Annotated in this window: 111 protein-coding genes and 1 tRNA gene (1 of these 112 cut by a window edge); 62 read left to right on the top strand and 50 right to left on the bottom strand. The window is 54.7% G+C overall.

Going from position 1 to position 114,295, the window contains the following annotated elements; genetic code table 11:
* Positions 1–15 precede the first annotated feature (15 nt).
* Positions 16–381, bottom strand: a complete 366-nt coding sequence (locus H8B13_RS04025) for a hypothetical protein (protein ID WP_187309574.1) — start codon at positions 379–381, stop codon at positions 16–18.
* Between the two features lie 137 nt (positions 382–518).
* A complete protein-coding gene (locus H8B13_RS04030) occupies positions 519–1,349 on the bottom strand; it encodes a WG repeat-containing protein (RefSeq protein ID WP_187309575.1) in 831 nt (276 codons plus the stop codon).
* Between the two features lie 99 nt (positions 1,350–1,448).
* Between H8B13_RS04030 and H8B13_RS04035 the strand changes: the two genes are divergently transcribed.
* Together H8B13_RS04035 and H8B13_RS04040 are read left to right on the top strand one after the other, a co-directional pair.
* Positions 1,449–2,768 (top strand): amidohydrolase, encoded by a 1,320-nt coding sequence (locus tag H8B13_RS04035; protein WP_187309576.1) that lies wholly within the window; start codon positions 1,449–1,451, stop codon positions 2,766–2,768.
* A gap of 162 nt (positions 2,769–2,930) precedes the next feature.
* On the top strand, positions 2,931–3,803 hold the full coding sequence (locus H8B13_RS04040; protein ID WP_187309577.1) for a RimK family alpha-L-glutamate ligase: 873 nt from the start codon (positions 2,931–2,933) through the stop codon (positions 3,801–3,803).
* 89 nt (positions 3,804–3,892) lie between these two features.
* Here the strand turns inward: H8B13_RS04040 and H8B13_RS04045 are convergent, their stop codons facing one another.
* The gene (locus tag H8B13_RS04045) at positions 3,893–4,690 is read right to left on the bottom strand and encodes an SDR family oxidoreductase (RefSeq protein ID WP_187309578.1); all 798 of its coding nucleotides are present in this window, start codon (positions 4,688–4,690) and stop codon (positions 3,893–3,895) included.
* Positions 4,691–4,961: 271 nt separating this feature from the next.
* Between H8B13_RS04045 and H8B13_RS04050 the strand changes: the two genes are divergently transcribed.
* Positions 4,962–7,430: a M4 family metallopeptidase gene (locus H8B13_RS04050; RefSeq protein ID WP_187309579.1), complete on the top strand. Its 2,469-nt coding sequence runs from the start codon at positions 4,962–4,964 to the stop codon at positions 7,428–7,430.
* 95 nt (positions 7,431–7,525) lie between these two features.
* Here the strand turns inward: H8B13_RS04050 and H8B13_RS04055 are convergent, their stop codons facing one another.
* Positions 7,526–8,257 carry a hypothetical protein gene (locus tag H8B13_RS04055; protein WP_187309580.1) on the bottom strand — a complete coding sequence of 244 codons (732 nt, stop codon included), beginning with the start codon at positions 8,255–8,257 and terminating at the stop codon, positions 7,526–7,528.
* Positions 8,258–8,336: 79 nt separating this feature from the next.
* Entirely contained in the window at positions 8,337–9,062 is a 726-nt protein-coding gene (locus H8B13_RS04060) for a tetratricopeptide repeat protein (RefSeq protein WP_187309581.1), read from the bottom strand.
* A gap of 289 nt (positions 9,063–9,351) precedes the next feature.
* Between H8B13_RS04060 and H8B13_RS04065 the strand changes: the two genes are divergently transcribed.
* Positions 9,352–10,239 (top strand): alpha/beta hydrolase, encoded by an 888-nt coding sequence (locus H8B13_RS04065; RefSeq protein WP_187309582.1) that lies wholly within the window; start codon positions 9,352–9,354, stop codon positions 10,237–10,239.
* A 154-nt stretch (positions 10,240–10,393) separates the two neighbouring features.
* Entirely contained in the window at positions 10,394–11,113 is a 720-nt protein-coding gene (locus H8B13_RS04070) for a hypothetical protein (protein ID WP_187309583.1), read from the top strand.
* Between the two features lie 25 nt (positions 11,114–11,138).
* Here H8B13_RS04070 and H8B13_RS04075 read toward each other — a convergent pair whose 3' ends face one another.
* Together H8B13_RS04075 and H8B13_RS04080 are read right to left on the bottom strand one after the other, a co-directional pair.
* Positions 11,139–12,362, bottom strand: a complete 1,224-nt coding sequence (locus H8B13_RS04075; RefSeq protein ID WP_187309584.1) for an amine oxidase — start codon at positions 12,360–12,362, stop codon at positions 11,139–11,141.
* Between the two features lie 58 nt (positions 12,363–12,420).
* Positions 12,421–12,657, bottom strand: a complete 237-nt coding sequence (locus tag H8B13_RS04080; protein WP_187310331.1) for a hypothetical protein — start codon at positions 12,655–12,657, stop codon at positions 12,421–12,423.
* A 247-nt stretch (positions 12,658–12,904) separates the two neighbouring features.
* Here H8B13_RS04080 and H8B13_RS04085 point away from each other — a divergent pair, with 247 nt between their 5' ends.
* On the top strand, positions 12,905–14,263 hold the full coding sequence (locus H8B13_RS04085; RefSeq protein WP_187309585.1) for an APC family permease: 1,359 nt from the start codon (positions 12,905–12,907) through the stop codon (positions 14,261–14,263).
* Positions 14,264–14,308: 45 nt separating this feature from the next.
* A complete protein-coding gene (locus tag H8B13_RS04090; protein ID WP_187309586.1) occupies positions 14,309–14,860 on the top strand; it encodes a hypothetical protein in 552 nt (183 codons plus the stop codon).
* A 68-nt stretch (positions 14,861–14,928) separates the two neighbouring features.
* Here H8B13_RS04090 and hemB read toward each other — a convergent pair whose 3' ends face one another.
* The 4 genes from hemB to H8B13_RS04110 form a co-directional block, all read right to left on the bottom strand.
* On the bottom strand, positions 14,929–15,921 hold the full coding sequence (hemB, locus tag H8B13_RS04095; RefSeq protein ID WP_187309587.1) for a porphobilinogen synthase: 993 nt from the start codon (positions 15,919–15,921) through the stop codon (positions 14,929–14,931).
* 117 nt (positions 15,922–16,038) lie between these two features.
* A complete protein-coding gene (locus H8B13_RS04100) occupies positions 16,039–16,320 on the bottom strand; it encodes a hypothetical protein (protein ID WP_187309588.1) in 282 nt (93 codons plus the stop codon).
* Between the two features lie 321 nt (positions 16,321–16,641).
* Complete coding sequence (gene rocD / locus H8B13_RS04105; protein ID WP_187309589.1) at positions 16,642–17,886, bottom strand: ornithine--oxo-acid transaminase; 1,245 nt, start codon at positions 17,884–17,886, stop codon at positions 16,642–16,644.
* Between the two features lie 200 nt (positions 17,887–18,086).
* Positions 18,087–19,574 (bottom strand): DUF6056 family protein, encoded by a 1,488-nt coding sequence (locus H8B13_RS04110; protein WP_187309590.1) that lies wholly within the window; start codon positions 19,572–19,574, stop codon positions 18,087–18,089.
* A 129-nt stretch (positions 19,575–19,703) separates the two neighbouring features.
* Here H8B13_RS04110 and H8B13_RS04115 point away from each other — a divergent pair, with 129 nt between their 5' ends.
* The 6 genes from H8B13_RS04115 (at position 19,704) to ftsY (ending at position 23,622) form a co-directional block, all read left to right on the top strand.
* On the top strand, positions 19,704–19,886 hold the full coding sequence (locus H8B13_RS04115) for a DUF5522 domain-containing protein (protein WP_187309591.1): 183 nt from the start codon (positions 19,704–19,706) through the stop codon (positions 19,884–19,886).
* Between the two features lie 96 nt (positions 19,887–19,982).
* Entirely contained in the window at positions 19,983–20,222 is a 240-nt protein-coding gene (gene rpmB, locus H8B13_RS04120) for a 50S ribosomal protein L28 (RefSeq protein ID WP_133271380.1), read from the top strand.
* A 96-nt stretch (positions 20,223–20,318) separates the two neighbouring features.
* Positions 20,319–21,977: an aminopeptidase P family protein gene (locus H8B13_RS04125; protein WP_187309592.1), complete on the top strand. Its 1,659-nt coding sequence runs from the start codon at positions 20,319–20,321 to the stop codon at positions 21,975–21,977.
* A gap of 133 nt (positions 21,978–22,110) precedes the next feature.
* On the top strand, positions 22,111–22,293 hold the full coding sequence (rpmG, locus tag H8B13_RS04130) for a 50S ribosomal protein L33 (RefSeq protein ID WP_044510387.1): 183 nt from the start codon (positions 22,111–22,113) through the stop codon (positions 22,291–22,293).
* 8 nt (positions 22,294–22,301) lie between these two features.
* Positions 22,302–22,463, top strand: a complete 162-nt coding sequence (locus H8B13_RS04135) for a DUF4295 domain-containing protein (RefSeq protein WP_133271382.1) — start codon at positions 22,302–22,304, stop codon at positions 22,461–22,463.
* A 181-nt stretch (positions 22,464–22,644) separates the two neighbouring features.
* Positions 22,645–23,622, top strand: a complete 978-nt coding sequence (ftsY, locus tag H8B13_RS04140) for a signal recognition particle-docking protein FtsY (RefSeq protein ID WP_187310277.1) — start codon at positions 22,645–22,647, stop codon at positions 23,620–23,622.
* Positions 23,623–23,714: 92 nt separating this feature from the next.
* Here ftsY and H8B13_RS04145 read toward each other — a convergent pair whose 3' ends face one another.
* Entirely contained in the window at positions 23,715–24,917 is a 1,203-nt protein-coding gene (locus H8B13_RS04145) for a hypothetical protein (protein WP_187309593.1), read from the bottom strand.
* Between the two features lie 807 nt (positions 24,918–25,724).
* Here H8B13_RS04145 and rimO point away from each other — a divergent pair.
* The gene (gene rimO, locus H8B13_RS04150) at positions 25,725–27,041 is read left to right on the top strand and encodes a 30S ribosomal protein S12 methylthiotransferase RimO (protein ID WP_187309594.1); all 1,317 of its coding nucleotides are present in this window, start codon (positions 25,725–25,727) and stop codon (positions 27,039–27,041) included.
* Between the two features lie 137 nt (positions 27,042–27,178).
* Here the strand turns inward: rimO and H8B13_RS04155 are convergent, their stop codons facing one another.
* A complete protein-coding gene (locus H8B13_RS04155) occupies positions 27,179–28,354 on the bottom strand; it encodes an acyltransferase family protein (RefSeq protein ID WP_187309595.1) in 1,176 nt (391 codons plus the stop codon).
* Between the two features lie 195 nt (positions 28,355–28,549).
* Here H8B13_RS04155 and bshC point away from each other — a divergent pair, with 195 nt between their 5' ends.
* Both bshC and H8B13_RS04165 read left to right on the top strand, forming a co-directional pair.
* Positions 28,550–30,127, top strand: a complete 1,578-nt coding sequence (bshC, locus tag H8B13_RS04160; protein WP_187309596.1) for a bacillithiol biosynthesis cysteine-adding enzyme BshC — start codon at positions 28,550–28,552, stop codon at positions 30,125–30,127.
* A 69-nt stretch (positions 30,128–30,196) separates the two neighbouring features.
* The gene (locus tag H8B13_RS04165) at positions 30,197–30,772 is read left to right on the top strand and encodes a 5-formyltetrahydrofolate cyclo-ligase (protein WP_187309597.1); all 576 of its coding nucleotides are present in this window, start codon (positions 30,197–30,199) and stop codon (positions 30,770–30,772) included.
* Here H8B13_RS04165 and H8B13_RS04170 read toward each other — a convergent pair.
* From H8B13_RS04170 to mnmD, 3 genes are all read right to left on the bottom strand, one after another.
* A complete protein-coding gene (locus H8B13_RS04170) occupies positions 30,769–31,344 on the bottom strand; it encodes a GDYXXLXY domain-containing protein (RefSeq protein ID WP_187309598.1) in 576 nt (191 codons plus the stop codon). The two genes, H8B13_RS04165 and H8B13_RS04170, sit on opposite strands and share 4 nt — an antisense overlap.
* Positions 31,345–31,365: 21 nt before the next feature.
* The gene (locus H8B13_RS04175) at positions 31,366–32,568 is read right to left on the bottom strand and encodes a DUF2157 domain-containing protein (protein WP_187309599.1); all 1,203 of its coding nucleotides are present in this window, start codon (positions 32,566–32,568) and stop codon (positions 31,366–31,368) included.
* Positions 32,569–32,738: 170 nt separating this feature from the next.
* Positions 32,739–33,440, bottom strand: coding sequence for a tRNA (5-methylaminomethyl-2-thiouridine)(34)-methyltransferase MnmD (mnmD, locus tag H8B13_RS04180; RefSeq protein ID WP_187309600.1), 702 nt, complete (start codon positions 33,438–33,440; stop codon positions 32,739–32,741).
* Between the two features lie 26 nt (positions 33,441–33,466).
* On the opposite strand from mnmD, the gene H8B13_RS04185 reads away from it, so the two are divergent.
* Both H8B13_RS04185 and rlmN read left to right on the top strand, forming a co-directional pair.
* Positions 33,467–33,904 (top strand): thioesterase family protein, encoded by a 438-nt coding sequence (locus tag H8B13_RS04185; RefSeq protein ID WP_187309601.1) that lies wholly within the window; start codon positions 33,467–33,469, stop codon positions 33,902–33,904.
* Positions 33,905–34,472: 568 nt separating this feature from the next.
* Positions 34,473–35,540, top strand: coding sequence for a 23S rRNA (adenine(2503)-C(2))-methyltransferase RlmN (gene rlmN, locus H8B13_RS04190; protein ID WP_187309602.1), 1,068 nt, complete (start codon positions 34,473–34,475; stop codon positions 35,538–35,540).
* Between the two features lie 69 nt (positions 35,541–35,609).
* Here the strand turns inward: rlmN and H8B13_RS04195 are convergent, their stop codons facing one another.
* Together H8B13_RS04195 and H8B13_RS04200 are read right to left on the bottom strand one after the other, a co-directional pair.
* Positions 35,610–36,767, bottom strand: a complete 1,158-nt coding sequence (locus H8B13_RS04195) for a hypothetical protein (protein WP_187309603.1) — start codon at positions 36,765–36,767, stop codon at positions 35,610–35,612.
* 84 nt (positions 36,768–36,851) lie between these two features.
* Positions 36,852–37,817, bottom strand: a complete 966-nt coding sequence (locus tag H8B13_RS04200; protein ID WP_187309604.1) for a YihY/virulence factor BrkB family protein — start codon at positions 37,815–37,817, stop codon at positions 36,852–36,854.
* A gap of 189 nt (positions 37,818–38,006) precedes the next feature.
* Between H8B13_RS04200 and H8B13_RS04205 the strand changes: the two genes are divergently transcribed.
* Positions 38,007–38,837 (top strand): hypothetical protein, encoded by an 831-nt coding sequence (locus H8B13_RS04205; protein WP_187309605.1) that lies wholly within the window; start codon positions 38,007–38,009, stop codon positions 38,835–38,837.
* 27 nt (positions 38,838–38,864) lie between these two features.
* Here the strand turns inward: H8B13_RS04205 and H8B13_RS04210 are convergent, their stop codons facing one another.
* Together H8B13_RS04210 and H8B13_RS04215 are read right to left on the bottom strand one after the other, a co-directional pair.
* Complete coding sequence (locus H8B13_RS04210) at positions 38,865–39,596, bottom strand: DUF3891 family protein (protein ID WP_187309606.1); 732 nt, start codon at positions 39,594–39,596, stop codon at positions 38,865–38,867.
* 169 nt (positions 39,597–39,765) lie between these two features.
* Positions 39,766–40,749, bottom strand: coding sequence for an NAD-dependent epimerase/dehydratase family protein (locus H8B13_RS04215; protein ID WP_187309607.1), 984 nt, complete (start codon positions 40,747–40,749; stop codon positions 39,766–39,768).
* 185 nt (positions 40,750–40,934) lie between these two features.
* On the opposite strand from H8B13_RS04215, the gene H8B13_RS04220 reads away from it, so the two are divergent.
* The 3 genes from H8B13_RS04220 (at position 40,935) to H8B13_RS04230 (ending at position 44,776) form a co-directional block, all read left to right on the top strand.
* Complete coding sequence (locus H8B13_RS04220) at positions 40,935–42,005, top strand: patatin-like phospholipase family protein (protein ID WP_187309608.1); 1,071 nt, start codon at positions 40,935–40,937, stop codon at positions 42,003–42,005.
* Positions 42,006–42,060: 55 nt separating this feature from the next.
* Entirely contained in the window at positions 42,061–43,308 is a 1,248-nt protein-coding gene (kbl, locus tag H8B13_RS04225) for a glycine C-acetyltransferase (RefSeq protein WP_187309609.1), read from the top strand.
* Between the two features lie 190 nt (positions 43,309–43,498).
* Entirely contained in the window at positions 43,499–44,776 is a 1,278-nt protein-coding gene (locus H8B13_RS04230; RefSeq protein ID WP_187309610.1) for a cation:proton antiporter, read from the top strand.
* A 9-nt stretch (positions 44,777–44,785) separates the two neighbouring features.
* On the opposite strand, the gene cdaA is transcribed toward H8B13_RS04230, so the two are convergent.
* Both cdaA and folP read right to left on the bottom strand, forming a co-directional pair.
* Complete coding sequence (gene cdaA, locus H8B13_RS04235; RefSeq protein ID WP_187309611.1) at positions 44,786–45,625, bottom strand: diadenylate cyclase CdaA; 840 nt, start codon at positions 45,623–45,625, stop codon at positions 44,786–44,788.
* Complete coding sequence (gene folP / locus H8B13_RS04240) at positions 45,622–46,506, bottom strand: dihydropteroate synthase (protein WP_187309612.1); 885 nt, start codon at positions 46,504–46,506, stop codon at positions 45,622–45,624. The genes cdaA and folP overlap by 4 nt, the downstream gene beginning before the upstream one ends.
* 189 nt (positions 46,507–46,695) lie before the next feature.
* On the opposite strand from folP, the gene H8B13_RS04245 reads away from it, so the two are divergent.
* From H8B13_RS04245 to H8B13_RS04265, 5 genes are all read left to right on the top strand, one after another.
* On the top strand, positions 46,696–47,247 hold the full coding sequence (locus tag H8B13_RS04245) for a DUF1599 domain-containing protein (protein WP_187310278.1): 552 nt from the start codon (positions 46,696–46,698) through the stop codon (positions 47,245–47,247).
* Positions 47,248–47,413: 166 nt separating this feature from the next.
* Positions 47,414–48,520 carry a BT_3928 family protein gene (locus H8B13_RS04250; RefSeq protein WP_187309613.1) on the top strand — a complete coding sequence of 369 codons (1,107 nt, stop codon included), beginning with the start codon at positions 47,414–47,416 and terminating at the stop codon, positions 48,518–48,520.
* Between the two features lie 63 nt (positions 48,521–48,583).
* Positions 48,584–49,642, top strand: coding sequence for an ABC transporter permease (locus H8B13_RS04255; protein ID WP_187309614.1), 1,059 nt, complete (start codon positions 48,584–48,586; stop codon positions 49,640–49,642).
* A gap of 101 nt (positions 49,643–49,743) precedes the next feature.
* Positions 49,744–50,268 (top strand): shikimate kinase, encoded by a 525-nt coding sequence (locus tag H8B13_RS04260; protein ID WP_187309615.1) that lies wholly within the window; start codon positions 49,744–49,746, stop codon positions 50,266–50,268.
* Positions 50,269–50,350: 82 nt separating this feature from the next.
* Positions 50,351–51,037: a sterol desaturase family protein gene (locus tag H8B13_RS04265; protein ID WP_187309616.1), complete on the top strand. Its 687-nt coding sequence runs from the start codon at positions 50,351–50,353 to the stop codon at positions 51,035–51,037.
* Positions 51,038–51,124: 87 nt separating this feature from the next.
* Here the strand turns inward: H8B13_RS04265 and H8B13_RS04270 are convergent, their stop codons facing one another.
* Positions 51,125–51,295, bottom strand: a complete 171-nt coding sequence (locus H8B13_RS04270) for a hypothetical protein (protein WP_187309617.1) — start codon at positions 51,293–51,295, stop codon at positions 51,125–51,127.
* Between the two features lie 265 nt (positions 51,296–51,560).
* On the opposite strand from H8B13_RS04270, the gene H8B13_RS04275 reads away from it, so the two are divergent.
* The gene (locus H8B13_RS04275) at positions 51,561–52,058 is read left to right on the top strand and encodes a carboxypeptidase-like regulatory domain-containing protein (protein WP_187309618.1); all 498 of its coding nucleotides are present in this window, start codon (positions 51,561–51,563) and stop codon (positions 52,056–52,058) included.
* A gap of 109 nt (positions 52,059–52,167) precedes the next feature.
* Here H8B13_RS04275 and H8B13_RS04280 read toward each other — a convergent pair.
* The 4 genes from H8B13_RS04280 to pheS form a co-directional block, all read right to left on the bottom strand.
* A tRNA-Asn gene (locus H8B13_RS04280) sits at positions 52,168–52,241 on the bottom strand.
* Between the two features lie 95 nt (positions 52,242–52,336).
* Complete coding sequence (locus tag H8B13_RS04285) at positions 52,337–52,789, bottom strand: hypothetical protein (RefSeq protein ID WP_261990237.1); 453 nt, start codon at positions 52,787–52,789, stop codon at positions 52,337–52,339.
* Positions 52,773–53,672 carry a 3-hydroxyacyl-CoA dehydrogenase NAD-binding domain-containing protein gene (locus tag H8B13_RS04290; protein WP_187309619.1) on the bottom strand — a complete coding sequence of 300 codons (900 nt, stop codon included), beginning with the start codon at positions 53,670–53,672 and terminating at the stop codon, positions 52,773–52,775. Before H8B13_RS04290 ends, H8B13_RS04285 begins: the two co-directional genes overlap by 17 nt.
* Positions 53,673–53,734: 62 nt before the next feature.
* A complete protein-coding gene (gene pheS, locus H8B13_RS04295; RefSeq protein ID WP_187309620.1) occupies positions 53,735–54,781 on the bottom strand; it encodes a phenylalanine--tRNA ligase subunit alpha in 1,047 nt (348 codons plus the stop codon).
* Positions 54,782–54,985: 204 nt separating this feature from the next.
* On the opposite strand from pheS, the gene H8B13_RS04300 reads away from it, so the two are divergent.
* The 3 genes from H8B13_RS04300 to H8B13_RS04310 all read left to right on the top strand — a co-directional run bounded on the left by H8B13_RS04300 (position 54,986) and on the right by H8B13_RS04310 (position 56,838).
* On the top strand, positions 54,986–55,555 hold the full coding sequence (locus H8B13_RS04300; protein ID WP_187309621.1) for a hypothetical protein: 570 nt from the start codon (positions 54,986–54,988) through the stop codon (positions 55,553–55,555).
* 299 nt (positions 55,556–55,854) lie between these two features.
* Positions 55,855–56,235, top strand: a complete 381-nt coding sequence (locus tag H8B13_RS04305) for a hypothetical protein (protein WP_187309622.1) — start codon at positions 55,855–55,857, stop codon at positions 56,233–56,235.
* A 132-nt stretch (positions 56,236–56,367) separates the two neighbouring features.
* A complete protein-coding gene (locus H8B13_RS04310; RefSeq protein WP_187309623.1) occupies positions 56,368–56,838 on the top strand; it encodes a hypothetical protein in 471 nt (156 codons plus the stop codon).
* Positions 56,839–56,935: 97 nt separating this feature from the next.
* On the opposite strand, the gene H8B13_RS04315 is transcribed toward H8B13_RS04310, so the two are convergent.
* On the bottom strand, positions 56,936–58,204 hold the full coding sequence (locus tag H8B13_RS04315; protein ID WP_187309624.1) for a M16 family metallopeptidase: 1,269 nt from the start codon (positions 58,202–58,204) through the stop codon (positions 56,936–56,938).
* A 73-nt stretch (positions 58,205–58,277) separates the two neighbouring features.
* Positions 58,278–59,768 (bottom strand): ArnT family glycosyltransferase, encoded by a 1,491-nt coding sequence (locus H8B13_RS04320; protein WP_187309625.1) that lies wholly within the window; start codon positions 59,766–59,768, stop codon positions 58,278–58,280.
* Between the two features lie 271 nt (positions 59,769–60,039).
* Here H8B13_RS04320 and H8B13_RS04325 point away from each other — a divergent pair, with 271 nt between their 5' ends.
* From H8B13_RS04325 to ytxJ, 4 genes are all read left to right on the top strand, one after another.
* The gene (locus tag H8B13_RS04325) at positions 60,040–62,040 is read left to right on the top strand and encodes a thiamine pyrophosphate-dependent enzyme (RefSeq protein ID WP_187309626.1); all 2,001 of its coding nucleotides are present in this window, start codon (positions 60,040–60,042) and stop codon (positions 62,038–62,040) included.
* A 168-nt stretch (positions 62,041–62,208) separates the two neighbouring features.
* The gene (locus H8B13_RS04330) at positions 62,209–62,490 is read left to right on the top strand and encodes a hypothetical protein (RefSeq protein ID WP_187309627.1); all 282 of its coding nucleotides are present in this window, start codon (positions 62,209–62,211) and stop codon (positions 62,488–62,490) included.
* A gap of 128 nt (positions 62,491–62,618) precedes the next feature.
* Entirely contained in the window at positions 62,619–62,954 is a 336-nt protein-coding gene (locus H8B13_RS04335) for a hypothetical protein (RefSeq protein ID WP_187309628.1), read from the top strand.
* A complete protein-coding gene (ytxJ, locus tag H8B13_RS04340; protein ID WP_187309629.1) occupies positions 62,951–63,295 on the top strand; it encodes a bacillithiol system redox-active protein YtxJ in 345 nt (114 codons plus the stop codon). Before H8B13_RS04335 ends, ytxJ begins: the two co-directional genes overlap by 4 nt.
* Positions 63,296–63,372: 77 nt before the next feature.
* Here ytxJ and H8B13_RS04345 read toward each other — a convergent pair whose 3' ends face one another.
* Complete coding sequence (locus H8B13_RS04345) at positions 63,373–63,777, bottom strand: OsmC family protein (protein ID WP_187309630.1); 405 nt, start codon at positions 63,775–63,777, stop codon at positions 63,373–63,375.
* Between the two features lie 107 nt (positions 63,778–63,884).
* Here H8B13_RS04345 and H8B13_RS04350 point away from each other — a divergent pair, with 107 nt between their 5' ends.
* Together H8B13_RS04350 and lipA are read left to right on the top strand one after the other, a co-directional pair.
* The gene (locus tag H8B13_RS04350; protein ID WP_187309631.1) at positions 63,885–64,679 is read left to right on the top strand and encodes a hypothetical protein; all 795 of its coding nucleotides are present in this window, start codon (positions 63,885–63,887) and stop codon (positions 64,677–64,679) included.
* Positions 64,680–64,881: 202 nt separating this feature from the next.
* Positions 64,882–65,775, top strand: coding sequence for a lipoyl synthase (gene lipA / locus H8B13_RS04355; protein ID WP_222841364.1), 894 nt, complete (start codon positions 64,882–64,884; stop codon positions 65,773–65,775).
* A gap of 71 nt (positions 65,776–65,846) precedes the next feature.
* Here lipA and H8B13_RS04360 read toward each other — a convergent pair whose 3' ends face one another.
* Positions 65,847–66,455: a DUF4136 domain-containing protein gene (locus H8B13_RS04360; protein ID WP_187309632.1), complete on the bottom strand. Its 609-nt coding sequence runs from the start codon at positions 66,453–66,455 to the stop codon at positions 65,847–65,849.
* A gap of 222 nt (positions 66,456–66,677) precedes the next feature.
* On the opposite strand from H8B13_RS04360, the gene H8B13_RS04365 reads away from it, so the two are divergent.
* Positions 66,678–66,977, top strand: a complete 300-nt coding sequence (locus tag H8B13_RS04365; protein ID WP_187309633.1) for a hypothetical protein — start codon at positions 66,678–66,680, stop codon at positions 66,975–66,977.
* Positions 66,978–67,058: 81 nt separating this feature from the next.
* On the opposite strand, the gene H8B13_RS04370 is transcribed toward H8B13_RS04365, so the two are convergent.
* Together H8B13_RS04370 and gcvP are read right to left on the bottom strand one after the other, a co-directional pair.
* Complete coding sequence (locus H8B13_RS04370; protein WP_187309634.1) at positions 67,059–67,415, bottom strand: hypothetical protein; 357 nt, start codon at positions 67,413–67,415, stop codon at positions 67,059–67,061.
* 147 nt (positions 67,416–67,562) lie between these two features.
* Positions 67,563–70,481 carry an aminomethyl-transferring glycine dehydrogenase gene (gene gcvP, locus H8B13_RS04375; RefSeq protein WP_187309635.1) on the bottom strand — a complete coding sequence of 973 codons (2,919 nt, stop codon included), beginning with the start codon at positions 70,479–70,481 and terminating at the stop codon, positions 67,563–67,565.
* A 177-nt stretch (positions 70,482–70,658) separates the two neighbouring features.
* On the opposite strand from gcvP, the gene H8B13_RS04380 reads away from it, so the two are divergent.
* Positions 70,659–71,873: an NAD(P)-dependent oxidoreductase gene (locus tag H8B13_RS04380; RefSeq protein WP_187309636.1), complete on the top strand. Its 1,215-nt coding sequence runs from the start codon at positions 70,659–70,661 to the stop codon at positions 71,871–71,873.
* 123 nt (positions 71,874–71,996) lie between these two features.
* Here the strand turns inward: H8B13_RS04380 and H8B13_RS04385 are convergent, their stop codons facing one another.
* The 6 genes from H8B13_RS04385 to H8B13_RS04410 form a co-directional block, all read right to left on the bottom strand.
* On the bottom strand, positions 71,997–72,830 hold the full coding sequence (locus H8B13_RS04385) for a DUF1206 domain-containing protein (RefSeq protein ID WP_187309637.1): 834 nt from the start codon (positions 72,828–72,830) through the stop codon (positions 71,997–71,999).
* Between the two features lie 53 nt (positions 72,831–72,883).
* Positions 72,884–73,465 (bottom strand): DNA-binding protein, encoded by a 582-nt coding sequence (locus H8B13_RS04390; protein ID WP_187309638.1) that lies wholly within the window; start codon positions 73,463–73,465, stop codon positions 72,884–72,886.
* Positions 73,466–73,608: 143 nt separating this feature from the next.
* Positions 73,609–73,812 carry a CsbD family protein gene (locus H8B13_RS04395; RefSeq protein ID WP_187309639.1) on the bottom strand — a complete coding sequence of 68 codons (204 nt, stop codon included), beginning with the start codon at positions 73,810–73,812 and terminating at the stop codon, positions 73,609–73,611.
* A gap of 78 nt (positions 73,813–73,890) precedes the next feature.
* Positions 73,891–74,499 (bottom strand): hypothetical protein, encoded by a 609-nt coding sequence (locus H8B13_RS04400; RefSeq protein WP_187309640.1) that lies wholly within the window; start codon positions 74,497–74,499, stop codon positions 73,891–73,893.
* Between the two features lie 52 nt (positions 74,500–74,551).
* Positions 74,552–75,166, bottom strand: a complete 615-nt coding sequence (locus tag H8B13_RS04405; RefSeq protein WP_187309641.1) for a hypothetical protein — start codon at positions 75,164–75,166, stop codon at positions 74,552–74,554.
* A 41-nt stretch (positions 75,167–75,207) separates the two neighbouring features.
* Positions 75,208–75,966 (bottom strand): hypothetical protein, encoded by a 759-nt coding sequence (locus H8B13_RS04410; RefSeq protein WP_187309642.1) that lies wholly within the window; start codon positions 75,964–75,966, stop codon positions 75,208–75,210.
* 201 nt (positions 75,967–76,167) lie between these two features.
* Between H8B13_RS04410 and H8B13_RS04415 the strand changes: the two genes are divergently transcribed.
* Positions 76,168–77,721 (top strand): hypothetical protein, encoded by a 1,554-nt coding sequence (locus H8B13_RS04415; RefSeq protein ID WP_187309643.1) that lies wholly within the window; start codon positions 76,168–76,170, stop codon positions 77,719–77,721.
* Positions 77,722–77,782: 61 nt separating this feature from the next.
* Here the strand turns inward: H8B13_RS04415 and H8B13_RS04420 are convergent, their stop codons facing one another.
* Positions 77,783–78,067, bottom strand: coding sequence for a hypothetical protein (locus H8B13_RS04420; RefSeq protein WP_187309644.1), 285 nt, complete (start codon positions 78,065–78,067; stop codon positions 77,783–77,785).
* Positions 78,068–78,296: 229 nt separating this feature from the next.
* On the opposite strand from H8B13_RS04420, the gene H8B13_RS04425 reads away from it, so the two are divergent.
* Together H8B13_RS04425 and H8B13_RS04430 are read left to right on the top strand one after the other, a co-directional pair.
* On the top strand, positions 78,297–78,698 hold the full coding sequence (locus tag H8B13_RS04425) for a hypothetical protein (protein ID WP_187309645.1): 402 nt from the start codon (positions 78,297–78,299) through the stop codon (positions 78,696–78,698).
* Between the two features lie 158 nt (positions 78,699–78,856).
* Positions 78,857–79,873, top strand: a complete 1,017-nt coding sequence (locus H8B13_RS04430) for a hypothetical protein (protein ID WP_261990238.1) — start codon at positions 78,857–78,859, stop codon at positions 79,871–79,873.
* Positions 79,874–79,912: 39 nt separating this feature from the next.
* Here H8B13_RS04430 and H8B13_RS04435 read toward each other — a convergent pair whose 3' ends face one another.
* Positions 79,913–80,431, bottom strand: a complete 519-nt coding sequence (locus H8B13_RS04435; RefSeq protein WP_187309646.1) for a hypothetical protein — start codon at positions 80,429–80,431, stop codon at positions 79,913–79,915.
* 403 nt (positions 80,432–80,834) lie between these two features.
* Here H8B13_RS04435 and H8B13_RS04440 point away from each other — a divergent pair, with 403 nt between their 5' ends.
* The 3 genes from H8B13_RS04440 to odhB all read left to right on the top strand — a co-directional run bounded on the left by H8B13_RS04440 (position 80,835) and on the right by odhB (position 87,056).
* Positions 80,835–82,031, top strand: a complete 1,197-nt coding sequence (locus H8B13_RS04440; RefSeq protein ID WP_187309647.1) for an L-dopachrome tautomerase-related protein — start codon at positions 80,835–80,837, stop codon at positions 82,029–82,031.
* Positions 82,032–82,249: 218 nt separating this feature from the next.
* Entirely contained in the window at positions 82,250–85,105 is a 2,856-nt protein-coding gene (locus tag H8B13_RS04445) for a 2-oxoglutarate dehydrogenase E1 component (protein ID WP_187309648.1), read from the top strand.
* A gap of 166 nt (positions 85,106–85,271) precedes the next feature.
* Positions 85,272–87,056, top strand: a complete 1,785-nt coding sequence (gene odhB / locus H8B13_RS04450) for a 2-oxoglutarate dehydrogenase complex dihydrolipoyllysine-residue succinyltransferase (protein WP_187309649.1) — start codon at positions 85,272–85,274, stop codon at positions 87,054–87,056.
* 103 nt (positions 87,057–87,159) lie between these two features.
* Here odhB and H8B13_RS04455 read toward each other — a convergent pair whose 3' ends face one another.
* Positions 87,160–87,513 (bottom strand): group III truncated hemoglobin, encoded by a 354-nt coding sequence (locus H8B13_RS04455; protein ID WP_187309650.1) that lies wholly within the window; start codon positions 87,511–87,513, stop codon positions 87,160–87,162.
* A 193-nt stretch (positions 87,514–87,706) separates the two neighbouring features.
* On the bottom strand, positions 87,707–88,669 hold the full coding sequence (locus tag H8B13_RS04460) for an EamA family transporter (RefSeq protein WP_187309651.1): 963 nt from the start codon (positions 88,667–88,669) through the stop codon (positions 87,707–87,709).
* Positions 88,670–88,805: 136 nt separating this feature from the next.
* Between H8B13_RS04460 and H8B13_RS04465 the strand changes: the two genes are divergently transcribed.
* Positions 88,806–90,464, top strand: a complete 1,659-nt coding sequence (locus H8B13_RS04465; RefSeq protein ID WP_315985104.1) for a M1 family metallopeptidase — start codon at positions 88,806–88,808, stop codon at positions 90,462–90,464.
* 341 nt (positions 90,465–90,805) lie between these two features.
* Positions 90,806–92,212 (top strand): dihydrolipoyl dehydrogenase, encoded by a 1,407-nt coding sequence (gene lpdA, locus H8B13_RS04470; protein ID WP_187309652.1) that lies wholly within the window; start codon positions 90,806–90,808, stop codon positions 92,210–92,212.
* Between the two features lie 358 nt (positions 92,213–92,570).
* On the opposite strand, the gene H8B13_RS04475 is transcribed toward lpdA, so the two are convergent.
* Both H8B13_RS04475 and H8B13_RS21135 read right to left on the bottom strand, forming a co-directional pair.
* Positions 92,571–93,044, bottom strand: a complete 474-nt coding sequence (locus H8B13_RS04475; protein WP_187309653.1) for a TlpA family protein disulfide reductase — start codon at positions 93,042–93,044, stop codon at positions 92,571–92,573.
* 286 nt (positions 93,045–93,330) lie between these two features.
* Complete coding sequence (locus tag H8B13_RS21135; protein ID WP_261990239.1) at positions 93,331–93,462, bottom strand: hypothetical protein; 132 nt, start codon at positions 93,460–93,462, stop codon at positions 93,331–93,333.
* Positions 93,463–93,597: 135 nt separating this feature from the next.
* On the opposite strand from H8B13_RS21135, the gene H8B13_RS04480 reads away from it, so the two are divergent.
* The 6 genes from H8B13_RS04480 to H8B13_RS04505 all read left to right on the top strand — a co-directional run bounded on the left by H8B13_RS04480 (position 93,598) and on the right by H8B13_RS04505 (position 99,153).
* A complete protein-coding gene (locus tag H8B13_RS04480) occupies positions 93,598–93,834 on the top strand; it encodes a HEPN domain-containing protein (RefSeq protein ID WP_187309654.1) in 237 nt (78 codons plus the stop codon).
* A 131-nt stretch (positions 93,835–93,965) separates the two neighbouring features.
* Positions 93,966–94,319: a nucleotidyltransferase domain-containing protein gene (locus tag H8B13_RS04485; RefSeq protein WP_187309655.1), complete on the top strand. Its 354-nt coding sequence runs from the start codon at positions 93,966–93,968 to the stop codon at positions 94,317–94,319.
* 103 nt (positions 94,320–94,422) lie between these two features.
* Complete coding sequence (locus tag H8B13_RS04490; protein WP_187309656.1) at positions 94,423–95,676, top strand: S41 family peptidase; 1,254 nt, start codon at positions 94,423–94,425, stop codon at positions 95,674–95,676.
* 106 nt (positions 95,677–95,782) lie between these two features.
* Positions 95,783–96,322 carry a DUF1697 domain-containing protein gene (locus H8B13_RS04495; protein ID WP_187309657.1) on the top strand — a complete coding sequence of 180 codons (540 nt, stop codon included), beginning with the start codon at positions 95,783–95,785 and terminating at the stop codon, positions 96,320–96,322.
* 146 nt (positions 96,323–96,468) lie between these two features.
* Complete coding sequence (locus H8B13_RS04500) at positions 96,469–97,599, top strand: putative sensor domain DACNV-containing protein (RefSeq protein ID WP_187309658.1); 1,131 nt, start codon at positions 96,469–96,471, stop codon at positions 97,597–97,599.
* A gap of 273 nt (positions 97,600–97,872) precedes the next feature.
* Entirely contained in the window at positions 97,873–99,153 is a 1,281-nt protein-coding gene (locus H8B13_RS04505; RefSeq protein WP_187309659.1) for a PQQ-dependent sugar dehydrogenase, read from the top strand.
* 143 nt (positions 99,154–99,296) lie between these two features.
* Here H8B13_RS04505 and H8B13_RS04510 read toward each other — a convergent pair whose 3' ends face one another.
* The 4 genes from H8B13_RS04510 to H8B13_RS04525 all read right to left on the bottom strand — a co-directional run bounded on the left by H8B13_RS04510 (position 99,297) and on the right by H8B13_RS04525 (position 102,877).
* Positions 99,297–100,151, bottom strand: coding sequence for a DUF5694 domain-containing protein (locus H8B13_RS04510; RefSeq protein ID WP_187309660.1), 855 nt, complete (start codon positions 100,149–100,151; stop codon positions 99,297–99,299).
* Between the two features lie 183 nt (positions 100,152–100,334).
* Positions 100,335–101,324, bottom strand: coding sequence for a 23S rRNA (adenine(1618)-N(6))-methyltransferase RlmF (rlmF, locus tag H8B13_RS04515; RefSeq protein ID WP_187309661.1), 990 nt, complete (start codon positions 101,322–101,324; stop codon positions 100,335–100,337).
* 306 nt (positions 101,325–101,630) lie between these two features.
* Positions 101,631–102,089: a cold-shock protein gene (locus H8B13_RS04520; protein ID WP_187309662.1), complete on the bottom strand. Its 459-nt coding sequence runs from the start codon at positions 102,087–102,089 to the stop codon at positions 101,631–101,633.
* A 191-nt stretch (positions 102,090–102,280) separates the two neighbouring features.
* Entirely contained in the window at positions 102,281–102,877 is a 597-nt protein-coding gene (locus tag H8B13_RS04525; RefSeq protein ID WP_187309663.1) for a pseudouridine synthase, read from the bottom strand.
* Positions 102,878–103,165: 288 nt separating this feature from the next.
* Between H8B13_RS04525 and H8B13_RS04530 the strand changes: the two genes are divergently transcribed.
* A complete protein-coding gene (locus tag H8B13_RS04530; RefSeq protein ID WP_187309664.1) occupies positions 103,166–103,834 on the top strand; it encodes a T-complex 10 C-terminal domain-containing protein in 669 nt (222 codons plus the stop codon).
* A 262-nt stretch (positions 103,835–104,096) separates the two neighbouring features.
* Here the strand turns inward: H8B13_RS04530 and H8B13_RS04535 are convergent, their stop codons facing one another.
* Positions 104,097–105,227 (bottom strand): hypothetical protein, encoded by a 1,131-nt coding sequence (locus tag H8B13_RS04535; protein ID WP_187309665.1) that lies wholly within the window; start codon positions 105,225–105,227, stop codon positions 104,097–104,099.
* Positions 105,228–105,401: 174 nt separating this feature from the next.
* Here H8B13_RS04535 and H8B13_RS04540 point away from each other — a divergent pair, with 174 nt between their 5' ends.
* The 8 genes from H8B13_RS04540 to H8B13_RS04575 form a co-directional block, all read left to right on the top strand.
* Positions 105,402–106,265: an SDR family oxidoreductase gene (locus tag H8B13_RS04540; protein WP_187309666.1), complete on the top strand. Its 864-nt coding sequence runs from the start codon at positions 105,402–105,404 to the stop codon at positions 106,263–106,265.
* 307 nt (positions 106,266–106,572) lie between these two features.
* A complete protein-coding gene (locus H8B13_RS04545) occupies positions 106,573–108,027 on the top strand; it encodes an aldehyde dehydrogenase family protein (RefSeq protein ID WP_187309667.1) in 1,455 nt (484 codons plus the stop codon).
* 305 nt (positions 108,028–108,332) lie between these two features.
* A complete protein-coding gene (locus H8B13_RS04550; protein WP_187309668.1) occupies positions 108,333–110,378 on the top strand; it encodes a GMC family oxidoreductase N-terminal domain-containing protein in 2,046 nt (681 codons plus the stop codon).
* A 102-nt stretch (positions 110,379–110,480) separates the two neighbouring features.
* Positions 110,481–110,918 (top strand): hypothetical protein, encoded by a 438-nt coding sequence (locus H8B13_RS04555; protein WP_187309669.1) that lies wholly within the window; start codon positions 110,481–110,483, stop codon positions 110,916–110,918.
* A 493-nt stretch (positions 110,919–111,411) separates the two neighbouring features.
* Positions 111,412–112,128 (top strand): ABC transporter ATP-binding protein, encoded by a 717-nt coding sequence (locus H8B13_RS04560; protein WP_187309670.1) that lies wholly within the window; start codon positions 111,412–111,414, stop codon positions 112,126–112,128.
* Positions 112,129–112,209: 81 nt separating this feature from the next.
* On the top strand, positions 112,210–112,731 hold the full coding sequence (locus H8B13_RS04565) for a hypothetical protein (protein ID WP_187309671.1): 522 nt from the start codon (positions 112,210–112,212) through the stop codon (positions 112,729–112,731).
* A 93-nt stretch (positions 112,732–112,824) separates the two neighbouring features.
* Complete coding sequence (locus H8B13_RS04570) at positions 112,825–114,066, top strand: ABC transporter permease (RefSeq protein ID WP_187309672.1); 1,242 nt, start codon at positions 112,825–112,827, stop codon at positions 114,064–114,066.
* 60 nt (positions 114,067–114,126) lie between these two features.
* Positions 114,127–114,295, top strand: partial view of an ABC transporter permease gene (locus tag H8B13_RS04575; protein ID WP_187309673.1) — the 5' end (the start) only. It continues 1,073 nt past the right edge of the window; only the first 169 of its 1,242 coding nucleotides appear in the window; it begins with the start codon at positions 114,127–114,129; the stop codon falls past the right edge of the window.

Genomic DNA, 114,295 nt, shown 5'->3' on the forward strand with positions numbered 1-114,295 from the left:
ATCGGGCGTGCCGTATCAAGCTGATTTTACCTCTAAACTTGCCTTGAATGCTTGACTTTTAACACAGTTCATGTAAACACGTGTTTTACTCACTGGCTTGTGCGGATAGCGAGCAGTCATTTGCGCCCATCTGGTAGCTGGTTTCAGCAAATGGTAAATGCCGAAACACATGGCAAGCCAAAGAGTGATGACGCCAGTCACCCCGAGGTCAATGCCTAGAAGGTACTCGACCACATCAGTGAGCATCATGAGTGGAAAAAGTAACAGGGTATTAACCGCAGTGAAGCTTCCTTCCGAAGCCCGTTCGTCGCTCAGGCCCGGTTTGAGGATTCTACTGTAGTGGAACATAAGCGAGAAGAGCCACTGCAAAGGATGTGTCATGCTTGCTTATGTTATAGGATGGATTGCCAATTGCTCCACTGGCTTACGCCACACTGGAATCCCATATTTGTCGCGCCCGCTTGATGTTGCACCGCAGTCACTCGGCACAGCCGAGCGACTGCACTGGCGTAAAGATTTCACTCTTTAAAAAATTCCCAGCCCCGTGTGTCAATATACCCCGCTTGCCTGCTCTCCGTCAGCACCCGTGCAGTACCGCCCACGAAGGGCTGGGCCTCTCGGTACTGAGGCTTCACCAGCAGCTTGCCGTCGGCGTCGAGGTAGCCGAAGCGGCCGGCTTGCTCGATGATGGGGAAAGCGTAGCCGTTGGCGGGCGTGGCCCGGATGGCGTCGTATTCCAGGGGCAACACCAGCTTGCCTTTCTGGTTGATGACGCCCCATTTTGCCCCCCGGCGCACGAACAGCAGCCCGTGGTAGCTGTCCCGGATTTCGTCGTACTCGGCGGGTACTACGGCGTGGCCCACGCTGAAGCGGAAGCCGACTTTGCCGTTTTTGCGCACTAAGTCGCCTTGCTCCATGAAGTCAGTTTCGGGGGCTGATTCGGTGGAGTCGGGAGTAGCGGTGAGGCGGTTGCCGGTGCGGTCTATCTGGTAGGTTTCGCCGTGCAGCTCCACGGTGGCGCGGCCGCGCTGGAAATTGGCGGCGCGGGTGAAGTGTAGGGGCGTGAGGGCGGTGCCATCGGGGGTGATATAGCCGAAATTTGCCCCCCGGCGCACCCAGGCAATATCTTCCACGAAAGGGCCGGCATCGTCGTAGCGCAGGGGCAGCACGAGGCGGCGCTGCTGGTCGGCGTAGCCCCAGAGGCTGGCGCGGCGGAAGGGCACGAGGCGGCTGGGGGGCATTTGGGCCAGCGCTGGCCACAGCAAAAGCTGCACAGCTAACAGCAGCAAGCCACGCCGCCCTACTTTGCAGGTTGGTAGCAGAAGCCGGGAGACGAAGTTGTAAGGCATCAGCCCCCTGGAGATAAGCGCGCTACGGCCACCGTATTTTCGTCGTATTCCGCCTGCATTGTACCTTGTGTACTCATTCATTCGCCAACACCACTCCTTATGAAATCCATTTACTCGGCCTTACTGGCAACAGTGCTGCTTACTGGCCTTGGAACCGTGCCTGCTTCAGCTCAAAATTCCGGCCTAAATGCCCGTATTGCCAAACTAGCCCAGCAGCAGGAAGCGAAAGTCATTGCCTGGCGCCGCGACTTCCACGAACACCCGGAGCTGGGCAACCAGGAGAAGCGCACGGCCGAGATAGTAGCGGCTCACCTCAAAAAGCTGGGCCTAGAAGTGCAAACCGGCGTGGCCCGCACCGGCGTAGTGGGGATTCTGAAAGGCGGTAAGCCTGGCCCCGTGGTGGCGCTGCGCGCCGACATGGACGCGCTGCCCGTGACCGAAAACAACGAATTAACCTTTCGCTCGAAGGCCACCACCACCTACAATGGCCAGCAGGTGGGCGTGATGCACGCCTGCGGCCACGACTCGCACGTGGCCATGCTCATGGGCGCGGCCGAGGTGTTGAGCCAAGTTAAAAAAGACCTGCCCGGCACCGTGAAGTTCATTTTTCAGCCTGCTGAGGAAGGTTCTCTGCCCGGTGAGGAAGGCGGTGCCAAGCTTATGGTGAAGGAAGGCGTGCTGGATAATCCGAAAGTGGATGCCATTTTCGGTGTGCACGTCAATGCCCAGACGGAAGTAGGTACGCTCAAGTATCGGCCCACCGGCACCATGGCTAGCTCCGATGTTTTTACAATTAAGGTAAAAGGCAAATCGGCCCACGGCGCTTATCCGTGGCTGAGCGTGGACCCGGTAGTGGCTAGCGCCCAGATTATTATGGGTTTGCAAACTATTATCAGTCGCCAGACGGAACTGACTGAGGATGCAGCCGTTATTACGGTGGGCATGGTGCACGGAGGCGTGCGCAACAACATCATCCCGGAGCAAGTGGAGCTGACGGGTACCATCCGGACGCTGAGCAAGGAAATGCAAACCAAGATATGGGCTGACATTCGCCGCACGGCCACCAACATAGCCGAAAGCGCCGGCGCCACGGCTGAAGTTGACATTGTGAACTATGCCCCTGTAACGTACAATGACCCACGCCTCACCGAACGCATGCTGCCTACGCTGCGCACGGCGGCCGGCGCCGCTGATAAGGTAGTGCTGCAAAAGGCCGTAACCGGAGCCGAAGACTTTGCTTATTTCCAGGAGAAAGTACCCGGCGTATTTGTGTTTGTAGGCGCCATGAGCAAAGGCACCGACCCGGCCACCACCGCGCCCCACCACACGCCCGGCTTCCGCCTGGATGAAAGCGGCTTCACCCTGGGAGTCAAGACGCTGGCTATGCTGGCCGCCGATTATTTGACAATGAAGAAGTAAATCCTTTCTACTTCGTGTTACCAGACGGTCATGCAGAGCGGAGCGAAGCATCTCGCGTGCTGATGGCAGATTACTAATCTCACTAAACACGCGAGATGCTTCGCTGCCGCTCTGCATGACAGACGTGGGTTTGCATAACATCCAAACAAAAAATATAACACAGTGAATATTGCTTTAGTAACCTACGAGCCCGTAGGCAAATACACAGGGGCGGGCGTGGAGCAGGAAGATGCTCTGCTCACCAATCAATTGGAAAGCGGCGGCCACCGCGTGACGGCCGAAATCTGGAGTGACCCGGCTGTGGACTGGCGCAGCTATGAGGTGGTCGTGCTGAAGTCGCCCTGGGACTATTTCGACCGCATCGCCGAGTTTTACGCCTGGCTCGATACCTTGGAGCGCCTCGCGGTGCGCGTGCTCAATCCCGTGGCTACGGTGCGCTGGAATTCTGATAAAAAGTATCTATTGGACATGCAGGCCGCCGGCGTGCGCATTGTGCCCACGCACTGGTTGCCGCGCGGCTCGCGCTTCGTGCCCGAAACGTTATTTGCGGAGCTGCAAACGGAGCAACTGATTGTGAAGCCAGCAGTGAGTGGCGGCGCCAAAAACACGTTTTCACTGCGACCCGTCGAAGCTGCTACCCGCACTTCGGAGCTGGATACGCTGTTGGCCGAGGAGGATTTTCTGGCCCAACCTTTTCTACCGCAGATTCAAACTGAGGGCGAATGGTCTTTTATTTATCTGGGGGGCAAATTCAGCCATTGCGTGCTCAAAACGCCAAAGCTGGGCGACTTCCGGGTGCAGCACTACCTTGGCGGAGGCGTAGAGCCACGCCCAGCGCCGGCCCACCTGCTCCGCACCGCCGACGATATTGTGGCTCGATTTGCCCAGGACTGCCTCTATGCCCGCGTGGATGGGGTAGAGGTAGAGGGCGACTTTCTGCTCATGGAATTGGAGCTGATTGAGCCCTTCCTATACTTACACGCCGACAAAAAAGCCCCCCAGCGCTACGAAGAAGCCTTGCGCTCGCTTGTATAGCTGAGAGGCTTCTAAAAGAAGTAACAAGAACGGCCGGGTTGGTAGTTGCGTAACTACCAACCCGGCCGTTCTTGTTATTAAAAGCAGTTTTAAAAGCTAAAGCCATTCACTGCAAAGCCACCATCTATGCTCAGGCATTGACCGGTGACATAGCTGGCAGCGGGCAAACACAGAAATGCCACGACAGCCCCTACTTCTTCCGGCTCGCCGATGCGCTTCATGGGGGTGCGAGCTAGTACTTGCTGCAAAAACTTGTCGTCGCTGAGTACCCCGGCCACTAACGGCGTATGGATATACCATGGGGCAATAGCATTTACGCGGATCCCATCAGCGGCCCATTCTACCGCCAGGTTACGGGTAAGCTGGAGAATGGCCGCTTTGGTCATGCCATAGATAGAGCCGGTGCGCACATGCATCAGCCCCGCCACCGACGATACATTCACGATACTGGCCTTGCCAGCAGCTTGCAGCAGCGGAAAAGCTCCCTGACACATTCCAAACACCGATTCGAGGTTGGTAGCCATGATGTGCTGGTATTCTTCGGGGGTATACTCGGCCGTGCGCTTGCGGATGTTCGTGCCCACATTATTAACCAGAATATGCAGTTGGGACCACCGCTGGCCTACTTCCGCCAAGAGCGCCGCCCGCCCGCTCGCTGTGCTTACGTCGGCGGGTATGGCGTGCGCGTCGAGGCCACGAGATTGCCATTCAGCTACTTGCGTGTTCAAATCATCGGGGTTGCGGGCTACGGCTACCACCGTAGCGCCAAAGCTCAGCAACTCTTCGGCCGCAGCCGCGCCGATGCCTTTGGAAGCGCCCGTGACAAGGGCAACCTGGCCAGTCAGCCGCCAGCGGTTAGTGAAAGTAGAAGGATTGGAAGCGTTCATTTCAATTATAGCAAGATTATAGGAGGGAAACCGAATGGATTAGAAGTCACAAATGGGCGATTCTTTAGGCTGAATGTAAGCAGTAATAGTTCTTGGATGGCCTCGAAAAGGGTTTTTTAGCCGTAAAAATCACCTTTCATTCTCTATATAGTCGCGTCACATTTCGGAGGCTATTGGGTGGTAAAGAAGTCGGCAGAATCGTAATTTGAGGCATAAGCCGATTGCAGTCGGCTGTACTCCGTTCCCTTTTCCATCACCAAACTCCTTTTAAATGGTTAATAAATACTCTGTTGCCGCCCTGCTATTGCTGGGGGGCATTTCTTCCGCTTACGCACAAGGTCAGGATTTGACTCGCGTGACGCACAAGGAAGTAGGCGAAAAAGGCATGCCTACACTTATCCAGTTTCGGCTGGAGGGCAAATCGTACCAGATGAGCGAAGCCCGTAAGGCCCTGTCTGAACAACTCGAATTGACGGCCGACGACCAGTTTCAGAGCGCCAAAATCGAAACTGATCCGATGGGTTTTGTGCACGAAAAGTTCGAGCAATACTACAAAGGTATCAGAGTTGAGCATGGCGAATACACCGTACACGCCCGCCAGGGCACGGTAGAAAGCATGAGCGGCAGCTTTGAGCGGGTGCAGAATGTGAAGACAGCACCCGCGTTGAATGAGAACGCCGCTCTGCAACGGGCGCTCCGCTTTGTGGGGGGCAAAAAGTATATGTGGGAAGATGCTGGCGAGGAGGCTACGCTGAAAGAGCACGAAAATAACCCGCGCGCCAGCTACAAGCCGGAGGGCGAGTTAGTTATTGTAGCCAACACGCAGGCTGAGCCGGGAAGCCCAGAATTTGAGCAGCCTACGCTGGCTTGGAAGTTTAATATCTATTCCCAGCAGCCGGTAAGCCGGGCTTACATCTATGTTGACGCTGAAACGGGCGACATTGTAGCCAAAGACGCCATTATCAAGCACGCGGCAGCCACGGGCACGTTTGCTACGCGCTACAGCGGTACCAAAACTGGCGCTACAGAAAGCATCAACGGCAGCTACCGCCTGCGCGAGCTGACCCGCGGCTCGGGCATTGAGACGTATAACTGCCGCAAGGGCAACAGCTACACCACCGCCGTCGACTTTACCGATGCCGATAACAGCTGGACCGAGTACAACAACGCCAATCTCGACAACGCGGCCCTCGATGCGCACTACGGCGCCCAAAGCACGTACGACTACTTCAAGAACATTCACGCCCGCAACAGCTACAACAATGCGGGCGCCAAAATTAAGAGCTACGTTCACTTCGACGATACGCCCGGCGACGGCAAAGGCTACGAGAATGCCTACTGGAATGGCTCGGTAATGACCTACGGCGACGGCTACACCCGCTTCGACCCGTTGACATCGCTCGACGTTGCGGCTCACGAAATCGGTCACGCCGTGTGTTCCAGCACTGCCAACCTCACGTATTCGTACGAGTCGGGTGCGCTGAACGAGGGCTTCTCCGACATCTGGGGAGCAGCCGTAGAGTATTACAAAGACCCTAACAAAGCGACCTGGCTCATCGGGGAGGACATCGACAAAGTGCGGCCTTCACTGCGCTCGATGAGTAATCCAAACGCCGAAAGTCAGCCCGATACTTATAAAGGCACTTATTGGTACGCCGGCAGCGGCGACAACGGCGGCGTACACACCAATAGCGGCGTGCTCAACCACTGGTTTTATCGCTTGGCCGTGGGCGGCAGCGGCACCAATGACATCGGCAGCAGCTTCAGCGTAACGGGGATCGGTATTGATGCGGCGGCCAAAATTGCCTATCGTACCGAGAGTGTATACCTCACGGCGTCAAGCAACTACGCGGCGGCTCGCACTTACTCTATTCAGTCGGCTACCGACTTGTATGGTGCCGGCTCGGCTCAGGTAATTGCAACTACTAATGCGTGGTATGCAGTGGGCGTAGGCGCGGCATACAGCGGCGGCACTACTCCACCACCCACGACCGGCGTAACGTATTGCGCTTCTAATGGCACGAACAACGCATACGAGTGGATTGACTTGGTAAACCTGGGCACTATCAACCGCACTTCCGCAAAGGAAACCGGTGGCTATTACAATGGTACGGCCCTGAGCACCAGCGTAGCAGCGGGATCGTCGCAAACCATCCGCTTTAGCGCAGGTTTCGCTTCTACGACGTACACCGAATACTGGAAAGTGTACATCGACTGGAACAAGGACGGTGACTTTGTGGATGCCGGCGAAACAGTAGTGAGTGGTACTTCCGCCAGCGCGGCTACTCTCAGCGCTACCTTCACGGTGCCCACCACGGCCAGAAGCGGCAGCACTCGCATGCGGATTTCGCTGAGCGACGCGGCTCAAACCAGCTGCAGCAGCTTTACTTACGGCGAAGTGGAAGACTACACCATCAACGTGACGGGCGGCGCCGCCCTCACCAGCAACGTAGTGGCCGTAAGTAATACGAGCAACAGCGCCACGCTGGGCAGCGATAATCTAGTAGGTGCTGAGGTAGGGATCTACCCGAACCCGGCTACCGATGTGCTGCGCGTAACTTTGCCAAACAACGCCTCGGCCGTATCGGTGCAGGTAGCAGATATGCAGGGCCGGAGCATCAAAGGCACTCAGCTTACGAGCAACGGTGAGCTGAACGTGACGCAACTAGCCAAAGGCATGTACATGCTTAGCGTCAGCGACGGGCAGAAGACCTTCCGCCAGCGTTTCGTGAAGCAGTAAGCTTTCAGATAGGGCATAAAAAGCCCCCCAGAACTACAAAAGGCCCGTCGTGCGACGGGCCTTTTGTAGTTCTGGGGGGCTTTTTAAAAGCAAGCCTAATGGATGGAGTATTCGATCTTCAGTTCCACGGTGCCATAGCCATCGTTCTTCTTGGTGTTGCCGCGTAAGCTTACATCGTCAAGCTTATCGGTGCTGGTGAAGTTGTAAACCGCCTCGGCCGTTGCGCTGAAGTCGCGGGAAAGGCGGAACGTAAGACCGCCGCCCACAGGCGCAATCACGGCTACGTTGGGGTAGCCAGTGCTTTCGGGTGCCAGATACACCTGGTTGTTCACGGGCCGGCCGCTGCCAATGTAGGTCTTCGGATGATACATCGCCAACCCTACACCTGCTTTTATATACGGCTTAAGAATAGCCGCCGGGCCGCGGGGCGAAGCAAACTGGGACTCATCGCCGAACAACTCATAACGCAAAAAGGTGGTCAGCGCCCCATTGCGGCCCCGAAAAGCCAGATTACGCTCGGGCAGCTGGTCGGTGGCCCCTAGCTGAAAGTACGATACCTCGCCTCCGACTTGCAGGCGCGGGCGCAGCAGATACAGACCACCCAAGCTGATAATGGGCCCCGGCAGGTTTTGCGACCATTTACCCAAATCGCCGGTATACAGGGCGACGCCCCCGCCCACCGTCACGCGGAATGGACCACGATAATAGGGACGAGCTTGGTTGCTAAAATAGCGCTGGCGTTGGCCGGGCCCCTGAGCAGCGGCGGTGTAAGAAGAAGCTAAAGACCAGAACAGCAAAGAGCTGAGTAGAAGCAAACGAGATTTCACAGGCAAAGACTTAGTTGAAAGTAGCCGCCACTTACGCGGTTAACTACCAGTTCGTTGCCTAACGTCAGTGTCCGCTACTTTATTTGAACTTGCCCGTGGGGTCAGGCTGCTTAGCCAGCAGCTCGCCAATAAAGCCGAAGTCGAAGCTGGCCATATTCAGGCTTTGCCCTTTGTGAACCGCCTCCCAGGCCTTGGTATAGTCTTCCTGGAAATAATAGCCCCGCGCCATCTGCTGCCACGCCACCCCATTGTTTGGGTCAGCAGTAATGGCTTTTTGCAGGAATTCCATGCCGGTATTCAGGTCCTTTTTCTTTTTGGATTGCTCGTAGCGAATCAGGTAGCTGGCGCCTAAGTCGCTGAGCGTGTTGCCATCGACTGGATTAATTGCCAGGGCTTGCGTGAGCAGCTTAATCGACTCGTCAGGGGTTGGGTTGCGGCTGGCCACTACACCCAAGCCGCGGTAGGCATCGGCGTTTTTCTGGTCGAGCAGCCACGCCAGGTTGAAGCGGTACATAGCCGTGTCGGGCTGGTTTTCGCTTAAATACTCATAGCCTTTGGTGGAGAAAAACTTGCTGGCCTCGGCGCGCGAAGCAAAGTTGCGGTCGATATCGGCCAGAAAATTCGGCCCGACTACCTGCTCGGCCTGAGCCGTGCTGATGCCGCCAAACAACGGCAGCAGGCGATTGGCCTTGCTGATGGAAGCCGTGGCGGCCGAAGCTTTTTCCTTTTTGTTTTTGCGCTGTGCCAACGTAGGCGAGGCACCAAAAGCCAGCAGCAGCGCCGCCAGCACCAGAATATTTTTCATGCAACAGGTAGATAGAAGAACGCTTAAAATTGCCCCCAGCATCAAGCTGCCAGTTGGGCTTTCGTACAAATATAACGCCCTCAGCCCAAGGATAGTCTATGAATGCTGAGGTTGCTGACGGGGGCTGCGAACTGAGGTTGATACACGCTGGTTGAGTTACGTGACTGGCTGGGGGGCTTTTTTGGAGGCCCGGCGCGGGCCAGCAAACTAGTCGGCAACTCCACGAGTATATGCGGGCTGATCAGCAGGTAGTTCTGTTATAGAAGTTCCCGCTACATATTCCACTCCGATGTCTGTTCCCCGTTTGCTGGCGCTGCCGGCCCTGCTTGTGTTGCTGCTCTTGATAGTTGTCGCCAACGAGTACGCCGTGGCTCGTCCCAGCCGCCGCACCCAGGATATTGCCTACGTAGCTGCCACTGCTACTGACTTCAGCGCCGAGCGTCACCGCCTCGATGTGTATACCCCGCGGCGCAAAGCAGCGGCCAACCAGCCGGTAGTCGTCTTTATTCACGGCGGCAACTGGGACAGCGGCAGCAAGAATATTTACACCTTCATCGGGCGGCGGCTGGCCAAGCAGGGCGTAGTGGCCGTCATTATCAACTATCGGCTATCGCCCGAGGTGAAGGTGCCGGCTATGGCCGAAGACTGCGCCCGCGCCGTGCGCTGGACTCAGCAGCATATTGCCGAGTACGGCGGCGACCCTCAGCGTATTTTTCTCATGGGACACTCGGCCGGGGCAGGGCTGGCCGCGCTGCTTGCTACCGACAACCAGTACTTCTCCCGGCTGGGTCTACCTCAAAATCCCGTGCGCGGCGTCATTCTCGACGACCCCGCCGGCCTCGACATGTACGACTATTTACTCAAGAAGCAATATGCCGGCGACGAGCAGTACCTCACCGCCTTCGGCCGCGACCCCCAGGGCTGGAAAGCAGTATCGGCACTATATCACCTGACGGCGAGCAGCCCGCCCTTTCTCACGTTTGTGGGGGGCAAAACCTACCCTTCCATTGCGAGCAGCAGCCAGAAGTTTAGGAGCCGCCTGAAGGAGCTTGGCGTATCGCCTCAATTTACGGTGCTTCCTGGTAAACAGCACATTCCTATGGTGTTACAACTGTATTGGCAGCACAACGTAATTTATCGGCAGTTGCTGCCGTTTATAAGTAAACCCAACCGATAAATGACGTTAGATAAGAGCGCTGGTTAATGCTACGACTTAAAAAAAGCCATAAAAATTTTAGCTGGAAAGTAATTAAAAGTTAAGCAGTAACGTAAAGGGGTATTTCCAGATTTTTAAGATACTACAAGCCTCTTTATCGTTATAAATCAGGTAGATGAAAAATAAGGAACAGGTGCTTGTCTCATCTGGAGAGTTGAACCGGATGCGGATTTTGAGCCGCTACACGCTTCTGCGTACTCTACCTGAGAGCTTACTCGATGATTTAGTTTGTCTGACGGCCGCCTTATTCGATGTGCCGGTAGTGCTGGTATCATTCGCGGCGGCCGAAACGGAGGAGCAAGCGGCTACTTATGAGGCATTTGGCTGGGATGCCAGCGGAGAAGAAGACTTCGGCACCGTGGCCATACGACGGAGCGAAACCGCTTTACTCGAAGAAATGGCCCCCAAGCCTTTGGAGCTAGCCAACCCATTTGTTACCCGTGCCCTCAACTTCCGGTTTTATGCCGCCACCGCCCTCAAGGGCACCAACGGGCAAAACCTAGGAAACTTATGTGTGGTAGGCCGTCGGCCTCGCACGTTTTCGCCTACTGAGCGCGATGTGCTAAGCAACATGTCGGCCCTTATCATCCGCATCCTTGATCTGCGCCGCGTGATAGGCCGCGAGAGTGCCGCGCTTGCGAGCATGTGGAATGCTATTTACGACGCAAGCACCGATTCACTGCACCGCATTCTGGCCCTGACGGATCGGCTAAAGCAGCAGGAAGATCTGGAAACCATCACGGCCGTTATTCAGCGGAAGCTCATCTGTAAAGATGCCAATCTGATAGCGGGCATTGCTGATCAGCACATCAGCGGCTTATTGGAAAACCAATAGCTTAACTCAGGCAAACACCTGACAATTAGATGTTATAGGCCATTGTTGGCTGTGGTGGCTGAGCATAGGTAGCCGAAGCCAGCACCTCTGCAATATAGGCCTGTGCCCGCAGGAGCTCCTCCGCGTACGGCTCATAGAGTACTCGCTGGGGTGGCCCATCGGGCAGTAGCTCCGCATCCCAAAGGCCAGACTGGTGCCAGTTATCCTGAAAATCCCAGTCGGGCCGGTCGATGATAGGGTAGAGGCAAACGCCCCACAAAGGCACCCCCTGACGCAGAGCTATGGCGCACTCCCGAGCAATATGCTGCATCCAAAGTGGCCGATCGATGCCCGGATGACTGGTTTCGGTGAGTACAACAGGGCGCTGGTAGCGCTGGTGGGCCATTTTTAGCAGCGCACTTAGCGGCTTCCAGCGAGGGTCAAGCGGCGAATCGTTCCAGCCCAGCGTTTGGTGGGGCTCCAACTGCCACTGGTTGTCGTAGTAGAAATTAAAGCCTAGAATATCCAGAAAGTCGGGGGAGCCGCCCAACTCCGGACACAACCTGCCCGCCAGCATATCCACCGATTGAAACTGATTGATAGTGAACTCCTTGGTCCGGTTTCGCTCCGCGCGATTGGCATCTAAGCGGGGTACCACATTAATTAAGGGCTCCGTAGTCAGAATACGAATGCTTGGATCCATCTCGCGTAACGCCGCCGTGCCTTCGATGTAGGCCCGCATCAGGCCCCGCTTCACTTCCCAGCCCTGACCCACGCAATACGGAGACGTGCCACGCACATCGCCCCCCAGCCACGACATAAAGCTAACCTCGTTGATGGGCGTCACGATGAGTACGTCATCGGGGCGGTGGCTGCGGTAAAACTCCACAAAAGCGCGACACAGCGCCGCGAAGCGCCGGGCAAACATGGGGTGCAGAGGCGTCAAATCGTCGGGGTAGCCGAAGTGGCAAAGGTCCCACACCTGTTGCACGCCGTGGCGCTGCCCGGTAGCTAGCATCGAAGCCACCGTGCTCCAGTCATAGTGGTAAGGAGTGCGCTCTACCTGGCTCCACCGGATACCTTCCCGCACCGTGCGGATTCCGAATGGGCTCAGCGCCTGATAATCTTCATCCAGCTTTTGAAAGTGACCGGTAAGATGCAGGAAATCAACCCGATGACCGAAAGCGTTAAGCTGATCAGTACATTCATAGCCACCCATCCAGAACGACTGAAAAGGGTTCTGGGGGGCTTTTTTAAGGTCTTGGTACATAGGTGCCTAGTTGTTGGGACGAGGTAAGTGGGGGGATTTTTGCTGCCCTAGCCCCCACTTAAACTGATGCTTTGTGAGCAACGTCGGTAATAGATTTAGCCTCAATAAAAATACGTTTAAACTCAGGATGCTTTGCCTTAATGCTCTCCTGAAGCCGCATAACAACTTTTCTGCCTCCGCCGTTGCCGCTGTCAACCAAAAACTGAAGGCCTTCCGACATCATTGCCGAGCTAGCAGTGAAGTAGGCCGCCACGAATTTGGAGATGGCAGTTTTCGATTCGGCGTTGTTGCCCACAGGAAAGTAAAAGACAAAGAAGTTCACAGCTACGCAGACTAAGGCGCAGAGGTTGGTAAGAATAAGTGGGGCAGCGTTTATTGCAGCCAACACCTAGGCCGGCAGTAACCTGTCTGCTGGTTCAAAAAAAGCCCTCCAGATGCCTGAAACCGTGGTAAGCTCAACTATTGGCTGAACATTTAGCTTTTCTCCGACTTTTACAGCGCCGACTACCTTATCTCTGGTCCTGACTGCTCAATTCCAACCTATGCCTCAACTCGACTCAGCAAAGCCGCCTACTCTTCGCCGCGACTTAGGGCTGGTGCAAGCCACCGCCCTGAATATGATCGATATGGTGGGCATCGGGCCGTTTGTGGTGCTGCCGCTGGTCATGCACCTGATGGGGCCTTACTTCCTGCTGGCCTGGATGGTGGGCGCGGCTTTAGCAGTGGTCGATGGCATGGTGTGGGCCGAACTGGGCGCTGCTTACCCTGAGGCCGGGGGCAGCTACCGCTTTCTCAAGCTGGCTTATGGCGAGGCCAAGTGGGGCCGACTGATGTCGTTTTTGTATGTGTGGCAAACGCTGGTGCAGGCGCCGCTGGTGGTAGCGTCGGGGGCCATCGGCTTTGCCCAATACTTCGGCTATCTGGTACCCCTCACCGAATGGTGGCAGCCCAAACTGGTGAGCGGCACGGTGGTGCTGACGCTCATTGCGCTGCTCTACCGCCGCATCGATGACATTGGGCGGTTGGGCGTGCTGCTGTGGGTGGGCGTGCTGGGCCTCATGGGCTGGCTGATATTTGGGGGCATCACGCACTCAACCCATAACGTGGCCTGGCTGCCCGTGGGGGGCATTTCGGAACTGCCAGGCCTGTTGTTTTCGGTGGCGCTGGGGCAGGCGGCCGTCAAAACCATCTACAGCTACCTGGGCTACTACAACGTGTGCCATCTGGGGGGCGAAATTCACAATCCGGAGCGTGTTATTCCGCGCAGCATCTTTCTGAGTATCTTAGGAATAGCAGCTTTATACCTGCTTCTGAACTGGAGCGTGGGCACCGTTATTCCCTGGCAGCAGGCCCAGCACTCTGAGTTTATCGTGAGCACCTTCGTCGAAACAATTTATGGCAGCACCGCCGCCAAGCTGGCTACGGCTTTGGTGCTGTGGGTGGCGTTTGCGTCGCTGTTTGCCGTGCTGCTGGGCTACTCACGCATTCCGTATGCCGCCGCCGCCGATGGCGAGTTTCTACCGTTGTTTGCCAAAGTCCACCCAACCAAGCAGTTCCCGCACGTTTCCTTGCTGATACTAGGCGGCGTGGGCTTCGTGTTTAGCCTGTTGTTTCGGCTGGGTGAGGTCATTACAGCCATTCTGGCCATGCGTATTCTGATCCAATTTGTGGGACAAGGAGTGGGCCTGATGCTGCTTCGACGGCGCCGGGGCACGGCTCATCTGCCTTTCCGAATGCCGTTGTATCCCTTGCCGGTGTTGTTGGCCATAGCCGTTTGGTTGCTGATTTTCTGGAGCACCGGCCCGGCGTTTATGCTTTCGGGCATGACGGTGATTGGGGCGGGTGTGGTCGTGTTTTTGCTCTGGAGTCGGCGCTTAGGAAGGTGGCCGTTTGAGCAGTAAATAGCCTCGACTAAGCGTAGATAACCACGCCACGCTTTGCCGCACATGAAGCTTTTTATCCTGCTTTTTACTTTATCGTTAGCCGCCTCCGCCACATACGGGCAAGCACTCGCGCCCGACCGATTGCTATGGAGTTCCACCCGCCGCCTCCAAGCCTCCGACTTTCATATCATTGCCAAGCCTGGTACCGGTGGTCAGGCTCAATACCAGTACGATTACAATGGTCATCCTACCCAGTTTATGGGAAAGCGAGGCAATAATCAGCTAGTTCGAAATATGCTGCTATGCTCGGCCTCCAGCATTGACTCGACTGGTAACGTGGCTGATTTTCTGCGTTTTGAACAAACTTTGTTCGATATTCAGGAGGTGTATATCCGGCGGTTGCGTCAGACAGTTCGGGCTAACGCGTTTCGTTCGCTCATGGTCGGCAACCAAAAGCTGAAAGCCGAGGAAGATAAATTGACCGTTGAAGCCGCCAAGCGCCGAATTGCCTATAGTGAGGAAACCAACTACGGCACCTTGCCGGACAAGCAGATGGAATGGGAAGCCATTATCCAAACAGAGTTGTCTGCTTTAAGTGAGTTTAGCGCTGAATAAGTCTACATAACTCAACAAAAAAGCCCCCAGATACGATCTGGGGGCTTTTTTAAGTAGTTGAGGATGCGTTAGCCGCGCCGCAGCACCTGCGCTGCTTCCTTCGCGAAATAAGTCAGGATGGCGTCAGCGCCGGCGCGCTTGATGCTGAGCAGCACTTCCATCATGGTCCGCTCGCCGTCTACCCAGCCGTTCTGGGCCGCGGCTTTCACCATAGCGTACTCGCCCGATACGTTGTAGGCCGTGACGGGCAGGGTCGTGGCATTGCGCACTTCCCGGATAATGTCGAGGTAGCTCAGGGCGGGCTTAATCATCACCATATCGGCGCCTTCCTGCTCGTCGAGGGCCAACTCGCGCAGGGCTTCGCGCCGGTTGGCGGGATTCATCTGGTAGGTTTTCTTGTCGCCTTTTTTGGGGGCTGAGCCCAAAGCATCCCGGAACGGACCGTAAAAAGCCGAAGCGTATTTGGCCGTGTAGCTCATGATGCTCACATGCGCGAAAGCGTTGCGGTCGAGCACATCACGGATGAAGGCCACGCGGCCGTCCATCATATCCGATGGGCCGATGATGTCGGCGCCGGCGCGGGCCTGAGCCAAGGCCATTTGGCCGAGCACTTCCAGGGAAGCATCGTTCAGAATCTCACCACTTTCGGCATCTACAACGCCATCGTGGCCATCGGAGCTGTAGGGGTCCATGGCCACGTCGGTCATGAGGACAACCTCGGGGAAGTGACGCTTTATTTCCGATACCGTGCGCAGATAAAGGCCTTCGGGGTTGGCGCTTTCGCGGGCCAGGCGGTCCTTCAGTTCCACGTTGATCTGTGGAAACGGGGCAAACGATTTGATGCCAAGCTCTACACAAGCGCCGATTTCGTCGATGATGCGGTCGGCGGAGTACCGGAAAATGCCCGGCATGGACTTCACCTCCACCAGCTGATTCTGGCCTTCGGTGAGGAAAATGGGATAGATAAAATCGTGGGTGGTGAGGTTGGTTTCCTGCACCATATTGCGAATGACTTCAGACTTGCGGTTGCGTCGGGGGCGGTGCGTGGGGAGAAGCGCCATAGGTTGTATTTAGTAATAGGACGAGGTAGAACAACTCCCACAAAGGTAAGGTTGCGGTAGCGCCCGAATCCGTTTGGGCTTTCTTGTCGATGCAGTAAACTAAAGCTGATGCTTGGTTTAGAGATTGAAAAACTCCTGAAAGATTTCTGTCCAGGCATGTGGTCCGCCCATCCCTAAGATTAAAAAGTAATAACCCAGCAATACAATCAGCGCCCCAACGCCTATGCCCAGCCAGCCGCCTAGCAGCAAACCCGTTACCACACCGCCTACTACTAATATTCCACCCAGCACAAGGTTCAAGGCTTTTCGGTCAGTCGCAGTTTGATAAGCCAACGCAGCCGAGGGTTTTTTCTTGAACTGCACAATCGGCAGCGCCGTTTGCGCTAAACTCTTGGGCACGATTGATTTAGGCGTCAGGAGTTTAGTCTTGCTGGAAGCAGATGCTATAACTTTCAGCGGGTGCGACGCTCTAGTTTTACTAGCTGCTTTTGTCACGACAGAAGCACTGTCTGATAGTACAGTGACGTAGGCCGCGGGCTCTGTTTGCGTAGTGGGCGGTTGAAAGGTGAAAGCTGCTTTCCTGCTCCGGCAGCCGACAAATGGTAATAACAGAAAAGCCCCCCAGAGGTGCCAAAGTCTCAAACGCATGGGTCGAAGATGAAAAAATAAGCGGACTTCCCAGCCTTGAGAAGTCCGCTTACCGAGAGCCGAAAGAATGATTTAAAATGCCAGTATCACCGATTCGATGATGTCGCAGGCTTCGTGCAACTGCTCCTCAGTGATAACCAGCGGGGGGGCAAATCGGATGATGTCGCCGTGGGTGGGCTTGGCTAGCAGGCCGCGCTCCATCAGTGTCACGCACACATCCCAGGCGGTGCGGCCATCCTCGGTGGGCTTGATAATCACGGCGTTGAGCAGGCCTTTGCCGCGCACCAGCTCCACCACATCGGGGCGCTTTTGCTGCACCTGCCGCATCCGCTCCCGGAATATTTCGCCCAGCACACGCGCATTCTCGACCAGGTTTTCATCCCGGATTACATCCAGAGACGCCCGCATGACGGCGCAGGCCAGTGGGTTGCCGCCAAAAGTAGAGCCGTGCTGTCCCGGCTGAATCGTGAGCATTACCTCATCCTGCGCCAGCACCGCCGACACCGGCATGGCGCCGCCCGACAAGGCTTTACCCAGAATCAAGATATCGGCGTGCACACCTTCGGAATAGCTGGCCAGCCACTCCCCGGTGCGGCCTAAGCCGGTCTGAATTTCGTCGGCTATGAACAGGACATTATGGGCTTTGCACAATGCTTGCGCCTTCGCCAGATAGCCTTCGGACGGCACCATTACGCCGGCCTCGCCCTGAATAGGCTCCACCATGAAGGCGCACACTTGGTGATCCTTCACAGCTTCTTCCAGGGCTTCCAGATCGTCGTAAGGTACTACCTCGTAGCCGGGGTTGTAGGGGCCAAAGCCGCCGGTGCTGTCGGGGTCGGTGCTGAAGGAGATAATTCCGGTGGTGCGCCCGTGGAAGTTGTGCTCGGCCACGAGTATACGGGCCTGATTGGGCGCAATTCCCTTTTCCTGGTAGCCCCACTTGCGGGCCAGCTTCAGGGCCGTTTCAACCGCCTCGGCCCCGGAATTCATCAGCAGGGCTTTGTCGTAGTTGAACAGCTCGCACAGCTGCTTTTCAGCTAAGCCGAGCTGGTCATTGAAAAAAGCCCGGGAAGTAAGCGTCAGGCGCTGCGCCTGCTCTACCATTGCCCCGATAATGCGCGGGTGGCAATGGCCCTGATTTACAGCCGAGTAGGCCGACAAAAAGTCGAGATACTGCTTGCCCTCCACATCCCAGAGGTACACGCCCTCACCCCGGCTCAATACTACCGGCAGGGGATGATAGTTGTGGGCGCCGTAGCGGTCTTCAAGCGCCATAAACTCCTGACTGCGATGGGCGGTGGTGGGGGTGGTTTCCATAAGCGAAGCAGAATGGGGTGGTATAAGCGAGAATAATTTCCAGACTCGAAATTACGCAAAAACGCTGGGAAGGGTACTGGGGGGCTTTTTCTGGAAGCTGGACTGTTACAATGAGTGTAGCCAGCCACTCTCTGTATCTGAATGAATCGAATAGGGTCAGGTTATGCTCTCTATTGCAGGTCTTTACCCGATCAACTAGTTTAATAGTAATGAAAGTCGGGGTGAGCTTGGGGCAATAATGTTTTATCGATAACAATGCTCTTTACATCAAAATACAGGGCGGTTTCTGAGTTGATGTAATGGCCAGGGTCGGTGGTCAATTCCCACTCCGTAATCAGCACCCGATATGGCTTAACCCCAGTAATGGGCTTCAGCACAACGTGTTCTATGCCTTTTGGCCACGCTGCCCGTAGCTGCGCCTCCCGAGCCAGAAGCTGCTGGTCGTAGGAAGCTGCGCTGAATAGTAGCTCCTGCCAGGCCCGACGCGGGATGCCTATCCAGCTAAACAAGCTGATGTATACCACTGGTCCCCAGCGTAATAACCAGTTGGGTAATTGCCAGGATACCGGACGAGCATGATAGGTCAGCCCGGCCCAAATGACTAGCAAACCAGCCGGAAACAGAAACAGCAGCAAGCCATTGATGGCACGGTCCGGCGGCATCTGCCTCATCACACCGATGAATAGAAGCATGCTCAGCCCGTAGCTGACCAGCATAAAAAAAGCCCCCCAATACCACGGCAGCCGGATAGCGTTGCTTAGCCAGCCCCGCCGTTGCCAGTAGTAAGCCGTGGGCAGCCAGAGCAGCATAGGTAGCAGCAGCTTAAAAGCCAAGCCGCGCCGCACAAGCAGACGAAACATGGCACTCGGAGTATCGGGTACCGCCGATAACAGCTGCCACACCATGCTTTCGCGGTTAGGATCTTTAGCGTACCCTTCAAACTGCATTCGGACATAGTTGCCAGGAGCTGCCACAGTGACTATGGCCACCACCAAAGTCAGCAGCAATAAGGCGCTCCACCACCGCGCTTGGGGCCATTGCCGCCGGTACCCGTTCACGGCTAACAGCAGCGTTAGGCCCAGCACCAAATGCAGCATGGTCATTTCATTGGCTGCCGTAGCAATAATGGCACAGATGGCGGCTGCCACTTGCCAGCCACGACGGCTCCACGCCTTGGTTGTCTGCCGGGCACGTTCGGAGGCAATGAGTACGAGCAGCAACGTGAGCCCGGCAATATGATAGACCACGGAGCCCGTAAACCAGTAGATTGCCGAATACGGGTCGGGAATCATATGCAGATAAAACAGCAAGAATATGGCCGCAGCCAGCGTCGCCTGCGTGCGGGGTATTTGCTGCTGACTAAGCGTGCGCAGACCTAGGTAAATAGTACTCAATGTGGCCAACAATGTGAAGGCAGGAGTCCAGCGAAACCCATCGGACCAACCATACACCAGTGGATTGGCTGCGGTAACAAGTAGCGAAGATGAGAACCGACCAGTCCAGCGCAGATACAGTTCAATCTGCTGGGCCCAGAGTCCGGTAGCGCGCACATTGGCGGCGTTGTAATAATCATCCATAAAGGGATGATTGTAGTAGCTCAAAAGCAGGAAAGGAAGTACCGCCACCACCGTTAGCAGTACAAGGACGAGCAATGGCAGGTGCGAAAAGGGCCGGGAAGGGATGGCCATACGTAGGCTTTGGTATTGCTTGAAGCTGGTAGTGCAGGCGAGATGCTTGGCGCAAAACTCGGCAATCAAAGCGGGAAAGATACAACAAGCGAACCGTCGTACTTTTGCCCCCCAGCTTGTCACTAGCTCATGCCCGCAGCCCCACAACCCCTACATCCCGGCGACTTCTATTTCACGCCTGAGGGCTATATGGTGTTCACCGAGCAGTACCATCTGCGGCGGGGCTATTGCTGCAAAAGTGGCTGCCGACACTGCCCGTGGAGCTTTGGCCGCGAGAAAAAAAAGCCCCCCAGCGGCTCCGTGGGCAGCTAACACGCTATTTTTCAGTGGGCCAGTTTGACGTTGTCGGACTTTTGCCGATATTTGCGTCCCTTTTTCCAGTACTGAAACCTCTAAGTTCCTGATATCATGGCCCGAGTTTGTGATCTAACCGGCAAGCGTACCCGCGTAGGCAACAACGTGTCGCACGCCAACAACAAGACGAAGCGCAAGTTTTACCCCAATTTGCAGAAGAAGCGCTTCTACATTCCCGAGGAAGATGCTTGGGTTACGTTGAAAGTAGCTACCAGCACTATCCGCACCATCAACAAGAATGGCATCATGGCCACCTTGAAGAAGGCGAAGGAAAAAGGCTTCATCGTTTACTAAAGTTTTTTCGGCAGTTTTAGGAGCCGGAAGACACGACGGGTGAACTACCCGGCCCAAACGCAACGTTTGGGCGCTATTCGTAGTCTTTCTTTTACTATGCTCCTTCCCTTGCTGAAAAATGCCCCCCGGCTGGTCCGTGTCGCTTGCGTAGCGACGCTGCTGGCGAGTTTTTTACCAGCGGTTAGCGCCCAGCGCGCCGCTGGCTCCGACCGCCCTGCCGATTTTATGGACCCCGCCTTTCACCGGCAACGGAGAGAGCTGCTGCGACAAAAGCTGCCAGCTCGCTCCGTTGCCGTTTTGTTTGCCAGCCCCGTCCGCAACCGGGCCAACGATGTGGATTTTAAGTACCATCAGAACCCGGACCTTTTCTACCTCACCGGCTACGATGAGCCTGATGCTGTGCTCCTCTTGTTCAAGGAGCCGCAGACGGTTGGGGGGCAAAGTGGCGTAACCGAAGCTCTATACGTGCAGCCCCGCAACCCCAGGGCCGAGCAGTGGACGGGGCGGCGCCTTGGCACTGAAGGCACCAAGCAGCAGCTAAAGCTTCAGTACGTCGCTGATAATAAAGAATTTGCTACCGCCAAGTTGCCCTGGAGCAGCTTTGAGCAAGTCCTATTCTTGGATCAGCCCCAGGATGCCCGCGATGATGCTGAGAACCCCGGTGATGTGTACAGCCTCATCCAAACCTTCCGCCAGGGGGCAAATTTTCCCGCCGACTACAATCCGAGTCGCAATGAGGCGTATGCGATGATTCGCAAGTACACTGGAACCCTAGGTGCTGCCAACTTGGCGCCTTACCTGACCAATCTGACCCAGGAGCAACCCCAGTTGGCCTCCGACCGCTATCTGCAAGCTTACCTCAAAGCCAGCACCGATGATGCCCGCAAGCAAGCCGTAACCGCCTTGCCCACGTCGCGCTTCGATGGGTCGGCTTTATCGGCGTTGCTGGATGATATGCGGGAGGTAAAGACCGCGGAAGAAATAAAACACTTGCGGCAAGCCATTCGAATCTCGGCGGTGGGCCAACAGGAGGTTATGAAGGCAATGAAGCCGAACATGACTGAGATGGAGGTGCAGGGCTTGCACGAATTTGTGTACAGGAAATACGGTGCCGAATTCGAAGGTTACCCCAGCATTGTAGGAGCCGGCAACAACGCCTGTGTCTTGCATTACACCGTCAACGATAAACCCCGCCTCGGCAATGACCTTGTGCTGATGGACTGCGGCGCTGAGTACCACGGCTACACCGCCGATGTAACTCGCACCATCCCCGCCACGGGTAAGTTTACCACGGAGCAGCGCCAGATTTACGAGTTGGTGTTAGCGGCCCAGCAAGCTGGCTTCGAGCAGTGCAAGCCCGGTAGCGGTTTCAGAGCACCTGACGAAGCCGCCCGGAAGGTAGTTACAGAAGGACTGCTCAAACTCGGCATCATTAAAGACGCCAAAGAAGCTCGGCAATACTTCCCCCACGGTACCTCGCACTACTTGGGCCTCGATGTCCACGATCGGGGCACCTATGGCCCTTTGCGCGCTGGCACCGTCATCACTGTCGAGCCCGGCATCTATATTCCTGAAAACAGCCCCTGCGACAAGAAGTGGTGGAATATCGGCGTACGTATTGAAGATGATATATTGGTAACGGACAAAGGCTGGGAAAATCTTTCCAAAGAAGCCCCCCGCACCGTAGCCGAAATTGAAGCGCTTATGGCTAAGCCAAGTGCGCTGGATGATTTTAAGCTGCCGGAGCTGAAGTAACCTCCTATTAAACCGTAGAGGCACATTTACCACCTGCCAAAGTAAAAAGTGGAATTTACATTGTGCTGACCATTTGGTAATTCCGCAAAGGCTCGTACCTTTGCAGTCCTTAATCCAAAAACCCCCAGTCGAGATGGCTAAGAAAGGAAACCGGGTGCAGGTAATCCTGGAGTGCACCGAGCACAAGAACTCGGGCCAGCCAGGCACCTCGCGCTATATCACTACGAAGAATCGTAAGAACACTCCTGAGCGCATTGAATTGAAGAAATTCAACTCTGTGCTTAAGAAGATGACCGTTCACAAGGAAATCAAGTAAGCTGAGCAATGGCTAAGAAAGTAGTAGCAACCCTGAAAGTAGCGGGCGGAAAAGACTGGGCTAAAGTCATTCGTGCCGTGAAGTCGCCAAAAACTGGCGCTTACACCTTCCGCGAGGAAATGGTGCTCGTAGACAAAGTACAGGAGTACTTGGCCTCCGGCACTAAGTAATTCGGCGCCTTTGTGGCGTTCCTGTAGTAAGTGAAGAAGTCCCGCCAGCAGTGGGACTTTTTTGCGTTGTAGCGCGAAGCTCCAGCTTCGTGCGTCGTTGCCCAATTAGTTTAGCTAGCTTGTGGTAACTATTTGCATGCAACGATACGCGAAGCTGGAGCTTCGCGCTACTTCCTCACCCATGGGACTTTTCGACTTTTTCAAAAAGGATAAAGAAAGCAAGGAGCAGCAGGAGTCGCTGGACAAAGGGCTGGAAAAGTCTAAAGCCAGCTTCTTCGATCAGCTTAGTAAAGCGGTTGTCGGCAAAAGTAAGGTTGACGAAGAAGTGCTCGACGACCTGGAAGGCGTGCTAGTGCACGCTGATGTGGGCATCGACACTACGGTCAAGGTTATCAAGCGCATCGAAGACCGGGTAGCCCGCGACAAGTTTGTGAGCACCAGCGAGCTAGACCGCATTCTGCGCGAAGAAATTGCCGAGCTGCTTTCCGAGAATAACTCCGGAAGTGCCGTCCTCGACCGTCCTGATACAGGTGCCTACACGGGCCCTTTCGTGATCATGGTGGTAGGCGTAAACGGTGTGGGCAAAACCACGACCATCGGCAAGCTGGCGCACCGCTTCCATTCAGCGGGCAAAAAAGTAGTGCTTGGCGCCGCTGATACCTTCCGCGCCGCCGCCGTGGATCAACTCATCGTGTGGGGACAGCGCGTCGGCGTGCCCGTAATTTCACACGGCATGAACACCGACCCGGCTTCCGTTGCCTATGATGCAGTGCAGAAAGGTGTGGAAATGCAGGCCGACGTAGTCATAATTGATACGGCTGGCCGCCTGCATAACAAGGTAAACCTGATGAACGAGCTGAGCAAGATCAAGCGCGTAATGCAGAAGGTAATTCCCGATGCGCCCCACGAAGTGTTGCTGGTGCTTGATGGCAGCACCGGCCAGAACGCCTTTCTGCAAGCCAAAGAATTTACCCGTGCCACTGAAGTTTCAGCATTAGCCATTACCAAATTGGATGGCACCGCAAAGGGTGGAGTAGTTATCGGTATCTCCGACCAGTTTAATATTCCGGTGCGCTATATCGGCGTGGGGGAGAAGATGACCGATTTGCAGCTCTTCGACCGGCATACGTTTGTCAACTCGCTGTTTTCGAAGAAATAGAGTCAGATTATACCATAAAAAGCCCCCCAACATTATCCTCACATAATGCTGGGGGGCTTTTTATGGTATAATCTGACTCTACGTAGCTAGCTCTATTGCTCTAGCTCCACTTCGTAGAGTTGCACGTATCCTTCCTGTGCTACGAGGCGTCGGCGGGGAAAACGATTGAATATTCCGATTTGACGCTGAGTGTTAGTAGTGGTAAGATTTAAGATGAACCACGACCGTTGGTTAGGTGCCGGGCATATGCTGCTGGCAATTTTATAAGGATAGTAAGTTAATCCGAGTGGTACTTGAAAGTTGTAATAAAATGGGTACTGTCGAGCTAAATGGTCATTGACAAATACATGACCGCGAGTAGTGGAAGCCGGTAAGTACTTCTGAATTAGAAGGGCCTGTGAGAAGTAAGACGTTTCGCTCGATAGCAACATGGTGCGCACAGGCAATAAGGCCAAGCTACCTGTTAGGGCTAATGTTGTTAGAAGGGTGTAAAATGAAGTTCCGACCTGAAACCACATCAAACTGAATTTTAATCTGGCTAGTAGAACCGAGCCAGCAAAGTATAACCCTAGTCCCCCGTACACCAGCGACATTAGATTGTGCATCCAAAGAGCCGCCACTACTAGAAGCACGCCAATCCAAACCCGGCCCCACCCGCTGTTTACTACTTCCCGCAAGCCGAAGCCCGCTGCTACACACAATGGCGGGAGTAGGGGTGTTGTCATGCGGGGCAGGAGGGTAATGGGAGTATACTGTACCAATGAGGTACTACCAAACCAGTAGCAGGCCAGTGTAACCAGTAGCAAACCCAACCAGAATCCTGCTTCCGGAGGAAGGCGCTGCTTGTACCAATTAAGTGCGGCAACACCTGCCAGCAAAAACGCCGGAGCCAAGCCTATCTCCACAAAAAATGCGATGGGCTGCCAGGTCAGACGCCCTAGCAGCTCATGTCGAAGGCCGTGCAAGTAGTTGCTGGACTTCATAAACTCATTTGTGCGCTCAATGAGGTGGATGCGGTAGAGGCTATCACCCGTTAAGGTCTGATAGTACAGCAAATAGGCCGTGAGTAGTACACCACCTAAGCCCACCGCAGTAAGCCAGAAACGGTAGTTCTGTCGCCGGGCCATATCCCAAACCAGCACCACCAAGTAGAATGGAGCATAGTAGATAATAGTCTCTTTGCTAAGCAGGGCCGCGAAGTTAAACAAGGCAAAAAATGCCCCCCAGACGACCTCTGACCGCCCAGGTTGCCGTCCGGTATACAGGGCCGCTGCGGCGGCAAAGACCCACAGCATGAGCAGATTGTCAGGGTAGAGATACCGCGCTAGATCTAGCGTGTAGTAATGCAGGCCTAGGAGGAGTATTGTTCCGACTGCTACTATTGGCTCGCGTCGTCGAAATAGAACCCAGGCTAAAATGGAGGAACCTATGGTTGCTACTAGCGGCCAGAGGGTGGTTGTGTAAATATTGATGCCAAATACCCAGTAAAGCAGGGCTACTGGAGCAAACACCAAGTAGCGTTCTTTTAAAGAATCAAGCAAACCCCGTGGGTCTGGGGTGGCTGGGAAAGTGCCAGTCTGGAGCTGATACGCGTAATGAGAGTAGAAAAAATCGTCAATGTTATTTAGCCCTTCGTGTGCGAAAAGGAAGAACGCGAGGGTGAAGAGAATAACGAAGACAAGCGTGTAGGTAGGTAGACGCTGAAGAATACTCGTAAAATTCATGAGCAAAATAAGTGCAGCGTAGCCAGTTCGGGCAGCTGTGACTTGTTGGAAGCATAAAGGCTAAATTACCATATCATTCCCGGTAGGCAGGTTTGTTTCATCGACTCTGCAGGTTTTCTGGGCCTTGCAACAAGAATGCAAGCTAAGCATAGTTAATGGAGGGTTGGCAGCAGGATTAGCATCGTTGGGGGCAAGCAGGATTCATCTTGGAGCTACTGGCAATGCATGTCGGTGGAACGGGAAGCGGAATGAACGTTCAGCCTAGGAAAAGGCGTTGGCTCATGCGTACCTTTGCGCTCCCATTTTCGCGACACGCGGCTGGGGGCCAATTTATTCAGGATTAGGCGCTTCGGCCTATTTCTGGCTTACCCAATTGACATGAAAGTAAAAGGCACTCGGGCCAATAAAGTAAACGTCATCACGCTGGGCTGCTCCAAAAATGTAGTTGACTCGGAAGTACTTATGGGCCAGCTCCGGGCCAATCAGTTCGATGTAACCCATGAGGCAGCTACAAGTGATGCCAACATTGTGATTATCAATACCTGCGGCTTTATCGATAACGCCAAGCAGGAAAGCATAGACACGATTCTGCGCTACGCCGACGAAAAGGAAGCGGGCCGTTTGGAAAAACTCTATGTGACGGGCTGTCTGTCGCAGCGCTATAAGTCGGACTTGGAAGTAGAAATACCGCAGGTGGACGCGTATTTCGGTACGCTGGAGCTGCCGCAGCTGCTGAAGACGCTGGAAGCTGACTACAAGCACGAATTGGTGGGCGAGCGGCTCATTACCACACCTTCACACTACGCTTACTTCAAGATTGCCGAGGGCTGCAACCGTCCTTGCTCGTTCTGCGCCATCCCGCTGATGCGCGGCAAGCACGTGGACCGGCCGATGGAGGATTTGGTGCGCGAAGCAAAGCGCTTAGCTTCCATGGGCACGAAAGAGCTGATTCTTATTGCCCAAGACCTGACGTATTATGGCTTGCAGGCTTATGGCGAGCGGAAGTTGGCTGACTTGCTCCGTAACCTGTCCGACGTAAATGGCATCGACTGGATTCGGCTGCAGTATGCGTATCCGTCGCAGTTTCCGCTGGATGCGCTGGACGTGATGGCCGAGCGCTCGAATATCTGCAAGTACCTGGATATGCCATTGCAGCATATTTCGGATAACATGCTGAAAACCATGCGTCGGGGCATCAGCAAGCGCCGCACGATAGAACTGGTAGATACCATGCGGCAGCGGGTGCCAGGCATTGCCCTTCGCACGACGCTTATTGCTGGTCATCCCGGCGAAACAGAGCAGGATTTTGATGAGTTGTATGATTTTGTAGAGCGCACGCGCTTCGACCGATTGGGCATTTTCACTTATTCGCACGAAGAAAATACCCACTCACACTCTCTCGTTGATGACGTACCTGCGGAGTTGAAGCAGGAGCGAGCCGACCAGATTATGGAGCTGCAGCAGGGCATTTCGATGGAGCTGAACGAGCAGAAAGTAGGGCAGACCTACAAGGTGCTGTTTGACCGCAAGGAAAGCGGCTACTTTGTGGGTCGTACCGAGTTCGACTCGCCCGAAGTGGATAATGAGGTGTTAGTAGCAGCTACGCCCGATACCCACATTCGCTTAGGAGATTTCGCGCCCGTACTCATTCACGACGCCTCCGACTTCGACCTATACGGCACGCTGGTGCGATAAAACCTGCTGCCCAATCGCATAAAAAGCCCCCAAGAGCAAGTCGAAACTTGTTCTTGGGGGCTTTTTATGGGTGATGAAGTGGAAGCGGCAGTCTTATTACACTGAAAAAAGCCCCCTGCACCCGTGAAAGCGCTTGACTATTTCTCTCCTGCTACTGACGCCGGCGCCAGAATGGGCTCGGCGGATGGAATAGGAGTCGCAGTCCGCGAGCGGCCTTTTAGCCGGAGAAACGGCGTTTCGAAGTAGCGGTAGCTTACCCAGGCCATTGCGGCACTGATAAGTAAGGCCAGAGCGGAATACACAAACACGAAGCTCAGGTCTTCTGAGCCGGGCCAGAAGCGGCGTACACCTATCAGGGCTATTTGCAGACCGATGGGATGGAGGCAATAAAAGCCATAGGTGAAGGTACCCCAATAGGTAAAGAGGCGGTTACGGCTCATTTTGTAAAATGACTGGGTGGCATAATTTTGCTCCAGAATGACGAATACAAAAAACAGCCCGAGTACCACGCGCCGTCCGGTAAGCAACACGGGACCGGTAAGCAAATGCTCTTGCGCAAGGATGAGGGTAAGGCCCACTACATAGCCTAACACGATAACCAGCCGTGACCAGGAGCTTACCCAATCCCGGAAACCGGGGCGGTGAAAAGCAAGCCAGGCCGCACCGCCGCCCATTACCAGATCAGACAAGACCGAGAAGGTGTGCTGGTAGAGCACATCACCGTCTGAGCGGTAGAGGTAGCGGAAAGCCAAAGAAAAGGCGATGAGTAGGAAAAATAACGTTGGCCGAGCCTTGCGGAAAAGCAAGAGCAGGAGCGGCCAGAACAAATAAAACTGCTCCTCAATCGCCACTGACCACAACACGCTCAGGTTGAAGGCCGTAGCGTCGCCGCCATCGTGAAACAGCGCCATGTTGGCCAGAAAAGTAAGATAGTAGAAGGGGCTGGCTACCTCCTCCCATTCCTGTCCGCTCTTGATTTTGATCCAAGGCATTACCAGAAAGCCAAAGGCTACGCAAGCGTAGTACAAGGGCCAGATGCGCACAATGCGGCGGCGGTAAAAAGCCGGAATGTCGTAGCGGCCCCAGTTTTTCTCCTCATCGAGCAACAGGTAAGTGATGAGAAAGCCCGACAGCACAAAGAAGAAATTGACGCCTACGTGACCCGTACTCAACGCATTAAGCCCATAGCGGTAGGCCGCCGTCGACTGCACTTCGGGGCTGGGCAGATTGATGAAGCTGTGAATAAGAAATACGGCCAGACACGCCACCGTCCGTAAGCCGTCGAGGTTTGGAAAGTAAGGACGTGGAGCCATGCAGGACTACTTAAAGGGAAAGACGAGGCTAATTTAATGAAGGCCGAATATAGCGTCGATATAGATTTACGAATAAAATGGCTGGTATTTCGGGGCGCTTACAGCCGAATTTGGGAGGTCGGCACGGGCAACTACGGAAATAGCCCGTTACTTTGTTGGGCTTCGCTGGTTAAACCAGCTTATCAGACTCTACTCATGCACGTGACCACCCTCCCGTACGCCGCTACCGGTGCTTTTTCTGCTTTAGTTACCGATTATCTGGCCCAGCAAGCGGCGCTGAAGCCTTTCTATCACCGCTTCCCCACCTTGGAGGACTTTGGGGGGCAAATTGAGGAGAAACAAGCCAGCTATTCGGCTGAGAGTCGGGCCCGGCTGGTGGCTAGTCTACGGGAGCAATACCAAGGCGTGAATTTGCCCCCCAGCGTAGCCACCAACCTTGAACTGCTGGCCCAGCCAACCACGTTCACCGTTACTACAGGGCACCAGCTAAACCTGTTTACGGGGCCGTTGTACTTCATTTACAAGATCATAACTACCGTTAAGCTGAGCCAGCAGTTGAAGGAAAAGTATCCGCAGTACGACTTTGTGCCGGTGTACTGGATGGCTACCGAAGACCACGACTTTGCGGAAATTAACCACTTCAGCCTGTTCGGTAAACGCTATGAGTGGCAGGCTGATAAGGTAGGTGGCCCGGTAGGCCGGATGGCGCTTGATGGCCTGGAGGAACAAGTGCTTAGTCAGTTATCAGCGGATGTGCCAGCGGCTTTTAGGGAAGCCTACCAGAAATCGTCTACTCTGGCCGGGGCCACGCGCCTGCTTGTCACGGAGCTGTTTGGTGAGATGGGCCTGGTTTGTCTGGACGCCGATGCGCCCGCGCTGAAGCAGGCGTTGGTGCCCGTGCTGGAACAGGAAATCAGCGCTCAGGCTTCCTTTAAGGCGGTGCAAACCACGAATGAGCAGCTTACGGCCGCCGGCTATAAGCCACAAGTATATGCCCGCCCGCTCAACTTGTTTTTCCTGACTGATGCAGGTGGCAGGGAACGTATTGAGCCCGACGAAAACGAACTGGTAGTGCGCAATACAGACCTGCGCTACAGTACCGAAGAACTGCTGGAACTGGCCCGTAAACAGCCCGAATGCTTCAGCCCCAATGTGGTATTGCGCCCACTGTATCAGGAGCTGCTGCTGCCCAACCTGTGTTATATCGGTGGCGGCGCGGAAGTAGCCTACTGGTTTCAGCTCAAGCAGGTATTTGCTGATAATAAGATGCCTTTCCCGATACTTTTGCTGCGCAATTCGGGGCTGTATGTAAGCAAGCCCAATGCGGGGAAACTGCGCAAGCTGGGCCTCACCACCACCGACTTATTCCGACCACTGCCGGAGTTGAAAAAGCAAGTAGGCAGTGCATTAGGACAGGAAGAGGTGAGTCTGCAAGCTCAGCAGGAAGCGTTGGGGGGCATTTTCAAGGAAATAACTGACCTCGCCCAGCGCCTCGACCCGACGCTGGTGAAAACAGTGGCCGCCGAAGCCCAAAAAGCGGCAGCCGGTATTAGCAACCTGGAAAAGCGCCTCAGCAAAGCCGCCGAAAACAAGCACGAAATCGTGTTCACGCAGCTTACAGCTTTGAAAGACAAGCTCTTCCCCAACGGCGACCTGCAAGAGCGCGTGGAGAACGTGCTCAGTATTTTCATCAATAATCCGGAGTTTCTGCAGCAGCTTCTTGATGCCTTCGATCCGCTGGCGCTGGAGTTCACGGTGCTAGAGGAAGAATAGGCTCGGCTTATCCGCGGATGCGTAAATTCGCTTGCTCAGGTCGTTGGGGAGCTTTTTGCTGAATCTTTTATGCTGAAAGCAGATATTCGCCGCACCTTTTTGGCTCGCCGCCGCGCATTGTCCGAGACGGAAGTGCAGCGGCGCAGTGCGTTGCTCAGCCAGCAATTCTTCAGCAATTTTCCAGTAGATAATTGGCGTTGGCTGCATGTATTTCTGCCCATTGCGAAGCAGCACGAGCCGGATACCTGGCTGATTATTCACCGCATTTGGGCTGAGTTTCCGCAGGTGCAGCTAGCCGTGCCCGTAATGCAGGCCGACGGTCATACATTGCGCCACTATCAGCTTACCCATGATACCCCGCTGGCTACGAATCGTTGGGGAATACCGGAGCCTGTAGAAGCGGAAGAAATGCCCCCCACCGTCTTCGATGCCGTGTTGGTGCCGCTGCTGGCCTGCGACGAGGCCGGCCATCGGGTAGGGTATGGCAAGGGTTTTTACGACCGTTTTCTGGCGCAGTGTCGGCCGGAGATCCAGCGTATTGGCTTATCACTGGAGCCGCCCATTACCCAAATTGCGGACGTAGATTCCACCGATCAGCCGCTGACGGCTTGTATCACGCCGGAGCAGGTATTCCGGTTTCGTTAAAGGCGAGGTGCACCCAGGCTGTCCGGCGCGACTATTTCTACCCCCGTAATACGGGCCTGACCCCAGGGAGCAATGCTGATGTTGACGAGCAGCGGCTTGCGCGCCCCTCTGCGCTCCAGCTCCTGACCGGTGCCTTCGGGTACGTAGTAGCGCTCCAGGTTGTAGCGAATGTGCAGGTTGCGGCGCCAGCGGTCGGCTACCCAGCCGCGCAGCACCACCTGGTCGGCAGGTACGTTGGGTTTTTTAGCGTACACGCGCACCGCCTCATAGGCCTGGCCCACGGGCCGAAGTACCACATACACCGGGTCGCCGCGGCGCGGGCGAGGACCGGGCTCCCGCCACAGATTAGTAGGCAACTGACTGATGGAGTAATTCAGCGTAACGTAGTCGCCGTAGAGTAGGTCGCGCGGGTCGATGGGCGTGGTGCGGAGCGTAATGACCCGGCCATAGGCAGTGGTGGCATAGCCAGCCGCCGCTACAGCCACAATAAACAGCACCTGCGCCAGAATCGTCAGCAGCAACAACTGCCGCCGACGCGCCAGGGGCACCTGATCTGATAAGAGCGAGAACATACAGGATGTGATTAAAGGTGATTAGCGACTACTAGCGCGGGTATTGCGCCGCCGCAGATACCAGCTTAACCCAAGTAAAAGCACACCGCCACACAGGAAGAAGAGCGATTTATCCATGAACTCCCAGGTCAGCTTGAAGTACGCCACCATTGTGGTCAGGATAAATAAAATGGTCCCCAGTGTCACGCGGTCAGGGTTCTGCTCCACTTGCGCCCGCCACAATACGGCGCCTGAGTAAGCATAGAGAACTACCAGAGAGGCAATGGCCAGCGGTAGCCCACCCGACAAATAAAAGCCCGGCAGCAGCAGCAGCCAATCGGTAGCGCTACCCATCCGGTCGCGGGTACGCTTACCGGCCAGCGAAATAACAAATACTACCAGAAGAGCCGCCAGGTAAGCCAGCAACGGCGGCCGCAGCATGCCCGCGTAGCTGCCTACTTCTCCATAAAGTGCGAGCCCCAGCATAAAGACAAAGGCCGTAATTAGGGGCGGACCTTGCAGGGCGCGGCCGGCCGGCCGGTCAGTTTGCCAGTCGCCGGCGGCATAAATGAGCATGGCCGGCACAAAAAACCACGTGATTTTGGCGTGCAAATGCCCGATAAGCAAACCCGTTTGCCAGAGCAGGCCGCTAGCCAGTACGCCGCCTAGGAATACATCGGGGCGGCGCCACCAGTAATAGCCCAGCCCGCCCGCCGTCAGCACGGCCGCCGCGTAGCTGAAGGCGCCCAGCTGGCCGGTGGTGTAGCCCTGCACCACGCCGCCAATCACGACGGTAAGCACAAACAGAAACCGGCTACGGTACAGATATGTCAGCAGCGTGCCCGCCACGGCCCAAGCTACGAGCCCCGTCACGTCATAGCCGATCAATTGGTACATCTGCCCGGTCAGGATAATGGCTGCCCCAAAGAGAATCAGCCCCAAGCCGACTAGGCCAATACCCACCGAGCTGTTGCCTCGGCGCAGAAAAAACTCGCCGCTGGCGTAAGCGCCCAAAAAGCCCCCCAGCAGCAGTCCAATCCGAATCCACTCTGGTAAGCCCTGCCAGTTGGCCGCCACCAGACTCAAAGCGCTCAGCCCGACCAGCAAACTGCCCAGCAGCGGCAGCAAGCCAATAGCCCGCACATCTTCCGGGTATAGCTCCAGCAACTGCCGCTGCTGCTCGGGGCTGATAATGCCCTTCTTTACCCATTCCGGCCCATCAGTTTCGAGGAGTTTGCGGCTCATGTGGGCAAGTTAGAAAGTTTGAAGATTGATAAGTATAGAGGAGTAGCAATCGAAAGTTAATTTGAACAAGGCAGAGACGCGCATTCGCGTCTAATCGTTGGTCGACCGGTACCACACTGGATAAACAAAGTCCACAACGATGAAAACGCGCATACGCGTCTCTACCGCGTTTACCCTTCCTTTCTAGCACGCGTCATTTCGCGCTTGCCAGGCGGTCCCGGTATTTTCTCCACCACCCAGCCCGCCGCTTTCAGGCTGCGCCGGAAGCTGCCTTTGGCGCAGTAACTCGTCAAAATGCCCCCTGGCGCGGTGGCCGCGAATAGCTGACTAAATACGGCATCGGTCCACATATCGGGTTGCTTTTCGGGGGCGAAGGCATCGAAGTAGATAACGTTGTAATGTGATGGGGGAAGCTGATATTCCTGCAGCGCCGCGTGATGCTTGCGCAGAGTAAAATGGGGCGTAAGGCGCACTGCAGTATCCCAAGGCGCGGCATGCAGGCGGTAGTGAAATTCCTGTAGCTCAGGGTTTAGGATGTAACGTTCCACACCCAGCGCAGCAATAACGTGGGTTGATAGCGGATATTTTTCCAGCGTATCGTAGTGGATAAGCTGGGATACACTCAGGCTGCGTTGCAAGGTGAGCAGCGCATTCAGGCCGGTGCCAAAACCAATTTCCAGCACCTGAATTTGCCCCCCAGAAGCCGCCAAAACCGACTCTAGGCCTGCTGCTAAATACACGTGCTGCGCCTCTTGCACGGCGCCGTGGGTAGAGTGGTAGTGCTCATCAAGCGCCGGCACGTACAAAGTGCTGGAGCCGTCTTGCGTCACTCTTACTTCTACCTTTGGCTCATCATCCGGTTCAATGTGCATATCCTTGACCTCTTTTTATTCCTGAAATGGCCCGCGTAAAAGTAGCCTTACCCGACACATTCCCGCTTACCGTTCAAATTCCAGTGCGCATCACCGACCTCAACTACGGCGCCCACCTCGGCAACGACGCCCTGCTGAGCATCTTGCACGAGGCCCGCGTGCAGTTCCTGCACCACTGCCAATTACCCGAATTTGACCCGGCCACCAAAACCGGCCTTATCATGGCCGACGTAGCCATTGAGTACAAAGGCGAAGCCTTTTACGGCGACGTGCTGCACCTTCAGCTCGCCGCTACCGACCTGCACCGCTACGGCTTCGATGTGGTGTACTGGGTTAAAAACCAAGATGGTAAGGAAATAGCCCGCGCCAAAACTGGCATGCTGTGCTTTGACTATAACACCCGCAAGCTCCGAAATTTGCCCCCCGAAATGGAAGCGCAGTTTGGACTCGCGCCTACTGCGTAAGGGTTATATTGGGTTACTAACTTTCTCTATTCCTGTGGCTTTATACACTCGACTTATTTGTCAGCTAACGCTGATGATAGTTGGCTTCACGGCTGATCGGGCAGTGGCCCAAGCCCAGCCTTCTCCAAAAAAGCCCGCTCAAGCGAAGCTGCCTATCGACTCCACTAAGGTATACACCTACGTGGAGCGTATGCCTATGTATCTAGGCACTCCTGGAATGAAGGGTTTGAGACTGCAGATCTCCTGCGCGAGTTTCAAGCAGCGAGTGCAAAAGGTGGTTGCTCGGCCCCGAGCCCGGTTTATGTCAAGTTCGTTGTTGGACCTAGCGGTGTTATTTACAACGTAGCTAGTATTAATAACTCTGAGACAACACCGCATCCGAGGCTGTCAGAAGCTTGTGAAAATGCGTTAGTTGATGCAGCCTATAAACTACCGCGGTTCAAACCAGGCATGCAAAATGGGCGTCATGTTGCAGTTAGCTACACGTTGAAGCTTACAACAACTCAATAACAGGCACAGAAGTCTACATTCTGGAACCCAAGCGCCTACTACGTTGTATCTTTGCCCTATGATATCCTTGCCCGTACTGACCAAGCGCGACATCCGCAAACTCACTCCCGACGAGCTCAAATCCTTTATGGTGGAGCACGGCGAAAAGCCTTTTCGTGCCAAGCAGGTGCTGGAGTGGCTCTGGAAAAATACGGCCTCCTCGTTTGAGGAGATGAACAATATCAGCCTGGCTACGCGCGAGCTGCTGGCCCAGCACTTTGTCATTAATGGCGTGACGGTGCAAAACCACCAGCTCTCCAACGACGGCACCATCAAATCGGCGTTTCGGCTGCACGATGGCAATATTGTGGAGGGCGTACTTATTCCGCACGATACGCGCATGACGGCTTGCATCAGCTCGCAGGTGGGCTGCTCGCTTACCTGTAAGTTTTGTGCCACCGGCTACATGGAGCGCAAGCGCAACCTCGACGCAGCCGAAATCTACGATCAGGTAGTGCGCATTCGAGAGCAGTGCGAAAGCCAGTATGGCACCCCGCTTACCAACATCGTGTACATGGGCATGGGCGAGCCGTTGCTCAACTACGCCAACGTAGTGAAGAGCGTGGAGCGCATCACCGCTCCCGATGGCCTGAATATGGCCCCGCGCCGCATTACCATTAGCACGGCCGGCATTGCCAAAATGATCAAGAAGCTGGCCGACGACGACGTGAAAGCCAACCTGGCCCTGAGCTTACACGCGCCCAACGATACCAAGCGCAACGAAATTATGCCCATCAACGAGGCCAACTCGCTGGCAGCGTTGAAGGATGCCTTACAGTACTACCACCAGAAAACCGGCCGCAAAGTCACCTACGAGTACATTGTATTCGAGAACTTCAACGACACGCTGGAAGATGCCGCTGAGCTGTACGCCATCAGCAAGTGGCTGCCTTGCAAGGTGAACCTGATCGAGTACAATCCCATCGAAAACGCTGACTACCAGAATGCCGAGGCCGACAAAATTGTGGCCTTTCACAAGTTCTTGGCCGACAGAGGCGTCCAAACCAACATTCGTCGCTCGCGCGGCAAAGACATCGACGCGGCCTGCGGACAGTTAGCCGTAAAGGAGAAGCCGGTAGCGGCTTAATTTACAAGACATAAAAAGCCCCCCAGAATAGTTTTGGGGGGCTTTTTATGTCTTATTGATAAGGGTTAATCACTTCACCTTGCCAAACCGGTAGGCAACTTCTAAGTAAGCGGGATAAATGCCCCCCACGTCGGTGCCGTACAGGAGGCCAAGGCTGCCGCTGATGCGGGTTGCGGCTATTCGGATGCCCGCTAAGCCAAGGAGGCCTCCGTCAAAAATATAGGTTTCGTTCAGCAGCGATAGGCGCCGCGATACGCGCTTGGCGCCGCCCAGTACTACTACCGGGCTGCTTTCCACCTCGCCTTCGGCAAACAGGTAGCCCAGGCCGAGCGTGACGTTTTGATCGGCACTACCGTAGGTGCCGACACCATACGCAATACCCCCGCTGGACTCAAAGTCGCTGGCAAATAAGACTCCCCCGCCCGCGCTAAATTTCTCGGTAACGGTAAAGCCGACTTTTGGCGTTAAGGCAATCACGCTGAAGCCCGCACCGGGAATTACCGGGACCAGCACCCCCACCGAGATATTATCGGTGATGCCATAGTTGGCGCCTAAAAACACAATATCGATATCCTGCACGTAGCCCTCCCCTTTGCGCAAGGTGCGGGCGGTGGGGGCGAAAAATATGCGGGTGCCGTTGCCAACTGGCTCCCAACCTTTGCCGGCTTGGTCTGAAGTCAGCGGTTGCATGCTTTTTATGTTTGCCTGCTGCACCGTAATGCGTCCTACGTCCGTGGTCTGAAACTCGTATTCTCCGGCTCGCTTGGCTACGAGTCGGCCGATAAAGGAAGTGCCCGTGCGAAGCTCCACGGAGTACATCTGACCCAGCGAATCAGGCGTCCCAATTCCTCCCGTGCCAAAACCAGGATTCGGATTAGCGCTTAGCATCTTCTGCCGTTCTTCTATGCTGGCGCGCACGGCCCGAAAGTCATTGATAGTAAACGGGCGCTGCTTGATGCTGCCGTCAAGCATGGTGGCTTGCAGCGTAATGGAGCTATCAGGCGTCAGGCGCTGAATAAAGCGGGCCTCTCGAAAGTCATCGAACGAATAGAACGGAAACAGTCCGTAGGTAATCTTCTCCTGCTTATCAATTGACTCTCCTACGATGGGGCTCACCGTCAGCACCCGAATCTGAGAAGGGTTAGTTTCTTGAGCAGCTGCCTTTTGTGGCGTGAAAAAGCCCCCCAGACCAAACAGGAGCAACAGAAGACTGTACAGTAGTTTCATACAAGCGAGTACGTGATGGCAGTGCCGTAAACGTACTCGTTTGCGCGAATATTTAAATACTAATACGTCTGAATAATCAGCCTTTTATTTTCGCCAAGTGCCCTGCGCTCGCGGGCGGCCCGTGCTGATTTCCTCCTTCGATTCGCCTATTGGTACTTCGCGTGATTCTATGCGTACGGCGTGCGCTTTGGGTTGGACTTTCTGCCCAAAGGCGTCGGCAAACTCCTGGGTAAACTCGGCCCCGAAGAAGATAATGAGCGAAGAATAGTTTACCCACAGCAACAGAATAATAACGGAGCCCGCTGCACCGTAGGCTGATGCCGGCTCGGCCTTCGCTATATAGAAGGCAATCAGAAACTTACCTAGTACGAATAGGGCCGCCGTGATAAAGGAGCCAATCCAGACGTCGCGCCACCGGATGATAGCATCGGGCAGGAAGCGGTAAATCATAGCGAACAGGGTGGTTGTAATGGCAAGAGACAGAGCCAGATCAAGCAGGCGAATAAAAAACACGGCTACCCCAGGCAACAATTGCTGTAAGTAATCGGTGAAAGCCGTGAGTACCGCGCTGACCACGAACGAGATAAGCAGAAGTAGAGCCACGCTCAGAATTAAGCCAAACGACAAAAGACGGTCGCGGACAAACTGCCAGATGCCGTTGCGAGGCGTCACTTTCAGATTCCAGATATCGTTGATGCTCTCCTGCAACGTAACGAAGAACGTGGTAGCCGCGAAGATTAGCGTAGCAATACCAATAAGGGATGACAGTCCACCCTGTTGTTGCTGGTTGAACTTGTTGATGGAGTCCTGAATAAACTTGGCCTCCTCAGCACCAACTATACCTCTGATCTGCTGAAAAAGCTGCCCTGTAATGGCCTCAGGGCCAAGCACGGCGCTGGCTGAAGTAATAACAATGAGTAGCAGAGGCGGCAGCGAAAATATGGTGTAGTACGACAGCGCCGCCGCGTGGCGAAACGAGTTGTTCTGCATAAATTCGCCAGCCGTAGATTTGAAAATGCCAACGATGTCGGAAAGGCGATAGGGCGTCATAATAAAAGGAAAGCGAGCGATAAGCCTGAATGTACTGGCTACTAGTACGGGCTAGTCAGGCTATGCGTTCGGTTGAGACTTCTATATGTCCACCCATGCGCGCTTCCCGTATAGATGCGCCCGCACCCCACCTATCAAGCAAAGCTCAACGCTAGGCCGGTATTTTTCACATCTTCTATCTTCTTGTTAATGAAGGCTTTTTGTCCTTTTCTGCGCACCGTTGGCTTCGGCCTGGCGGTTGGCTTTTCGCTTTACATGATGAGCTGCCAGCGAATTCGCGAGGTGGCCACTATCAGCGCTACGCCAGCTTATCCGGCTGGCCAGGGCTTCGACCTGGCGGGCTCCGACCCGCGCGCTATTGCCATTGCCGACACCGTAATGGCCCGTATGGGTGGCTACCAGAACTGGCAGAATACCCGCTATCTGGCGTGGAGCTTTTTTCGGGGCCAATACCAGATCTGGGACAAATACACCGGCGATTTTCACTGGGAGCAGGACAGCTTGGTGGCCAATTATAACCTGCTTACTCGGACTGGTAAGGCTTACAAAGGCGGTAAGGAAATAACGGATACGCCTGGCGGTCAGGAGCTACTGGAAAAAATGTATCCGGCCTGGGTGAATAACTCGTGGTGGCTGATTATGCCGTTCAAGTTGAAAGACTCCGGCGTGACGCTGACCTACCGCGGCCTGGGTACAACCTTCGAAAACGAGCCAGCCGACATATTACAGATGACCTTCAAAGATGTAGGTGTGACGCCCGAAAACCGCTACGAGATTCGGGTGCTGCGCAGCAGCGGGCTCGTGCATGAGTGGTCGTACTTTGCTAAGGCCGATGACCCCCAGCCGGCCTTCCGCCGCCGCTGGAGCGACTACGCCCAGCACGGCAATATCCTGCTGGCCTCCGACCGCGGCGACCCGACTAAGCCCGCCCGCATCGCCGATATAGCCGTTCGCCAAACGGTTCCGGCCGGCATTATGGATAGTCCGGTGCCGGTGCAGAAGCTGAAAAGCTCGCTATAGCTGGTGTCTGGGGGGCTTTTTGAAGCGCTACGATTTCACGATTTCCCATCGCAACGTCTCGATAGGGGCTTCACGCAAGTTGGCGGATAGCTCCGCATCATCCTTAAACTGAAGCTGTGTTAGGCTGCTGGCCTCTACACTCACCGTAAAACGAGAAGCCGCAAACGGCCAGGGCGTAATAGTCACGGGGCCATCGGCGGATGGGCGTGCCACGTCGTAGCGTCGCCCATCGGGGCCCTGGCTTATTTCGAGGGCTCGCCCCATCTCTGGTAACTCCCGGCGACAGAGAATCAGCGACAGCCGGTCGCACCACTGCATGAGGTCGTAGGCTTGCTTAGCTTCAGCTTTATTAATACCCAACCCTTTGCGCCAGCGCTGCTGATTAGCTTTCTGCTCGTCTAAGAAAGTGTCCAGATCCTTTTTTTGCCCCCTGAGCGATTCGTACAGAAAGCTCAGATGCATACTAGTAAGTAAGCTACGCCACTGGCCCTGAAACCGCGCGGCCCGAAGTACGTTGGTGGCTTGCTCCATAGAGAAGTCCACCATCGTGAAATCGGCGGGCGCGCCGGTGGGGGTAAGGCCATAGTGACCATCCCAGGGGCGCTGCTCGTCGTCGTGCTGGGCAATGGCGGCCAAAAGACCTACCCAGCGGTCGGCGGGGCCGAACGGAGTCCAATTCCAAGCTATCTGCGCGGCTAGTAAGGCGTGTGATTGTTGGTAAATAATCTGCCAGCCGTCGGCCGTATAGTTGACTATCATCTCTTTCAGTGGAATCCTCTCAGAGGTACGCGCAAGGTAAACAGAGGTTGACTGGCCTGCCTACAACTCACGGTGATGGCTCGTAAGATAAACTCACGTGAATGCATTTGTACTAAAATAAAAAGCCCCCCAGAGATAGTCTGGGGGGCTTTTATATAAAGCGAACTACCTAGCGGCCTACAGCCACTTGGGGCTCGGCTTGGTGAAGATGCAGGAGCATATCGGCCGTCATTTTATCCAGATCAAATTCGGGCTGCCAGCCCCAATCCTGGCGGGCGCGGGAGTCGTCGATGCTGGCGGGCCAGGAGTCGGCAATCTGCTGGCGCGAGTCGGGCTTGTAGGTTACCTCAAAATCGGGCTCGTGGCGCTGAATAGAAGCTGTGATTTCGGCGGGGGAGAAGCTCATAGCCCCGAGGTTATAGGAAGAGCGAACTTTGATTTGCTCGGCCGGCGCGTGCATCAAGTCCAGGGTGGCTTTGAGGGCGTCGGGCATGTACATCATTGGTAAGTACGTGTCTTCTTGCAAGAAGCACTCGTAGGGCTGGCCGGCTACGGCCTTGTGGTAGATGTCCACGGCATAGTCGGTGGTGCCGCCGCCGGGCAGTGTTTTGTAGCTGATCAGGCCAGGGTAGCGGAGGGAGCGCACATCGAGGCCGTGGTTTTTGTGGTACCACTCGCACCACTGCTCCCCGGCCAGCTTGCTGATGCCATACACCGTGCTGGGGTTCATAATGGTAAGCTGAGGGGTGTTTTGGCGGGGCGTATCAGGTCCAAAAACAGCAATGGAGCTGGGCCAATAAACCTGCGCCACTTTGTATTTCACCGATAAATCGAGCACGTTCAGGAGGCCGTCCATGTTGAGGCGCCAGCCAAACTCCGGGTTCTTCTCGGCCGTGGCCGAAAGCAGGGCTGCAAGGTGATAGATCTGCTTGGGGCGATACTGCTCAATAATAGCTTCGAGGCGGGGACGGTCGAGCACGTCGAGTAGCTCGAACGGGCCAGCTTCCTGCAGCTCAGGCTGCTGGGGCAGACGCACGTCGGCGGCAATTACGTGGTCGGCGGCGTAGCGCTGGCGCAGAGCGTGGGTGAGCTCAAAGCCGAGCTGTCCGCAGGCACCAATAACGAGGACGGTATCGCTGGGGGTGGTTTCCATGCTGAAAAAAGGGTAATGTGGGTGGGGTGGGGCTACAAAGATACCGGGTCGGGCGGTTATGCTAGTATACTTGCCCGTAAGCAAGCTCGGCAACGCCCGCTCCGCAACTCCCGTGCCCAGCCGAAGCTCATCGGGCAGAAGCAGCCACTTTTGTCTACTTTTGGGTAACGCTCAAACAATACTGTATGCGGCTTTTTGCCCTGATACTGGCCTTCACCTGGTGTATTTCCTCTGTGGCGCAAGGCCAATCGGCGGCGCCCGTTACCTATCGCAACCTGGTAATGGAAGGCGGTGGCATTCGGGGAATTGCTTACGGGGGCGCATTGGCGGAGCTGGAGAAGCAAGGGGTGCTGGCGGGTATTCAGCGAGTAGGAGGCACGTCGGCAGGGGCTATTCAGGCAGCTTTGCTGGCCGTGGGGTATTCGCCCCAAGAGATTATTGAGGTGGTAAACAATACGCCGGTACAACGTCTGAATGATGGTCGCCTGATATTTTTCGGCGGCAGCACGCGCTTACTGAAGCAGTACGGCTGGTACCGCGGCGACCAGTTTACGAAGTATCTCAGCGGCTTAGTGGCTCGCAAAACACACAATCCCGACCTCACCCTAGGCCAGCTTCATGAGCTAACTCAGCAAGGCAAAGGTCGCGACCTATACGTGACGGGCACCAACCTTACTACCCAGCGCACGGACGTATTCAGCTACGAAACCCACCCCAACTTGCGCGTAGCCGACGCCGTGCGCATCAGCATGAGTATTCCGCTATACTTCCGGGCGGTGCTGCTCAATGAGCAGGGCCAGGTAGTGCGCAAACCGGCGAAAGACCAGAAAGTGAATGTGTTGGTAGATGGCGGCCTGCTGGCCAATTACCCGCTCAACTTGTTCGACCACGCCCGGTATTTGCCCCCCAGCACTGCCACCCAAACCTCTGGGGGGCATTTTATCAACCCCGAAACCCTGGGCCTGCGCCTCGATCGTGCCGAGCAGATTGTCTATGATACCCAGCCCGATGGCCGTCGCCAACTGGCGCCCTACGACATTCACGACTTCGGCAGCTACATGGGCGCGGTTTATACCTTGGCCATCGAAAATCTGAATCCCACGGCGGCCACCGATTGGCCGCGCACCGTTAGTATCAACACGTTGGGGTTCAATCCCAAAATCAAGCAGGTATCGGCGGCGCAAAAGCAGTCGTTGGTAGATAGCGGCCGACAGGGCGTGCAGGATTTTTTCGCGCGTACTCAAGCCAAAAAATAACGGAAATTGCCCCCCAGTTTCTGTTTAACAATTGACAATCAACCTTTCCCATCCTATGTATACCACCCTCCAACCCGACCTCGAAAGCCAGCTGGCCGAAATTAAAGCCAACGGCCTGTTCAAGAAAGAGCGCATTATTACCTCGCCTCAGGGGGCGAAAATTGAAACCAACGAGGCCGGCGAAGTGCTGAACTTCTGCGCTAATAACTACCTGGGCTTGTCGTCGCACCCAGCGGTAATTGAAGCGGCCAAGGCTGCTATCGATTCGCACGGCTATGGTATGTCGTCGGTGCGGTTTATTTGCGGCACTCAGGATATTCATAAAGAGCTGGAGCGCAAGCTAGCCGAGTTTCTGGGTACTGAGGATACGATTTTGTACGCGGCGGCTTTCGACGCCAACGGTGGCGTGTTCGAGCCTTTGTTCAACGAGCAGGACGCTATTATTTCCGACGCCCTGAATCACGCCTCCATTATTGATGGCGTGCGCCTCTGCAAAGCCCAGCGCTACCGCTACACCCACAACGACATGCAGGACCTGGAGAAGCAGCTTCAGGACGCTACCGCTAAAGGCAGCCGCCACCGCATCATCGTCACCGATGGCTCCTTCAGCATGGACGGCACCATCGCCCGCCTCGACCAGATCTGTGACCTAGCCGACAAGTACCAAGCGTTGGTGATGGTCGATGAATGCCACTCCACGGGCTTTTTGGGGAAAACGGGCCGTGGCACTCATGAACTGCGCGGCGTGATGGGTCGGGTGGATATTATCACTGGCACGCTGGGCAAAGCATTGGGTGGTGCCATGGGCGGCTTTACCACGGGCCGCAAGGAAATTATTGAAATGCTGCGCCAGCGCAGCCGTCCTTATTTGTTTTCTAACACGCTGGCTCCCGCCATTGTGGGTGCATCATTGCGTGTGCTGGAACTGCTGAATGAAAGCACCGAGCTGCGCGACCGGCTGGAAGAAAACACCAAGTACTTCCGCGAAAAGATGACCGCAGCCGGCTTCGACATCAAGCCCGGTGAGCACCCTATCGTGCCCGTCATGCTCTATGACGCCAAGCTGGCCCAGGAATTCGCGGCCAAAATGCTGGATAAGGGCATTTACGTTATTGGTTTCTATTACCCCGTCGTGCCCCAGGGCCAGGCCCGAATTCGGGTGCAGCTTTCCGCAGCCCACACCCGCGAGCATCTGGATAAGGCCATTGCGGCCTTTATCGAAGTTGGGCGTGAGCTAGGAACGCTGAAAGACCGAAGCGCCGCTCAGCCCGAAGCCGGCCAGGTAGTCACAAACACGCCTTAGTTTTTATTTATCAAGATAAAAAAGCCCCCCAGAGAGTGTCTGGGGGGCTTTTTTATGCCTTGCGAATCTTTAAGGCAGCTTTTGCCAGAAATAGAACAGCCTGATTCAGGCAGGTGATATTGCCGAGTATAGCCGAACGCCTGACGTTCTGCGTAAGTGACTGCTTAATCACTACTTGCAGCTCGCTTTTATGTCGGTATATCACATTTTCCTTGTTATGCTGGGCGTGGCCATCATGGGCGTAGCCTGGCTGCCTTCTTTGCTGGAAAAATACCCGCTTTCCTATCCTATTCTGTTCATTGGGCTGGGAATGGCGGCTTATACATTACCGCTGGGTTTGCCGCCTGCCGACCCGTTTGAGCACCCAAAATTAGTAACGCATTTGTCGGAGCTATGTGTAATTGTAGCGCTGACCGGTACTGGCCTCAAGATAGACCGCCCGTTTTCGTTTGTTGCCTGGCGCACCCCACTTCGGCTGGTTCTGGTGCTGATGATCCTTACCATTGCGGGCATCACGCTGGCCGGCGTGACGTTGGCTGGCTTGGCTTTGCCTTCGGCGGTGCTGCTAGCCGCCTGCCTTGCGCCCACCGATCCGGTGTTGGCCGGCGACGTACAGGTAGGTGACCCCGGCAAGGGCCGCGAAGACAACGTGCGGTTTGCGCTTACCGGCGAAGCTGGTCTGAACGACGGCCTGGCGTTTCCCTTTGTGTATCTGGCGTTGGCGCTGCTCCCGGCGGCGTTGCCCTTATCCGCTCGGTTGCTGGAATGGGCCTGGATGGATATGTTGTACCGCGTTGGCGCGGGTGTGGTATTCGGGTGGCTATCGGGGATGTTTCTGTCTTACCTGATTTTCAATCTGCCCAAAAAACTCAGCATAAGGCCCAGCGCCTATGGGTTTGTAGCCTTGGCTGTCACGCTTATTAGCTACGGCCTAACTGAGCTGGTGCATGGCTACGGGTTTTTGGCCGTATTCGTGGCCGCTATTACGTTGCGTGGGCGGGAGCGCAAGCATGAGTATCACAAGCAGATGCACGCCTTCACCGACCAGATGGAGCGCTTGCTGATCGTGGTTATCCTAATCCTGTTTGGCGGCGCCATCGCCGGCGGATTGCTGGCTCCACTCACTTGGCAAGGCATGCTGGTTGGATTGGTGCTGGTGCTGGTGCTGCGGCCTCTGGGGGGCTTATTAACCCTTACAGGATCCAAGCGAGTGAATATGGCCGAACGCAGCGTGATTTCCTTTTTTGGTATTCGAGGCATCGGCTCCATTTTTTATCTGGCCTATGCGCTGGATCAAGCTGAATTCCCACAAGCGCGGGAGCTGTGGGCCATCTTAGCTTTCACGATGTTGGTTTCCATTAGCTTACACGGCGTGTTAGCAACGCCCATCATGAACTGGCTTGACCGCCGCCATGGCCGAAAAATATCCGCCGAACTCAGCGAGCCGGTAGAAGCAATGGCTCAGTAGCAAAGCCTTTTACGCTGCAACTTCCGTTGCTGATGACTCTGCTGATGCGGGAGTTTTGGCAGCCATATCGAACAGCATCTCGTTCAACTTGGCGCGCAAATCGGAAGAAGACAGGTTGCGAAATACTTCTCCGGCGCGCACCAGCGAAATCTGGCCGGTTTCCTCGCTCACTACCAGCACTATACTATCTGTAACCTCCGAGAGGCCGATGGCGGCGCGGTGACGCAAACCCAGGGACGCCGGTACGTCTGGGTTTTCGCTGACGGGCAGAATACAACGCGCCGCCTTGATACGGTTGTTGGCAATAATAACCGCGCCGTCGTGCAGTGGGCTGGTTTTGTTGAAGATGCTCATCAGCAAGCGCTTGCTCACGGCGGCATCGATTAGGTCGCCAGAATCCGCGTAGAATTTTAACTCCGAGGTCATGGTGAAGGCAATCAGGGCACCGGTATTCTTACCTGCTAGGCTTTTGGCTGCTTCTACAAATGGCGTAATACTCATACGCTCAGCGGGTTGTTCGCGGCGCCAAGGGAATACGCGTACTCTATCGAAAGCAGTGGCTTTACCAATGGTGAGCAGAAAGCGCCTGATTTCCTGCTGAAACAGAATAATGCCAGCCAGCACGCCCACGCTCATAAATTGACCCAAGATGCTGGTCAAGAGCTCCATACCGGCGGCCTTTACCACCAGATAAAGTAAATAAATGGACATGAAGCCCAAGAAAACCTTCAGCGCCACGCTTCCCGTCAGCAGCTTATACAGCTGATAAAACAATACCGTGACCAGCAAGACGTCAATCACGTCTATCCAGCCTATGCGCAGGAAGCCGACGGAGAACGAGCCAATCACGAGGAGGAAGGAATGAAGGTTTGTTGCACGAGCCGCACCGTGTGCACGGCTTCCGCTACATCGTGTACGCGCAATAAACGTGCGCCGTTGAGCAAAGCGACCGTATTAGCAGCAATAGTGCCGGTCAGCGCAGTGTCAGGTGTGAGGCCTAGTGGCTTATATAGCATAGACTTGCGCGAGAGGCCAGCCAGCACCGGCAGACCCAGCAGCGCCAGCTCAGGCAAGCGGCGCAGTAACTCATGACTTTGAGCCGGCGTTTTGGCAAAGCCAAAACCAGGGTCGAGAATTACATCAGTCACGCCGGAGGCGTAGAGCGCGGCCAGCTTGTCGCGGAAGTAGCGCACGAGTTCCGTTACGAGGTCGCCTTCATAGTGCGTTTGCTGGGCCATATTCTGAGGTGTGCCGCGCATATGCATCAGCACGTATGGCACCCCGAGCCGACCAGCCGTAGCAAACATATCGGCATCGAGCGCGCCGCCACTCACATCATTAATGATATCCGTGCCGATGGCTATTGCGTCGGCGGCAACGCTGGCCCGGAAGGTGTCGACGGATAAAAAGGCTTCTGGAAAAGCCGCCCGCACGGCCTCCAATGCGGGCAGTACGCGAGCTTTTTCTTCTTCACCCGAAATATCCTCAGCGCCCGGTCTCGTAGAATAGCCCCCCAGATCGAGAATGGCCGCGCCCGCTTGCAGCATCGCTTCGGCCCGCCGCAGCAGGGCATCGGTAGTGGCGATGCGGTTGCCGGCGTAGAAGGAATCAGGGGTCAGATTCAGGATGCCCATGACCTGCGCCCGGCGCAGATCCAATACACGTCCGTCGCGGCAACGCAGGGTTTGCCTCGGGGAAAAACACGTATCTTTCGCGGCGGTCTGGAGCATGATAATCTAGGGTCTGAGCGCTTAGGGACTTGGTTTTGGGCAAAAAGCTGCATGGTTTCGGGCTTCTTTCAGCAGAAGTCAAAGCGAAACAAGCTTGCGCCATACTTGGCTCTAGTTCTCACCGCCAGCCTACCTTCCAGGTGCCCACGTATCCACGATCCGAAGTTCCTTAAATCTATAGTGAAAATCTTGCAAACCCAAACCCAGCAGGAGTACGATCAGGTTATTGAGCAGTGCCGGGCGCTGTTTCTGGCCAAAACCCACGATTATGGCACGGCCTGGCGCATTCTGCGCTTGCCCTCCGTTACGGATCAGCTGTATATCAAGGCCCAGCGTATTCGCTCCATTCAGGAAAAAGGCACCCAGCTGGTAGCCGATGGCGTGAACGATGAGTTCATTGCCATCATCAATTACTGCGTTATTGCCCTGATGCAGCTGCACCTGCCTGCCGACTCGCCTCAGGATTTGCCCCCCACGGAAGTAGCCGCCGCTTACGACCGTGAAATACAAGCCAACCGGGATTTGCTGTTCGCCAAAAACCACGATTACGGCGAGGCCTGGCGGCAAATGCGCGTGCCCAGCATCACTGATATTATTCTGATGAAGCTGCACCGTACCAAGCAGATTGAGGATCTGGGGGGCAAAACCTACGTGTCGGAAGGCGTGGAGGCGAACTACCGCGATATGCTCAACTACGCCGTATTTGCTTTGATAAAGCTGGAAGGGGAGAAGGCTGAATGAAAATGAGAGAACGTCATGCAGCGCGAAGTGCTGCATGACGTTCTTTTTACTTCTTTCAGTCGCTACTTCTCCGACCTTTTTGTTTGCGTATGGGGTTTTAACTCCCAACTTAGTAACCTCTACCTAGCCTCTTAGCGCCTTGAAGTCTGCCCGATACATCCAATTCATGAAACTTATCACGCATATCTGCTGGGTGCTGCTCGGCGCGGTTTTTATTTTTTCGGGATTGATAAAGCTCAACGACCCCGTAGGGATGGGGCTGAAGCTGGAGGAATACTTCGAGGTGTTTGCCGAGGATTTTGGCTCCTTCTTTCTGGTTTTCAAAGGCTTCGCCCGCACGATGGCCATTTTGCTCAGCTCGCTGGAAGTAGTGCTGGGCGTGGCCTTGCTGCTGCGCTGGCACCTGCGCAAAACGCTACTCACGTTGCTGGCTTTGCTCGTGTTTTTTGGCTTCCTGACGTTCTATTCCGCCGCCTTCAACAAGGTAACGGACTGCGGCTGCTTCGGCGATTTTATTAAGCTAACGCCTTGGCAGTCTTTCTTCAAAGACCTGTTTTTGTTGGGTTTATGGGCGGTGGTGTTCTTTAATCAGCGCTTCCTGCGGCGGGTGTTTGCCAAGGGTACGTTGGGCGTAATGTATATCACGGTGGCCTCGGCGGTGGCTATCGGTATTGGCGTGCGAGCCCTTGGTCATTTGCCGTATTTCGATTTTCTGCCCTATAAAGTCGGCAACGACATTGGAGCCCTGATGAAACCGCAGGAGCAGGCGCGCTATAAGTACGTGCTGGAGCGCAACGGCCAAACCCAGGAATTCGACCAATACCCGACCGACACGACCTGGAAGTACAAAAGCATGGAGGTGCAAAACCCCGAAACTTCCCGGCCCATCATTACTGACTTCGCCATCTTCGACGCCGACGGCAAAGACCACACAAAGGAAATACTGACGGGCAACAAGCTGCTGCTCATCGTGCAGAATACCAATAAGTCGGACCGCGACCGGTATGACCTGATTAACGCGCTGATTGCCAAAGCACCTATGTTGCCGAATAAGCTCACGCCGCTAGTAATTACCAGCAGCAGCCCCTCCGATTTCGACGCTTTCCGCCACGATGTAAATCTGGCCGCGCCTGTCTATTACGCCGATGCTACCGTGCTGAAGTCCATGATCCGCTCCGATCCGGGCATTATGATTCTGCAAAATGGCGTGGTGAAAGGCAAGTATCACTACCACGACATCCCCGATCAGGAAACCGTCGATCATCTTTTGTAGCATCATTCTTCGTTAGGATGACCCGCGTGACAGTGATGACGAACTAATTTTGCCCCCCAACCTATGTTTTCCTTTGTACTGCGCCGTTTAGGACAAGGTGTGCTGATACTGGCCGGCGTAGCGCTCACCGTATTTTTCCTGTTCGCGGTATTGCCCGGCGACCCGGTAGCCCTGCTGGCCGGTCAGCGCTCCGATGTAGCTACCCGCGCTGCCATTGCCGCTGATCTGGGCCTTGATAAGCCATTGCCCACCCAACTGGTTGGTTACCTCAACGATGTGTCGCCCTTGGGCCTGCACCCGCGCGACTCGGCGGGCGTAGCCAAGTACGGCGGCACGGCGCTGGTGCCGCTGGGGGACAAAAATGCGCTGGTGCTCAAAACGCCATACCTGCGCCGCTCTTTCCAAAGCAACAAAGATGTATTGAGCATCCTGCTCGACCACTTCACGGGTACATTGTGGTTGGCACTGGCCGCTATGCTGATTGCGGCCGTGTTCGGTATTCTGTTTGGTGTATTAGCCGCCGTGCGTCCCCATTCTTGGCTCGATCGGACGCTTATTACCACCTCGGTGCTGGGTATTTCGGTGCCCTCGTTTGTGGCAGGTATTCTCATCGCCATGACGTTTGGTTTTTACTGGAGCCACTGGACGGGTCTCAATCTGACTGGGCAACTCTACGAAACCGATCCGTTTACCGGGCGGCATCTGGTACTGCGCAATTTGCTGCTGCCAGCCTTCGCGCTTGGTATTCGCCCCCTGGCCGTTATTACCCAGCTTACGCGCTCTTCCATGCTTGATGTATTGAGCCAAGATTACATTCGGACGGCGCGGGCTAAAGGCCTTTCCAACTACCAGACTATCGTGGGCCACGCGCTCAAAAACGCGCTCAATCCGGTTATTACGGCTGTATCGGGGTGGTTGGCTTCGCTGATGGCGGGGGCCTTTTTTATTGAATATATCTTCAACTGGAAAGGTCTTGGCACGGTGACATTACGTGCCGTTGAAAACCTTGATTTTCCGGTGGTCATGGGCGCTACCATCTTTATCGCCTTTCTCTTCGTTGTCATCAACATCGTTGTCGATGTGCTGTACGCCGTGCTTGATCCTCGCGTGCGCCTTTCCTAACGGATGCATTTAGGGCTGAGGGGCAAAATATGTCTACTCGCAAGCCGTTAGAGGTGGAGTAGTATTTCAATAGAGGAAAGAATCTTATACTCAATATGATAGTGGACGATAGCCTTTATTTAATCGGAATGCCGGGCGCGGGCAAAACAACGCTCGGCCTAGCCCTGGCTACGCGCCTGGAAATGCCCTTTCGTGATCTGGATGAGGAGATTGTAGCCCAAGAAAAGCGCAGTATTCCGGAAATATTCGCCGCCGACGGACAGGACTACTTCCGCGAAGTGGAAGCAGCAGTATTGCGGACGTTAGTAGCCAGCCAGCCCCACATGGTACTGGCTACGGGTGGCGGTACGCCCTGCTTTCACCAGAACATGGACCTGCTGCTCGCCACAGGCACTCCGCTGTATTTGGCTGTGCCGGTGCCCGAACTGGTGCAACGGCTCCGTCGTAGCCTCAGTCGCCGCCCGCTCCTGACGGATATTCCCGATGAAAAGGCATTAACAGCCCACATAAGTGAAACCTTAGCTCTTCGCCAGCAGTTTTACGACCGCGCGCCTTTGCGCTGCGAAGGGATCTGCACGGTGGAAGCGATATGGCGTTTGCTACATACTTACTACACCACAGGCTAGTCAGTTGGCCCTTTGCCAGCCCGTAGTGCTTTATTTGCGCTGCGGTTTGTACTTTTGCTCTGTATAAGAAGCTTATTTGTATATGAATACCGCTCCCTCTCCCACACCTGATCTGCAGCCCACCCCGGCAAAAACGCCCGGTGCTATCAAGCCTAAGCATAAAGGCTCAGCGCGGTTGTTTGAAAATCCGGTACTGGAAAGACTTACGCATACGCACATTGCCCTGCCCGTCTCTATTTTCATGATTACGGCTTTGGGTAGCCTCTATTATGGGCTTACGCATGGCCTGATTGCAGGATTCTCTGCTTTTGGCTTGTTTCTGCTGGGGTGGTTTATGTTCACTTTCGCGGAGTACGCTATGCACCGCTACCTGTATCATTTGCCGGCTACTACGCCTAAGCGCGCCAAGTTTCAGTATACCATGCACGGCGTACACCACGAGTTTCCTAAAGACAAATCGCGCCTGGCAATGCCCCCCATTGTGTCGGTTTTTGTGGCCTCGCTGCTTTTTTTCTTATTTCGGTTCGTATTTGGCAATGCCGCTTTTGCCATTTTATCAGGCTTTATATTTGGCTACGCGCTCTATTTGTTTGTGCACTACGCTATTCACGCCTACGCACCACCCAAGAATTTCCTGAAAGTGTGGTGGCATCACCATGCGCAGCACCATTATCGGCAGGATGAAATTGCCTTTGGCGTAAGCACCACTATCTGGGATCATATCATCGGCACCATGCCCGATCAGAAAATCAATAAACAGCACAGCTAATAGTTGCTACTTATCAAAAAAGCCCCCTAGACCGAAGTCTGGGGGGCTTTTTTGTTGAACTGGTTATAACCTAGCGACGCATTTTATCTAGCGACGCATTTTCCGCACCAGGAATGCGATGAGCACTACCACGATAAACACGCCGATGAGGGCGGTCCAGGCTCCGGCTTTAAAAATATCACCGATCAGGTCGCAGCTGCTGAGCGAAAACGTGAGCAGTACGAGTAGGCCGAAGAGAAAAGGACGAAAAGTTTTCATAGGATGTCAGACAGAGAGGGGGAAAGCCAGCACAAGGCCAGACTGCCTGATGATACTGGCTTGGCTTATAAAAGGTTGAGGAGCCTCACCAAATGCAAGACTGGCGACCATCAGAATTTAGTGGCAAAATCCTTGCGTTCAAGTCTGCTAGTCAGAAGCTACGGAACACGAATGCCTTACTGCTGGCTGTATATCGGCCAGATAAATAGGGTTAACCGTCTATTTGCCTACTTTCCGTTTTTATTTTACTTAAAGCCTTTCCGTCGTGAAACTATCCTTCCTCTTTCTTAGCAGCTTACTTTATCTGCTGCTACCCATCAGTGGAGTAGCCCAGACCGGAAAAAGTGCTTCAAGTGTCCCGGTTTCGCGTCAAGCAACGAAGAGTCAGCCAACAACAACTCAAGCACCAACAGTCACCCCTGCCGCAACGGATATGAAGCCCGCTGAGGTTATCAAGCCCGCTGAGCCCGCTAACCTGACGGGTACAGTAGTGGATGAAACCGGCAAGGCTCTGGCTGGAGTCACGGTAAGCCTGGTAGGAGCGCCGCAAGAGTCCAGCATTACCAACTCGGCGGGGGGCTTTCTGCTACGCTCTCTACTGCCTTCGCCCGTGCTGCGTGTGAGCTATGCCGGCTATGAGCAGCAGGAAGTAGCCACGAAAGGAGCAGCCCCGATGGCTATTCAACTTAATAAGCTGCCTAACTACGAGCGGCAGCGCAAACAAAGGGAGAAAGCGGCCGAAAAAGCCTATCGCAAACCCTAGCAGCCAACTATCGGGTCCGCATATCCTTCGGAGTGACCCTGAGCGCTGTCATCACCAAAGAGAAAGCCCAGTAACAGACTGATGTTTAGTCTATTACTGGGCTTCTTTGCGCTCCCTCCTGGGCTCGAACCAGGGACCCTCTGATTAACAGTCAGATGCTCTAACCGGCTGAGCTAAGGAAGCGGTTATGGCGACTTTATCAGTCGTTGCGGGTGCAATGTTAGGGCAAAGCTGTAAAAATCACAAATGCTTTCTGCTTTTTCTTTCAGCTGAATTTATTAATTCGTGATTTTCAGCAGATTACCGGAGAGCGAAGTAGCATACTGACGGAGGGGCCGAGAGGCAGGACCACCGCGCGCCTGGCCTTGTAGCGTAAATTGCGAGCCGCAGCAGTCGTCAGCCAGAAACAGGCGAGAAGCATCGACGCTCACCGTAGAACAGCCCGGATCGTAGGGGCGATAAGGGCAATTGCGCTCGAAAGCGAGGTAAGTGGTAGCATTCTGGCGCACAATGATAAGCCCACGTACGCCGCCGGGTATCTCTACCGCGCCATTGTCCGTGCGCAGCTGCGGGTAGCGCTGGTCCAGAACGCTTATACTCTCTATAAAGCTTACAAATGGAATAAGCGGCTCGGCGCTGTTGGAGTCGCCGCAGCTTCCCAAGCCGAGCACCAAAGTGAGCGCTAAGGCCAAAAGGGTACGCTGGGGGGCTTTTTTAGCGAGAGTAGTCATAGAATCCCTTACCCGTTTTGCGGCCATGATGACCCGCATCTACTTTCTGCTGCTGAAGGCGGCTGGGCCGAAACTTGGGGTCGTAATGGAATGCCTCGAACATCGCGCTGGTCACCGAGAAGTTGGTATCAACACCAATCAAATCCATGAGCCGAAACGGGCCCATCCGAAAACCAGTAGCCTCCAGCAGCTCATCCACCACCTCAAACGGCGCTACCTGCTCCTCGACCAGCTTGAGACTCTCGACGTAAAAATGCCGGGCCACCCGATTCACGATAAAGCCTGGGGCATCGGCGGCACATACGGGCTGCTTGCCAAGCTTTTCAGCCAGAGCCTGCACCGCATCGGCTACCGCTGGGGCCGTCGCCACGCCGCTGATTACCTCCACCAGCGCCATCAAGGGGGCCGGATTGAAGAAGTGCATCCCCACAACGCGCTCCGGGTGCGGAACTGCCGCCGCCAGCCGGGTTATCGGCAACGACGACGTATTGGAAGCCAGAATAGTCTGGGGGGCATTTTGGGCTGCCAGATTCTGGAAAAGCTCATGCTTCACCGCTAGTCTTTCTACCACGGCTTCAATAATCAGATCAGCCTGTACAATGGTTAAGTCGGTGGTCGGGCGAAGGCGGGCCAAGGCTGCTTCCAGTTCTGCGGGGGGCATTTTTCCTTTCTCCACCAGCTTGCCTAAGCCAGCCGCAATAGCTACTTCTGCCTTCGCCAGAGTATCAGCGTTCAGGTCAAATAAGATGGTCGGGAAACCGTGCTGCACGCAGAGCTGCGCAATGCCCAATCCCATGGTGCCTGCACCCACCACCGCTATTGTCCTGATTTGAAGCGGGGCTGATTGCTCAGGAGCTATGGCGTTTTCGGAGGATGTAGTCATCACTAATCAAGCAAAAAAGGAAGTGGCCGGTGTCTGGCCTAAGCTAAAAGAGCAGTGGGTTACTAAGAGATGATTCCCTCAAACTGCCGCAGAAACCGCAAATCGTTCTCTGTGAACAAACGCAAATCCTTGATCTGATATTTCAGCATCGTAATGCGCTCAATGCCCATGCCCCAGGCATAGCCCGAGTACACTTCGGGATCAATGCCGGAATGCTGAAGCACGGCCGGATCAACCATACCGCAACCGCCAATCTCAACCCAGCCTGAGCCTTTGCAGATGTTGCAGCCCGTGCCTTTGCAGATAAGGCAAGTGATATCAATTTCGGCGCTGGGCTCGGTGAAGGGGAAAAACGACGGCCGGAAGCGGATGTTGATATCAGCCCCGAACATCTCCTGCACGAAGTAATACACTGTCTGCTTCAGGTCGGCAAAGCTGACGCCTTCATCAATAAAAATGCCTTCCACCTGATGAAACATCATGTGGGCCCGGGCCGAAATGGCCTCATTGCGGTACACGCGGCCGGGCATAATGCTGCGAATAGGCGGCGCTTGCGACTCCATTACGCGCACTTGCACAGTGCTGGTGTGGGTGCGTAGCAGAAAATCCTCCTTCGGCTCAGCGGGGTTGCGGCGCACGAAAAACGTGTCCTGCATGTCGCGGGCCGGATGGTTTTCGGGGAAATTCAGGGCCGTGAAGTTGTGCCAATCGTCTTCGATTTCAGGCCCTTCCGCCACATTGAAGCCAATGCGAGCGAAGATGCGCACCATTTCCTCACGCACTAGGCTCAGCGGATGACGCGTACCCAAAACATGCGGCACGGCAGGCAATGTATAGTCAAATTCAGGGTTCTGGGGGGCATTTTCGCGGGCCGCTTCTAGTTCCTGTTGACGCTGGGTAAACCGGTCGAGTGCCAGCTGTTTAAGCTGGTTTAGCTCCTGACCAACGGCACGGCGCTGGTCTTGGGGTACGGTTTTGAGCTGGTCGAACAGGTCGGCTAGCTGACCCTTGCGGCCCGTGAAGGCTAGGCGAAACTGCTCTACTTGTTCGGGTGTGGAAAGGTCGTGGGCTTCAATGGCTGCCCGCAGCTGGGTGATAGTCTCCTGCATAGTATAGCAAAGGTACGCGTCCGGCTCAAAATCTGATATGTAGTATTTCGCGACGTATCAAATTCGGGCTTTCCAGAAATTGGTACGATTGCTGCAAAAAGCTAGACAGAAACGGTAAAAGACGAAACGAGGGGCGCCACCCGTTAGTCTTCCGACGGTGGCCAGAGGTTCTGGTCCGATACTCATCGCCAACTCACCCTTCCTATGAAATCCTTTTTGTTATCTGCCCTGGCGCTGGTCGCCATCTTCCATACTTCTGCTCAAGCACAAACCCCTAACGGCACTCAGTCAACTACCAATGAGTGGTTTGAGCCAGCCGCTGCTCCTGCCGCTCCGGCTTCTGCCGATGACGACGTTTGGGGTAGCGCTCCAACAACTACAGCCGCTCCGGCTCCCGCTTCCGAAGAAGTAACGAACTACCGTACCGGCTGGATGAGCGCCCCAGGCATTAGCCTGAGCACCCACCAGAAGCCTACCACTGATTATTGGGGCAAACCATTGAAAAAGCAGAATAAGACTGCTAAAAAAGCCGCTGCTACCGTTGCCGCCGCTGGCACAGACACCGATGCCGCTGCCGAAACCGATCCTATGATGCGCTCTTCCGGCGTGATGGTAGCGCCAGGCATGAGCAGCTCACCTTACCGTGGCGTGAGCACTGATTACTGGGGCCGTCCGTTGAAGCGCAAAATTCGTCGCTCTTCATCTTCATCTTTGGCCGCTCAGCCTACCGCGGCTCCCGCTAACGCCGACGACGATACGCCAACATCCTGGTAATTGGCCGCCTGCTTAGCACGTGTTTCAAGTAGGTAAAGCTGATTTTCAGCTCTATTTATCCGTGCTATTAAAATGCACGTATATGGCAAGAATACCATCACACAATATTTAAGTGTGATGATACAAAGAGTTCAACTGGCCTTGTCTTTGCTTTTTTGAAGGCCCAGTCATTACAAAGTTGCTCCCTGCATAAGACGCACTATACATCCAATGTGGGGTAAAATTCAGAGTAATGGGGTAACGGTGACAGGCTGTTGCCCCTTTGCTTTGCTTACATAGCCACCTTTTTTTCTTGCCTTATGAAAATCAGTTTACTTGCCGTCGTGGCTCTCGTGTTTTTGTTTGTGGCGGAGCCTGCCCAGGCTCAAACCCAGACTAAGAAGCGCACCACCACGACTACAAAAAAAACCACCAATGGCTACCACCGCACCAGCAATGTGCGTGCGAAGCCCCGCGCCGGTGCCTATTCCCGCTATGACCGCTCTGGCCGTCGCAACGAAGAAACGACAAAGCTTGCTCCCGGCATGCGCCTGAATATGCCCAGCCCGCCCACTACCGACTATATGGGCCGGCCCTTGAAAAAGCCCGTTGCGAAGACCGCATCTAGCTCCTCAACTCTTTCTTCGGAGAAAACAGCCGTAAAAAAAACGACGACGGTGACCACCAAAAAGAAGCAGTAAGCTCCTGATTTTCAAAGGTAAAGCGGAAGGTGCCTGAATAGTTTTTTTGAATAATTGACTACTATTCAGGCACTTTTGTACGAGAAATCGTATTAGGAACGTTACAATCTGTAACAGCTAACCTCCTTTACTATGCTTCGACTTGCTTTTTCAGCCCTGCTTTTGACTGCCTGTTTGGGTGGAACCAAAGCATTGGCCCAACAGCAGCCCGCTCCGGCCGCTCCTAAACCTGCGCAGACAGCACCTGCGTCTGAACAGCCCGCGACTCAATCGGCGCAGCCAGCAGCCCAGCCTGCTCCCAAAACCGATACACCCCCAGCTACTTGGATTGCTGCCGCGGCTTACGTAGATGAAGCCGAAAGCGACCCTATGTCGCGCAGTGGTGGTCAGCAGGTAGCTCCTGGTTTTACCGCGGCTCCTACTCACCGTGTTACGACTGACTATATGGGTCGGCCTCTGAATAAGCCATTCAAGCGCGTACGTCGCGCTGATGCACAGCCAACTCAGGCTCCTGCGCCAGCTACTAACACGCTAGGCAACCCAGCAGCGCCTCAAAAGACTGCTCCGGCTAAAGAAACGCAATCGGGCACCAGCGACTGGTAATACCCGTAGTTCAGTTCACAAAAAAGCCCCCCCAGCACAATGCTGGGGGGGCTTTTTTGTGAACTGAACTACGGGTTAAAGAAGTTTTAAGCTTCATTTATTCAGCAACAGCTAGCTCTTCAACTGCTTTAGGCTGAGCCCGATAATACAAGGTACTGCTGTTCTCTGAGCGCAGAATTTCGCGGGCGGCTTCCAGTACATGCTCGGGTGTAACGGCCTGAATACGGGCGCTTTCCTCGTTTACCAAGTTGGCGTCGCCCATGAGTTTGCTGTACGCCAAGTTCATGGCGCGGTTCAGCAACTCAATTTCGCTGAATACAATGCTGGCCTCGGCCTGGTTCTTAACTTTTTCCAGCTCTTCGGCGGTTACGGGCGTCTCGCGCAATTCGGCTACTACGGCCTGCACTGCGGCATCGGCCTCTTCTAAGCTTACACCGGTGTTGAGTTTTCCGCTAATAACCAGCAGACCAGGCTCCAAGGAACCCGTGCAGGAAGCGGAAATTCCGTTGAAAAGCTGCCGATCTTTTACCAGCCGCTGATAGAGACGCGAGGACTTGCCCCGGCCCAGCACATCCGAAAGTAGGTCGGCGGCGGTGTAGGCATCATCGGCGCGGCCGGGCATGTGATACACTTTATAAAAAGCGCTCAAGGGCACATCTGCCACGATTTCGAGGAAACGGGCTTCCGTCTGCCGGGGCTCGGCGGGCAATTGGCGCTCGTAGCGCGGACCGCCGGGAATAGGGCCAAACCACTTTTCGGCAAGCCGTTGGGCCTCGGCTAACGACACGGCACCGGCCACGACCAGAATAGCGTTCTGGGGGGCATAATGCTTGGCGAAAAAGTGTCGCACATCATCCATCACCGCATTCTCGATGTGGCTGATTTCCTTGCCGATAGTTGACCAATTGTAGGGATGATGCTGGTAAGCCAGCGGACGCAGGCGCAGCCACACGTCGCCGTAGGGCTGATTTAGATAGTTTTGCTTGAACTCCTCCACCACCACTTTGCGCTGCACTTCTAGGCCATTGTCAGAGAAAGCCAGCCCCAGCATCCGGTCCGACTCAAGCCAAAAGCCGGTTTCGATATTTGCGGCGGGCAACGTGAGATAGTAATTTGTAATGTCGGGGGAAGTGAAGGCGTTGTTTTCGCCCCCCACGCGCTGCAACGGTTCATCGTAGCTCGGAATATTTACTGACCCGGAGAACATCAGATGCTCAAATAAATGGGCAAAGCCGGTGTGGCTCGGATCTTCGTCGCGCGAGCCTACATTGTAGAGCACGTTGAGCACAGCCATCGGCGTGGAGTGGTCTTCATGAACGATGCAACGCAGGCCGTTGGCGAGGGTGAATTCTTGGAAGTGTATCATCAAAACCTAGGCTAAAGTCGAATAAGAAAGTAAGAAGCAAACCGCAAGCTGGGCTATTCGGTTCGGGCGGCCATCAGCGGCGCGCTTCCAGCCGAAACGTTACGCAGGAGTCGGTGCTGAATAGAACGCGCGTCTGGTAGTACTGTTGCCATGTCGCGCGGGCTTTGGCTCCACAAGTGACCACAACGCGGGGTGGAATGGCCCACCCTACCTGCCAGGCACCCACCCGTGTGATGCGGTGGCCATATTGCGCTGTAATGGCGGCCATATAAAACTCGGGGCTGTCATTAAAAATCCCATCGTCGCCCAAGATATACTCGTGCAGGTGGGGAAGCTGCTTGGCCTGTGCCCGCAAATGACGACCGTATAGTAAGGATGAGTTACGCAGGGCCATATCAGTGGAGTGACGGATAAGCAGGAGCTGAACGCCGTAAGGCAGGGAAGCCACCAGCAACACAGCCGCTAACCGCGCGGTAGGCGAAGGAGAGCGGCGGTAATGAGCCGCCACGGCACGCCCTGTCCATACTAAGCCACCAGCAGCTAGCAAGGCCAGCAAGGGATAAACGGGAGCATCGTACCAGAGAAGCTGGGTTTTGACCGTTGATATAACCAGTAGAAATACTACTGCTACGGTGCCTAATACCCGACTTAGCCACCAGCCCCGGCTGTGGCGCGGCATCCACCAACCCATCCCCATGCCTATGAGGGCTACTACCAGCCACGCCTGAAACTTGGTTTCGGCCAGCTTACTTAGATACCAATAAAACGGATGGCTATGACCTTCCAGCGCCTCACCGGCCGGCCCACCTACCTCATACTGCCACACGCCGGCCAGATAGCCGGGCGCAGCCAACTCCCGCACGGTATACCAAGTAATTCCGACGCCTAGAATCAGCAGAAAAGCCCCCCAGGGGGCAAATTTACGTAGCCGACTCAGCTGCCCCGTCAGCAAAGTAGCCAGAATGATACCCGGCCCGAATAAGAGCCCCGCAATGCCTTTCGTGAGGACGGCCAGCGCAAAGGCGGCGCCCGTGCCCCAGGCGTGGCGGGGGCGGCCAGTAGCTAAGTAAGCCAGCCAGCTGAGCGTGCCCAGCGTAGTCCAGAGGGTAAGTAAGGCATCGAAGTCGCCGGTACGCGAGACGTGTAAAGTCACGTAGCCCTGCGTTGTCAGCAGAACCAAGGCGGCAAGCAAGCCCGCCCGCCAACTGCCCAGCCACCGGCTCCCAGCAAAATATACGACGAGTACCGTAGCCAGAGCCGCCAGCGCGGAAGGCAGCCGGAGGGCAACCTCTGTAGGACCCAATAGCTTAAAGCTGAGCGCCATCAGCCACGGCGCTAGGGGCGGTTTGCCGTTCCAGAGGTCCGGCTCGCCACGGTGGGTGAGCACCAGCCAGTTGTTGCTCCGCAGTATCTCAAGGGCATTGAGGCCGGTGCGGGCCTCATCCCATTGTTGAGCAGGTAAGCTGCCTAGCAGCCAGAATAAGGGTAAGGCAGAAGCTGCCAGCACGAGCAGGACCCGAGCCAGATGGTGCGTAAGGGTGGGAGCGGAGTGGGAGCGTGGCAAAAAGAGAATAGTTAATAGAGTGTTAGTGTTCAGTTGGAAAGTTGGGGAAAAACCGGCGTTTGAAAATTTTACTGACCTTAAAGATAGTCGCGAGCCCATACAAGCTCTAGTATGGCAATGTAGGCCGTGTACTTAGCCTTACTGCGCCATCGTTTTAGCTCAAAATGGGTCAACTCAAGACAAAGATAGGCGAGAGCAAGAGCAGGATAGCGTGCTCTTCTGCCCAAACCCGTACTTTTGGCCCCCGCTATCATTCCCTCCTTGTCCTCTCATGTTAGTAGCTACCCCCGCCCTTCAGTTCGACCGGAAAGAGTATACTCAAGAGGTGCTGCTGCACCTGTATCAAGGCTTGCTGAAGCCGCGCCTCATTGAGGAAAAAATGCTCATTCTGCTGCGTCAGGGAAAAGTGAGCAAGTGGTTTTCGGGTATTGGGCAAGAAGCCATTTCGGTGGGCAGTACGCTGGCGCTGGAAGCCGACGAGTATATTCTGCCCCTGCATCGCAACCTGGGCGTGTTTACGGGCCGTAATGTGCCGCTGGATCAGCTGTTTGCGCAGTGGCAAGGCAAAACTACCGGCTTCACGAAAGGCCGCGACCGGAGCTTTCACTTTGGCACCAATGAGCACCACATTGTGGGCATGATCAGCCATTTAGGCCCCCAGCTGGCCGTGGCCGATGGTATTGCGCTGGCCGATTTACTCGATAAAAACCCGAAAGTGACGCTGGTATACAGCGGCGACGGCGGAGCCTCGGAGGGCGACTTTCACGAGGCCCTGAATGTGGCAGCGGTGTGGCAATTGCCAGTCATTTTCATGATTGAAAACAACGGGTACGGCCTCAGCACGCCTAGTCGGGAGCAATTTCGGTTTGGCTCGTTCGTGGATAAAGGTCCGGCGTATGGAATGGAAGCGGTGCAGGTAGACGGCAACAACGTGCTGGCCGTGTACGATACGGTGCGCCGCCTCGCTGAGGATATGCGTCAGAACCCACGGCCGGTGCTGGTAGAGGCGCTGACTTTCCGGATGCGCGGGCATGAGGAAGCTTCGGGGACCAAATATGTCCCCCAGGAGCTGTTTGAAGAGTGGACCAAGAAAGATCCAGTTACTACCTACGAGCAGTGGCTGCTACGCGAAGGCATTCTGGATGAAGAAGCCAAGATGCGCTTCCGCGAAACCATCAAGCGGGAAATAGAGGAAGGCTTGCGCGTGGCGGATGCCGTGCCTATGCCGACGGCCAACGTAGCGGAGGAAATAGCCGATATGTATCGCCCCTTTGCGGCTCCCGCCCACGAGCCCGCCGAAAATGCCCCCCAGACCGATAAACGTTACGTTGACGCCATCAGCGACGCGCTGCGTCAGAGCATGGAGCGCTTTCCTGAGCTAGTGCTCATGGGCCAAGATATTGCCGACTATGGCGGCGTGTTCAAGATAACGGATGGCTTTGTAGCGCAGTTTGGGAAAGAGCGGGTGCGTAATACGCCGCTCTGCGAGTCAGCCATTCTAGGGGCCGGACTGGGGCTTTCCATTAAGAAGAAAAAAGCCATGGTGGAAATGCAGTTCGCTGATTTCGTGACCTGTGGCTTCAACCAAATCGTAAATAACCTGGCCAAAAGTCATTACCGCTGGGGCCAGAATGCCGATGTGGTGGTGCGGATGCCTACCGGTGCCGGCTCGGCGGCGGGGCCGTTTCACTCCCAAAGCAATGAAGCTTGGTTTGTGCACACGCCAGGCCTGAAGGTGGTTTTCCCAAGTAACCCTTACGATGCCAAAGGACTGCTGAACGCGGCTATTGAAGACCCAAACCCTATTATGTACTTTGAGCATAAGCTGCTCTACCGTTCGGTGAGCGGCCCCGTGCCGGATGAGTATTACACGGTGCCCATCGGAAAGGCCAAATTGGTGCGCGAGGGTGACACGCTCAGTATCATTACCTACGGGTTGGGGGTGCATTGGGCTACTCGCCTGGCCGAAGAAATGGACCTCGATGCCGATATCCTTGACCTGCGCACGCTGTTGCCTTGGGACGAAGAAGCCGTCCGCCAGACGGTAGAAAAAACGGGACGCGTGCTGCTGCTCCACGAAGACACGCTTACGGGTGGTCTGGGAGGCGAAATTGCGGCCTGGATTGCCGAGCACTGCTTCGAGCACCTCGACGGCCCTGTGCAGCGCGTGGCTTCCCTGGATACTGCCATTCCGTTTTCGCCGCCGTTGGAGCAAGCTTTCTTGCCGCAGCAACGTCTGCGCGAAAGGGTGGAAAGGCTATTAGCGTATTAGGAAGTAGGTAGCACAACATGTCCATTACATTCTGTGTTGGCGGCCGTGCCACAGCGTAGAAAGGAGACGTCTGTGGCGTTGGATTAATAATTGAGAGAAGAATTCAGAAGTCCTGCCGAGGCTGGTTGCCCTGGCCGGATGATAGCGAGTATTCTTACGTATTTAGCCATGTTCACCCCTAGCTTTCGCTGGCTGTTTGTGCTTGCCGCTCTGGCTTTTGCTACTGCCTGCCGGCCTTATCGCTTGCCCAGCCCAACGGCTCCGCCCCAGCCCAAAGCCACCACTAATACAGGTGACAACGGCGGCGTAGCGCCGGTTACGGCGTTCAAAGGCCAGCGCAACAGCTATGATAAGAATGGCTTGTTGAAAAAGAAAAAGTACGAGCGCCGCCGCATTAAGCGTAAAGTGGGGCAGCGAATGCTCTTTGGGCATCCATTACCATTTCAGTAAACCGGGCCCAAATTGCCTGATTAGCGCAACTTTACGTACAGTCAAATACTATTGAAAACTCCTCCCTACTAAAGCATCTGGGGGGCAAATTTATCCGGTTCGACTCTTGACCTTTATTCGTTACTCCCATGCGTCTTGCTGTTCTGTTATTCGTTGGGTTTGCGCTTAGCTGCTCCATATCTACCGCTTCAGCCCAGACCGCGGACGCCAGCCCGGCTCGTCTGCGGGCCGAAAATCGCAAAGCGCTACGCGAGGCTCGCAAGTATAAGTCCGAGTACAAAGAGTCGCATTTGGCCGTTAATCGGGACGATCTGCACCGCAGCCAGCCCCGGGCACTCCCGCAGGATGGCAGGGGCCGTCTTCAATTCGACCACACCGGTACCGCGAAAGTAAGCGAACCATCCCGCGTGAATCTGCGTCTAGGAAAGAAGAAAAAGTATATTCAACCTTCCTCCGAACTATGATTCCTTGGCAACAGCTTACCCAAGCAGACCAACTGACTGACATCGCCCGCGAGTCGCACGAGCAGCCGGTTCTTATCTTCAAACACAGCACTACCTGCTCTATCAGTGCGGCGGCGAAAAGCAAGCTGGAGCGCCAGTGGGCCGATGCTGGTCTTAGTGACGCTAAAATTTATTACCTGGACTTGCTGCGCTTTCGCCCTATTTCCGGGGCTATCGCCGAAACATTTGGCGTGCGACACGAGTCGCCTCAGCTACTGCTTATTCAGGATGGCGAGTGTAGCTATAATGCCTCCCACATGGGCATTCGCCTCAATGAGGTGAAAGAGCTGCTCAGCGCCTAAGTCTGAAAGACTTACAAAACAGTCGGGCCCGGTGGAAGCAATACTTCCACCGGGCCCGACTGTTTATGGGAAATATTCTACTCGTAAGAGAAGTGAACCTGCTGGCGAATTTCCGGGTTCAGACTGAGCGCCACGGGGCAAGTACGTGCTGCGTTTTCGAGCACGGTACGGTCTTTCGCCGAAAGCGTAGCGGGCATCCGAAAGTCAACGTCGATCTGGGCGATGCGGCGTGGGTCGCTGGCCATGTGCTTGGTGACGGAAAAGGTCGTCGACGTCAGGTCGAGGCCGCTGCGGTCGGCCACGATTCCCATGATGGTCATCATACAGCTGCCCAGCGCCGTGCTTACTAAGTCGGTTGGTGAAAACCCCTCGCCCCGACCGTGGTTATCCAAGGGAGCATCAGTGAAAATAACATTGCAGGAAGCGCTGTGCGTGGCTTCGGTGCGTAATTGGCCGGTATACCGGGCGGTGGCGGTGCTCATAGTCAGATAGTCAGGAAGAGTGCAATACTTTGAGCGCAAATTTACGTACTTTCGGTGGGGCCGCTATCAGGGGGCCAATTTCGTTTGAATTTCTCAGTTGTATAGCTGTGTTGCTACCCATACGACCTCTGTTTTTTTTCGGCATCGCCCTGCTGCTGTTGGGAGCTGGATCGGCGGCCCAGGCCCAGGATGCTACCCCCAACGAGACGCCTTCGTATCGAAAGGAGTTTACGTATGGCATAAACTTTAACACTAGAGGTGGCCTAATTGGGGGCGTCAACGTGCGCTCTACCCGCGTGCTGAACGACAAATGGTCGCGCTTCTGGAGCATTGAGGGTGTGGAGGTGAAACACCCCAAAGAGCAGCGTATTGGCAATCAGTTTACGGGCGGAACGTATGTGCTAAATAAGTCCAACTATATGTTCGTGTTGCGGCCATCGTTTGGTGCTCAGCGCGTTATCTTTCGCAAAGCGCCGGAGTCGGGTGTACAGGTAAACGCATTATTCGGTGGTGGTCCATCGGTGGCGTTGCTGATGCCATATAACATTTATTACGACTACACCGAGCGTGTTGGTGGCCGGCCGGGTGGTCCTGAGGATATTCGAACGGAGCAATTTGATCCAGCCATACACGGTGATTCCCAGTTTATTGTAGATAGAGCCCCATTATTTAGTGGCGCCAATGACGTGAAGCCATCGGCCGGTGTTCACTTGCGCGGAGCACTCAGCTTCGAGTATGGTCGCTACCGCGATGCTGTTGCGGGGATTGAATCTGGCTTTTTATTCGAGTATTTCCCCAGCCGCCCTACTATTCTGCGGGCTACCGGCATCTCCGACGCCAAGCTCAACGAGACATTTTTCCCCTCCGTTTATCTGACTATTTATTTGGGGACGCGGAATTAATCCTGTTTCTATAAGCTGCTACGGGCGAATTGGGCTTATAAAAGCCCCCCAGTATACCTGCTCTGTTGCGACAACCACCGTGTTGGTCCGTTGCAGGGCATCTTTATTCCCTTCTCGTTTGTTGTATAGTCTGCTGCGCGGGTCGAGCCCGATATGCGGCTAACTCCTGCCTGACCCTTACCTTTGTAGTATGGACGAACTGTTGCTGACCTTACCTATTATTCAGCCCGAGCCGGCAGCCCCGGCCCGGCCGCGCAAGCCCGATTGGCTGCGCGTAAAACTGCCCGTCGGCCCTGAGTACGCTAAAGTTCGTCGGCTCGTAGATGAGCATAAGCTGCATACCATTTGCGAAAGCGGCAATTGCCCGAACATGGGCGAATGTTGGGGCGCTGGTACGGCCACCTTTATGATCTTGGGCAACGTGTGTACGCGCTCCTGCTCGTTCTGCGCCGTGGCCACCGGCCGTCCGAATGAGTATGATACCGATGAGCCCCGCCGCGTAGCCGAAGCCATTCAGCTGATGGGCGTGAAGCACGCCGTTATTACCTCCGTAAACCGTGATGAGCTGAAAGACCGGGGGGCCAGCATCTGGCTGGAAACGGTCGTGCGCATAAAACAACTGTCGCCGGCTACAACCATTGAAACGCTTATTCCGGATGTAAAAGCCAACTGGGAAGCGTTGGATACTATGATTGCCGGCGGTCAAGAGGTGGTATCGCACAATGTTGAAACGGTGGGCAGCCTGTACCGTCTGGTGCGCCCGCAGGCCAAATATGACCGCTCACTGGAGCAGATTCGTCGGACGAAGGCCGCTGGCAAGCGCACGAAATCGGGCATTATGCTGGGCTTGGGCGAAAAGAAAGACGAGATGTATAAGGCCATGGACGACCTCGCCGCCAATGGCCTCGATATTCTGACCTTAGGCCAATACCTTCAGCCGACGAAGCGCCACCTGGAGGTTGCCGAGTTTATTCACCCTGATCTTTTTGCTCATTACCGCGAGGAAGGCCTCGCGCGCGGCCTCAAGTATGTAGAATCGGGGCCGCTGGTGCGCAGCAGCTACCACGCGGAGCGCCACGTAAATGTGCCTATTTAAAGTGCTGCATTAGATACAAAAAAGCCCCCCAGGTTTCCTGGGGGGCTTTTTTGTATCTAATGCAGTGATAATTAGCGACGGGCGTTGGTATTGGAGCCATCCTGGGGTGGATAGTTTTCCAAAATGCCCCCCACGATGCGGTACACTTCCTCCTCCGAGATGGTGTTTTTATCTATCTGCGCCTGGCCCTGACCGCGCCACGCCAGTTCCTTACGCTTGGCATCCACGAAGTCGATGATGACGGTTCCTGCTTTGTATTGCGTTACGTTCCCGTACGGCCCACGGCCATACATTCCGTAGCCACCATAGCCATAAAAGGGGTAGCCAAAGCCGCCGCCGTTGATCTGCTGCTTATCTTCAACCTTAGCATTGTAAGCCACATACAGATCGGGGCTTTGCTCGGCGTAAGTCAGGCCTTTCTTCTTCATTTCGGTTTCAACAGCGGTACGCATACGCTTGTCCAGGAAGGACTGATAGCCCCGAGCCGGACCTCCCTCAGCATCGGTTGTTTGCTGAGGATACCATGACCACGTCTTGTAGGTGCGGAAATTAATTGAGTGGTCGTAGTCGGAGGTGACGCCTACCCGGGAAGAAGTGCAGCTGGTAACGCCCAATAACAGCGATAAGCCCACGGCTACCAAAGCAACCGGACGGCTGAATAAACTTGTGAATGCGTTCATATTAAGTTGTCGAAGGGTTGAGTGAAAGAGCTAAGCGCGCTGCCGGACTAACGTAAAGTAGGGCCACCAAAGTACGTGCTTAACTCTGGCTATACAACGCCGCGGCAGGGGGCAATGTTCCCAAATAAGTGGGTCGGTAAAATGAGTAAAAGCAAATTTTTTCAGGGAAAAAACCTTGATCAACTTGAAATTTCTATATCTTCCCAAACCTAAACTAGACCTATGCACAAACTCCTACCTTGCCTGTTTGGCCTCGCTTTGCTTGCTTCATGCAGTGCCGTCCGCGACGATTCCTTTAGCTCTTCGCGCGGCAACAAAAAACCAGTAGCTCACAACACGGTCGTGGAGTGCATTCTTTACGACGGGATGACCAAGGAGTCTACCCAACTCACTAACCTCAGCGTTAACTCTGAAGTACAGGTACTTGACACAGTAGACGCCTACTTTGTCCGGGCCCGCGTGACGGAGAAAGGGAAAGTTCTCAACGGCTACCTCTACCGCACCTGCTTTTCCCAACGCTAGCAATTATCTAGGTTTTACCAATAAAAAAGCCCCCCATGCCAAGCATGGGGGGCTTTTTTATGTCCGAGCAAGCTCGTTCCACTACAGGTCATAATAGTTGGTCTTGCCGGAAGAGACTTGAACCGTGGCAGTTACCAGCTGAGTGTTTTTGTAATATGAAAAGACATAATTACCTGGATTCAAACCCTTTATAACAATTCTGATTTTTCCATCCTGATAGGAAGCAGCATCAATATACTCGCTTTTCAGCGGAGGAATAGTGGGATAGTTATCAGCTACATACAAACGGTAGTAATAGGTAGCCTCGTCATTACTGTTGAGTATTGGGTTGAATGCCACACTTATATCTCCTACAATTGCATCCTCATTTTTTGTGCAGGAGGAGGAGAATGTGAAGAGCGAGATGAGCAGCAGCAGAATCGAATGTTTAGAGTTCATCAGTATCTAAAGAATCATAAAAGCCTGTGGTGGAGTAGCCTTGCCAGACTATATGCTGATTTGGCCAGACGTAGATAATACATAGAACCCTTAAAAAAAGCCCCCCGGACATTGTCTGGGGGGCTTTTTGGGCTCGTAACTCAAAACTTAGTATGACGGACCACGGTCAGTTTCAACCAGCTTCTCCTCGGCATCCACATACTCCTCGATGGGTGTGCAGGCGCAGATAAGGTTACGGTCGCCGAAGGCGGAATCGATGCGGCTGACGGCTGGCCAGAACTTATAAGCACGCACGTACTCGATGGGATAAGCCGCCTGCTCGCGAGTGTAAGGGCGGTCCCACTCGTTGGCCATGATGGTAGCGGCTGTATGTGGCGCGTGCTTCAGCAAGTTATCCTTAGCATCGGCGCGGCCTTCCTCTACTGCCCGAATCTCGTGACGAATCTTAATCATGGCGTCGCAGAAGCGGTCGAGCTCCTCTTTGCTTTCGCTTTCGGTGGGCTCCACCATCAGCGTGCCAGCCACAGGGAACGACACGGTAGGTGCGTGGTAGCCATAGTCCATCAGGCGCTTGGCAATGTCTTCTACCTCAATGCCCGCCTTCTTAAAGTGGCGGCACTCCAGAATCATCTCGTGCGCACATCGGCCTTGCGCACCTACGTACAGCACCGGGTAATGCTCCTCGAGGCGAGCCTTGATATAGTTGGCGTTCAGAATAGCAATGCGCGTAGCCTGGGTTAAGCCTTCGCCGCCCATCATGGAGATGTAAGCGTAGGAAATAGGCAGAATGCTAGCTGAGCCCCACGGAGCAGAAGAAACTGCACCAGTGGCCTTCTCGTGGCCAACCTCTATCACCACGTGGCCGGGCAGATAAGGCGCCAGATCAGCAACTACACCAATTGGACCTACGCCAGGACCACCGCCACCGTGAGGAATGCAGAAGGTTTTGTGCAGGTTCAGGTGACACACATCGGCACCAATATTGGCGGGCGACGTGAGGCCTACCTGAGCGTTCATGTTGGCGCCGTCCATGTACACGCGGCCGCCGTGCTGATGAATAGTGCGGCAGATGTCGATGATGGTTTCCTCATACACGCCGTGCGTGCTCGGGTAGGTCACCATTAGGCAGGAAAGATTGGCAGCGTGCTGCTCCGCCTTCTGCTTCAAGTCAGCTACATCGATGCTGCCATGCTCGTCGCTCTTCACTACCACTACCTGCATGCCAGCCATGACGGCCGAAGCGGGGTTGGTGCCGTGGGCCGAAGCCGGAATCAACGCAATATTGCGGTGGCCTTCGCCCCGACCTTCGTGGTAAGCACGAATAACCAGCAGGCCAGCGTACTCGCCCTGCGCGCCGGAGTTAGGCTGCAAGCTGACTGCTGCAAAGCCAGTTACCTCGCACAGCCACGCTTCCAACTCTTCGAAAATCTGTTTGTAGCCCTGGGCTTGCTCGCGGGGGGCAAAAGGATGTAGGCTGCCGATTTCAGGCCACGTCACCGGAATCATTTCGGCGGTAGCGTTGAGCTTCATAGTGCACGAACCCAGCGGAATCATGGAGTGAGCTAGGCTCAAATCCTTGTTCTCGAGCTGCTTCATGTAGCGCAGCATCTCATGCTCCGAGTGGTGCGTGTTGAAGATGGGGTGGGTGAGGTAGTCGCTGGTACGAACCAGACCTTCTGGCCACGTCAGTTCAACATCAGCAGGCATCTCGATGGAGCCAACTTCTTTGCCCAGCACTTTAGCGAATACGCTTACGATGTCGGCGACATCCGACGCCTCGGTATTTTGGTGCAGCGAAATCCCTACGCGCACCTCGTCGAAGTATCGGAAGTTCAGGCCAGCAGCTTCAGCTTCGCGCTTCACAGCCTGCTGCAATTCCTTGCTTTCCAGACGCAAGTTGAGCGCATCGAAGTAGAACTCATTGCTCTGCTCCACACCCAATGCCGTCAGCGCTTTCTCCAATGTTTGGGTTAAAGCGTGAATGTTGGTGGCAAACTGACGAATGCGCTCCGGACCGTGATACACAGCGTACATGCCAGCCAATACCGACAGTAGCACCTGCGCCGTGCAGATGTTACTTGTAGCTTTCTCCCGGCGAATGTGTTGCTCGCGAGTTTGCAGCGCCATGCGCAGCGCTTTGTTGCCAGCTGCGTCGATGCTTTGACCGATCAGACGACCTGGAATTACGCGCTTGAACTGATCTTTAGTAGCGAAGAAACCAGCGTGCGGGCCACCGTAGCCCATCGGTACCCCGAAGCGCTGAGAGTTACCTACACAAACATCGGCACCCATTTCGCCGGGCGACTTCAGCAGCGTCAGCGCCATCAGGTCGGCGGCTACGGTTACGAATAGGCCGCTAGCGTGGGCTTGGGTGATAAAGTCAGTGTAATCGAATACCTGGCCGTCGGCGGCTGGGTACTGGAGCATAGCGCCAAATAGCGCCTCGTCGGAAAGATCGGCGGTGCGGTGGTCACCAATTACCAACTCAATGTTGAGCGGCGTGGCGCGAGTACGCAACACGTCAATAGTCTGGGGCAATACCAACTCTGAGACGAAGAATTTCGTGGTGTTCTTTTTCTTGGTTTGGCTATGAAACATGTTCATGGCCTCGGCGGCAGCGGTGCCTTCGTCGAGCAAGCTGGCGTTGGCAATTTCAAGGCCGGTGAGGTCAATTATCATCGTCTGATAATTGAGCAGAGCTTCTAAACGACCTTGGGCGATTTCAGCTTGGTACGGTGTATAAGCGGTATACCAGCCGGGGTTTTCGAGAATATTGCGCTGGATAACGGGCGGCAGCTGGGTATCATGATAGCCCAGGCCAATGTAGTTTTTATAGATTTTATTCTGACCAGCTATCTGCTTGAACTTAGCCAAAAAGGCGCGCTCGGTGAGAGCGGCCGGCAAGTTTAGAGGCCGCTTGAGGCGGATGGCCGCCGGCACGGTTTCGTCGATAAGCTGATCGAGGGATTCCACGCCAATGGTGCGCAGCATTTGGGCTACAGCAACTTCGTCGGGGCCGTTGTGACGGTCCACAAACACATCAGCGGGCTTGGTTTTCAGCAACATAAAGAGAAGATAGAGGTGGCGAGAAGATGTGGCTGCACGGGCAACCGAACCTTTAACAAAGGTAAGGCGAAAACCTCTCCTGACGATAGGATTATTAGGCTGGCGAAGGTGGTAGCGCCTACACGCCAAAATATTTAACCAGATTTGCCCCCCAACCCACCCAATTCGTTTACTCAGATGCACCCCCTAACTATTGGTATCATTCGCGAAGGAAAAACGCCCCCCGACCTGCGCGTGACGCTCACTCCTAAAAAATGCGTGGAGGCCGAAACGCTATTTCCTGGCCTCCGCATTGTGGTGCAGGAGTGCCCCTTACGCAGCTTTAAGGACCAAGAGTACCGCGACTTAGGCATTGAAGTTCGCCCGGAGGTGTCAGACTGCGACATACTGCTGGGCGTGAAAGAGGTGCCGCCTGCGCAGCTCATTCCGAACAAAACATACATGTTCTTCTCGCATACCGTGAAGAAGCAGCCCGCTAATCGGGAGCTGTTGCGGCAGATACTGAAGAAGAATATCACGCTGATTGACTACGAGTTGCTGACCAATGAGCAGGGAGAAAGAATAGTAGCGTTTGGGCGCTGGGCCGGTATCGTGGGTGCCTATAATGGGCTGCTGACGTACGGCCGCAAGCACAACTTGTATGAGCTGAAGCCGGCTTACCAATGCGTCGACATGGAGGATATGCAGGAGGAGTTCTTCAAAGTCAAAAAATTGCCCCCCATCAAGATGGCGGTGACGGGGTCGGGTCGGGTGGCGCAAGGCGCGATTGAGGTGCTCGATAAAATGGGAATTCGGCGAGTGAGCGTCTACGATTATCTATATCTGGACTTTAACGAGCCAGTGTACACCCAACTCCGTAGCAGCGATTACAACCGTCGCCGCGACGGCCGCGTGTGGGATACGTCCGATTTTCACCGCAATCCGCAGGAATACGAATCTACGTTTGGTGCCTTTCTACCTGTTACTGATTTGCTGCTGGCCTGTGCCTATTGGCATCCGGCGGCGCCTAAGCTGTTTAGCGAAGCAGACACGCAGCGCCCAGATTTCCGCATTAACACCATCGCCGATATCACCTGCGACGTGAATGGCTCCGTTCCTACTACTAAGCTTAGCACCAGCATTCAGGACCCAGCTTTTGACTACAATCCGCAAACCGGCGAGTTAGAACCGCCTTACTCCAACCCAACTAATATCACGGTGATGGCCGTGGATAACCTGCCCTGTGAGTTGCCCCGTAATGCCAGCCGTGACTTTGGCCGACAGTTGTTGGATAATGTGTTTCCCTATTTAGTGAGCGACAAACCTGAGCCGATTATTGAGCGGGCTACCATTGCTGCGGGGGGCGAATTGACGGAGCGCTACGCCTATTTGGCTGATTATGTAGCTGATTAACTCCTGCAATTAAATATCGCATTGTCATCCTGACGCAGGAAGGACCTTCTGCCAACTGAAACAGTCGTTCAGTTGGCAGAAGGTCCTTCCTGCGTCAGGATGACAATGTAGTTTGGACACTGCTTACACGCCTCGCAATATGGGGTACTTGGCTTGCACCAGCATATAGACACCGTAGGCCATTAGGCCCAGAGCTACAATAGCGAGCACAACGGGCCCCATGCTAGCCAGCAAATCGAAGGCACCTTCGGTGCCTTGAGCTGCTTTAGAATTAGACTGCATAGCGGCCTGCAAAAAGAAGTAGCCAATGATGGCCATTACAATACCGCGGGCGGTATAACCAACCTGGCCAGTACGGTATACTATTTTTTGCTGCTCGGCCGGCAATCCGCTACTATTAACGTGCTTAGAAAACTTGCCGGAGTAAGCGCGGTAAATCTGGTAAAGGCCGGCGCCAATAATGCCCAGCGCAATAGCGCCCAGTACCCATTGGCCCCACGATTGATCTAGGAGCTTGGCAATCAATGATTGTTGGGTGCTGCCCCCGCCCTGATCGGCGTTACCGCCACTGAACGCGGCCCGGCCCGCAGCATAGGCAAGACCAGTATAGAGCAGGCCACTGCCTGCATAGCCGAGTCGGCGGGCTAAGCCTTTAGCATCTGAGCCCTTGTCTTCCGTATCGCGGAAGGCCTGAACGAGGCGCCAGATGACATAGCCAAGTAAGCCGAAAGCAACCAAACCCAGCAGGAACCGACCAAAGGGTAGGTCCTGAATGGTTTGCAATGCTTGTTCTTTATCAGCCGTTTTGCCCCCCTGAGTACCCGTAGCTGCCATAACAGCCAGGGTGCCCACTACAATATACACTACGCCTTTGGCCGCGAAGCCAAATCGGGCTAAGGCTTTAATACCTGACGAGGGTGAGTGGGGTAGAGAAGAAGTAAGTGAAGAAGTTGACATAGCTGGAAAGTAGAAAAGAGCGGAAAATAGGAACCAACGGGGAGTAAGCCGCGCTAAGCAATCATTGAGTACATAGCGGGCCGGCCAAGCAAACCTTCAGGTTGGTACAACTCAGCTCCTACGCGAAACAGAGGTTCGTTTTCGGCTAAGTCGAGGGTGAAGATTGGCTTACCATCCAGAGCGCCACTAAAAAATAAGCGCTCCAAATTGCCCCCCGCTGCCATGTACGGAATAAAGAATCGATCGGCCAATTCTGCAATCAGTAGATTACGGATATCGGCGGTTTCCTGCGTTATAATAGTCAGCTCTTCTTCAAAGGGAGTGAGAAACAACAGCCGGTCAGCCGCTAGTTCTAGCTCGTATTCCAGCTTCATGTTGGGCCTGATACCACGGCCCAGCGCGTACACAATAGGCTGTTGCTCGCCTTTCAGCAGATAGCGAAATACCTTTTGCTCCAGTAAGGAATGAAAGCCGGACAGCACGCAATGGCTGTTGGTGCGTTGCTCCACGGCCCACATATAGGTAGGGTACTCAATGTAGCCAGGGTAGTTACGAGAGCAAAAGAAAGCGGTTTTTGGAAGGGTCAGCAGGTCAAGGTTTCCCAAGGTGTGCAGCTCTTCCGGGGCAATATTCATACGCGGAAGACCAGAGAAAACTGGCGGCTAAAAGGCTCAAAGCCAAATGAAAAGGGTAGCTAGCGGAGCCAGAAAAACAGAAGCTCCGCACTAGCTTCTTACAGCTGGTACGGAGCTTTTGTTCAGAAGGTCGACTGTAAAGGCTAAAAATTGCGGTTAAACCAAGATTTTATTTCATCGGCTGTCTTGCCAGCTTTCTGTTGGAGTTCGCCCAGCCATTCTTCCTGACGGCCTTCCCGGTACTCCATATCGTTGTCGGTGAGGTTGGCGTGTTCCTGCCGAAATTTGCCTTTTACTTCATTCCAATTGCCACGGGCACGCCATTCGGTGCTTTTGTCAATATCCATAGTCGTAGGGCTTAAGGGTGGAAATGAACTACTTACCCTGTAGCTTACGCTGACCGCGCTGTGGGGTTGAGCTTGGCGTTAGAAGTGGTTGGTATTCGTGAGGGCAATGGCAAGCCAGACTGCCGCCCCGCTTACCAGCCCCACTCCGAAGCCAGCTGCCGCATTACCTAGTTTTTTCCGTTGTGCCTGCTTCTCGTAGCCACGTACATAGCTCGGATCATTCAGCAGAGCCTTATCTGGCACTATAAGGTTCTGGTCTTTGGGGGGGGAGGCGGCAATAGCAGCACCAGTAGCCGCCCCACCGAGCCCACCCAGCACCGGAACGCTCACGGCGGTAGCACCAAAAGTGCCCCAAAAAGCGCCTGAGGCTTTAAAGTATTTCCGGGCGTCTTCGCGGCCTTGTGTGGTCATCTCTTCCGAGGTGCGTTCTAGAGCCGGAATTGCTTCTGCTTTGGTTATAAGTTCCTTGGTACCGTTAGCATAGCGAATCATGAATACCTCAATGGCTGTCATATACAGCGTGTCTGAACTTGGGGGCTCAGTGCCGGGTACATAGGATATCTCGGTAGGCGTAATGGCTAGCACCCGAGCTTTTATTTCATCGCCATTGCGACGCAGGATTATATCCTGGGCCTGCGCGCATACTGCACCAAAGAATAAAAGATAAGCGAGTAGAAAAGGACGCATATAAATTATGAGAAGACAATAAAAGGAAGAGAAAAGAGGATAAGAGTTAAGATTAATACGCGTTAAATATTGCAGCTACAATGGCGACGGTTGCTACTGCTCCTGCGGCTATTCCTACGCCAAAACCACCGGCCGCTTTGCCTAGCTTCTGCCGTTGCGCCTGCTTTTGGTAGCCACTCACATAGTTTGGGTCATTCAGTAACACCTGATCAGGTACAATCATATTGTGGCGTTTGGGTGGTGTAGCGGCAATGGCCGCGCCGGTCGCTATACCGCCCAATCCGTATGCTGGAATACTCACAAAGGTGGCCCCCGCAGTACCCCAGAAAACACCTGGAGATTTAAAATACTTTCGCGCATCCTCGCGACCCAAATTGCTCATTTCCTGCGGGGTGCGGCTCAGTCCTATGGCTGGCGCCGTAGCTGCTGGTTTAGAGACCACCTCTTTCGTGCCATTGGCATAGCGAATCAGGAATACCTCGGTCGCAAGCAGGTGAAGCGTGTCAGTGGTGGGGGGCTCGGTGGTGGGTACGTACGCCACATCGGTAGGCGTGATGGCCAGTACCCGAGCCTTTACCTCGTCGCCATTGGTGCGTAGAATGGTGTCTTGGGCCTGAACACTTAAGGTGACGCAGAACAGGAGGCAGTTAAGTAGAAAATAACGCATAGTGGTACGTGTGAAACGATGAGTGAAAAAGAAGCGTGTGCTTAGCGCCGACGCGAGTTGAAGCCGACCAGCAAACTGAATCGTGCCCCTCCGTTGCCGGGTACCACCGCGAAGTTCACTGGGAAGTTGATGCCATTCGAGCGGAAGGAGGTGCCGATAGCTAGCGCAACATTGGCGCTCACAGGTGTCAGATTGGGCCCTAAGCCAAACTCAAATCCTTTTGGCCCCCGGATACCGACCAGCGCATTGATGCTCGGGATAAACTTGCCCTGCTCTAAGCCACCTATTAGCGGCACGATTTCCAGCAAGCCCGCCGTGCCATTAGGCATCCGGAAAATGCGGGTTTCAAACTGCCAGCCGAACTGGGTGATGAAAGGGTTTAAATCCTTTAGATAGCTGCTTTCACGTGCATTAATCTTGTTTATCACGCCTTGCGAAAGAATAGTAAACCCAATGCGAGGACCATTCAAATGAATCTCCTTGTAGGCTGACTCTTCATCGCCGGGCACTACGGGGCCAGTCCGTGGGGGTGAGCCAGCAATAATCTGGGGGGCATTTTGGTTGGGCCCCAGTACTTCCTTGGTGCCGTTGGCGTAGCGAATCATGAAAACATCGGAGCGACGCACGGTGATGAGTGGGCCATCGGGGTTATCGGTGCGCTTATAGCGCACTTCGGTGGGAGTTAGCTCTAGAACTTTTACCTGAAGCTCCTCGCCATTTTGCTTGGTGAGCAGGTCCTGGGCCTGCGCCGAAACGGCCGTCACGGCGAGCATCAGTAGAGAAAGTAGAAAGCGTTTCATATAAGTAGGGTGTGAGGTGAAATCCTGTCCGAAGGTGCCTACTTCTTTGCTGAAAACGTGAACCAATTTTTGCGTTTTTCAGACTTTTGAAATGTTTATTTTATGACGTAAAAATCTGATTGACAGCAATTATATGGGTTAAAAAATTAGACTTTACAAAAAGCCCCCCAACCACTATATTTAGCTTTTCTATCTACTCTTATGGATGACTTACGCACGACGCTGGTTACTTTCTCGCCGGACGACCGCAAAGAATTTGGCCGCTTCGTGCAGCGGCAGCGCAAAAAAGTGAATGGCCGCATGGATTCGCGCCTCTACGAGTTGCTGCTGCATGCCAAAGCGTACTCAACCGAAGAGCTACTCGCCAAGCTGTATCCCGATGAGCCTAACGCGGTGGCGTACTATGCTTTACGCAAGCGCCTGATGCGCCACCTCACCGACTACTTGCTGCTGCGCCAGCGCCAACTCGACCCGACGGCGGCATCGTCGGTGCGCGGCCAACTCACGCTGGCGCAGTACCTTTTTGATGTGGGCGTACCCCGCCTCGCCTGGAATATTCTGCGGAAGGCGGAAAAGCTGGCTCACCAAAACGAGCAGTATGAACTGCTGAATACCATTTATAACCTACAGATTGCTCAAGCAGGCAGTGAATATGCCGATGAGCTGGCCGACATCATTCGTCGGCGGAACCACAATAAAAAGGCCGCCGACGAAGAGGAGCGCGCCGGTATTGCCGATAGCCTCATTCGGGAGCGGCTGCGACAGGCCCGCAGCCGCGGCCGGGCTGGCGAGGCCTTCGATGGCATTATGCGCGAAGTGCTGCGCGAGTATGACTTGCAGGAAGCCTTTGCGCGCAGTCCGTCGCTGCTCTATCGCCTGATGTCCATTGCCCGCAGCGCTATGCTGGTGCGCCGCGATTTTGTGTCGTTTGCGCCGTTTGTGGGCCGCTGCTACACGCTCATGGAGAAGCGCCACGGCTTCCGGCCCGCCCACCGTTACTATCAGCTGGGGCTGCTTTATATGATTGCCCACGCCTTGTACCGATCGCGCCGCTTCACCGAGTCGGTGGCGTACCTGGAGCAGTTGCGGGCGGCACTGTATGAGGGCTCGCGCAGCTATATGGCCGATTTTTATCCCAAGTATATCTTCCTGCTGGCTGCTAATTACTCGTTTCTGCGCCGCAACGCGGAGAGTATTAGCTTGCTGGAAAACCTGTTGCAGGGCCGCGAAGTGACTTTGTCGGCGGCCGACCAGCTTACGGCGCGGCTGGGGCTGGGCTTTCACTATTTCGCCGAAAACCAGTTTGCCAAAACCAATCAGGTACTCATCGGCATTGGCCGCTCTGATCATTGGTGCGAGCAGAAAATGGGTGTGGAATGGGTATTCAACAAGAATATGGGCGAGATGCTGGTACAGGTCGAACTTGGCAACTCCGACCTGGCTCTGAACCGCTTACGCGCCATTGAGCGTGGCTTCCGCGAACGGTTTGGCGAGGGCGGGCCGTATCAATACGTGCTTTGCTATCTGAACCTAGTGCGCGAAATCATGGACGACCCCGCCGCCGTGCGCCACCCCAGCTTTCTGGAGCGAGTCATTCAGATGGCAGATGCAGTGCCCCTGGATAGCGAGCGGGAAGATTTGCACGCCATGAGCTTCTACGCCTGGCTGAAGGCTCGTGCCTTGGGTCGGCCGTATTATGAGGTGCTGATGGAACTAGCCGGTGCGGGTAAAGCCCAGGAAAAAGAAACAGCATAAGGATCAAAAAAGCCCCCCAGACCAAGTCTGGGGGGCTTTTTTGATCAGCTAAAAGGCGGAACTAGTCTTTCTTAGCAGGAACTTCTTCTACCAGCTTGTCAGCTTCTTTGTTCTGAACTACGGCAGTGTCGCCAGCCTCAGGAGCCATATCAGCTTTCACGTCAGCAGCAGCGTTGTCGGTTGCGTTTTCAACGGCGTCGCCAGCGTTTTCAACATTGTTGGCAGCATCGGTAGCGGCACCTTCGGCAGTAGCCTCAGCGTTCTTCTCCGTGCTCTCCGAGCAAGAAGCAAGAGCGAAAGGAGCGAAAGCGGCTAAAACGAGCAGAGATTTGAAAGAGAATTTCATGGCTTAAAGGAGTATGTCGTGTGAATAGATACGGACTTCATACCGCTACCCCCAAAAAGTAACCCTTTGTTGAGCTAAAATTTCTGGAAAAATGTATATAAGAAGTATCGAGCTTGCTCCCTGACCAATAGTAAAGTCTATCCATCAATCAACACGAGAGTAAGCTTAACTTTTAGACGACGATGCCAGTATAGCAAGAACGTTCTTTTCTGATTTGCCTCTCTGACCTATGGATTCCACCGCCCAAACCCCCCAAACTCCTTTCACGCCCACCATTCCGCTCGGCGTAACTGATCAGCAGAACGCCGCGCTCCTCGACGATACGCTGAAGCTGCTCAACGGCGGCGTACCCGACCAAGCCGATAAACATGGATTGGCCGAAATTGACCGTTGGATAGAAGTACTAGGCGCCTCAGAACGCACTGGTCTAGCCAAAATACTCCAGGAGATGAAAACCCTGCGCGAGCAGCTGACCGATAGCGACACTGAGCCCCACGCCATAGCCGAAACGCTGGCTACGCTGGGTGCCGAAGCTAACAAAGTAGCCGATGAAAGCAACAATCACTTCACTGCTTCTCTTAATCACTTGGGTAAAGTACTGATCAAACTAGGTTCGTCGCTGTCGCGTTAAACTCATTTGACACCAAAAAAAGCCCCCCAGAACAGTCTGGGGGGCTTTTTTGTGCTTGTGTATTGCTCACAATCAGCGACTTACCGGCCGTGGAAGCTGCAAAGGCAGCAAGACGCACGCCAGCACCTATTTTTGCAGCCTCTATTCCTTTGCGCCACATGCCTGCCAACACACCGCCCGACCTCACGCTTTACGATCCGTTTGCCCGAATGCAGTTTGGCGACCAACACTGCTTTTTGTGCGGCTCGCCCACCGATCCGGCCACCGACTCAGTGCCGGTATTTGCCGATTGGCTTCAGCAGCATTACGGCTTGGCAGAACGGCAGATTCTGCTGCTCGACCAAAGTATCCGTTTCTACCCGGAGCTTAAAATTCCGTGCTGTGCGCAGTGCCGCATGCAGTATGTGGAGCCCTTGGAGGCGCAAATGGAAGAAACAGCCAAGCTAGGTTTGGCTGCCTGGCAGGCGCTGCCCGAAAAAACGCTGTTTTTGTGGCTAGGTAAGATGTTTTATGGCATTCTTACCACCGAGCTGCTCACGGAACTCGACCCGCTGGTAAAGCCGCTCTACCCACTCGCCGAAAACGCGCAGATGTTTCGTCGTTTTCAAGCGTTTTTCCAAACGTTTCAGGCTCTGCGTGTTCCCATCGAGTTTGAAGACTTTACGCCGGCCTCTATCTTTGTTCTGGAAGTCGCTCCGCACGAAGACACCATCGCTTTTGAGTACGACGACGACCTGACCACCATGGTGTTCAGTATCAAGCTCGATAATGTGGTGCTGATGGCTTGTCTGATGGATAATGGCATCATTCGGCAAGCCATGCGCCAAGTGTATACCGACGCACAGCGTCCGCTACACCCTATTCAGGTGGCCGAGTTCAAGGCCCGCGTCTACTACGCGGCCTATCTGTTCGGCGTGATTCCCGATTACTTTGTGCGTCCTCAGCGGCCCGGCGACCAGCACCTAACCTACGATACGCTCATCGACGATGTGACGGGGGGCATTTTTGCGCCTTGGCTAAACTCAGCCTACGCACAGTCGCTGCAGGAAATGTGGAAGCGCTGGCACATACCGTACACCGCTATTCTGAGCGATGCGGACGAGCCGTTAAGCTTTCTGTATCAGCCCGATGGGAAACCCCGCGAGATGACAACTTATACATCTGGTTCGGAATAGAAACAGATAGTCTGGGGGGCAAATTTGGGGGCGGGCAGCTTAGCTGGCCTGCCATTGCAGCTCAGGCTTGGCCACGCGGCTGATGCGCACGTTGTCCCATTTGCCATACAGCTTTTCGTCTTTGTGCACCAATAAATCAATGGTGCGGCGTAGGCGACGATTCATCGTGTCATGCAGCACATACACCCCATCAAGAGAAGGGGAAATGCCGCTAACATGCACTAAATCACCGTATTCAAACTTGCCACCATTCTGCTTAAGCATGTCTCGCGATAAAGCTATCCAGCGGTCTTTGCTTGAGTGGTTACGTTTGATGCGGGAGTTGTCGGCCGTGATCAGCGGATCAGAATCAGTTTGCCCGGGTTCGGCCCAATACACGGTGGCCGTTACTTTATAACCGGGTAAGCGACGGGGCAACACAGCAGCTACGGGTGTTGGCGTGTCGAATATAATGTGCCTAGGTGTCAGGTTGGCAACAGCAGGGATAAGGGGAAGCGGAGCGGAGGTACTGGTTTGGGGAGGGAAAAGGAGTGTTAGGATGAATAACGCAATAGACATGACAGTTGATCTGGTGACTCTTCTACTCGCCCGAAGAGGATGGGCCGACCACATATTTGCGCGGACGAAAAGTGTTAACCCTAACTTATAAAAAAAGGTTGCTCTAGAATTTGGGTAGTATATCAATGGCCTCTCGCAGAGGACGAAAGCGCTGTTTTTGGTAGGTAATTGATTAAAAATTGCCCTTATTTTATACGAATTCGCTTAGCTCTTATATCCCCCTTTAACTTAAGCTCTTGAGCATCAGAACGCCTGTATGTGATTTCTAACTCATTGCTCCTTTGCATGAAGTGCGCCTACGTTATAAACCTGACCTGTGTCGGGCCGTAAGAAAGCATCGGCCTGCTGGCGTAAAAACAGGTGGATTCGTTCTTTTTCAGGTATTCTACTCTTCTCTTCAGCTATGATGGTTACTACTGCCCCGGCCAGCGTTTTGCGCTCGGCTACTTCCCTGTGTACCGGTCTGTTATTATTAGGATCGGTGGTAAGCTGCTCATCACCATCCAGTGAAAGTGCTTCCCGCAGCACCGACTCCGATTCAACCGCTACCAGCCAAACCGCTGCTCCTGCCAACTCACCGCTGCAAGTCGTAGCCGAGTTTCGCGAACCTCAGATTGTTGGGGTGGCGGTAGCGCCCGATGGCCGGGTCTTTGGCGTTTTCCCGCGTTGGGATAATAATCCTGTTAATCCTGTTGCGGTCGTCGGCACTGATGGCTCCGTGAAACCTTATCCCGATGCCAGCTGGTGCATCTGGAACGACTCCGTCCGCAATGAGCCCCAGAAGCATTGGATCTGCCCTCAAAGTGTGCATGTCGATCAGGCCGGTATACTATGGGTGCTCGATCCTGCCTCGCCCGGCCTGAAAGCCACTGTACCCGGCGGCCCCAAACTGGTGAAGATTGACCCCAAGACCAATAAAGTTGTTCAGAACATCAGCTTCCCCGCATCGGTGGCGCCGCGTAAGTCTTACTTGAACGATGTGCGTATCGACACTCAGCGCAACTTCGCTTACATCACTGAGTCAGGAATGGGCGCCATCGTAGTTGTGGACTTAAAAACTGGCAACTCGCGCCGCCTACTGGCCGATCATCCTTCCGTGCATCCGGAGCCGGGCCTGACTTTAAAGGCAGATGGCCACCCAATGATCGACCCGATGGGTAAGCCCATGGCCTTGCATGCCGATGGTATCGCTCTGAGTCGGAGTGGTGAATACTTGTATTGGTCGCCGCTCACCAGCCATTCACTTTACCGCATCAAAACGGAGGCGCTTCGCAATGCAGCTTTGTCTTCGGCTCAGCTAGGCAGCCAGGTAGAGAAAGTAGGAGCCATGCCCGCCACTGATGGTATGGAAATCGATGCTAAGGACAACGTCTATCTCACCTCCTTCGAGAACAACGCCATTATGCGCCGCACACCGGCCGGCAAGCTGGAAACGATAGCGAAAGAGCCCCGACTTCAGTGGCCCGATACCTATGCTATTACTGCTAATGGCGATTTGTATTTTACAACCTCCGCCATTCATAAAACCCCTACTTGGAACAAAGGAGTAGGTAAGCAGGACCAGCCTTACCGCATTTTCAAGACATTCCTACCACAATAATTTCTGGGCTGCGTCGGTTCAACTTATTAAAGCCTTTCCTCACGTTGAGGAAGGGCTTTCCTTTTATTTTGAATAGATTGGCTACACCGCAAAACGTAACGATTGCGGTCTAAAAAGTAATCGGTTGAATTACAGGCGTATTTGTAGAACCGAATATGGGTTTTTAGCTTTGTCATAAGCTATATACATTTGCCCTGACTCACTTAGCTCCTTTACGAATGGACGCTTACTCTTACATCGCCAATGCCCACGGCGACTACATAGATCAGCTTTACAAAACATACCAGCAAGATCCCGAATCGGTGGATTTTGGCTGGCGTAAGTTTTTTGAAGGCTTTGACTTTTCCCAGCAGTTTGCGGATGGAGATGGCCAAACAGGTCAGCCCACTGGTTCAGGGGTGCTAACTACACCTGCTTCTACCAATGAAGCAGAAACAGTGCGCGCTGTGGATACAGTAGCCGCCGATAAGGAAACGCAGGTTCGCAACCTGATTCACGCTTTCCGAAGCAGGGGGCATTTAAGAGCCCGTACTAACCCTGTACGGGAGCGCAAAGACCGTAAAGCCCGCCTCGACATCGCTGATTTTGGCTTGACGGAATCTGACCTCGATACATCCTTCAAGAATGGAGAGTTGTTGGGTTTAGGCACTACCGCCAAACTGCGTGACATCGTAGCGGCGCTGGAAAAGATCTATACCCGGACCATCGGCTTCGAGTACATGTACATCCGGGACCCCCAAATTCTGGACTGGTTCCGGGATAAGGTGGAGAAGGATTCATTGAGCTTCAACCCCGGTATTGAGTACAAGAAGCGCATCCTACGTAAGCTGAATGAGGCTGTTGTATTCGAGAACTTTCTGCATACCAAGTTCTTGGGGCAGAAGCGCTTCTCGCTGGAAGGCGGCGAAACCACCATTCCCGCTTTGGATGCCATCATCAACAAAGCCGCCGATTTGGGGGTGCGCGAAGTGATGATTGGTATGGCCCACCGCGGCCGTCTGAACGTGCTGGCCAACATCATGGGCAAAACGTACGAGCAGATCTTCTCGGAGTTTGAAGGCACTGCCGTACCCGACCTGACCATGGGCGACGGCGACGTGAAGTACCACATGGGGTACTCTTCGGAAGTGGATACCGAAGCCGGGCACAAAGTAAACCTGAAATTGGCCCCCAACCCCTCACATCTAGAGGCAGTTAATCCAGTAGTAGAGGGGTTTGTGCGCGCCAAAATCGAGCACCAGTACAGCGACGATTTTCACCAGATTCTGCCCATTCTGATTCACGGCGACGCAGCTTTAGCCGGCCAAGGCATTGGCTACGAGCTGACGCAGATGTCGCTGCTGGAAGGCTACAAAACGGGTGGTACCATTCATTTCGTCATCAACAACCAAGTTGGTTTCACCACCGATTTCGAGGACGCTCGCTCCAGCATCTACAGCACTGACTTAGCCAAGATTATTGATGCGCCAGTGCTGCACGTAAACGGTGACGACCCTGAGGCTGTGGTATTTGCCGTGCGCCTGGCCACGGAGTATCGTCAGCAGTTTCACGCCGATATCTTCATTGATATGGTGTGCTATCGCCGCCACGGTCACAATGAGTCGGACGAGCCTAAGTTCACCCAGCCCACGCTCTACAACATCATCTCGAAGCACCCGAATCCGCGCGAAGTCTATAACACCATGCTCGTGCAGCGTGGGGATGTAGATGCCGAGCTGGCCAACCAGATGGACCGCGAGTTCCGCGAGATGCTGCAGGCTCGCTTGGATATGGTAAAGCAGAAGCCGCTGCCGTATAATTATCAGGCTCTCGAAAATGAATGGCGCACCCTGCGCCGCGCCAAAAACGAAGACTTCGAGCAGTCGCCCGAGACGGGCATCAGTGAGGAAGCCATTGCCAAAGTTGGCAAAGCGCTAACTACGCTGCCCGAAGGATTCCGCCCGCTGAAGCAGATTGAGAAGCTCACGGAGGAACGCCGCAAGATGTTCTTCGAGACGCGCATTCTCAACTGGGCCGCCGCCGAGCTGCTGGCCTATGGCTCTCTACTACAGGAGCAGCACATTGTGCGCGTAAGCGGGCAGGATTGCCAGCGCGGCACGTTCTCGCACCGCCATGCCGTATTGCACGACGCAGAGACTTCGGCGCCATATAACTCCTTGAATCACATTGAGGAAGGACAAGAAAAGCTGCGGATTTATAACTCCTTGCTGAGTGAGTATGCCGTGCTGGGCTTCGAGTTTGGCTACGCTATGGCCAACCCCACAGCTCTGGTGGTTTGGGAAGCCCAGTTCGGTGATTTCGCCAACGGCGCCCAGACCATGATCGACCAATTCATTGTGTCGTCGGAGAGCAAGTGGCAACGGATGAACGGAGTAGTGATGCTGTTGCCCCATGGCTACGAAGGCCAGGGCCCGGAGCACTCCAACGCTCGCCCGGAGCGCTTCCTTCAGCTTGCTGCCGAGAATAACATTGTGGTAGCCAATATTACCACCCCAGCCAACTTCTTCCACGCCCTGCGTCGGCAGCTGACCTGGAGCTTCCGCAAGCCGCTGGTAGTAATGTCGCCCAAGTCGATGCTGCGCCATCCGCTGTGCGTGTCGCCGGTGGAAGAGTTTACGGGGGGCAATTTCCGTGAAGTATTGGGCGATGTGTACGCCGATGCCAAAAAGGTAAAGCGGGTGTTGCTGTGCTCAGGTAAAGTGTACTTCGACTTGCTAGAGGAGCAGCAAAAGTCTCAGCATAAAGACGTTGCAATTGTGCGTCTGGAGCAGCTGCATCCTTTCCCCCAAAAGCAGCTGAACGTAGAGCTAGCCAAGTACCCGAAGGCCAAAATATATTGGGTTCAGGAAGAGCCCGAGAACATGGGCTACTGGAACTACCTGCTTCGCTTTATGCGGCGCGAGCTGGAAGACGTAATTGCCCGCAAGCCGTCGGCTTCGCCGGCTACCGGCTACAATAAGGTGCACGTGAAAGAGCAGAAGGATATTGTGGCCCGCGCCTTTGGCATTGCGTCGGCAGAGGTAGACGCCGAAAATATCAAAGGCACCGTAGAAGTAGCAAAAAAGCAGGACTAACTGAGTGCGCGAACTAGCCGTTCGCGCACTCGTAGGTTCATTAAAAAAGCCCCCCAATATTATATTTTCGACATAACTGGCTTTTTTGATTCATCAGTAATTGTGGCAGCGAGCATGCCTGCTGCCTAGACTATCACCCTCCCGAAACTCTTCAACCGTTCCACCTATGGGTCTGGAAATTAAAATCCCCGCCGTCGGCGAATCTATCACCGAAGTGACCATTGCCAAATGGCTCAAAAGCGACGGCGCGGCCGTGAAGCGCGACGAAGTAATTGCCGAGCTAGAATCGGATAAGGCCACGTTTGAGCTGCCCGCCGAGGCGGATGGCACGCTGCAAATTCTGGTGGCCGAAGGTGAAACGATTGGTATCGGTACTGTCATTGCCAACATTGGCGGCGAAGGCAATGGCGCTGCTCCGGCCGCTGGAGGCGCGGCACCGGCCAAAGATGCCACGCTAGCCCAGCCTCAGGCTGACCCCGTAGCGCCCGGCCAAAAGGAGTCGGGCAGCAACGGCAGCCAAGGCTCATCGGCTGAAAAAGCCCCCCAGTCGGCAAAAGATCCGATTACTCAGGGTGAGCAAAATCCTCAGGCCAGTGACCAATCAGGTTACGGCGGTTCAGTCGCTGGCTCAGCCGATAAACCTACTGCGCCCGCCACGGGCGGTAGCGCCCCGGCTTCTGGCGGTGGCGAGGTGAAGGAAATGAAGATTCCGGCCGTGGGCGAGTCCATCACGGAAGTAACGGTAGCTAAGTGGCTGAAAGCTGACGGTGCCCAAGTAGAGCGTGATGAAGTAATTGCCGAACTGGAATCGGACAAGGCGACATTTGAGCTGCCCGCCGAGGCCGCTGGTACGTTGCGCCACGCCGCCCAGGAAGGTCAGACGATTGCCATCGGAACGGTCATTGCCCGCATTGAAGGCGGTAGTGGCGCGGCTACGGGAGCAGTTCCGGCTGCACCCGCGCCAGCCGCCGCCCAGGGGGCAAGTTCAACGTCGGCTCAGCCTGCCGCCGCTGCCGCTTCGGGTAGCGCTACGTACGCCACGGGCACTCCTTCGCCGGCTGCCGGCAAAATCCTCGGTGAGAAAGGCATTGCCGCTACTGACGTGCAAGGCACCGGCCGCGATGGTCGCATTACCAAGGAAGACGCGCAAAATGCCCAGGCTCGTCCGGCTGCACCAGCTCCAACTCCGGCTGCCGCACCTGCAGCCAGTGCACAGCCCGCCGCTCCAGCCAGCGCTCAACCAGCTGGCGAGCGTGTCCAGCGCCGCGAGCGGATGAGCAACCTACGCAAGACCGTGGCTCGTCGCTTGGTGGCCGTGAAAAATGAGACGGCCATGCTCACCACTTTCAACGAAGTGGATATGCAGCCCATCATGGACCTGCGCACGAAGTACAAAGACAAGTTCAAGGAGAAGCATCAGGTTGGCTTGGGCTTCATGTCCTTCTTCACAAAGGCCTGCTGCGTAGCGCTGAAAGAATTCCCTTCCGTAAATGCTCAGATCGACGGTACTGACATCGTATTCAACGACTTCTGCGACGTAAGTATCGCGGTATCAGCGCCGAAGGGCTTGGTGGTGCCGGTGATTCGCAACGCGGAGCAGTTGTCTTTCGAAGGTATTGAAAAAGAGGTGGTTCGCTTAGCCGTGAAGGCCCGTGATAATAAGCTTACCATCGAAGAAATGACCGGCGGTACGTTTACCATCACCAATGGCGGTGTTTTCGGCTCGATGATGAGCACGCCCATCATAAACGCCCCCCAGTCGGCTATTCTGGGTATGCACAACATCGTGCAGCGCCCCATAGCCGTGAACGGGCAGGTCGTGATTCGCCCCATGATGTATCTGGCCTTAAGCTACGATCACCGCATCATCGACGGCCGCGAGTCGGTGTCGTTCCTGGTGCGCGTGAAGGAGTTGCTGGAAGACCCAACGCGTTTGCTGCTAGGAGTATAGTGGTTTAGAATTGACGCAAAAAAGCCCCCCAGCTATTGTAGATGGGGGGCTTTTTCGTATGATTTAAGCTACGCTAATCTGGCTGTGGATAGGGGGCGGAAAGCTACTCAGCGGCAAGGGCTATACTTCGGGCTTTCACCTTGGCTTCCTCAGCTTTATCACCTGCAAAATTTTCTTCCACCGCCTTGCTGAACAAGCCAATCCACTGGCGCTGGTATTGGCCGCGGGCTGGCATAGCTAGTTGTTGGGGAATAGGCTGGCCAGTGCTGTTGTTGCGACCAAATAAGGCGCTGCTCCAATAGTCATACAGCGAGGTAAGATGGTTGGGCCAATGCACAGCGGCCACCGCGCTAAAGATGGGTGATAGCAATGCATCTTGATTTACCTTTTGGCAGAAGCAATCTACCAAAACCTTGATGTCACCTTCGGTACGGATGTCGGGGAGAGCAGTTGGCATAAGTAGCTAAATAGCAGTAGGGTGATACATACGACAAGATTCCGACACCGTTGCCCCGCTACTTTAAGCGTGACGAGTGCCCATAGTAAACATACACAATCTGAAATTATTAATTCAATTTAATGTTAAATAAATTATACTGTTGAGTCTTAAAAGCGAGCTATTAGTCTGTGATAAGCATTTTATTGGCCTATCACTTTTTTTCAAGCTCAAGGGCTTCATTTTCCACTTCTTTGGGTTGCGCCTTCCGGCCGCCCAGCACTACTAGCATTACTGCTATTACAATCAGCGCCGCGCCACCCAACATACTTACATTGAGAGCTTCACCCGCGAAGGCCCAACCCAGAAGCACAGCCACCACCGGATTGACAAAGGCGTACGTGCCTGCTAAAGCCGGCTCTACTACCCGCAACAGCCAGATGTAGGCCGTGAAGCCCACAATGGAACCGAAAGAAACCAGATAAGCATACGCCCACCAGGATTTGGTTGTGACTTGCGCCAGCTCAAACCCATTGGCTTCGCCGCGTAGCAGGCCAACTACCAGCATCACTAGCCCCCCGCAAATCATCTGCATGCCGCCAGCTACAAAGGGAGAAGAGGCAGCCTGTTTTTTCTTGGAATAAAGTGACCCAATGGCCCACACCAACGCCGCCGTCAGCACCATCGTAATGCCTATTCCCTGTTTCCCAGGTAAGGCCACGTGAGAAGCTCCTGGGTGGCTGGCCAGCAGATAAACGCCCCCCAGTCCGAACACCAGTCCCAGCGCCACCAAGGCCGTCGGGCGCTGCGATACGCCGCTCATCCAACCAAGTACCGCCAGAAACATGGGTACCGTGGCTACCAGCAGCGAGGCCATACCAGTGGGAATATACTGCTCGCCCAGGGTAACGCCACCGTTGCCGAAGCCTAGCAGACAGACCCCAATGATGAAAGCCGTAATCCAGCCCTGAGCACTTGGCCGTGGAGCACCGCGCAGGCGCATAAAGCTATACAGCAGTACGCCAGCCAACGCGTAGCGCGTGCCCGCCATCAGCAGGGGCGGAATAGAATCGATGGCGAAGCGGATACCCAGATATGTGGAGCCCCAGATGATGTATACCGCCGCAAAAGCGAGCACCAATGACAGCCGGGTAGGGGAAGGAGCAGAAGTTGACATGAAACTAAACGGGAATGAGGCTGTAAACCTACGCCGGTTTTGGCGGGGCTGCTAGTCGGGCACTACTACGCAGTTCCGGGGTTGCGGCGTTTCAGTCAGGTTGGCGTTCTTTGCCGCATACTCCAATTCTCCTGCTGTGCGTTCTTCTTTTCTGTTTCTTCTTGCTGCCTTGCTGAGTTGTTCGCTCAGCGCCTCGGCTCAACTGCTGCCACCCAAGCCAGCTTTTACCCGCGCCGACTCCTTGCGCGGCACCCTCACGCCGCTCCGTACCTGCTACGACATCAAGTATTACCACCTCGATGTAAAGCTGGATGTGGCCAACAAATCCATCAGCGGCTCCAACCTCTTTCACTTCACGGCCACCCAAGATTTTACTCGGTTGCAGTTTGACTTGTTTGCCAATCTGAAGGTAGATAAGGTAGAGTATCAGGGTAAGTCGGTGCCCTACACGCGGGAAGCCAATGCTGTGTTTGTTACGTTTCCAGCTCCTGTTCAGAAGGGTAGTCGGGCCGAGTTTCGGGTGTTCTACTCAGGTCAGCCCACTGTGGCCAAAAATGCCCCGTGGGATGGCGGATTCGTATTCACCCAGGACAGCAAAGGCAAGCCGTGGGTGGCTACCGCCTGTCAGGGTGTGGGCGCGAGCATCTGGTGGCCTACGAAAGACCACCAAGCCGACGAGGTCGACAGCATGCTCATCAGCGTGACGGTGCCCAAAGGACTCAAGGATATTTCGAATGGACGGCTGCGCAAAACTACTAAGCTCAAGGGGGGCGCTACCCGCTTCGACTGGTTTGTGAGCAACCCTATCAACAACTACGACGTGGCCCTCAACGTGGCCGACTATACCCACTTCGCCGACGAATACGCCGGCGAAAAAGGCAAACTAACCCTCGATTATTGGGTTCTGCCCGAAAACCTCGCCAAAGCCAAAACGCAGTTTGCGGCCAACGTGAAACCCATGCTCAAGGCCATGGAAAACTGGTTTGGTCCCTATCCATTTTACGAAGACGGTTTCAAGCTAATAGAAACGCCTCACCTCGGTATGGAGCACCAAAGCGCCGTGGCTTATGGCAACAAGTACCAGAACGGCTACCTCGGCGCCGACCGCTCGGCCACCGGCTGGGGCCTGAAGTGGGACTTCATCATCATTCACGAAAGCGGCCACGAGTGGTTTGGTAATAACATTACCAGCAAGGATATTGCGGATATGTGGATTCACGAGTCGTTCACGTGTTACTCAGAAGGCTTGTTTACTGAAAGTTTGTTTGGGAAGCCCGCCGGCCAGGAATATGTGCACGGGCAGCGCCGCCACATCCAGAATGACCGGCCCATTATCGGCCCCTACGGTGTGAACCGGGAAGGTTCGGGCGACATGTACGACAAAGGCGCCAACCTGCTAAACATGGTGCGCACCATCATCAACGACGACGCGAAGTGGCGCAATATCCTGCGCGGCCTGGGGCAGCAGTTTTACCACCAAACCGTGACCAGCGAGCAAATTATCGGCTACATCAACCAGCAAAGTGGCCTGAACCTCACGCCCGTTTTCGATCAGTACCTACGCCACAACACCCTACCAGTACTCGAGTTTCGTTTTGAAAACGGCAAAACCTTCTGCCGCTGGGTAGCCAACGTGAGCGATTTCGCCATGCCAGTCCGCGTGCGCACCCGCGGCGGCGAGTATCAGTTTATCAGCCCCACTACCAAGTTTGCGCCGGTTGCTCTGCCCGGTGTTACCCGCGAAAATCTCGAAGTGGACACCTTCAATTATTACATCGGCGTGCTGGTGGACTAAGCGCGTGTCTGGTTATTTAACCTAAGTTGCGGACTACTATACTAAAACTAGTCTGCTAGCTTTCTAACTTCTTAAATCTAGTTTTCTAAAGCGCTACTTCAGTAGCTCGCAACTTGGGTTATTTATAAAGAACGTCATGCAGATCGCAGCGAAGCATCTCGCATGCTGACGTCTGATTACTAATCCCACTAAACGCGCGAGATGCTTCGCTGCGCTCTGCATGACGGTTCCAAAACCTGGCTCTAATGTCTGGGGGGCAAATCCTAGCGGCGGCTTTCGGTACCCGGCATTTTTGCCGACCTTCGCCCCGCTGATTTACACTGAATGAACTCACTCTTAGCATGAATCAATACGACGTAACTGTCATCGGCTCTGGGCCCGGTGGCTACGTGGCGGCCATCCGCTGCGCCCAACTTGGCCTCAAAACCGCCATTATTGAGAAATATCCTACGCTGGGCGGCACCTGCCTCAATGTGGGCTGCATCCCGAGCAAGGCTCTGCTCGACAGCACCGAGCACTACCACAATGCCCACACCACCTTCAAGGAGCACGGCATTGAGCTGAGTGATTTGCAGGTGAATATGAATCAGATGATTGACCGCAAAAACGGCGTGGTGAAAGCCAACGTGGACGGCATTCAGTACCTGATGAAGAAAAACAAAATCGACGTCATTCAGGGCCTCGGCTCCTTCGTTGATAAGACTCATATCAAAATCACGCCCACCGGCGAAGGCGAGGAGCAGCAGATTGAGACCAAAAACGTCATCATCGCGACGGGCTCCAAGCCGACCGTGCTGCCCTTTATTCAGCAGGACAAGCAGCGCATCATCACCAGCACCGAGGCCCTGAACATTCGGGAGGTGCCGAAGCATATGGTGGTAATTGGCGGCGGCGTTATCGGGCTCGAAATGGCTTCCGTGTATGCTCGCCTCGGCGCCAAGGTGTCGGTGGTAGAGTTCATGGACACCATCATCCCGACCATGGACCGCGCCCTAGGCAAAGAGCTGAAGCGCGTGCTGGGCAAAATCGGCATCGAGTTCTTCTTCAGCCACAAAGTAACCGGTGCCACCCGCGAGGGCGACACCGTGACCGTGACTGCCACCAACCCCAAGGGCGAGGAAGTGAAGTTTGAGGGTGATTACTGCCTCGTAGCCGTGGGCCGCTCGGCCTACACCCAGGGCCTGAACCTGGAAGCGGCCGGCATCGAGCTGGAAGAGCGCGGCCGCATCAAGGTCGATGAGCACCTGCAAACCAACGTGGGGGGCATTTACGCCATCGGCGACGTGGTGCGGGGGGCAATGTTGGCCCACAAGGCCGAAGAGGAAGGCGTATTTGTGGCCGAAACCATTGCCGGCCAGAAGCCCCACGTCAACTACCTGCTCATCCCCGGCGTGGTGTACACCTGGCCCGAAGTGGCGGGAGTGGGCTACACCGAAGAGCAGCTCAAAGAAACCGGCCGCGCCTACAAAACCGGCTCCTTCCCCTTCCGCGCCTCCGGCCGCGCCCGCGCCTCCATGGACCTCGATGGCTTCGTGAAAGTGCTGGCCGACAAGGAAACCGACGAAATCCTGGGCGTGCATATGATCGGCCCGCGCATCGCCGACCTCATCGCCGAAGCCGTAACCGCCATGGAGTTCCGCGCCTCCGCCGAAGACGTAGCCCGCATGAGCCACGCCCACCCGACGTACGCGGAAGCTATGAAGGAAGCGTGCTTAGCTGCTACCGAGAACCGTGCGATTCATATGTAATTTCTTGCGTACAACTAAAAACAAGAATGCCCCCGCTATTTTTAGCGGGGGCATTCTTGTTTTAGAACCATGAGCAGGACAACAAAAGTATATCTCTTTATAGCCCTACTGATTGCCTGTACCGGATACTATTGGTGGTCATACTTTGATGGCATTCGCTGTGAACCTTGTCTTCCACCACCGGTGCCTTGCCCTCCATGTCCGTCAGAACACGCTACACCTGTGGCATGGGTTACAGTAAGTGCAGAAGTAATACTAGCAAGTAGTTGGCTTTTTGTCAGAAGAAAATACTAGTTACACAGCAAAAAGTGGAAGCAACAGAGGCTGTAACTACAGGAGTTTCAGCCTCTGTTGCGTTTTATTCACTATAGGGCGAATTTTCTATGCAGGCTTTAATTATTGGTGAATACACCTGTATAGTCCGTTTCTCTGTCGTCAAACCGCCAGACATTATCTTAACGACCCTTCCCTGGGTATTAATAAAGATGACGTATGGAGTTGTGTTTTGAGTTAACGCCATGTGCTTGTTGCCACTTAATTTATTGTCGTCAGCTTGAGGAAAACTTAAAGGATGCGCTTGCAAGTGGCGTCTTATTGTAGCAGATTCATCGAAAGGAAATCCGAGGAAATCGACGCTCTGACTATACTTTCGATAAAGCGCATTCATGGCTGCAAACGAAGCCAAATCTGACTTTTTAGAATAGGCGGGAGCATCATCAAGCGTGGCTGACCAAAAGAACAAAACCATTGCTTTACCCTGCATAGGCGCTGTGCTGACACTATCACCACGGTACGTTTTCACCATAAATGCAGGGCCTACGGAGCCCTTCATACACTCGCGGATTTGTTCCTCAGATTGAAGCTCTGTATTCCTGGCTTCTAAGCCAGTTGTGTCTATTCCCTCCGGAAAATGACCTAGCCTTTTTGTACAAATGGCTAAATTTTCCTCATAAGTGTTTTCTCTTTGAGTTGAACAGGAGCAAAGGGTACAAAAAAGAGAAAGAGTGAAAGTGTAAATCTCATAGTTTAACTGAATCGATAAAAGGGTACTACGTCTTCTGTACCAGCTTGAACCCATCCTTCGTCACAAGGTACTGCTGGCCCTGAATGAGGTTGGTTTAGCTTTCCAGCAGCTTGCTTAGGTCCTCAATGTCGCCCTCGATGGTGTGGAGGGAGAAGCCGTGCTTGCGGGCCAGGGCGAGGTAGCGCGGGTTGACGTAGGCGTGCACCCCGCTGAGGATGATGCGCACGTGGGCCGTAGTGTGTTGAAAGAACTTGGCATCAGGGAAAGATATGGCTATTTGCTTGACTTAAGCCATAGCAGACTTAAACCCAAAGCGGCCACAGCAACTCAAGTTTCAGCCGCTTTTTAGTAGCTTGGAACCATGACCAAACACGACCACATTCTGTACTGGAAGGAAACGGCCGAAGAGGATTGGTTGGCGGCGCAGGACTTGTTGCAAACCAAACGGTATCTGCAATGCTTGTTTTGGGCGCATTTGGTTATCGAAAAGCTGAGCAAAGCGCACTGGGTACAAGACAATGCCAGCGACCATCCGCCGCGCATTCACAACATTTTGAAGTTGTGGCAGCAAACCACGTTGCAGCCTACGCCCGCTTAAGAAGTGGTGGCGCTTGATTTGAACACGTTTCAGATGGAAGGACGTTACCAGGATTACCAGCGCATCGCCTATCAACGGGCAACGGAAAGCTATACCCGTGCGTTGTTACAGGATATTGCCAACTTACGCTCATGGTTACTCAGCACGCTGCCTTAGCCGAAGTTCGCCAGTTTCTAGCCGAGCTATTGGAACTGGGTATTCCCCTGCGCCAGGCCATTGTGTTCGGTTCTTTCGCCCGCAACGAGCAGCACGAATGGTCGGATATTGACCTGGCTCTAGTAGCAGATAGCTTCAATGGTTTTGGCCCCGACGACATTAGGCCTTTCGTGCGCTCCCTGGTAAAGCACGTGGACATCGAGCCGCACACCTTCTCGCCCGAGCAGTTCACCGACTGGAACCCGTTCGTGAAGGAAATCAAGCGCACCGGCATTGTCGTGGGAGAGTGGGAACCCACTACCATTGGGAACCGGGCGATGCAACTGTAGTGTGCGAACTAGCAGCCGGAAACGCAAAGCGGCCTCAGCAACCCAAGCTTCAGCTGCTTTTTATTCCTAGGTTTGGCAGAGCTTCTTCCCAACCAGCTTCGCCGTGCTACTACAATTTGCCCCCCGCCTGATTGGTCTGGCGCTCCTGCTGCTGGTTTCTGGCCCGCTCCGCGCCCAGGCTACCTTTACCCCAGCGCAATACCAGCAGGATTTCGACTACTTCTGGACGACGGTAAAGCGCAACTACTGCTACTTCGACAAGAAGCAAACCGATTGGGACAAAGTCCGGCAGGTGGCTGAGCCGCAGCTAAAAAGTGTCACGACCCGCGCCCAGTTTGTGCGCCTGCTGGAAAACGCCCTGAACGAGCTATACGACAGCCACGCCTCGCTCTCCACCAACCTGCCCGACTCGCGCCGCCTGATACCGTCGGCTACGGACGTGTGGGGGGCATTTGCGGATGGAAAAGCCGTGCTGGTTGATATACGCCGCGGGTTTGGGGCCGAGCAGGTGGGCCTGCGCCCCGGCATGGAAGTAGCAGCCATAAACGACCTGCCCATAGAGCAGGCCATTCGCCCCTTTATTGGTCAAAGCTTAAAAACCGTGGACGACGCAGCCCGCCAGGTAGCCTTCAACCTGGCGCTGGCCGGCGACCATCGCACCCCGCGCAAGCTAACGGTGCTAGTGGGGGGCAAAAAGCAGGATTTCTACCCTGATAAAAACGGCCTCGCCCTGGAAAACATACGGTACGCCGGCCTGCTGGAGAGCAAGCGCCTGGGCACCGTAGGCTATATCAAAATCAATAACAGCCTCGGCAACAACACCCTGATAACGGCCTTCGACAGCGCCCTGACTGCCCTAAGCGATACCCAGGGTCTCATTCTGGATTTGCGCGAAACGCCCAGCGGCGGCAATACCACCGTGGCCCGCGCCCTGATGGGCCGCTTCATCACGAAAGAGCAGCCCTACCAGCGCCACGAGCTAACGGCCGAAGAACTGGCATTTGGCGTGAAGCGCACCTGGATAGAGCTTGTCTCGCCCCGACCAAATCCGTACACCCAGCCGCTTGTGGTGCTGGTAGGGCGCTGGACGGGCAGTATGCCGGAAGGCATAACCATCGGGCTGGATGGCATGAAGCGCGCCACGGTAATGGGTACCGAAATGGCCCGCCTGAACGGTGCTATCTACTCCTTCCGGATGCCGAATTCGGGTATTGGATTTAATATTCCGGCCGAGCGACTGTATCGAATCGATGGTTTGCCTCGGGAAAACTACGTGCCTCCCATACTTATTCAACCAGCGGCCGGCAGTGCTGACCAGAGTGTAGAAGCCGCTGTACTTCGCTTGCGCGACCAGTGAGTAGGTCGTAAGGCTAGAGTCCATTTCTGCTTACTATCGCCTATAGGTTAGGGGGCTTTTTCAAGCACTAAGTACCCTTTACTATCACAAAAAGTCCCCAGATCATATGACCTACATTGCCTTTCTGCGCGGAATCAACGTGAGCGGCCACCGCGTGACTATGGAGGTGCTGCGCCGTCTCTTCACGGAACTGGGTTTCACCAACGTGCGCACCTACATCCAAAGCGGCAACGTGTTCTTCGATACCCCGGAGGACGACCGCGCCCAGCTTACCGCCCGCATTGAGCAGCATTTACAGCAGACCCTAGGCTACGCCGTACCAACGTTTCTGCGCAGCCCCGAGGAACTGGAGCACCTGCTGGCGCTCAATCCCTTTAGCCACCTGACCGTGACGGACGACATGCGTCTGTGCCTGATGTTTCTCACTGAGCCAGCGCCAACCGGGCTAATCCTACCGCTTCGCTCGCCCAAAGCGGATATGGAAATTGTGCACCTCACTAATCGGGAGGCCTTCGTTATCTGGTATATCATCGACGGCCGCGCACCGGCTTCTACGAGCTTTGTAGATAAGATGCTAGGCCGCCGAACCACTACGCGCTTCTTTCCAACGGCAGCTAAAATTCTGGAGGCTGCTAGGAAAGGATGAGGTAAAAGGCGCCACGCTATTTTACCAGCGTAATACTTTGCTGCTTTCTATTGGGAAGCCAAAGCACTTGCCAAAAAAGCCCCCAGCGTTGATTGGCCGCCGCACGTATAGTAGCTTCCTGTTTCCAAAGCTCCCTCCTGCCCTGTATGCTTTCTGAACCCACCTACCTGGCGGCCCGCGTGGTGGCCCCAATGATTGAAGCGCATTTTGCCCGGCATCGGGCGGCCGCCAGCGCCCAGCAGGCCGTTCATCTGGGGCCGCCGCCGTTGGCGCATCTGGTGGAAGTGATGATCGACGTAGCGTTTTGGGCCAGTCTGAGGCGGGAGGAAGGGCACCCGCCCAAGATTTCGCTGGCCCTATTGGAGCCCGGGCAGGCAACTCAGGCCGTGGAGTTTACCAAGCGGCGGCTTATTCCTTATAACCTACTCAAGCTGGCGCCCGCCGTGGAGCAGCCCGGCATCCATTTGGGCGTGTGGCACGACGCGGAGGGCCTTTATGTGTGGGGCACTGCTACGGGCACGCCGCCGCTGAGTTTGGTGTTGGAAGTAGTGGAGCCTGGCCTGCTGGTAGCCAAACACCGCCGCGCTGATGGCTTCGGCAAGTTTGTGAACGTGGCCATCCTGCGCGGCGAGCAGCTCCAGTTGGTCGATAGCGAAAACACGGCCGTCGACGACTGTCCGGCGCTGCAGAAGTTTCTGCCGGACCCGGGGCTGCCCGATGCTGCCGGCGAGCTGGATAACGTGCTGGTAGAGCTGGCCGCCGTGATGCGCGCCCACGGCCGGGGCGGACTGGTGCTGGTGGTGCCCACTGAGTCGAGCAAGTGGCAGGAGTCGATTGTGCACCCCATGACCTACCCCGTGCTGCCCGTGTACACGGGTATTGCCGAAATTCGGCAGCAGGAGCAAGCCAAGTGGGAGTGGCGCGAAGAGATTCAGCGGGCTATTAGCATCGTGGGGGGCTTTACAGCCGTGGATGGGGCCACCATCATTACCCGCGACTATCATCTGCTGGCCTTTGGGGCGAAGGTAGCCCGCGCCAAATCCAGCATGCCCGTCGATAAAATGGTGCTGACCGAGCCTGTAGTAGAAAGCGAGGCCAAATACATGCACCCGGCCCAGAACGGCGGCACCCGTCACCTCGCCGCCGCGCAATTTGTGTACGATCAGCGCGATGCCGTGGCGCTCGTAGCGTCGCAGGATGGCTTCTTCACTGTGTTTGCCTGGTCAACTTCCCTGGAGATGGTGCACGCCCACCGCATCGATGTGCTGCTGCTGTAGGGGGGTGATTCCAAAGAGCATTATTGCGATTTTATATTGGTGTCATGCCGAGCGGAGCATCTCGCGTGCTGATGAGAGGTTAGTAATCTCACTACCGCGAGCGAGATGCTCCGCTCGGCATGACCATACCACTGCCTTTGCCAATCTCCCAATAAGCTTTTAACCTACTTATAGGCAACCTATGTTCGTTTTTGCGTATGGCTATGTAGCTGTTGTGCTTATAGTTACAGCTAGTGGTTAAATCGGCTTTTATACACCCAAAACAATACCTACATGACCAGACGCCCACTCATAGTTACTTCTATTCTATTGGCTGGCTTCGCTACCGCCTGCAACCAATCTGGCCAGGAGCAGCGCGCGCAGGCGCAGGATAACGAATCTGCGGTGTCAATCTCAGACCAAATCAACCGCCTGCCGCTCGAAACCCGCGAGGCCAACGTACCCGACCAGCGCCCTACTTTCGCCGGACAAACTCGGGCTAAGGCTATCAAATCGACTGTGGCCTTCGAGGTGACGGTGTTGGCCAAAGGACTCAAAAACCCCTGGGCCGTAGAACCGCTGCCCAACGGCGATCTGCTCATAACCGAGAAACCCGGCATGTTGCGCATTGTGTCGGCCACGGGGAAGGTGGGGGAGCCTATTAAAGGGTTGCCCGAGATATACGTAAGTGGGCAGGGCGGTCTGCTCGACGTAGCGCTAAGCCCAACATTCAGCACTGACCAAACGATTTACTGGTCATTTTCCGAACCTCGGGGAGCTAAAGGCAACGCCACCAGCGTAGCTAAAGGCGTGCTTTCTGCCGACCGTCGGAGCCTAAGCCAGGTGCGGGTAATATTCCGGGCGCTGCCGGCTTACGACGGTGATATGCACTACGGCTCCCGCCTGGCGTTTGGGCCGGATGGTATGCTGTACGTGAGCCTCGGGGAGCGCTCAGACAAGGAAATTCGGCCGCAGGCTCAGCAGATGAATAGCCACATGGGCAAAATCCTGCGCATCACCCCCGACGGCAAACCGGCCCCGGACAATCCATTTGCCAAGCAGGCCGGTGCTTTGCCCGAAATCTGGACGGTGGGACAGCGCAATGTGCAGGCTACTGCATTTGATGCGCAGGGGCAGCTTTGGTCCGTGGATATGGGGCCGCAGGGCGGCGACGAACTGAACCGGATTGAAGGCGGCAAAAACTACGGCTGGCCCCTGGTGACGTTTGGCGAAGAGTACTCGGGCGAGCCCGTACCTAACTCCGTCACCACCAAGCAAGGCTTCGTGGACCCCGTTTATTACTGGGATCCGGTGATTGCACCGTCAGGAGCCCAATTCTATACCGGCGACGCTTTTCCGGCGTGGCGCGGTAATCTGTTTGTGGGGGCGCTCAAAGACCGGGAATTGGTGCGCCTGCAAATTGAGAATGGCCGCGTGACGGGCGAGGAGCGCTTGCTATCTGACCGCAAGCAACGCGTGCGTGACGTAAAGCAAGGATCGGACGGCGTGCTGTACGTAGTAACAGATGAAGCCGACGGCGAATTGTGGAAAATTGCCCCCCAAGCCGGGTCATAAAAAGCGGAACAAGATCTGGGGGGCAAATTGCTTCTCAAAACCACATTTTACGGCAAATATTCACTCTCTGCTTCTCAAGTTTATAACACCAGAAGAGGCTGACGCTCCCCGAGCGCCAGCCTCTTTTTCATGATGTCAACTTCTTATTTTTTCAAGCTCAACACGTCCTTCAACTCCCTCACCTGAAAGGCGTTGTCAAGACCAATAAACCCGTTCATCATGGCCGTATGACTAGAGCCGGCCAATATCATCACCTTGTCGTCTGGGGCTTCGGTGAGCTTCTGCACCAGCGAATACATGTACAAGTTGCGGCGGTACCACTCCGATACCAGGAAAGGACCTACGAAGGCGTCGGCGGTGCCGGCGCGGTTCAGCAGCGTTATGTAAAGGCCATTATCGAAGGCGCGGCTTTCGGGCTTGTTGTGGTCGAGCAGAAGCTGGGCAAGCGTGTAGGTTTCCAGCTTTTTATTGGTATTGGCCTGATAGGTGGCCATCATCGATTCGATGTCTTTCAGCAGCTTTTCCTGGTGGGCGGCGTTCATCGCTTTCATCACGCTGTCGTAGGGAAAATCGGTCTTTTTGTAATCAATCGCGTGGATTTTGGCCAGCTTCAGCTTTTTTCCCGCCCGAAAGGCCAGCTGAAAAATCTCATTCTTCAGATAGAAATCTCGCTGCGACGGCTTCGTGTATTTGGCGGTCACGTACGCCTCATATTTGCCCCCCAGATACTGCGCATACAGCGCGTCCAGGTCACTTTGCTCGTCCCAGGGCCACTCCACAAATATTTTATCCGGCTGATACAGCCTGATCTTATCGGTCATCGTTTCCAGCTCGGCCTGCACCTTCGGGGCCATTACATCAAAGGTTTTCACCTTCACAACGTCGGCCCCTGGATTATTGAAGTGAAAGGTGCCAATGAGCAGCACTTCCGTCGGCTTGGTTTGCGCAAAGCTTGCGCTGGTAATAAGATAGGCCACCAGGAGAAGAAGTTTTTTCATGGAATGACTAGAAATAGGGAAGGAATAACGAAAAAGAAGTGGCTAAATGCCAGATTATCAGCTCTCCGATACAGGCATAACTCTGGGCGTCTGCACTTGCAAAAAGCAGAAGTGCGCTTCAATTAGATAGGGTAGCTACTAGTAAGATGCGCTGGGGCATCAAAAGGAAGCCCGGCCGCAAATTTATTTCTGCGCCGGTTTTGCCCCCCAACGCTTCTCCCGCCACGTCTGTTGCTGCTCTGCGTCCAGAAACGTCCAGGCCACGATGCGGCTACTCTTCTGGCCCTGCGCCATGTTGATAGTGCGCACCTCAGCGGCCCCCGCCTTTTCCAGCGACTTATACAGGCCCGGCAGGGTTTCTTTCTTAGATACCAGCGTCGTAAACCAGAAGATGTTGCTCTTACTTAGGGTGCTTTCCTGAGCCATGTGCCACAAAAACGTGGCCTCACCGCCGGGATACCACAGTTCCGAAGCTTGGCCGCCGAAATTCTGGGTAGGCGGGGTCTGGGGGGCTTTTTGGGTGCCTAGGTTGTGCTCCTTGCGCCGGCTGCTGGCCTCAGCCTCCTCTTGCGAGCCATGAAAGGGCGGGTTGCACATGGTCAGGTCGAAGAACTCCTTGGGCTCAACGATATCGTTGAAAATATGGGTGGAGGAAATTTGGCGGCGTATGTCCACGTTGCCAGCCAGCGTGCTATTGCTGGCCACAATCTGCTTGGCCATGCGCAGGGCTACCACATCTACATCGGTGCCCACGAAGCGCCAGCCATATTCCTTATGCCCGATGATAGGGTAAATGCAATTGGCCCCCACGCCCACATCAAGCACCCGAATGCTTTTGCCCCGCGGAACTACATCACCATTGACGGAGGCGAGCAAATCGGCCAGGTAGTGAATGTAGTCGGCGCGGCCAGGAATGGGCGGGCACAGATAGCCGGCCGGGATATCCCAGTTTTGAATACCATAGAATTGCTTGAGCAACGCCCGATTCAGCGCTTTTACAGCTTCGGGGTTGGCGAAATCAATGCTGGCGTCATCGTACTTGTTCACCGCCACAAACGGCGCCAGCTCCGGGGAAGTGTTGATCAGTTGGGGAAAGTCGTAGCGGCCCCGGTGGCGGTTGCGGGGGTGCAAAGGGTCTTTCTCGGGGGTATCCTGGGGCGGTTGGGTTATCATTAGGGTAGAGGGGTAAATGAAGGCGAATCAAGACTGCTCTAACATTAACTAATAAAGAAAAGGTGGTCATGCAGAGCGCAGCGAAGCATCGGTCGTAAGATTACTCTAAATACGTGAGCGAGATGCTTCGCTGCGCTCTGCAGGACCGACTGCTTAAGCTACTATATGTACGTGTATGACAGGCAATCAAAGTCAGTACAGTGCTACTCAGGTGCTAGCAAAAACAAAAGCGGCCGCAGCTCCGAGGAGTTGCGGCCGCTTTCTTGCCGGAGGTTAGTACGCTGGCGTAGATCGTTTTATCAAAAGCTAAGCCTCGGCCAATTTAACAGAAACGGCGGTTGGTCCTTTCTGGCCCATGGCCACTTCAAAGGTCACCTTATCGTTTTCTTTGATCTGGTTGATCAACCCGTTGGCGTGCACAAAAATGCTTTCCTGGGTCTGCTGATCCTTGATAAAGCCGTAGCCTTTCGAGTCATTAAAGAAAGACACAACACCCTTCCGAATAACGTCAGGCTGCTCCATGTCTTCCTGCTTCATGGTCGTAATCTGGATATCCTCCTGATTAATAACCTTTTTCTTTTTTGGATCCGGAGGAGAATCAACGATGTTGCCGTTTTCGTCAACGTAAGCCAGCATATCCTCTAGGCTCTGACCCTTCTGCGCATTTGCTTGGCGCTCTTCTTTCTTCTCAGCCTTATCGGTACGCTTCTTTAATCGTTTTTTCTCATTCTCTTTTTTACCAAACGTTGCTTGTGATCTAGCCATTTTTATTTTTTGATTTTAAGTAATACACACTGTAATTCCAGCCAAAGCCGGGGGCTCAAAGAAGGCCATCATCTTACTACAGACGGCGAAAAACTAAAGTTCAGCACAAGGCATAAACGTCTTAGTACAAAGCTGAACCGCGGGGAGCGCCTACCCGATGAAAGCAGAAAAAGGGCAGGGAATCATCAAAGTTACAGCAATTCAACTTCTTCCTGTTGCTGAGGCAGGTAAAAGCTGTCAAGTTCTATTACGTCGCCGGGGGGCAAATCGTGCAAATAGATAGCGCCGATCCGCACCCGGAATAGGCGTAGCGTCGGAAAACCGACGGCTGCGGTCATTTTGCGCACCTGCCGGTTTTTGCCTTCTGTGAGCGTAATGGATACCCAACTGGTGGGGCCGTGGCGGTCGTCGCGGATTTTGCGGGTGCGGGGGGCAAATCCTGGTGCTGTTTCTAATTTAAATGCAGTGCAGGGCGTGGTCTGGTATTTTACGTCGCGAATACCAATTTCGACGCCTTGCTGTAATTGCACAATGGCGTCGTCCGTAATTATTCCATCGACCTGGGCGTAATATTCTTTCTCTACTTTTTTGCTGCGCACCAATTCGCTCATTTTTCCGTCAGTGGTGAGCAATAATAGTCCTTCGCTTTCTTCATCCAGGCGCCCAATGGCCATCGTTCCTTCCGGAAAATCGTGTAAGTCGCCGAGCAACTTCTTCTTTTTTAATTCACAGACGAACTGACTTAAATAACCGTACGGCTTGTGAATTATAAAGTGTTGATGCGACATGTACGAGACGAATTAAATTAACTAAATGCGTAAGCGATGGGTAATGGAATTGTTTCGGAAGAAATAAGATCAAGATGTAAATATGTGTTATCTTATTACTAATCAATAATTAAACAGATAATAAACACATTGGCTCCTCCCGTGGCGTGCGCGCTAACCGTTCAGTGGAACAGCCACAACCAGCGCCGCTTCTACCAACCTGGCCCAACCTCGGCTCAACAGTCACCGTACAGCGGCCGATGGCAATGTATTAGCTAATGCCTATTTTTCATTTTCTGTTCCCCGACCATGAAATCCGCTCTGTTTCTCCTTTCCTGCGCCTCCGCCTTATCGTTGGCTGCCTGCAATACCGACAAAAAAGCCGCCGTGGATGCGGCCACCACACCCTCGGCCGATACGGCCGTGGTAGCCGATAACGACGTGGTGATGCTTTACCGCGAGCAAGGTAACCGCGTAGCCAACCGCGTGACCACTGATCTGGGTATTACCGACACCGCCCAAGTTCGCGAGGTGCGCCGCGTGTACGACACCCGCGCCACCCGCCTGGGCGAAGTAGACACCCGCTATGCCTCTGATACTACCGGCCGCACCACAGCCCTGCGCGAAATTGACCGCGACACCGACATCAAAATTAAGGACATTGTGAAGGACGATGACCGATACATGACCTACGAGGAAAAGCGCGCCACCTACTACACCGGCGAAGAATACGCCGCCGAAGAGGAAGCGGATAAGTCGGCTTCTACCACCGGCGCAAGGCCCGCTCCGGCGCCTGCCCGTCGCCAGGGCCCGGCCATCGTGAAGTCTGAAAGAAAGAAGAACGGTGAATCGAAAACTGTGTACGCCGACGGCCGCACGGTAAAAGTGGACAAAGATGGCGACCGCAAAATTGAATACCCCAACGGCACCAAAGTAAAGCGCGACGCCGATGATGGCGAGCGCAAAGTGAAAGACTAGCCTCCCCCCCGGCCCCTCTCCTAAGGAAGAGGGGAGCCACACGCTCAGCCTACGCGGCTACGTCGGCTTGCGCCTCCGCAACCGCTACCATATAATTAGGTCTTAATGCAAAAGCCCACGACTCAAGTCGTGGGCTTTTGCATTAACGCCTTTATCTACCACTAAAACGCGGTAGCAGTGCTAGAGACGATAGTCGACAGGGCGGCGCAGGTTGAGCGTGTGGCTCCCCTCTTCCTTAGGAGAGGGGCCGGGGGGGAGGCCCTTACTGCACTACCCCAAACGCCTGCAGCTCCTTGGTAATACGCTCGTTCCAGCGGGCCTGAGCGGCGTCGTTCGTGCCATTGCCGGTTTCGCCGTCGTACTGTTCCTGCATGCGGTTCATTTCCTGATACGACAGTAGGTACTGATACTGCAAGTGGCCGGCGTAGTAATCGACGGACAGCGTGTCCTGCCGAATCCGTTGTTTAAAGCGTTCCACCACCAGCTTTACCACATCGAAGTGTCGCTGCTCGTGGTTGAGGGTATAGGGCGTACGGGCGTGGTCGGCTACCCAGGAGGAGCTACGCACCACGAATGTTTTCATGGCGATGTGGAGCTGCATTTTGCCCCCCACAACCTTCGTGGCACCTTGGTAGGCGAAGTTGGGAAATATCACCGCTGCGGTATTACCACCAGATTGGCGGGTGCCCTTAAAATCAGCAAAATCGAGGGGGCGCTTGGGGTCGTAGAACAGCGTGTCCGCCTCCTGATTATCTGTATAGTCGGTGAAGAAAACCTGCACGCCGGTAGCCAGCTTGGCATTGTGGGGGGCATTTTGCTTTACCCACGTGTGCAGATACCGCATAGCTTCAGTCAGCGCTTGGCGCAGGGTGGGCTCCACAACGCCAAGCTGGCCGGCAGGGCGACCGTAGCGGGCGGCGCCCTGATACTCGGTAAGTGCTATCGTTTGGCCGTCGCGCTGCCAGTCGAAGGCCATTTTTATCGTAATGCGGCCGTCAACGCGGCTGGGTGCTTTTGGGTCGGATGTCTCCGTGACTTTGCACTCGCGCAAACGGATGGTGATGGGGCGTAGCTGCTTATTGGCAGGAAGTGTTTGCTGAATAAACTTCTGAATAACGCTGCCTCCGCCACCCTGCAAATCAACCGCTTGCGGCTTTGGTGCAGGCGCCGTAGTGGTAGCGGTAGCTGGCGGAATCAACGAGGCCACGGCGCGGCGGTCGGGGCGCTCATCTATCACCTGAGCCACGTAGAACTCCTGGGGGGCAAATGTTTGAGTAGGAGCCAACAATCGAATAGGAGGTACCGGCCCCACCGACTGCGCCGCCAGCAAGAGCACTCCCGAAAGTATGGCTACTACCCAACTCATTGCCGGGCGCAAAAATGTCAGCAGCATGGAGGGATAAATGGGTGAAGCCAGAAGCCAGTAATTAAGGCTTCTACATTAGAGACTTGACAAAACGTTCCCACCCGTCAACCTACAAAAAGCCCCCCAGCTTTCTGCCACCTGAACAATAACCCTTCGTAGCAAGCAGCGTTGTTAGTTTTTTATCCTAACCAACCATATGCTATGGAAACTAAACCCACGACATTGCCACCCCAGAAGCAGGAGCAGCAGCCTGGCCTGGAGCAGGAAATGACGCCCCAGCCCGAGTACATTCGGTCCAACTATAAAGGCAGCGAAAAGCTGCAAGGCAAAGTAGCCCTCATCACGGGCGGCGACTCCGGTATTGGCCGCTCCGTGGCGGTGCACTTCGCCCGCGAGGGCGCCGACGTAGCTATTACCTATTTGCCTGACGAAGAAGAAGATGCTTACAAGACACGCCAGTTGGTAGAAGAAGCCGGCCAGCGCTGCCTCACCCTGCCCGGCGACCTACGCGACCGGCAGTACTGCGAGCAAATTGTGCAGCGCACCGTCGATGAGCTGGGTGGCCTGAATATCTTGGTAAACAATGCGGCTGAGCAGTTTCCCAGCCAGGACATGAAGGAAGTATCGGATGAGCAGTGGGAAGACACCTTCCAGGTCAATTTCTTCTCCTTCGTGCGCGTAACACGAGCCGCACTCAAGCACCTTAAAGAAGGCGATTCAATCATCTGCACGTCATCAATCAACGCCTACCGTGGCAATCAGCAGCTTATTGATTATTCGTCCACGAAGGGCGCTATTACGGTCTTTGTCAGGTCATTGGCTCAGCAATTGGCGGACAAGAAAATCCGGGTAAACTCCGTGGCACCCGGCCCCATCTGGACGCCGCTTATTCCAGCCAGCTTCCCTCCGGAGAAAGTAGCCTCCTTTGGCAAAGACACCACCATGAAGCGCCCCGGACAACCCTCCGAAGTAGGCCCCGCTTACGTGTTCCTAGCCTCCGACGACTCCACGTATTTCACCGGCCAAACCTTACACCCCAACGGCGGCGAAACGGTGAATACCTAAGCTGATCAAGCTATAACAGGCCGTCAGTTACAGCGAAAGGCGGTCATGCAGAGCGGGAGCGAAGCATCTCGCGGGCTGATGTATGATTACTAATCTTACTACCGCTGGCGAGATGCTTCGCTCCCACTCTGCATGAGCGTTCAAGTTAAATTCGACAATAAGAAGAAGCCCCCCAGAAAATTTCTGGGGGGCTTTTTCGTGAAGAAATCGTGAAGAAATATAGCTTGGCTAGCAACTCCTGACTACCTAGCTTGAGCGACAAATTTCCGTACCTTAGAAGACGCACTTTACCGCCTCATTCTCTCGTATGGAAACCCTTGATACTCCGATTGCTGCCGCCTCTGCACCTTTCGATCCCGCGCTGCTGCCGGAGCTGTTTGGGCGGCTCAAAACCCGTAGCGAAATCCTGCGTCGGGAGGGAGCCAGTGAGCGGATTGCGCGTCTGCGTAAGCTGAGTCAGTGGATAGATACTAACCGCACGCGCATTCAGCAGGCCATGTACGCCGACTTCCGCAAGCCCGCGCAGGAAGTGGATATGTCGGAAATCTACGTCTCTCAGGTGGAGTTGAAGCACACCATACAGCACGTAGCCCAGTGGATGCGTTCCCGCCGCGTGGGCACGCCGCTGGCCATGATGGGCACGAAAGGGTGGGTGCAACCCGAGCCCAAAGGCGTGGTGCTTATCATTGCCCCCTGGAATTATCCCTTCTACCTCGCCGTCGACCCATTGACTTCGGCTTTGGCTGCCGGCAACTGCTGTATTCTGAAACCTTCCGAAATCACCCCCGCTACCAGCGCCCTCATCCGTCAGATGGTAGAGGAAGTGTTCGACCCCAGCGAAGTAGTAGTGTGCGAGGGCGACAAAGACGTATCAACGGCCCTACTAAAGCTGCCTTTCGATCATATTTTCTTCACAGGCAGCCCGCAAGTAGGCAAAATAGTCATGCGGGCCGCCGCTGAGCACCTTACCTCCGTGACCTTAGAGCTGGGGGGCAAATCGCCGGTGCTGGTAGACGAAACCGCCCACCTGCGCGACGCCGCCGAGAAAATCGTGTGGGGCAAATTCCTCAACGCCGGCCAAACCTGCGTGGCTCCCGACTACCTGCTGGTGCACGAGAAAGTGCGCGACAAGCTAATTGACGAAATCAGGGCCGCTACCCGCCGCCTCCACGACCCCACCGGCGAAGGCGTGCAGCAGTCCAATACCTTCGCCCGCATTGTCAATAAGCATCATTTCCAGCGCGTTAGTAAGCTGTTAGAAGAAGGCCAGCGTCTGGGGGGCGTTTTGGAGATGGGCGGTATTGTCGATTCGTCGGAGAACTTCATTGAGCCTACGCTGCTGGCCGAAGTGCCACCGGAGGCTGGTCTGTGGAAAGAGGAAATTTTCGGTCCTGTACTTCCCCTGCGTACCTACAGCACCCTCATGGAAGCTGTGGATTTTATCAACCACCGGCCCCGCCCGCTGGCTCTCTACCTCTTCAGCCGCAGCGCCGAAAACCGCCGCTACGTGCTCAAGCGCGCTCCCGCCGGCGGCGTCGCCCTCAACGATACCATTATTCACCTCATGCACCCTGAACTGCCATTCGGTGGCCTCGGCAACAGCGGCATGGGTCGCGCCCACGGCCGCTATGGCTTCGACTCGTTCTCCAATCTCAAAGCAGTATTGAGGCAGCGTATCGGCCAAACCTCGATTAAGTTGCTGTACCCGCCCTACACGCCTAAGGTGAAGCAGATGATAGAGATGGTGATGAAGTGGTTTTAGCTACTTATTCTATATAGAGACGCACGAGTTTATTCTAGGCATTGAATACAAATCACCTGTCATCCTTCGTGCCGAACACCAGATCAAGGATGACAGGAACATTAAGCATTAGCAGGCGTCGGTCTGAGAAGCTAAGGATGACAGTAGAACTAGTGCGTCTTTATAGTTTATAAACAGACATTAATTCGTGACGTCAGATAGGTTTTCGCTTCTCAAACTACGCGGCATGCCGAGTATATCGAAAAAAATACCGATATTTTCAGACCCGCGATCAGCGCGATCAATACTCTGCTTCTGAATTGATTATGAATCCCACTCCCGCCCATCGTGCCCTTCTCAATGCTCTCGCTGATACATTTATTCCCAGCATTGAAGGCAAAACTGAGAAGGCAGAGTTCTGGGCCCAGCGTGGCTCCCAGGGCATAGACGTCGACAAAGCTTTTGCCGCTATTTCGGCTCAACCGGAAGGGGCTCAGCAGGAGTTTAAGCAACTACTGAAGCTGCTGGAAAACCCAGCTTTAGGACTGACTTGGTTTGGGCCACTCAAACCCTTTGTGCGTCTGGATGCGGCCCAGCGCCAGCAGATGCTCCAAAGCTGGGCGGGAAGTAATGTACCACAGCTGCGCAAAGGCTTTCACGCGCTTCGCAAGCTGCTTACATTTCTTTTTTACGGCTCGTCATCGGCGGAAAAAAGCAATGCTACCTGGGCGGCACTGGGCTACCCCGGCCCACTTCCCGATGCAGTAGTTGACTCTTCAAAACCTCTCAAAACCCTGCGCCCCACCACCGACGTCACCTACGACTGCGACGTGCTGGTGATAGGCAGCGGAGCTGGCGGCGGGGTAGTCGCGGCTGAGTTGGCTGTGGCTGGCCACGACGTTTTGATGCTCGAAAAAGGCCCTTACTGCCACGGCTGCGATTTCACCCAGCGCGAAGTAGACATGATGGGCCAACTCTATGACGCCCGCGGCGCGCTCTGCACCCAAGATGGCGGCGTGGCTTTATTGGCTGGTAGCTGCTTGGGCGGCGGCACTACCGTCAACTGGGCCGGCTCATTTCGCACTCCCGATTATGTGCTGGAAGAGTGGGCTAAAGAGCACCAAGTGCCACACTTCACATCCGCCGAATTCAAGAGCAGCCTCGATGCCGTTAGTCGCGCCCTGAGTGTAAACACTGACTACACTCGGCACAATGGTCAGAACCAAGCTTTACTGGAAGGCTCGGCTAAGCTAGGGCAGAGCACCAAGCTGATTCCAAGGAACGAAAAAGGCCTCACCGATTCTGAGGAACACTTTCGAGGCCTTGGCTACACGACCCTCGGCGACCGGTACGGCATCAAGCAAGGCACTTTAAACACCTACTTGCCCCAGGCTTTCGCCCACGGCGCCCGCCTACTGGCCGATACCCGCGTGGAGCGCGTGACGGTGCAGGCCGGCCAAGCTACTGGTGCCGAAGCCGTGCACACCACTTCCGACGGCAAGCAAGTACGCGTAACGGTGCGGGCGCGGCGCGTGGTGGTATCCGGAGGCGCCATCCAGACGCCGGCGCTGCTCCTGCGCAGCGGTTTGCGGCACCCACACCTTGGCCAGCACCTGCACTTGCACCCCACGGTGGCTGTTTCAGGGCTGTATCCGCAACTGATAAATCCGTGGCACGGGCCGAGCATGTCGGTAGTAAATGACTGCTTTACGCGCCTCGATGGCACCAACTTCGGGGTGAAGCTAGAAACGCCCCCCGCCCACGCTGGCCTGATGGCCATGGTGCTGCCCTGGCAATCGGGCGAGCAGCATAAGCAGTTGATGCTGAATGCCGCCCATCTCGGCAACTTCATTGTACTGACCCGCGACCGGGATGGTGGCCGTGTAACAATTGATCAGCACGGGGCTCCACTGGTCGACTATGTACTCAGCGCTTTCGACCGCAACACGATGCTGCGAGGCGTGCGTGCCGCCGCCGAAATTCATGTGGCGGCTGGGGCGCATACGGTGTATTTGCCTCACGGTACCCTGCCCACGCTCCACGCTCAAAACGGTGTGATACAAAACCCGGAAGTGTTGGAGAAGCTGCCGCACTTAGGCTGGAAACCGAACCAGTTCAGCTTATACAGCGCCCACCAGATGAGCACTTGCCGCATGGGCGGCGTGCGCGCAACGCACCCATTGGCGCCCAGCGGCGAAACTTACGAGGTTAGCAACCTGTACGTGGCCGATGGCTCGGCCTTTCCCGCCTGTAGCGGCGTCAATCCCATGCTGACTATTATGGCGCTGGCCCACTATACTGCTCAGGAAATAAAGGCTGGATTGGTAGCCAACGGCGAAAAAACGAGGCCACAGCTGGCCGTTAGTGAGTAGGTTTTGGTAAGCAGAGCCAGGACATTTATATGTGGCAGGAGGGAGGAGATGGCCATTTGCCGAGTTTTCGCGTATGCAGGGCACACTCCTACATTTTGTCCCATGCGTTCCGCCCCCTTCTTCCTTGCTCTGGCCTTGCTGATGGCCACTACGTTTAGCTGTGCCCGTCGCAAAAAGGCGAACATTCCTAATGCCCCCACAACGACCACCGCTGCCCCGGCACCTGCTCCGGCTGCGCCCGTAGAGCGTCGTGCCGCCCGCGACCTGACCGACGTGATGACCGACGAGCTAAAACTGCTACCCGATCAGCAAGTGAAGGTGCGCGCTATTCTGACCTCTACTGTGGAGCAGGTGAATGAAGCTCAGAAAAAGCACGGCGCCGACCGTACGGCTTTAATGACTGACTTGAAGGCCATTAATGCTCGCTCAGAAGGCCAGCTCAAACAGGTTCTCACCCCTACCCAATACCAGCAGTATCAAACCAAAAAGCGGGCTATGCAAGCCGAAATGCAATCCCGTAAGTCGGGTGGTGGACGCTAGAAAGATTTTGGGCTGTTAAGGTCTAAAGCAATACAAATGCAATACAGATAGTTGGTCATGCAGAGCGGAGCGAAGCATCTCGCGTGTTTAGTTGTTTAGCTTGGCAATGTCAGCACGCGAGATGCTTCGCTCCGCTCTGCATGACCGTTTTGATAAGTGTTCAAGAAAAAGCCCCCCAGCGTAATGTTGGGGGGCTTTTTCTTGAATGATAGTTTCGCGCACCATTAGTCTTATACAGCTAAGGCGCTGACAGCTAATATTTTGAAAATATATTGATTTCAGCAATTATACTTCCATCTCTCGAGGCAACCGTTGGTCTATTCTAAGCATCTTTTGAGTTGCTGGATACATCTATAGAAAAGTAAAGCCGCTGGTTATCAGAGCTTATCTATAAATTAATACAACACATTCTTTGAATTCTAAAGAAAAGTATTCTACTTTGTATTGCCCACTACTAGGTTAGGCACTTAACCCGGTTTTTGCTCTTCCTGTTATGATTGAGTTGCGCGATATCCGTAAAAGCTACGAAGTAGGTCCCAACCGACTAACCGTCCTCAAAGGCATCGACCTACACATACGGGAAGGGGAGTTGGTAAGCATTATGGGCTCGTCGGGGTCGGGGAAGAGCACCTTGCTCAACATCCTCGGTATTCTCGACGACTACGACAGCGGCGAGTACCGGCTGGCAGGTAACCGCATCGACCGCAACCTCTCGCAGACGCGGGCCGCGCAGTATCGCAATCAGTTTTTGGGCTTTGTATTTCAGTCGTTTAACCTGCTGAGCTTCAAAAACGCCATGGAAAATGTGGCGCTGCCGCTTTACTATCAGAAAATAGGGCGCAAGGAGCGCAACCGTATGGCCTTGGAATACCTCGACCGCGTGGGCCTGCTCGATCGCGCCGACCACTTGCCCAGCGAACTGTCTGGGGGACAAAAACAGCGTGTAGCTATTGCCCGCGCCCTTATTAGTCAGCCCAAGCTCATCCTGGCCGACGAACCCACGGGCGCCCTCGACACCCACACTACCCAGGAGGTGATGGACATTTTCAAGCAGGTAAATCGGGAAGGCATGACCGTCATCATTGTGACCCACGAAAACGACATTGCCGCCCAAACAAGTCGCGTGATTCGGGTGCGCGACGGCCTGGTGATAGACGATGAACAAAGCACTGATGAGGAGATGCTGGCTTCCCAGCGCTTCATCAGCTAGATCACAAAGCATCGGCTTCGCTAAGCTGAATATCTGCTCACTTCTTCCCTCTAAACACGAACGACCTAACCTTTCTGAGCTATGAAAAAGAACTTACTGATTTGGGTACTGCTACTGCTGGTAGGCACCGCCCAGGCCCAGGTTACGACCAACGTGGCGAAAAATGTATCCGGGAATGTAGACAAGCAGGCGTTGTCCAAGCAGATAACTCAGCTAATGCGCAACCCAAAGAAGCCGCATCAGGACTTGCAGTTTGCGCTCAGTGGCTGCCACGCCCAGCAGATCATTCGCGATAACAAAGCCGATGTGGAGATGTCGCAGCCGGTGTCGGTGAGCTATAGCAAGGGTGATTCGGGCTGGGGCGTGAAGCTCAAGGACGGCGTGTTTGAAATGAAGCTGGACTTTGAATGGGCTGACGTAACCGGCTTAAGCTATGAGGCAGAAACCGATGACGACAACCAGAAATATTACGAGCTGAAAATAAAACGCCAGAAAAAGGGCGGCGACAGTATCACCTTCGACTTACCCTTATACACTACCAACGAGACAGTGGTAAAGAACGTGATGCAGCGCCTGGAAAAAGTGCGCCAAAGCTGTAAATAAGCCAGAAAAAGCCCCCCGGCATGCAGCCTGTCGTCTCGTCAAGAGCACAGATAAGTTAACTCCTTACTACCTCATAAATCAGCACCAAAAGCCGTGTTTGACGTTGATAAGTGGCAGGAAATTCTGGGCACGATGCGCCGCAACAAGCTGCGCACCTTCCTGACTGCGTTTGGGGTATTTTGGGGGATTTTTATGCTGGTGCTATTGCTGGGCGCAGGCAAGGGAATGGAGAACGGTATCTTCAAAGAGTTCGGTGCCGGCGCTCGCAATAGCTTGTATATCAGTGGCGGTAAAACGTCTATTCCTTACAATGGCCTCAAGCCTGGCCGCGAAATCAAGCTCACCAACGTTGACCAGGAAGCTATTCGCCGTCAGGTAGATGGCGTGGAATTGCTGGCTACCCGCAACCGGCTTTTTGGCGAGTACACCATCATGCGGGGCACCAAAAACGGCTCGTATCAAGTGTTTGGAGCCAGCGCCGACTTCTTCGACTTGAACGGCGAGGTGCTGCATTCAGGCCGCTTGCTGAATCCGATGGACGTGATTGAGCGGCGCAAAGTGATGATTCTGGGGGAGAAGGTGCGCAAGGTGTTGTTTGGTGATGAGCCGGCCCTAGGCGAATACGTGCAGGTGAAGGGCGTTTTCTTCAAAATAGTGGGCACCTTCACCAACACCCAAAACCAAGGCCGTAGCGAGGAACGGGCGTACACGCCATTCAGTACCTTCCAGACAACGTTCAATCAGTACAATCAAGTGCAGCTTTTTGGTCTAACCTCGCAGCCAGGTATTCCAGTAAAGCAGGTAGAAGACCAAGTACGTGTGCTACTAGCCACTCGCCACAAGTTTGACCCTGCCGATAAGGAGGCGCTCGACTTAGAAAACAACGAGGAGGAAGTACAACGTTTTCAAGGCTTATTCACTGGTATTAAGCTGTTTGTATCCATTATTGGCGTGCTTACGCTAGTGGCGGGCGTGGTAGGCGTGAGCAATATCATGCTCATCATTGTACAGGAGCGCACCCGCGAAATAGGGGTGCGAAAGGCCTTGGGTGCTACCCCTTGGAGCATTATCAGCATGATTCTGCAAGAGTCGGTAGTCATTACAGGCTTGTCAGGCTACCTGGGGCTGCTGGCCGGCGTGGCTGTGCTCGATGCGGTACGCTATGCACTGGACCAAGCCGGCGGTACTACGTCCTACTTCGATCGGCCGGAAGTAGATGTGACAGTGGCCGTTAGCGCGATTATCCTGCTGGTAGTTGCCGGAGCCATAGCTGGTTTGGTACCCGCCATGAAAGCGGCCAATGTGAAACCAATTGAAGCTTTAAGAGCCGAATAAAAGCCCCCCGGCGCCTTCTCAACGATTCACGAAACTGGAGCCTAGTATTCCCTCAACACCATGTTCGATCTTGATAAATGGAGCGAAATCTGGAGCACCGTGCGGCGGCACAAGCTGCGCACGGGGCTGACGGCGTTCGGCGTGTTTTGGGGAATATTTATGCTGGTCGTGCTGCTGGGCGCAGGCAAAGGCTTCCGTAATGGGGTAGAGCAGGAATTTAACGTAGCTA

This window comes from Hymenobacter sp. BT188 (genome assembly GCF_014333585.1).
Classification (GTDB): domain Bacteria; phylum Bacteroidota; class Bacteroidia; order Cytophagales; family Hymenobacteraceae; genus Hymenobacter.

Coding starts and splice junctions, on each gene's coding strand:
- H8B13_RS04065 (WP_187309582.1), top strand. CDS start 9,352: ATGTCTGTTCCCCGTTTGCTGGCGCTGCCGGCCCTGCTTGTGTTGCTG.
- H8B13_RS04165 (WP_187309597.1), top strand. CDS start 30,197: ATGCTGAAAGCAGATATTCGCCGCACCTTTTTGGCTCGCCGCCGCGCA.
- H8B13_RS04265 (WP_187309616.1), top strand. CDS start 50,351: ATGAATACCGCTCCCTCTCCCACACCTGATCTGCAGCCCACCCCGGCA.
- mnmD (WP_187309600.1), bottom strand. CDS start 33,440: ATGCACATTGAACCGGATGATGAGCCAAAGGTAGAAGTAAGAGTGACG.
- bshC (WP_187309596.1), top strand. CDS start 28,550: ATGCACGTGACCACCCTCCCGTACGCCGCTACCGGTGCTTTTTCTGCT.
- kbl (WP_187309609.1), top strand. CDS start 42,061: ATGTATACCACCCTCCAACCCGACCTCGAAAGCCAGCTGGCCGAAATT.
- H8B13_RS04560 (WP_187309670.1), top strand. CDS start 111,412: ATGATTGAGTTGCGCGATATCCGTAAAAGCTACGAAGTAGGTCCCAAC.
- H8B13_RS04550 (WP_187309668.1), top strand. CDS start 108,333: ATGAATCCCACTCCCGCCCATCGTGCCCTTCTCAATGCTCTCGCTGAT.
- H8B13_RS04090 (WP_187309586.1), top strand. CDS start 14,309: ATGAAGCTTTTTATCCTGCTTTTTACTTTATCGTTAGCCGCCTCCGCC.
- rpmB (WP_133271380.1), top strand. CDS start 19,983: ATGGCCCGAGTTTGTGATCTAACCGGCAAGCGTACCCGCGTAGGCAAC.
- H8B13_RS04525 (WP_187309663.1), bottom strand. CDS start 102,877: ATGTCGCATCAACACTTTATAATTCACAAGCCGTACGGTTATTTAAGT.
- H8B13_RS04415 (WP_187309643.1), top strand. CDS start 76,168: ATGGATGACTTACGCACGACGCTGGTTACTTTCTCGCCGGACGACCGC.
- H8B13_RS04305 (WP_187309622.1), top strand. CDS start 55,855: ATGAAAATCAGTTTACTTGCCGTCGTGGCTCTCGTGTTTTTGTTTGTG.
- H8B13_RS04365 (WP_187309633.1), top strand. CDS start 66,678: ATGCACAAACTCCTACCTTGCCTGTTTGGCCTCGCTTTGCTTGCTTCA.
- H8B13_RS04540 (WP_187309666.1), top strand. CDS start 105,402: ATGGAAACTAAACCCACGACATTGCCACCCCAGAAGCAGGAGCAGCAG.
- H8B13_RS04485 (WP_187309655.1), top strand. CDS start 93,966: ATGGTTACTCAGCACGCTGCCTTAGCCGAAGTTCGCCAGTTTCTAGCC.
- H8B13_RS04035 (WP_187309576.1), top strand. CDS start 1,449: ATGAAATCCATTTACTCGGCCTTACTGGCAACAGTGCTGCTTACTGGC.
- H8B13_RS04435 (WP_187309646.1), bottom strand. CDS start 80,431: ATGTCTATTGCGTTATTCATCCTAACACTCCTTTTCCCTCCCCAAACC.
- rpmG (WP_044510387.1), top strand. CDS start 22,111: ATGGCTAAGAAAGGAAACCGGGTGCAGGTAATCCTGGAGTGCACCGAG.
- H8B13_RS04475 (WP_187309653.1), bottom strand. CDS start 93,044: ATGAAGGGCTCCGTAGGCCCTGCATTTATGGTGAAAACGTACCGTGGT.
- H8B13_RS04505 (WP_187309659.1), top strand. CDS start 97,873: ATGACCAGACGCCCACTCATAGTTACTTCTATTCTATTGGCTGGCTTC.
- H8B13_RS04360 (WP_187309632.1), bottom strand. CDS start 66,455: ATGAACGCATTCACAAGTTTATTCAGCCGTCCGGTTGCTTTGGTAGCC.
- H8B13_RS04500 (WP_187309658.1), top strand. CDS start 96,469: ATGCTTTCTGAACCCACCTACCTGGCGGCCCGCGTGGTGGCCCCAATG.
- H8B13_RS04170 (WP_187309598.1), bottom strand. CDS start 31,344: ATGTTCTCGCTCTTATCAGATCAGGTGCCCCTGGCGCGTCGGCGGCAG.
- pheS (WP_187309620.1), bottom strand. CDS start 54,781: ATGCAGGAGACTATCACCCAGCTGCGGGCAGCCATTGAAGCCCACGAC.
- H8B13_RS04440 (WP_187309647.1), top strand. CDS start 80,835: ATGATGGTTACTACTGCCCCGGCCAGCGTTTTGCGCTCGGCTACTTCC.
- H8B13_RS04535 (WP_187309665.1), bottom strand. CDS start 105,227: ATGCTGCTGACATTTTTGCGCCCGGCAATGAGTTGGGTAGTAGCCATA.
- H8B13_RS04530 (WP_187309664.1), top strand. CDS start 103,166: ATGAAATCCGCTCTGTTTCTCCTTTCCTGCGCCTCCGCCTTATCGTTG.
- H8B13_RS04480 (WP_187309654.1), top strand. CDS start 93,598: ATGACCAAACACGACCACATTCTGTACTGGAAGGAAACGGCCGAAGAG.
- H8B13_RS04345 (WP_187309630.1), bottom strand. CDS start 63,777: ATGAGCACCGCCACCGCCCGGTATACCGGCCAATTACGCACCGAAGCC.
- H8B13_RS04380 (WP_187309636.1), top strand. CDS start 70,659: ATGCACCCCCTAACTATTGGTATCATTCGCGAAGGAAAAACGCCCCCC.
- H8B13_RS04230 (WP_187309610.1), top strand. CDS start 43,499: ATGTCGGTATATCACATTTTCCTTGTTATGCTGGGCGTGGCCATCATG.
- rimO (WP_187309594.1), top strand. CDS start 25,725: ATGAAAGTAAAAGGCACTCGGGCCAATAAAGTAAACGTCATCACGCTG.
- H8B13_RS04310 (WP_187309623.1), top strand. CDS start 56,368: ATGCTTCGACTTGCTTTTTCAGCCCTGCTTTTGACTGCCTGTTTGGGT.
- folP (WP_187309612.1), bottom strand. CDS start 46,506: ATGCTCCAGACCGCCGCGAAAGATACGTGTTTTTCCCCGAGGCAAACC.
- H8B13_RS04420 (WP_187309644.1), bottom strand. CDS start 78,067: ATGAAATTCTCTTTCAAATCTCTGCTCGTTTTAGCCGCTTTCGCTCCT.
- H8B13_RS04270 (WP_187309617.1), bottom strand. CDS start 51,295: ATGAAAACTTTTCGTCCTTTTCTCTTCGGCCTACTCGTACTGCTCACG.
- H8B13_RS04210 (WP_187309606.1), bottom strand. CDS start 39,596: ATGATAGTCAACTATACGGCCGACGGCTGGCAGATTATTTACCAACAA.
- H8B13_RS04085 (WP_187309585.1), top strand. CDS start 12,905: ATGCCTCAACTCGACTCAGCAAAGCCGCCTACTCTTCGCCGCGACTTA.
- H8B13_RS04300 (WP_187309621.1), top strand. CDS start 54,986: ATGAAATCCTTTTTGTTATCTGCCCTGGCGCTGGTCGCCATCTTCCAT.
- H8B13_RS04405 (WP_187309641.1), bottom strand. CDS start 75,166: ATGCGTTATTTTCTACTTAACTGCCTCCTGTTCTGCGTCACCTTAAGT.
- H8B13_RS04390 (WP_187309638.1), bottom strand. CDS start 73,465: ATGAATATTGCCCCGGAAGAGCTGCACACCTTGGGAAACCTTGACCTG.
- H8B13_RS04545 (WP_187309667.1), top strand. CDS start 106,573: ATGGAAACCCTTGATACTCCGATTGCTGCCGCCTCTGCACCTTTCGAT.
- lpdA (WP_187309652.1), top strand. CDS start 90,806: ATGAATCAATACGACGTAACTGTCATCGGCTCTGGGCCCGGTGGCTAC.
- H8B13_RS04175 (WP_187309599.1), bottom strand. CDS start 32,568: ATGAGCCGCAAACTCCTCGAAACTGATGGGCCGGAATGGGTAAAGAAG.
- H8B13_RS04200 (WP_187309604.1), bottom strand. CDS start 37,817: ATGACGCCCTATCGCCTTTCCGACATCGTTGGCATTTTCAAATCTACG.
- H8B13_RS04060 (WP_187309581.1), bottom strand. CDS start 9,062: ATGAAAAATATTCTGGTGCTGGCGGCGCTGCTGCTGGCTTTTGGTGCC.
- H8B13_RS04495 (WP_187309657.1), top strand. CDS start 95,783: ATGACCTACATTGCCTTTCTGCGCGGAATCAACGTGAGCGGCCACCGC.
- H8B13_RS04205 (WP_187309605.1), top strand. CDS start 38,007: ATGAAGGCTTTTTGTCCTTTTCTGCGCACCGTTGGCTTCGGCCTGGCG.
- H8B13_RS04555 (WP_187309669.1), top strand. CDS start 110,481: ATGCGTTCCGCCCCCTTCTTCCTTGCTCTGGCCTTGCTGATGGCCACT.
- H8B13_RS04250 (WP_187309613.1), top strand. CDS start 47,414: ATGAAACTTATCACGCATATCTGCTGGGTGCTGCTCGGCGCGGTTTTT.
- H8B13_RS04520 (WP_187309662.1), bottom strand. CDS start 102,089: ATGGCTAGATCACAAGCAACGTTTGGTAAAAAAGAGAATGAGAAAAAA.
- H8B13_RS04255 (WP_187309614.1), top strand. CDS start 48,584: ATGTTTTCCTTTGTACTGCGCCGTTTAGGACAAGGTGTGCTGATACTG.
- H8B13_RS04025 (WP_187309574.1), bottom strand. CDS start 381: ATGACACATCCTTTGCAGTGGCTCTTCTCGCTTATGTTCCACTACAGT.
- rocD (WP_187309589.1), bottom strand. CDS start 17,886: ATGGAAACCACCCCCACCACCGCCCATCGCAGTCAGGAGTTTATGGCG.
- H8B13_RS04290 (WP_187309619.1), bottom strand. CDS start 53,672: ATGACTACATCCTCCGAAAACGCCATAGCTCCTGAGCAATCAGCCCCG.
- rlmN (WP_187309602.1), top strand. CDS start 34,473: ATGATATCCTTGCCCGTACTGACCAAGCGCGACATCCGCAAACTCACT.
- H8B13_RS04185 (WP_187309601.1), top strand. CDS start 33,467: ATGGCCCGCGTAAAAGTAGCCTTACCCGACACATTCCCGCTTACCGTT.
- H8B13_RS04145 (WP_187309593.1), bottom strand. CDS start 24,917: ATGCTGTGGGTCTTTGCCGCCGCAGCGGCCCTGTATACCGGACGGCAA.
- H8B13_RS04395 (WP_187309639.1), bottom strand. CDS start 73,812: ATGGATATTGACAAAAGCACCGAATGGCGTGCCCGTGGCAATTGGAAT.
- H8B13_RS04445 (WP_187309648.1), top strand. CDS start 82,250: ATGGACGCTTACTCTTACATCGCCAATGCCCACGGCGACTACATAGAT.
- H8B13_RS04070 (WP_187309583.1), top strand. CDS start 10,394: ATGAAAAATAAGGAACAGGTGCTTGTCTCATCTGGAGAGTTGAACCGG.
- H8B13_RS04460 (WP_187309651.1), bottom strand. CDS start 88,669: ATGTCAACTTCTGCTCCTTCCCCTACCCGGCTGTCATTGGTGCTCGCT.
- H8B13_RS04220 (WP_187309608.1), top strand. CDS start 40,935: ATGCGGCTTTTTGCCCTGATACTGGCCTTCACCTGGTGTATTTCCTCT.
- H8B13_RS04325 (WP_187309626.1), top strand. CDS start 60,040: ATGTTAGTAGCTACCCCCGCCCTTCAGTTCGACCGGAAAGAGTATACT.
- H8B13_RS04410 (WP_187309642.1), bottom strand. CDS start 75,966: ATGAAACGCTTTCTACTTTCTCTACTGATGCTCGCCGTGACGGCCGTT.
- rlmF (WP_187309661.1), bottom strand. CDS start 101,324: ATGATAACCCAACCGCCCCAGGATACCCCCGAGAAAGACCCTTTGCAC.
- H8B13_RS04075 (WP_187309584.1), bottom strand. CDS start 12,362: ATGTACCAAGACCTTAAAAAAGCCCCCCAGAACCCTTTTCAGTCGTTC.
- ytxJ (WP_187309629.1), top strand. CDS start 62,951: ATGATTCCTTGGCAACAGCTTACCCAAGCAGACCAACTGACTGACATC.
- H8B13_RS04050 (WP_187309579.1), top strand. CDS start 4,962: ATGGTTAATAAATACTCTGTTGCCGCCCTGCTATTGCTGGGGGGCATT.
- H8B13_RS04125 (WP_187309592.1), top strand. CDS start 20,319: ATGCTCCTTCCCTTGCTGAAAAATGCCCCCCGGCTGGTCCGTGTCGCT.
- H8B13_RS04455 (WP_187309650.1), bottom strand. CDS start 87,513: ATGCCAACTGCTCTCCCCGACATCCGTACCGAAGGTGACATCAAGGTT.
- H8B13_RS04135 (WP_133271382.1), top strand. CDS start 22,302: ATGGCTAAGAAAGTAGTAGCAACCCTGAAAGTAGCGGGCGGAAAAGAC.
- H8B13_RS04425 (WP_187309645.1), top strand. CDS start 78,297: ATGGATTCCACCGCCCAAACCCCCCAAACTCCTTTCACGCCCACCATT.
- gcvP (WP_187309635.1), bottom strand. CDS start 70,481: ATGTTGCTGAAAACCAAGCCCGCTGATGTGTTTGTGGACCGTCACAAC.
- H8B13_RS04430 (WP_261990238.1), top strand. CDS start 78,857: ATGCCTGCCAACACACCGCCCGACCTCACGCTTTACGATCCGTTTGCC.
- H8B13_RS04115 (WP_187309591.1), top strand. CDS start 19,704: ATGCCCGCAGCCCCACAACCCCTACATCCCGGCGACTTCTATTTCACG.
- H8B13_RS04110 (WP_187309590.1), bottom strand. CDS start 19,574: ATGGCCATCCCTTCCCGGCCCTTTTCGCACCTGCCATTGCTCGTCCTT.
- H8B13_RS04335 (WP_187309628.1), top strand. CDS start 62,619: ATGCGTCTTGCTGTTCTGTTATTCGTTGGGTTTGCGCTTAGCTGCTCC.
- odhB (WP_187309649.1), top strand. CDS start 85,272: ATGGGTCTGGAAATTAAAATCCCCGCCGTCGGCGAATCTATCACCGAA.
- H8B13_RS04155 (WP_187309595.1), bottom strand. CDS start 28,354: ATGGCTCCACGTCCTTACTTTCCAAACCTCGACGGCTTACGGACGGTG.
- H8B13_RS04215 (WP_187309607.1), bottom strand. CDS start 40,749: ATGGAAACCACCCCCAGCGATACCGTCCTCGTTATTGGTGCCTGCGGA.
- H8B13_RS04030 (WP_187309575.1), bottom strand. CDS start 1,349: ATGCCTTACAACTTCGTCTCCCGGCTTCTGCTACCAACCTGCAAAGTA.
- H8B13_RS04565 (WP_187309671.1), top strand. CDS start 112,210: ATGAAAAAGAACTTACTGATTTGGGTACTGCTACTGCTGGTAGGCACC.
- H8B13_RS04315 (WP_187309624.1), bottom strand. CDS start 58,204: ATGATACACTTCCAAGAATTCACCCTCGCCAACGGCCTGCGTTGCATC.
- H8B13_RS04510 (WP_187309660.1), bottom strand. CDS start 100,151: ATGAAAAAACTTCTTCTCCTGGTGGCCTATCTTATTACCAGCGCAAGC.
- H8B13_RS04285 (WP_261990237.1), bottom strand. CDS start 52,789: ATGACTACTCTCGCTAAAAAAGCCCCCCAGCGTACCCTTTTGGCCTTA.
- H8B13_RS04195 (WP_187309603.1), bottom strand. CDS start 36,767: ATGAAACTACTGTACAGTCTTCTGTTGCTCCTGTTTGGTCTGGGGGGC.
- hemB (WP_187309587.1), bottom strand. CDS start 15,921: ATGGCGCTTCTCCCCACGCACCGCCCCCGACGCAACCGCAAGTCTGAA.
- H8B13_RS04400 (WP_187309640.1), bottom strand. CDS start 74,499: ATGCGTCCTTTTCTACTCGCTTATCTTTTATTCTTTGGTGCAGTATGC.
- H8B13_RS04330 (WP_187309627.1), top strand. CDS start 62,209: ATGTTCACCCCTAGCTTTCGCTGGCTGTTTGTGCTTGCCGCTCTGGCT.
- ftsY (WP_187310277.1), top strand. CDS start 22,645: ATGGGACTTTTCGACTTTTTCAAAAAGGATAAAGAAAGCAAGGAGCAG.
- H8B13_RS04045 (WP_187309578.1), bottom strand. CDS start 4,690: ATGAACGCTTCCAATCCTTCTACTTTCACTAACCGCTGGCGGCTGACT.
- H8B13_RS04385 (WP_187309637.1), bottom strand. CDS start 72,830: ATGTCAACTTCTTCACTTACTTCTTCTCTACCCCACTCACCCTCGTCA.
- H8B13_RS04370 (WP_187309634.1), bottom strand. CDS start 67,415: ATGAACTCTAAACATTCGATTCTGCTGCTGCTCATCTCGCTCTTCACA.